General features: G+C 61.6%; 103 protein-coding genes, 3 tRNA genes and 3 pseudogenes. 69 read left to right on the forward strand and 40 right to left on the reverse strand.

Annotated features, from left to right (window positions below; all coding sequences use genetic code 11):
• Positions 1–237 precede the first annotated feature (237 nt).
• The 7 genes from NMG70_RS16005 (at position 238) to NMG70_RS16035 (ending at position 4,786) form a co-directional block, all read left to right on the forward strand.
• Positions 238–1,584 carry a site-specific integrase gene (locus NMG70_RS16005; RefSeq protein WP_254025445.1) on the forward strand — a complete coding sequence of 449 codons (1,347 nt, stop codon included), beginning with the start codon at positions 238–240 and terminating at the stop codon, positions 1,582–1,584.
• Between the two features lie 89 nt (positions 1,585–1,673).
• Complete coding sequence (locus NMG70_RS16010; RefSeq protein ID WP_254025446.1) at positions 1,674–2,150, forward strand: hypothetical protein; 477 nt, start codon at positions 1,674–1,676, stop codon at positions 2,148–2,150.
• Between the two features lie 67 nt (positions 2,151–2,217).
• Positions 2,218–2,412, forward strand: coding sequence for a helix-turn-helix transcriptional regulator (locus NMG70_RS16015; RefSeq protein WP_254025447.1), 195 nt, complete (start codon positions 2,218–2,220; stop codon positions 2,410–2,412).
• Positions 2,409–2,594, forward strand: coding sequence for a hypothetical protein (locus tag NMG70_RS16020; protein ID WP_254025448.1), 186 nt, complete (start codon positions 2,409–2,411; stop codon positions 2,592–2,594). Before NMG70_RS16015 ends, NMG70_RS16020 begins: the two co-directional genes overlap by 4 nt.
• Entirely contained in the window at positions 2,591–3,073 is a 483-nt protein-coding gene (locus NMG70_RS16025) for a RuvC family protein (RefSeq protein ID WP_254025449.1), read from the forward strand. The genes NMG70_RS16020 and NMG70_RS16025 overlap by 4 nt, the downstream gene beginning before the upstream one ends.
• 201 nt (positions 3,074–3,274) lie before the next feature.
• Positions 3,275–3,547, forward strand: coding sequence for a hypothetical protein (locus NMG70_RS16030; protein ID WP_254025450.1), 273 nt, complete (start codon positions 3,275–3,277; stop codon positions 3,545–3,547).
• A 3-nt stretch (positions 3,548–3,550) separates the two neighbouring features.
• On the forward strand, positions 3,551–4,786 hold the full coding sequence (locus NMG70_RS16035) for an AAA family ATPase (protein WP_254025451.1): 1,236 nt from the start codon (positions 3,551–3,553) through the stop codon (positions 4,784–4,786).
• A 3-nt stretch (positions 4,787–4,789) separates the two neighbouring features.
• Here the strand turns inward: NMG70_RS16035 and NMG70_RS16040 are convergent, their stop codons facing one another.
• Entirely contained in the window at positions 4,790–5,095 is a 306-nt protein-coding gene (locus tag NMG70_RS16040) for a hypothetical protein (protein WP_254025452.1), read from the reverse strand.
• Positions 5,096–5,188: 93 nt separating this feature from the next.
• On the opposite strand from NMG70_RS16040, the gene NMG70_RS16045 reads away from it, so the two are divergent.
• The 13 genes from NMG70_RS16045 (at position 5,189) to NMG70_RS16105 (ending at position 13,414) form a co-directional block, all read left to right on the forward strand.
• Positions 5,189–5,587 carry a hypothetical protein gene (locus NMG70_RS16045; RefSeq protein WP_254025453.1) on the forward strand — a complete coding sequence of 133 codons (399 nt, stop codon included), beginning with the start codon at positions 5,189–5,191 and terminating at the stop codon, positions 5,585–5,587.
• Positions 5,584–7,038, forward strand: a complete 1,455-nt coding sequence (locus NMG70_RS16050; RefSeq protein WP_254025454.1) for a terminase — start codon at positions 5,584–5,586, stop codon at positions 7,036–7,038. The genes NMG70_RS16045 and NMG70_RS16050 overlap by 4 nt, the downstream gene beginning before the upstream one ends.
• The gene (locus NMG70_RS16055; RefSeq protein ID WP_254025455.1) at positions 7,038–7,208 is read left to right on the forward strand and encodes a hypothetical protein; all 171 of its coding nucleotides are present in this window, start codon (positions 7,038–7,040) and stop codon (positions 7,206–7,208) included. Before NMG70_RS16050 ends, NMG70_RS16055 begins: the two co-directional genes overlap by 1 nt.
• Positions 7,209–7,330: 122 nt before the next feature.
• A complete protein-coding gene (locus tag NMG70_RS16060) occupies positions 7,331–8,011 on the forward strand; it encodes a hypothetical protein (RefSeq protein ID WP_254025456.1) in 681 nt (226 codons plus the stop codon).
• 116 nt (positions 8,012–8,127) lie between these two features.
• A complete protein-coding gene (locus NMG70_RS16065; RefSeq protein WP_436798399.1) occupies positions 8,128–8,511 on the forward strand; it encodes a hypothetical protein in 384 nt (127 codons plus the stop codon).
• Positions 8,504–8,836 carry a hypothetical protein gene (locus tag NMG70_RS16070; protein WP_254025458.1) on the forward strand — a complete coding sequence of 111 codons (333 nt, stop codon included), beginning with the start codon at positions 8,504–8,506 and terminating at the stop codon, positions 8,834–8,836. The genes NMG70_RS16065 and NMG70_RS16070 overlap by 8 nt, the downstream gene beginning before the upstream one ends.
• Before the next feature lie 207 nt (positions 8,837–9,043).
• On the forward strand, positions 9,044–10,102 hold the full coding sequence (locus tag NMG70_RS16075) for a hypothetical protein (protein ID WP_254025459.1): 1,059 nt from the start codon (positions 9,044–9,046) through the stop codon (positions 10,100–10,102).
• Positions 10,099–10,521: a hypothetical protein gene (locus NMG70_RS16080; protein ID WP_254025460.1), complete on the forward strand. Its 423-nt coding sequence runs from the start codon at positions 10,099–10,101 to the stop codon at positions 10,519–10,521. Before NMG70_RS16075 ends, NMG70_RS16080 begins: the two co-directional genes overlap by 4 nt.
• 200 nt (positions 10,522–10,721) lie before the next feature.
• Positions 10,722–11,021, forward strand: coding sequence for a DUF1236 domain-containing protein (locus NMG70_RS16085; RefSeq protein ID WP_077372666.1), 300 nt, complete (start codon positions 10,722–10,724; stop codon positions 11,019–11,021).
• A 510-nt stretch (positions 11,022–11,531) separates the two neighbouring features.
• A complete protein-coding gene (locus tag NMG70_RS16090) occupies positions 11,532–12,395 on the forward strand; it encodes an ATP-dependent DNA ligase (protein ID WP_254025530.1) in 864 nt (287 codons plus the stop codon).
• Between the two features lie 84 nt (positions 12,396–12,479).
• On the forward strand, positions 12,480–12,641 hold the full coding sequence (locus NMG70_RS16095) for a DUF768 domain-containing protein (RefSeq protein WP_367185539.1): 162 nt from the start codon (positions 12,480–12,482) through the stop codon (positions 12,639–12,641).
• Positions 12,642–12,660: 19 nt separating this feature from the next.
• Complete coding sequence (locus NMG70_RS16100; RefSeq protein WP_254025462.1) at positions 12,661–12,891, forward strand: hypothetical protein; 231 nt, start codon at positions 12,661–12,663, stop codon at positions 12,889–12,891.
• Between the two features lie 232 nt (positions 12,892–13,123).
• Complete coding sequence (locus NMG70_RS16105) at positions 13,124–13,414, forward strand: hypothetical protein (protein ID WP_254025463.1); 291 nt, start codon at positions 13,124–13,126, stop codon at positions 13,412–13,414.
• A gap of 34 nt (positions 13,415–13,448) precedes the next feature.
• Here NMG70_RS16105 and NMG70_RS16110 read toward each other — a convergent pair whose 3' ends face one another.
• Together NMG70_RS16110 and NMG70_RS16115 are read right to left on the reverse strand one after the other, a co-directional pair.
• Complete coding sequence (locus tag NMG70_RS16110) at positions 13,449–13,922, reverse strand: hypothetical protein (protein ID WP_254025464.1); 474 nt, start codon at positions 13,920–13,922, stop codon at positions 13,449–13,451.
• The gene (locus NMG70_RS16115; protein WP_254025465.1) at positions 13,919–14,146 is read right to left on the reverse strand and encodes a helix-turn-helix domain-containing protein; all 228 of its coding nucleotides are present in this window, start codon (positions 14,144–14,146) and stop codon (positions 13,919–13,921) included. The genes NMG70_RS16110 and NMG70_RS16115 overlap by 4 nt, the downstream gene beginning before the upstream one ends.
• A 97-nt stretch (positions 14,147–14,243) precedes the next feature.
• Between NMG70_RS16115 and NMG70_RS16120 the strand changes: the two genes are divergently transcribed.
• Positions 14,244–14,939, forward strand: a complete 696-nt coding sequence (locus NMG70_RS16120; protein ID WP_254025466.1) for a hypothetical protein — start codon at positions 14,244–14,246, stop codon at positions 14,937–14,939.
• Entirely contained in the window at positions 14,936–15,139 is a 204-nt protein-coding gene (locus NMG70_RS16125; protein ID WP_254025467.1) for a hypothetical protein, read from the forward strand. Before NMG70_RS16120 ends, NMG70_RS16125 begins: the two co-directional genes overlap by 4 nt.
• A gap of 75 nt (positions 15,140–15,214) precedes the next feature.
• On the opposite strand, the gene NMG70_RS16130 is transcribed toward NMG70_RS16125, so the two are convergent.
• The 3 genes from NMG70_RS16130 to NMG70_RS16140 all read right to left on the reverse strand — a co-directional run bounded on the left by NMG70_RS16130 (position 15,215) and on the right by NMG70_RS16140 (position 16,479).
• Positions 15,215–15,682, reverse strand: a complete 468-nt coding sequence (locus NMG70_RS16130; protein ID WP_254025468.1) for a DUF995 domain-containing protein — start codon at positions 15,680–15,682, stop codon at positions 15,215–15,217.
• Positions 15,683–15,786: 104 nt separating this feature from the next.
• Positions 15,787–16,293 (reverse strand): hypothetical protein, encoded by a 507-nt coding sequence (locus tag NMG70_RS16135; protein ID WP_254025469.1) that lies wholly within the window; start codon positions 16,291–16,293, stop codon positions 15,787–15,789.
• Positions 16,294–16,404: 111 nt separating this feature from the next.
• Positions 16,405–16,479: transfer RNA gene (locus NMG70_RS16140), tRNA-Asn, on the reverse strand.
• Between the two features lie 221 nt (positions 16,480–16,700).
• On the opposite strand from NMG70_RS16140, the gene NMG70_RS16145 reads away from it, so the two are divergent.
• From NMG70_RS16145 to NMG70_RS16185, 9 genes are all read left to right on the forward strand, one after another.
• Positions 16,701–16,961, forward strand: a complete 261-nt coding sequence (locus tag NMG70_RS16145; protein ID WP_254016826.1) for a hypothetical protein — start codon at positions 16,701–16,703, stop codon at positions 16,959–16,961.
• A gap of 330 nt (positions 16,962–17,291) precedes the next feature.
• Positions 17,292–17,365, forward strand: a tRNA-Cys gene (locus tag NMG70_RS16150).
• Positions 17,366–17,470: 105 nt separating this feature from the next.
• On the forward strand, positions 17,471–18,139 hold the full coding sequence (locus NMG70_RS16155; RefSeq protein ID WP_254025470.1) for a protein-L-isoaspartate O-methyltransferase family protein: 669 nt from the start codon (positions 17,471–17,473) through the stop codon (positions 18,137–18,139).
• Between the two features lie 186 nt (positions 18,140–18,325).
• Positions 18,326–19,726 carry a TolC family outer membrane protein gene (locus tag NMG70_RS16160; protein WP_254025471.1) on the forward strand — a complete coding sequence of 467 codons (1,401 nt, stop codon included), beginning with the start codon at positions 18,326–18,328 and terminating at the stop codon, positions 19,724–19,726.
• Positions 19,727–19,941: 215 nt separating this feature from the next.
• Positions 19,942–20,817, forward strand: a complete 876-nt coding sequence (locus NMG70_RS16165) for a PopZ family protein (RefSeq protein ID WP_254025472.1) — start codon at positions 19,942–19,944, stop codon at positions 20,815–20,817.
• Positions 20,818–21,198: 381 nt separating this feature from the next.
• The gene (locus tag NMG70_RS16170; RefSeq protein WP_254025473.1) at positions 21,199–23,982 is read left to right on the forward strand and encodes a valine--tRNA ligase; all 2,784 of its coding nucleotides are present in this window, start codon (positions 21,199–21,201) and stop codon (positions 23,980–23,982) included.
• Between the two features lie 435 nt (positions 23,983–24,417).
• Positions 24,418–25,665 carry an OmpP1/FadL family transporter gene (locus NMG70_RS16175; protein ID WP_254025474.1) on the forward strand — a complete coding sequence of 416 codons (1,248 nt, stop codon included), beginning with the start codon at positions 24,418–24,420 and terminating at the stop codon, positions 25,663–25,665.
• 275 nt (positions 25,666–25,940) lie between these two features.
• Positions 25,941–27,665, forward strand: coding sequence for a dihydroxy-acid dehydratase (gene ilvD / locus NMG70_RS16180; protein WP_254025475.1), 1,725 nt, complete (start codon positions 25,941–25,943; stop codon positions 27,663–27,665).
• Positions 27,652–28,488, forward strand: coding sequence for a tetratricopeptide repeat protein (locus NMG70_RS16185; RefSeq protein ID WP_254025476.1), 837 nt, complete (start codon positions 27,652–27,654; stop codon positions 28,486–28,488). The genes ilvD and NMG70_RS16185 overlap by 14 nt, the downstream gene beginning before the upstream one ends.
• Positions 28,489–28,569: 81 nt before the next feature.
• Here the strand turns inward: NMG70_RS16185 and NMG70_RS16190 are convergent, their stop codons facing one another.
• The 4 genes from NMG70_RS16190 to erpA all read right to left on the reverse strand — a co-directional run bounded on the left by NMG70_RS16190 (position 28,570) and on the right by erpA (position 30,504).
• Positions 28,570–28,860 (reverse strand): hypothetical protein, encoded by a 291-nt coding sequence (locus NMG70_RS16190; RefSeq protein WP_254025477.1) that lies wholly within the window; start codon positions 28,858–28,860, stop codon positions 28,570–28,572.
• Between the two features lie 98 nt (positions 28,861–28,958).
• The gene (gene xth / locus NMG70_RS16195; RefSeq protein WP_254025478.1) at positions 28,959–29,753 is read right to left on the reverse strand and encodes an exodeoxyribonuclease III; all 795 of its coding nucleotides are present in this window, start codon (positions 29,751–29,753) and stop codon (positions 28,959–28,961) included.
• 7 nt (positions 29,754–29,760) lie between these two features.
• Positions 29,761–30,153 carry a VOC family protein gene (locus NMG70_RS16200; protein WP_254025479.1) on the reverse strand — a complete coding sequence of 131 codons (393 nt, stop codon included), beginning with the start codon at positions 30,151–30,153 and terminating at the stop codon, positions 29,761–29,763.
• Positions 30,154–30,156: 3 nt separating this feature from the next.
• Positions 30,157–30,504: an iron-sulfur cluster insertion protein ErpA gene (erpA, locus tag NMG70_RS16205; protein ID WP_254025480.1), complete on the reverse strand. Its 348-nt coding sequence runs from the start codon at positions 30,502–30,504 to the stop codon at positions 30,157–30,159.
• Between the two features lie 93 nt (positions 30,505–30,597).
• Between erpA and NMG70_RS16210 the strand changes: the two genes are divergently transcribed.
• The 13 genes from NMG70_RS16210 (at position 30,598) to NMG70_RS16270 (ending at position 46,754) form a co-directional block, all read left to right on the forward strand.
• The gene (locus NMG70_RS16210) at positions 30,598–31,812 is read left to right on the forward strand and encodes a deoxyguanosinetriphosphate triphosphohydrolase (RefSeq protein WP_254025481.1); all 1,215 of its coding nucleotides are present in this window, start codon (positions 30,598–30,600) and stop codon (positions 31,810–31,812) included.
• Positions 31,813–31,878: 66 nt separating this feature from the next.
• Positions 31,879–33,636, forward strand: coding sequence for an arginine--tRNA ligase (gene argS / locus NMG70_RS16215; RefSeq protein ID WP_254025482.1), 1,758 nt, complete (start codon positions 31,879–31,881; stop codon positions 33,634–33,636).
• A gap of 103 nt (positions 33,637–33,739) precedes the next feature.
• Positions 33,740–37,336: an SPOR domain-containing protein gene (locus NMG70_RS16220; protein WP_254025483.1), complete on the forward strand. Its 3,597-nt coding sequence runs from the start codon at positions 33,740–33,742 to the stop codon at positions 37,334–37,336.
• Positions 37,337–37,497: 161 nt separating this feature from the next.
• On the forward strand, positions 37,498–38,517 hold the full coding sequence (nagZ, locus tag NMG70_RS16225; protein ID WP_254025484.1) for a beta-N-acetylhexosaminidase: 1,020 nt from the start codon (positions 37,498–37,500) through the stop codon (positions 38,515–38,517).
• Positions 38,518–38,643: 126 nt separating this feature from the next.
• Entirely contained in the window at positions 38,644–39,444 is an 801-nt protein-coding gene (locus NMG70_RS16230; protein WP_254025531.1) for a segregation and condensation protein A, read from the forward strand.
• Positions 39,441–40,220, forward strand: coding sequence for an SMC-Scp complex subunit ScpB (scpB, locus tag NMG70_RS16235; protein ID WP_254025485.1), 780 nt, complete (start codon positions 39,441–39,443; stop codon positions 40,218–40,220). The genes NMG70_RS16230 and scpB overlap by 4 nt, the downstream gene beginning before the upstream one ends.
• 179 nt (positions 40,221–40,399) lie before the next feature.
• A complete protein-coding gene (locus NMG70_RS16240) occupies positions 40,400–40,621 on the forward strand; it encodes a twin-arginine translocase TatA/TatE family subunit (protein ID WP_254025486.1) in 222 nt (73 codons plus the stop codon).
• Between the two features lie 29 nt (positions 40,622–40,650).
• Positions 40,651–41,340: a Sec-independent protein translocase protein TatB gene (gene tatB, locus NMG70_RS16245; protein WP_254025487.1), complete on the forward strand. Its 690-nt coding sequence runs from the start codon at positions 40,651–40,653 to the stop codon at positions 41,338–41,340.
• 44 nt (positions 41,341–41,384) lie between these two features.
• Complete coding sequence (tatC, locus tag NMG70_RS16250; protein ID WP_254016834.1) at positions 41,385–42,194, forward strand: twin-arginine translocase subunit TatC; 810 nt, start codon at positions 41,385–41,387, stop codon at positions 42,192–42,194.
• 130 nt (positions 42,195–42,324) lie between these two features.
• Positions 42,325–43,650, forward strand: coding sequence for a serine--tRNA ligase (gene serS, locus NMG70_RS16255; RefSeq protein ID WP_254025488.1), 1,326 nt, complete (start codon positions 42,325–42,327; stop codon positions 43,648–43,650).
• Complete coding sequence (surE, locus tag NMG70_RS16260) at positions 43,628–44,386, forward strand: 5'/3'-nucleotidase SurE (RefSeq protein ID WP_254025489.1); 759 nt, start codon at positions 43,628–43,630, stop codon at positions 44,384–44,386. Before serS ends, surE begins: the two co-directional genes overlap by 23 nt.
• The gene (locus NMG70_RS16265; protein ID WP_254025490.1) at positions 44,383–45,048 is read left to right on the forward strand and encodes a protein-L-isoaspartate(D-aspartate) O-methyltransferase; all 666 of its coding nucleotides are present in this window, start codon (positions 44,383–44,385) and stop codon (positions 45,046–45,048) included. Before surE ends, NMG70_RS16265 begins: the two co-directional genes overlap by 4 nt.
• Positions 45,049–45,248: 200 nt before the next feature.
• Positions 45,249–46,754 carry a peptidoglycan DD-metalloendopeptidase family protein gene (locus NMG70_RS16270; RefSeq protein ID WP_254025491.1) on the forward strand — a complete coding sequence of 502 codons (1,506 nt, stop codon included), beginning with the start codon at positions 45,249–45,251 and terminating at the stop codon, positions 46,752–46,754.
• Positions 46,755–46,928: 174 nt separating this feature from the next.
• Here the strand turns inward: NMG70_RS16270 and NMG70_RS16275 are convergent, their stop codons facing one another.
• Positions 46,929–47,804 carry an ATP-binding protein gene (locus tag NMG70_RS16275; RefSeq protein WP_254025492.1) on the reverse strand — a complete coding sequence of 292 codons (876 nt, stop codon included), beginning with the start codon at positions 47,802–47,804 and terminating at the stop codon, positions 46,929–46,931.
• A gap of 277 nt (positions 47,805–48,081) precedes the next feature.
• Between NMG70_RS16275 and yajC the strand changes: the two genes are divergently transcribed.
• The 4 genes from yajC (at position 48,082) to NMG70_RS16295 (ending at position 52,554) form a co-directional block, all read left to right on the forward strand.
• The gene (gene yajC / locus NMG70_RS16280; protein ID WP_065007771.1) at positions 48,082–48,420 is read left to right on the forward strand and encodes a preprotein translocase subunit YajC; all 339 of its coding nucleotides are present in this window, start codon (positions 48,082–48,084) and stop codon (positions 48,418–48,420) included.
• Between the two features lie 323 nt (positions 48,421–48,743).
• A complete protein-coding gene (gene secDF / locus NMG70_RS16285) occupies positions 48,744–51,296 on the forward strand; it encodes a protein translocase subunit SecDF (protein ID WP_254025493.1) in 2,553 nt (850 codons plus the stop codon).
• A gap of 15 nt (positions 51,297–51,311) precedes the next feature.
• The gene (locus NMG70_RS16290) at positions 51,312–51,701 is read left to right on the forward strand and encodes an Mth938-like domain-containing protein (protein ID WP_254025494.1); all 390 of its coding nucleotides are present in this window, start codon (positions 51,312–51,314) and stop codon (positions 51,699–51,701) included.
• Between the two features lies 1 nt (position 51,702).
• A complete protein-coding gene (locus NMG70_RS16295; protein ID WP_254025495.1) occupies positions 51,703–52,554 on the forward strand; it encodes a phytoene/squalene synthase family protein in 852 nt (283 codons plus the stop codon).
• A 125-nt stretch (positions 52,555–52,679) separates the two neighbouring features.
• On the opposite strand, the gene NMG70_RS16300 is transcribed toward NMG70_RS16295, so the two are convergent.
• The 3 genes from NMG70_RS16300 to trmFO all read right to left on the reverse strand — a co-directional run bounded on the left by NMG70_RS16300 (position 52,680) and on the right by trmFO (position 54,742).
• A complete protein-coding gene (locus NMG70_RS16300; protein WP_367185540.1) occupies positions 52,680–52,973 on the reverse strand; it encodes a type II toxin-antitoxin system RelE/ParE family toxin in 294 nt (97 codons plus the stop codon).
• Complete coding sequence (locus NMG70_RS16305) at positions 52,957–53,247, reverse strand: type II toxin-antitoxin system ParD family antitoxin (protein ID WP_254025496.1); 291 nt, start codon at positions 53,245–53,247, stop codon at positions 52,957–52,959. Before NMG70_RS16305 ends, NMG70_RS16300 begins: the two co-directional genes overlap by 17 nt.
• Before the next feature lie 76 nt (positions 53,248–53,323).
• A complete protein-coding gene (gene trmFO / locus NMG70_RS16310) occupies positions 53,324–54,742 on the reverse strand; it encodes a methylenetetrahydrofolate--tRNA-(uracil(54)-C(5))-methyltransferase (FADH(2)-oxidizing) TrmFO (protein WP_254025497.1) in 1,419 nt (472 codons plus the stop codon).
• 93 nt (positions 54,743–54,835) lie between these two features.
• On the opposite strand from trmFO, the gene NMG70_RS16315 reads away from it, so the two are divergent.
• The gene (locus tag NMG70_RS16315; protein WP_254025498.1) at positions 54,836–55,444 is read left to right on the forward strand and encodes a hypothetical protein; all 609 of its coding nucleotides are present in this window, start codon (positions 54,836–54,838) and stop codon (positions 55,442–55,444) included.
• A gap of 377 nt (positions 55,445–55,821) precedes the next feature.
• On the opposite strand, the gene NMG70_RS16320 is transcribed toward NMG70_RS16315, so the two are convergent.
• Both NMG70_RS16320 and NMG70_RS16325 read right to left on the reverse strand, forming a co-directional pair.
• Positions 55,822–55,962: a DUF1127 domain-containing protein gene (locus tag NMG70_RS16320; RefSeq protein WP_023802557.1), complete on the reverse strand. Its 141-nt coding sequence runs from the start codon at positions 55,960–55,962 to the stop codon at positions 55,822–55,824.
• A 54-nt stretch (positions 55,963–56,016) separates the two neighbouring features.
• Positions 56,017–56,157 carry a DUF1127 domain-containing protein gene (locus NMG70_RS16325; RefSeq protein ID WP_006335194.1) on the reverse strand — a complete coding sequence of 47 codons (141 nt, stop codon included), beginning with the start codon at positions 56,155–56,157 and terminating at the stop codon, positions 56,017–56,019.
• A gap of 234 nt (positions 56,158–56,391) precedes the next feature.
• Between NMG70_RS16325 and NMG70_RS16330 the strand changes: the two are divergent.
• The 3 genes and pseudogenes from NMG70_RS16330 (at position 56,392) to NMG70_RS16340 (ending at position 58,573) form a co-directional block, all read left to right on the forward strand.
• A pseudogene (locus NMG70_RS16330) lies at positions 56,392–57,501 on the forward strand (DUF2157 domain-containing protein).
• The gene (locus NMG70_RS16335) at positions 57,498–58,133 is read left to right on the forward strand and encodes a GDYXXLXY domain-containing protein (protein ID WP_254025499.1); all 636 of its coding nucleotides are present in this window, start codon (positions 57,498–57,500) and stop codon (positions 58,131–58,133) included. The pseudogene NMG70_RS16330 and the gene NMG70_RS16335 overlap by 4 nt, the downstream one beginning before the upstream one ends.
• A gap of 355 nt (positions 58,134–58,488) precedes the next feature.
• Positions 58,489–58,573: transfer RNA gene (locus NMG70_RS16340), tRNA-Leu, on the forward strand.
• A gap of 6 nt (positions 58,574–58,579) precedes the next feature.
• On the opposite strand, the gene NMG70_RS16345 is transcribed toward NMG70_RS16340, so the two are convergent.
• A complete protein-coding gene (locus tag NMG70_RS16345; protein WP_254025500.1) occupies positions 58,580–59,065 on the reverse strand; it encodes a TIGR02391 family protein in 486 nt (161 codons plus the stop codon).
• A gap of 334 nt (positions 59,066–59,399) precedes the next feature.
• Positions 59,400–59,648, reverse strand: coding sequence for a DUF5343 domain-containing protein (locus tag NMG70_RS32965; RefSeq protein ID WP_367185541.1), 249 nt, complete (start codon positions 59,646–59,648; stop codon positions 59,400–59,402).
• Between the two features lie 524 nt (positions 59,649–60,172).
• On the opposite strand from NMG70_RS32965, the gene NMG70_RS16350 reads away from it, so the two are divergent.
• A complete protein-coding gene (locus NMG70_RS16350) occupies positions 60,173–60,916 on the forward strand; it encodes a hypothetical protein (RefSeq protein WP_254025535.1) in 744 nt (247 codons plus the stop codon).
• A 663-nt stretch (positions 60,917–61,579) separates the two neighbouring features.
• Positions 61,580–63,052, forward strand: coding sequence for a trigger factor (tig, locus tag NMG70_RS16355; protein ID WP_254025532.1), 1,473 nt, complete (start codon positions 61,580–61,582; stop codon positions 63,050–63,052).
• 53 nt (positions 63,053–63,105) lie between these two features.
• On the opposite strand, the gene NMG70_RS16360 is transcribed toward tig, so the two are convergent.
• The 3 genes from NMG70_RS16360 to dgoD form a co-directional block, all read right to left on the reverse strand.
• A complete protein-coding gene (locus NMG70_RS16360; protein WP_254025501.1) occupies positions 63,106–63,849 on the reverse strand; it encodes a FadR/GntR family transcriptional regulator in 744 nt (247 codons plus the stop codon).
• A 66-nt stretch (positions 63,850–63,915) separates the two neighbouring features.
• Positions 63,916–64,692, reverse strand: a complete 777-nt coding sequence (locus NMG70_RS16365) for an SDR family oxidoreductase (RefSeq protein WP_254025502.1) — start codon at positions 64,690–64,692, stop codon at positions 63,916–63,918.
• Between the two features lie 24 nt (positions 64,693–64,716).
• Positions 64,717–65,889: a galactonate dehydratase gene (dgoD, locus tag NMG70_RS16370; protein ID WP_254025503.1), complete on the reverse strand. Its 1,173-nt coding sequence runs from the start codon at positions 65,887–65,889 to the stop codon at positions 64,717–64,719.
• A gap of 293 nt (positions 65,890–66,182) precedes the next feature.
• Here dgoD and NMG70_RS16375 point away from each other — a divergent pair, with 293 nt between their 5' ends.
• The 5 genes from NMG70_RS16375 (at position 66,183) to NMG70_RS16395 (ending at position 71,767) form a co-directional block, all read left to right on the forward strand.
• On the forward strand, positions 66,183–67,160 hold the full coding sequence (locus tag NMG70_RS16375; RefSeq protein WP_254025504.1) for a substrate-binding domain-containing protein: 978 nt from the start codon (positions 66,183–66,185) through the stop codon (positions 67,158–67,160).
• Between the two features lie 117 nt (positions 67,161–67,277).
• On the forward strand, positions 67,278–68,327 hold the full coding sequence (locus NMG70_RS16380) for a zinc-dependent alcohol dehydrogenase family protein (RefSeq protein WP_254025505.1): 1,050 nt from the start codon (positions 67,278–67,280) through the stop codon (positions 68,325–68,327).
• 3 nt (positions 68,328–68,330) lie between these two features.
• The gene (locus NMG70_RS16385) at positions 68,331–69,224 is read left to right on the forward strand and encodes an aldose 1-epimerase (RefSeq protein WP_254025506.1); all 894 of its coding nucleotides are present in this window, start codon (positions 68,331–68,333) and stop codon (positions 69,222–69,224) included.
• 14 nt (positions 69,225–69,238) lie between these two features.
• Entirely contained in the window at positions 69,239–70,237 is a 999-nt protein-coding gene (locus NMG70_RS16390; RefSeq protein WP_254025507.1) for an ABC transporter permease, read from the forward strand.
• 18 nt (positions 70,238–70,255) lie between these two features.
• Positions 70,256–71,767 (forward strand): sugar ABC transporter ATP-binding protein, encoded by a 1,512-nt coding sequence (locus tag NMG70_RS16395; RefSeq protein WP_254025508.1) that lies wholly within the window; start codon positions 70,256–70,258, stop codon positions 71,765–71,767.
• A gap of 43 nt (positions 71,768–71,810) precedes the next feature.
• Here NMG70_RS16395 and NMG70_RS16400 read toward each other — a convergent pair whose 3' ends face one another.
• Positions 71,811–72,137, reverse strand: a complete 327-nt coding sequence (locus NMG70_RS16400; protein WP_254025509.1) for an antibiotic biosynthesis monooxygenase family protein — start codon at positions 72,135–72,137, stop codon at positions 71,811–71,813.
• Positions 72,085–73,101, reverse strand: a complete 1,017-nt coding sequence (locus tag NMG70_RS16405) for an alpha/beta fold hydrolase (protein ID WP_254025510.1) — start codon at positions 73,099–73,101, stop codon at positions 72,085–72,087. The genes NMG70_RS16400 and NMG70_RS16405 overlap by 53 nt, the downstream gene beginning before the upstream one ends.
• A gap of 295 nt (positions 73,102–73,396) precedes the next feature.
• On the opposite strand from NMG70_RS16405, the gene NMG70_RS16410 reads away from it, so the two are divergent.
• Both NMG70_RS16410 and NMG70_RS16415 read left to right on the forward strand, forming a co-directional pair.
• A complete protein-coding gene (locus tag NMG70_RS16410) occupies positions 73,397–73,777 on the forward strand; it encodes a c-type cytochrome (protein ID WP_091596987.1) in 381 nt (126 codons plus the stop codon).
• 87 nt (positions 73,778–73,864) lie between these two features.
• On the forward strand, positions 73,865–74,812 hold the full coding sequence (locus NMG70_RS16415; RefSeq protein WP_254025511.1) for a heme o synthase: 948 nt from the start codon (positions 73,865–73,867) through the stop codon (positions 74,810–74,812).
• A gap of 34 nt (positions 74,813–74,846) precedes the next feature.
• Here the strand turns inward: NMG70_RS16415 and NMG70_RS16420 are convergent, their stop codons facing one another.
• Positions 74,847–75,101 carry a hypothetical protein gene (locus NMG70_RS16420; RefSeq protein ID WP_254025512.1) on the reverse strand — a complete coding sequence of 85 codons (255 nt, stop codon included), beginning with the start codon at positions 75,099–75,101 and terminating at the stop codon, positions 74,847–74,849.
• A gap of 90 nt (positions 75,102–75,191) precedes the next feature.
• Between NMG70_RS16420 and NMG70_RS16425 the strand changes: the two genes are divergently transcribed.
• On the forward strand, positions 75,192–76,010 hold the full coding sequence (locus tag NMG70_RS16425) for a DUF2189 domain-containing protein (RefSeq protein ID WP_254025513.1): 819 nt from the start codon (positions 75,192–75,194) through the stop codon (positions 76,008–76,010).
• A 58-nt stretch (positions 76,011–76,068) separates the two neighbouring features.
• Here NMG70_RS16425 and NMG70_RS16430 read toward each other — a convergent pair whose 3' ends face one another.
• The 8 genes and pseudogenes from NMG70_RS16430 to NMG70_RS16470 all read right to left on the reverse strand — a co-directional run bounded on the left by NMG70_RS16430 (position 76,069) and on the right by NMG70_RS16470 (position 83,566).
• Complete coding sequence (locus tag NMG70_RS16430) at positions 76,069–76,542, reverse strand: aminoacyl-tRNA deacylase (protein ID WP_023802548.1); 474 nt, start codon at positions 76,540–76,542, stop codon at positions 76,069–76,071.
• 181 nt (positions 76,543–76,723) lie between these two features.
• On the reverse strand, positions 76,724–77,128 hold the full coding sequence (locus tag NMG70_RS16435; RefSeq protein ID WP_254025514.1) for a cytochrome C oxidase subunit IV family protein: 405 nt from the start codon (positions 77,126–77,128) through the stop codon (positions 76,724–76,726).
• A gap of 31 nt (positions 77,129–77,159) precedes the next feature.
• Entirely contained in the window at positions 77,160–77,882 is a 723-nt protein-coding gene (locus tag NMG70_RS16440; RefSeq protein ID WP_254025515.1) for a heme-copper oxidase subunit III family protein, read from the reverse strand.
• Positions 77,883–77,895: 13 nt separating this feature from the next.
• A complete protein-coding gene (locus NMG70_RS16445) occupies positions 77,896–78,600 on the reverse strand; it encodes a cytochrome c oxidase subunit 3 (protein ID WP_254025516.1) in 705 nt (234 codons plus the stop codon).
• Complete coding sequence (gene ctaD / locus NMG70_RS16450) at positions 78,597–80,366, reverse strand: cytochrome c oxidase subunit I (protein WP_254025517.1); 1,770 nt, start codon at positions 80,364–80,366, stop codon at positions 78,597–78,599. Before ctaD ends, NMG70_RS16445 begins: the two co-directional genes overlap by 4 nt.
• An 89-nt stretch (positions 80,367–80,455) precedes the next feature.
• Positions 80,456–81,271, reverse strand: a complete 816-nt coding sequence (gene coxB / locus NMG70_RS16455) for a cytochrome c oxidase subunit II (RefSeq protein ID WP_254025518.1) — start codon at positions 81,269–81,271, stop codon at positions 80,456–80,458.
• Between the two features lie 447 nt (positions 81,272–81,718).
• A pseudogene (locus NMG70_RS16465) lies at positions 81,719–82,471 on the reverse strand (LysR substrate-binding domain-containing protein); the annotation flags it as partial.
• A gap of 204 nt (positions 82,472–82,675) precedes the next feature.
• Positions 82,676–83,566, reverse strand: a complete 891-nt coding sequence (locus tag NMG70_RS16470) for a LysR family transcriptional regulator (RefSeq protein WP_254025519.1) — start codon at positions 83,564–83,566, stop codon at positions 82,676–82,678.
• 159 nt (positions 83,567–83,725) lie between these two features.
• Here NMG70_RS16470 and NMG70_RS16475 point away from each other — a divergent pair, with 159 nt between their 5' ends.
• Together NMG70_RS16475 and NMG70_RS16480 are read left to right on the forward strand one after the other, a co-directional pair.
• Positions 83,726–84,496: an SDR family NAD(P)-dependent oxidoreductase gene (locus tag NMG70_RS16475; protein ID WP_254025520.1), complete on the forward strand. Its 771-nt coding sequence runs from the start codon at positions 83,726–83,728 to the stop codon at positions 84,494–84,496.
• 106 nt (positions 84,497–84,602) lie between these two features.
• Positions 84,603–84,935 (forward strand): putative quinol monooxygenase, encoded by a 333-nt coding sequence (locus NMG70_RS16480; protein ID WP_254025521.1) that lies wholly within the window; start codon positions 84,603–84,605, stop codon positions 84,933–84,935.
• Here the strand turns inward: NMG70_RS16480 and radC are convergent.
• The gene (radC, locus tag NMG70_RS16485; RefSeq protein ID WP_254025522.1) at positions 84,932–85,696 is read right to left on the reverse strand and encodes a RadC family protein; all 765 of its coding nucleotides are present in this window, start codon (positions 85,694–85,696) and stop codon (positions 84,932–84,934) included. The two genes, NMG70_RS16480 and radC, sit on opposite strands and share 4 nt — an antisense overlap.
• 75 nt (positions 85,697–85,771) lie before the next feature.
• A complete protein-coding gene (map, locus tag NMG70_RS16490) occupies positions 85,772–86,599 on the reverse strand; it encodes a type I methionyl aminopeptidase (RefSeq protein ID WP_023802538.1) in 828 nt (275 codons plus the stop codon).
• A gap of 290 nt (positions 86,600–86,889) precedes the next feature.
• Here map and NMG70_RS16495 point away from each other — a divergent pair, with 290 nt between their 5' ends.
• Positions 86,890–87,186: a DUF982 domain-containing protein gene (locus NMG70_RS16495; protein ID WP_254025523.1), complete on the forward strand. Its 297-nt coding sequence runs from the start codon at positions 86,890–86,892 to the stop codon at positions 87,184–87,186.
• Positions 87,187–87,320: 134 nt separating this feature from the next.
• Positions 87,321–87,980, forward strand: a complete 660-nt coding sequence (locus NMG70_RS16500) for a DUF2161 domain-containing phosphodiesterase (protein WP_254025524.1) — start codon at positions 87,321–87,323, stop codon at positions 87,978–87,980.
• A gap of 58 nt (positions 87,981–88,038) precedes the next feature.
• Here NMG70_RS16500 and NMG70_RS16505 read toward each other — a convergent pair whose 3' ends face one another.
• From NMG70_RS16505 to NMG70_RS16525, 5 genes are all read right to left on the reverse strand, one after another.
• Positions 88,039–89,727, reverse strand: a complete 1,689-nt coding sequence (locus tag NMG70_RS16505) for a GNAT family N-acetyltransferase (protein ID WP_254025525.1) — start codon at positions 89,725–89,727, stop codon at positions 88,039–88,041.
• A 21-nt stretch (positions 89,728–89,748) separates the two neighbouring features.
• Entirely contained in the window at positions 89,749–91,086 is a 1,338-nt protein-coding gene (locus NMG70_RS16510) for an HlyD family type I secretion periplasmic adaptor subunit (protein WP_254025526.1), read from the reverse strand.
• Between the two features lie 12 nt (positions 91,087–91,098).
• Complete coding sequence (locus tag NMG70_RS16515; RefSeq protein WP_254025533.1) at positions 91,099–93,315, reverse strand: type I secretion system permease/ATPase; 2,217 nt, start codon at positions 93,313–93,315, stop codon at positions 91,099–91,101.
• A gap of 826 nt (positions 93,316–94,141) precedes the next feature.
• Positions 94,142–96,145 carry a type I secretion protein gene (locus NMG70_RS16520; protein ID WP_436798400.1) on the reverse strand — a complete coding sequence of 668 codons (2,004 nt, stop codon included), beginning with the start codon at positions 96,143–96,145 and terminating at the stop codon, positions 94,142–94,144.
• Between the two features lie 148 nt (positions 96,146–96,293).
• Complete coding sequence (locus tag NMG70_RS16525) at positions 96,294–98,390, reverse strand: hypothetical protein (protein ID WP_254025536.1); 2,097 nt, start codon at positions 98,388–98,390, stop codon at positions 96,294–96,296.
• 650 nt (positions 98,391–99,040) lie between these two features.
• Here NMG70_RS16525 and NMG70_RS16530 point away from each other — a divergent pair.
• The gene (locus tag NMG70_RS16530) at positions 99,041–99,751 is read left to right on the forward strand and encodes a helix-turn-helix domain-containing protein (protein WP_254025528.1); all 711 of its coding nucleotides are present in this window, start codon (positions 99,041–99,043) and stop codon (positions 99,749–99,751) included.
• 8 nt (positions 99,752–99,759) lie between these two features.
• Positions 99,760–100,242 (forward strand): hypothetical protein, encoded by a 483-nt coding sequence (locus NMG70_RS16535; protein WP_254025529.1) that lies wholly within the window; start codon positions 99,760–99,762, stop codon positions 100,240–100,242.
• A 192-nt stretch (positions 100,243–100,434) separates the two neighbouring features.
• Here NMG70_RS16535 and NMG70_RS16540 read toward each other — a convergent pair whose 3' ends face one another.
• On the reverse strand, positions 100,435–100,914 hold the full coding sequence (locus tag NMG70_RS16540) for a transglutaminase-like cysteine peptidase (protein WP_436798401.1): 480 nt from the start codon (positions 100,912–100,914) through the stop codon (positions 100,435–100,437).
• A 289-nt stretch (positions 100,915–101,203) separates the two neighbouring features.
• On the opposite strand from NMG70_RS16540, the pseudogene NMG70_RS16545 reads away from it, so the two are divergent.
• Positions 101,204–101,547: pseudogene (locus tag NMG70_RS16545) on the forward strand (hypothetical protein); the annotation flags it as partial.

Here is a 101,547-nt window from a genome sequence, read left to right on the forward strand (position 1 = left end):
CCTATGTGTCCAGAATGGACCGAAAAGACGGTGGCTCCCCGGGCCGGATTCGAACCAGCGACCAACCGGTTAACAGCCGCTCTTTGCAGTGCCATCTAGCGCACACTACCGGTTGGTCTCCATCGATAAAGCTATTTATTTTCAATGGACATAGGTTCTCAGTTGCACTTTAGCGCACACTAGGGCAACGTAGGCAGTACAGCGAATCCGTTGCCCCAATGTTGCCCGGAGAGACAGATGCCCCGCGAGAACCTTACCGACATCCGCCTCAAGGCCTTGAGGCCGGCCGATGCTGGCAAACGCTATGTGATAATGGATGCGCAAGTGCCGAACATGGGCGTCCGCGTAACGGACAAGGCGCCTGCGAACGGTTCGAAGATGAAAGCGGGCCAGGTTAGTTTTATCTACATCGCCCGCTATGGTAAGGCGGCGCAGCCAGCGCGAAGGGCGCTTGGCGAGTACGACATCATGTCGCTGGACGGAGCGCGGACAAAAGCGCGGGAGTGGGCAGCACTCATTGCCAGGGGCATAGATCCCAAGGAACAGGAAGAGGAGGCCCGCCAGAAGGCGGAAGCCGAGAAACGCGAGAAGGACAAGGGAGCGGCCGGGCGGCGCGCCAGACAATTCGAGCGCGTCTTGGTGCGTTTCATCCGGGCTCGTAAGCGGGATGGCATTCGAAAGTGGAGGGAAGACCGCAACGACTTCAAGCGCGAATGCCTGCCGGTCTGGCGTGGGAAGGACGTCGGGGCGATCCGCAATCCCGACATCATGGCCGTGCTCGAAAAGATCAACGACCGCGGCGCCACCCGGCAGGCGCTGAATATGGCGCAAAAGATCGGCACAGTCTTCAACTGGTGCGTGGATGACGAGCTGATAGACGCCTCACCCTACCGCGCCAAAAAGGTCAGAACGGCGATCGGCGAGAAGTCGTCACGAAAACGCGTCCTGACCGACACCGAGATCCGAACGCTGTGGAAGGTGACCGACGGCACGGCCAAAGGCGTGGGCGCTGTTGAGGCGTCTGTCTATCGGCTGCTGCTTCTGACTGGGCAACGCCTCAATGACATCGCTCGGGCCTCATGGTCGGAAATCGATCTCGACAAGAAGGTTCTGACGATCCCAGCGGCGCGGTTTAAGTCAGACCGCGACCACGCTGTTCCTCTTACCGATGACGCGGTGGAAATCATCAAAGGTCTGCCGCGTTTTGGCAAAAAGAACGACAGTTGGCTTTGCTCGCTCGACGGCGCGAAGCCGGTGACCATCGGCCACAAGGTCAAGCTGCGGGTTATTGCCGCCATGCTCGCGGTGTTGCGGGAAGACGATCCCGAGGCGACCCTGCCGGCCTGGGTCAATCACGACATCCGCCGAACGGTTCGCACCCGGTTGTCCGAGCTCGACGTGATGGACGAGGTGGCCGAGGCAGTTATCGGGCATGTGCCTACGGCGCTTGTCAGGACGTACAACCAGTCCGAACGGCTGAAGGTCAAGCGGGACGCCCTGACGCGCTGGGAGGGTGCCCTTGCCGCCCTGACAGGCCGGGGAAAGGCCTCCAATGTTGTCGCGATCTCGGCGATGGCGTCATAAACCACAAGGAACCACTAAAGCCATGCCATACCCCTTGACATCGGCGAACGTGACAAGTACGTATTACGTACTTAATGGGTGGTTTTTCGATGACCGACTACAGCCTTGCCGACTTGACCAAGATCACCGACTCCAAGCGCCGGTCGGTGCAACTGTGGGCTGAGGCCGGCGTCATCCATGCCGATGTCGAGACAGAACGGGCGGGCACTGGAGTTCATCGACGTTTTTCTCGTAACGAAGCCATCATCGCGGTGCTGATCGCCAGACGGGCTGAGTTGCGGATCTCGATCGGCATGTTGAAGATGCTTGCAGACCACTACCGAACACTAATGCAGCGTTTCGACGTGATCTTCGAGGAATGCATCGCCGGCAGGATGACCGCCTACATGGCCAGCTACGCCGACGTCGGTTACAAAGCCTTCTCAACCACGTTTCATGCAGTTGACCCTTCCATCTCACCAGAAAAGCAGATGCAAGCCCTTGGCGCCTTTCTTCAAAAGGCGACCGATCAGGCTGGCGGCTGCCATGTAATGCGTCTCGATAGATACCTTGCCGTACTCCGGTGAGGTGTTTTTTTGTCTAAATAAGTACGTAGAACGTACTTGATCAGCAGCAGCCACAAGGAAGCACCCCATGCCCCTTATCCCTCTCAATGAATTACCCGCCAAAGGCATCACCTACAGCCGTAACTACATCGATCGGCTGATCAAGGAACATCGCTTTCCGCAGCCGGTGTACCTCTCGCCGCGCCGCCGCGCTTTCCTCGAATCTGAAATCGATGCGTGGATCAAGGCCCGCGTCGACCAGCGCGACCAGGTGGCGGCATGACTGGCATTGGTCATCACGACAATCCCACGATCGACGAGGCTGCCCGTTGGCTTGCGACCACGCCAGTTCGGCAGCGTGAAAGGCCGGCGGTGCCGCTCCTGCGCGAACGCTTCGGCTTGAGTGCGAAGGAATCCTGCATGGCGATCGCCGCCGCAAACCTCATCAAGGCGAGGTCGGCATGAGCGCGCCAGAGCTTTGCATCCTTGGCATTGATCCCGGAGCGTCCGGTGCGATTGCCTTCTATTTTCCGTCTCGACCGGACTTAATCGGCGCTGAAGACGTTCCGCTAGCCGGCGGCGAGATCGACGCGGTCACATTGGCGCACCGCATCGTGCAAATGGCTCCCACCGTCGCCATCATCGAGCAGGTCGGGCCTATGCCGAAACAGGGCGTCTCGTCGACTTTCAAGTTCGGCGTCGCCTACGGCGTCGTTCGCGGCGTGGTGCAGGCGCTCAACGTCCCAATGCACCTTGTCACCCCTGGTCGCTGGAAAAAGCATTTCCGTCTAGACAGTGACAAGGAGAAGGCCCGCGCGCTGGCGCTTCGCTACTGGCCGTCGAGCATCCATTTCAGCCGCAAGAAAGATCACGGTCGCGCCGAAGCGGCTTTGCTTGCCCGGTTCGCAGCAGAGACGATTGGAGGCGCAAATGGGGCCTCCTGAAAATGGGAACGCCGCCCCGATGGCAGTCGGGAACGGCGTTGATAGAACCGGTGCTTCCGAAGGCAACCTAGCAGCAATCTATCCGACCTTCAGCCGATCTGCAACGGAGTTCGCAATCGCAACAATCGCCCGCCGCTGGCGTCTGCCGGCGCCGACGGCGCGTGTCGTGGTCGAGCTTGCCCGACTTGGAGGGCAGGCAGCATGAGCGGCGGCGTCGACATCCCACACAATGAACCTGTTCCTGGCACCGTCGTCGCCGCCGTCCGCGTGGCTCGCAACTGCCTGATGGACGCGCAGTTTCGCCTCGACGATCACGGCTATCACTGCCGGCTGCTCGACGGTCTTCAGGACGGCGCCGCAACCTTGCTTGCCGAATGGGCGGGCAGGGATAGGCCGAGCTCGGCGCCGGCCGTGCCGGATTTCATCGCCGAGGCTGCGCGCGAATACCGCCGCCGGCAGAAACGGACTTATTGACCAATGAACTACAGCCACACAGACCCAATCGCGGCGCGCATGGACGATCCCTGGCGTGGTGTTGATTATGAAGGCAAGCCAAGCCCATCTCAATTGCGGATCACGGCAGCGCCGTTCGTCTGGCGCGAGCCGGCCGACATCCCGCCGCGTCGATGGCTGTTCGGCGGCCACTACATTCGCGGCTATGTCACCGGCACTGTTGCCCCTGGCGGCATGGGGAAAACGTCTGTGGTGCAGACCGAAGCGCTGTCCATGGTGACGGGGCGCGATCTCCTTGGAATCAAACCCGACCTTGCATCCCTCAAGGCATGGATCTGGAATCTTGAAGACCCGACCGAAGAGGTTGAACGCCGCTTCGCAGCATCCGTTGTGCATCACGGCATCAACCCGCATGACCTCGCCGGCAGGCTATTCGTCAATTCGGGGCGGGATACGCCGCTGGTGATCGCCCGCAAGGTCAAAGACGCCATCACTGTGGCCGAGCCGGTCATTGACGCCCTGGTTGCCGAGATCGACGCCAACGGCATCGACGTCCTGATTATCGATCCGTTCGTCAGCAGCCATGGCCTGCCCGAGAATGACAACGCTGCGATCGACGCCGCGGTCAAGGCGTGGGGACGTGTTGCCGGGAGGGGCAATTGTTCGGTCGAGCTGGTGCACCATTCCCGCAAGCTCAATGGCGACGCCATATCGGCTGACAGCGCCAGGGGCGGCAGCGCCTTTGTCGATGGTTGCCGGGCTGTCCGCGTCATCAACCGCATGTCCGAAGAGGAAGCAACGCGGCTTGGGGTCGACGAGGCGCGCCGATTCTTCTTCATGCTCGCCGACAAGCAGAACATGGCGCCGCCGGCAGATAAGCGAGACTGGTATCAGCTAGTTTCCGTGCCGCTGGCCAATGGCGACAATGTTGCTGCCGTCGACAAATGGACCCCGCCCAATCCGTTCGATGACGTGACGCCCGATCATCTTCGACGCGTCCAGGCCCTCTTCGCCAGCAGCGATTACAGGGAAAGCGAGCAATCGCCTGAATGGGGCGGCATTGCCGTGGCAACCGTCCTCGACCTCGATGTGGGCGCAGGCAGGAAGGCAAACGAGCGCACAGGGCAGCAGAAGGCCGCTAGAGCGAAGATCAAGGGCATTCTTCGGACGTGGCAGGATACCGGCGCCATCATCCTGGAAACCCGCGCTGACGCCAAGCGGATGAACAAGCTGTTCTATGCCTGTGGGGAGCCCGCATGAACGTCACGGGCAACTTGTCCACCATGTTTGCCTCACTGCCTCACCCACTAGTGCGGCAAGGTGCGGCAACTGCGGCAAATGCACTGCCTCACCACCACCCTTATAGGGGTGTGGGGTGGGGCGGGGCAGGCAAGTGTTGCAGATTTCAGGTGCGGCAAAAGCAATCTGGAAATGGGCGATCAAACCCTCGTGAGACACTCGTTCGGGAGACCGTTTTTTCTGCCGGGAGACCGTTTTTTCTGCCGGGCAGAGAATGGTGAAAATCACCCATTTTGAGCGAAAACCGGCTAGCAACCGGTTGATCAACATGCCTGCATCCCTTGCTTTTCAAGGCTTTTAGCTGCATGATCGCGCGACTGCTTCGTTTCGGGGCAACATTAGGGCAACATGGTGGGCGAAAAAGTGCAGGCTGATACCAGCGACATTGAAAGCGAATCCCCTCCGAAAGGTGGGCAGAAGGTGCGGCTTAAGACGCTGGCCGATCTGGACCGCCGCACGACTGCCGCCCGCGTGGTGTTCGAACTGCGTGACAGCCTGGCCTCCGATCTTGGCGGCAAGGCCAATCTCAGCGTCATGAAGCTGGAGCTAATCGACAACGTGGCCTGCCTCGGCGCCATGCTGAAGGATGCCGCTGCCAACTATCTCGAAGGCAAGCCTATCGACATCAACGAGTTCATGAGCTTGACCAATGCCCAGCGCCGGCTCCTGGCGGATCTAGGGCTTGAGCGCCGGGCACTGAAGGACATTACCCCAACGCTGCGTGACTACGCCGCCACCCAATATGCAGGCGCGGCATCATGAGCCTCGAAAACATCACCATCGATCGGGCCTTGCGTGATCCGAACCTGCTTGGCGCTGCACTCGGCACGTCGCCGACATGGGACACATGGATTGCGGTCCTTCGCGCCGCTTTCGCTCTGCCGATGACGGAAAGCGACCTTGCCACCTTCAAGCAGGTTGCCGGGGCCAGGGACGTGCCCGAGAAGCGCGTCCGCGAGCTTTGGGCGATCGTAGGCAGGCGAAGCGGCAAATCGCGCATGGCCGCCGCTACAGCCGCCTATATGGCAGCATTCGGCATTGACCATTCGAAGCTTAGCCCCGGCGAAGTGGGCACGGTCCTGGTGCTTGCCGCCAGCAAGGCGCAGGCGAACGCTGTCTTTCGCTACATTCTTGCCTTCTTCGAGAGCAGCCCGATCCTCTCCGGCCTGATCGAGACCACGACGAGCGACGAGATCCGGCTTGCCGGCAACATCGCCATCGCTGTGCATTCGAGTAGCTACCGGACAGTCAGGGGCCGGAGCCTGGTGGCGTGCATTTTTGACGAGGTGGCGTTTTGGCGCGATGAAAGCAGCAGCGCGCCCGACGTCGAAACCTTCAGAGCCGTCATCCCGGCGTTGTCCACGACGGGCGGCCTGTTGGTCGGCATTTCCTCCCCATATCGGCAAGCTGGCCTGCTCTACAGCAAGTTTCAGGACGGCTTTGGGCAGAACATCGCCAATGTCCTCGTCGTCAAGGCGCCAACAGCCACGTTCAATCCGACCATCGATCACACAATCATCGAGCAGGCACACCGCGAAGACCCCGAATCGGCGTCGGCTGAGTGGGATGCCGAGTTTCGAGGCGACTTGTCGAACTACATCGACCGTCGCGTTGTCGAGGCCTGCATCGAGCCCGGAGTGTACGAGCGCGGTTATGTTCGCGACTACCGCTACACCGCCTTTTGCGACCCGAGCTCAGGTGCCAGTGACAGCATGACGTTGGCGATTGGCCATCGTGAGGGTGCCAGGGCTGTTCTGGACTGCCTTCGCGAGGTCAAGGCGCCATTCTCGCCAACTGACGTTGTGAACGAGTTTGCCGCCGTCCTGAAGGCTTACCAATGCACGTCCGTGAAGGGCGATGCCTACGCTGTCGGATGGGTGAAGGAAGCCTTCGACAAGGTCGGTGTCAGGTATGTCCCGAGTGAGCGCAACCGCAGCGAACTCTACCTGGATGCGTTGCCTGCACTGATGGCGCGATCGGCTGTCCTGCTCGATAACCCTCGCCTTGTCGGACAGATTTCCCAGCTTGAGCGGCGCACGATGCGCTCCGGCCGCGATGCGGTCGATCACATGCGCGGGATGTCCGACGACCTCGCCAATGCCGCACTAGGCGCCATCGTCAATGCGCCGAACGCGGAAGCCGCCAAGCGGACCTACTACTACGGCCCGAAGCCGAAGCCCATCTTTACCGACCCACTTTCGGAGTACCGCTGATGAACACCCCCATCACCGACACCAATCCGTTCAAGCGCGACAAGGACGGCAAGATCCCGAACCTGACGGCAATTGCCAATCTGTGCCGTGCCGATCCGCGCAAGGCGATCCTGCTCTGCAAAGAGGCCGGCGAACAGCTGGATGCCTGGTTTCCGATGAACCCGAAATAGGAGGCAGAAATGTCTGCATCGACCAACTCAGCCCCCGCGAACGCGGCCAAGCTGCGAAAGGCCCAGAAACAAGCCGTTGCCAAGGCAAAGGCGCGCACCGCGAAAGGTTCGAAGAAATGACCATGCTGCTGTCAGCTCATTCCGTGGCGTTGCACGCTGCCCGTACCTCCGCCCAGTTCGCCGCGGTAATTTCCGCGCTGGATACCGACCTTAATTCGGCCATCGCACGCAAGGCCGAGCTCGAAAAAGCCGAGGACAAGGCGATCTTCGGCGATGGCGATCTGGCGGAAGTCCGTGCGGCGCTTGCCGAGTGCAATTCCGAAATTGGCCTTTACGAAAAGGCAATTGGGCTTGCTGACGAGCGACGCATTGAGGCGGCCAGGAATGAGGCAGCGGTTGATGTCGTGGCCCTTGGCAAGGATGCGAAGGCCAAGGCGAACGCTCTCGGCGGCCATCTGCACCGAGTCTACGAATTGATCGAGGAAATGCGCGGCGAGCTTTTCAAGGTGGATGCGCTTTCCATCTCGCTCGGGGCGGCGAACGGCAGCCTTGAAGCCGCCGGCCGGCGAGACCTAATGGTCAACGTCACATCGGTACGTAGGCAGGCAATGAGCGGCCCACGCGCCGCAGTGCCAAACCGGGCCAGCCGCAAGGCATTGCAGGCCGACAAGATGCTGCTGTCGTTCCTCACCCTTGGCGGCGTCCTGGATCGTCGCGCAGCGGTCGGCAACCCTGTGGGTGAGGCGGCCGAGATCAAAGGAATCGAGCATCACGCCGCATTCCACACCGGGCGCGGTGACTGACCATGACCTACTCGTTTCATACAGAGGGGCACTGCATGGGCGGCTTTGTCCCGACCGGCGCCGAACTGGAGGCAGACCCGACGCCGGAGATTCATCCGGGCCAATTGGTCGCTGTAGTGCTGAAAAAAACCGGTCCGATGCAGGGCCTGGCTCACTCTCTGCACGGCAACGGCTGGCTTGGCGTCGTCAAGATGTTTCTCGGCACGACCACAACCCGCGCCGGCCGGAAAGCCTACATGCTGGGCCAGCTTGAGCCGCCGATCGTGCTTGCGGTGGAGGAAGCCCACATGGAGGCGATGCACCTGATCGTCGGTGCCAAGGAAACCCCTTGGATGCTCGAAAACACCGAGGAACAGGACGCCAACCTCGAGGCCGCGATCGACCTGATGACGCCCTGGTTCTGCGGAGGCGCGACCAAGCCGATCGGCCCAAATTGGCGCCCTGTGGACATTGAAGCCATCGTGGAAGCGGCAAAGCTATTGGAGAAAATCGATGCATAAATTCCACTGCGGGCTTACCGAAACCGCCGCCGGCCCCACCATCGGGGCAATCGCTGACCTTGGCGACCTTTTCCTGAAGGCCCGCGATGCCGGATTGAGCCCGGACGAGGAAGTGAGATTCGCCGATTTGCTGAATTTTGCCACCCAGAACACGATTTTCGCGAACCTGTTCTATGTCCGGCCGACGCTGGATTACCTGTTCCTGAGTTCAATGCGGGAAGTGGCTTCGCCCGGCTACACGCGCCGCGTCGAACGCAACCGCAAGAAGCAATACGGCCAGCATAGCATCGCATCTAAGCCCCTCGACCCATTCGGGGCCTTCTGACAGCCATGCAGAAGCTTTCTACATACGCACGCTTCAGAAAACAGCCACAGGTGACGCCATGGGCGTGCCGGACGCCAAACAGGCCAAACCCAGATAGGAGCCTATTTCATGGCCAGACCTGCAACTGCTGCCGTTCGACTCCTGACGGGTGAGAGAGAGCCTGTCCGCCTTGCCACGACCGGCCCGATCGGGGTCGAAGCCGGCGGCTTGCTGACGATCGATGGCGTCGTGACTGAGGTTGGCGACCGCGTCCTCGTGAAGGATCAGACCGACGGCACGCAAAACGGGATTTACGCCGCGTCCGAAGGCACCTGGTATCGGGCCGCAGATGCGCGCACCGCACGCACGATGCAGAAGGGAACGACGGTTCGCACCCAGGTTGGGACGGTCAACGCCAGCCGGATGTTTATATTCACGACCGATGAGCCGGTGATCGGCACTGACGATATCGCTGTAACCTTCGATGCGACGGATCATTCTAGCTTCGTCACTCTGACCGACCCGCAGACGCTCATCAACAAGACGCTGACCAGCCCGACGGTTAATGGCGGTACGATCGCATCCGCAACGCTGACCTTGAAGCAGAGCGCGGCACCGGCACCGACTGCCGAAGGCGATATCCAGTGGGATACTGACGATAATCGAATAGTGGTTGGCGATGGCGCAGCCCAAGCTGTTTTTGCCAAGGGGCCGGCGACGACCGTTGACAACACTGTCCCGCGCTTTGACGGCACAAAGGGCGCAACACAGCCTTCGGGCGTCACGATCGATGACAGCGACAAGGCAACCGCTTCAGGCGGCTTTTATGTCGGCTCGGCTCGTGTCGGCGGCACTCCTGATGCAGTTATGGAGGATCAGAAGTCGTCCGGGACAGGAGGCGGAACGCCGGTCGCTACGACCTGGACAACGCACGCACTCAACACCGAAGTTCGCGACCCGTCAGGCCTTGTGTCGATCTCCTCAAACGAGTTCACCCCGACCGTCGATGGCTGGGTCGAATGGGAGATTACCTCGTATACCGTCCCCATTTTCGGCTCACGTCTGCAAAACATGACCGATGCCACAACCGCCGGAATGGGTGTTGTAGCCCATGGCAACGGCAGCCCGAACTCAGGCGGGATATCGACGGGCGGCGCTGCGGTCGTCGCCAGCAAGGCCTTTGCGATCCAGTATTACGCCAATGCCAACCCTGCGAATGGTCTTGGCCTGGCTCTTTCGCAGGGAACCGAAGTCTACGCCCGGGTGAAGTTCTGGAGGACGACATGAAATATGCTCGCATCATCGATGGCATGGTGGATTCGATTTCGTACGATCTGCCCTATTTCGAAGGCGGCCCGGAGCCGGGATGGACAAAGGTTCCCGACGACGTTTTCGCCGGCTTTTCATTCGATGGTGAGAAGTTCACCGGCCCAGAGCCAACGCCGCCGCCTCGTCAGACAGTTCTGAAATCGCTTGTGCAGGCGAGGATAATCGACGCTGGCAAGATGGCTTCCGCCTACGCCGCCTTGACACAAAACCCGGTCTATTTCGCCCGCTGGTTTGCTCCCGATCGACCCGAGGTCTACTGCGACGACCCGGACGCCGTTTCCCTGCTTCAAGCTCTCGGGCTTGATCCAGACGCCATCCTTGCCCCCGTGAACGACAATCAGAAGACCCCCATGATGGCGAGTAGCAGGCCCAGGTAGGCCAAGGCCAGGAGTCCACTGGAGCGCCTGACGGCCAATCGGCACGCATGGCGATGCCGCAATCGTTCTCAAGCATTAATCAAGTTCAGCGGATTCGCGCACTGCCAGTGGAACAAGAATTGCTCCGCACCCGTTCAAGCTAAGCAACCCGTCGCGGCAGCAATGAAGCGCCGCAGTGGAGTTTGCTTGGAGGAGGTAATATGAGAAATCACCTTTCCGCGGCCGCGGCAGGAATCCTTCTGCTCGTTGGTGTCAGCGCCGCCGCCGCGCAGGACGTTATCATCCAGCCCGAGCATGAAACTGTGATCCGGGAATACGTGAAAAAGAAACCGATGGCATCCATCAGCCTTCTCGGCGTGGAGCTCAACATCGGCACAGCTCTGCCCGAGACAGTTGAGCTTTACGAGGTGCCGGACGTTCAGTACCGCTACGTAATCGTCGATGGCCGAACCGTCTTGGTCGACCCATCTACCCGCAAGATTGTGAAGGTCTACGACTGACACGTTCTTCAGGCTGACGCCCGCCGTGCTGAAAGGTGCGGCGGGCTTCTTGCGTTCAATTCACAGGCCCCCCAACGGGCCATGCTCTTCATCGGCGGGCGAGGACACCCAGGGCAGCCATCGGCGGAACTTTAGCGAGTTCTGAAAATTGTCTGTGACCAGTGGGCATGCCCCTCTCACTGCCCGCTGTAGATCGGGTTTTCAACCCGACCGGGCCCGCGCTCTCCGGCGGCGAGGCGCGGGCTTTATTGCGCGATCCGCAGCCCGCCCCAGCAAAGCGAATGAAAAGCCCGCTGCGAGAGGGGACCGGCAGCGGGCTTTCACTTGGGGAGTGTCCCAGCGGCTGCATCCTGAGGAATCGACCGCTGCATCTGTAATGCGTTATTTCTGCAACGGTTCCAAAGTTTTTTGCGGAGTCGGTACGTTCCGGCCTACCGATCGGCCGCACCGTTTATTTACGGAACCTAATATAGCCAGGCGGATTGAATGGCGGTCTCGTGAGTGCCGTTCATGCGTTTAAAGTTTATCGCGCCGTTGATGCCGACGTTGGTGGACAAGCCATTGGAAGGAGGCGACTGGATCCACGAGGTCAAGTTCGACGGCTACCGCTCGCAAATCATCATCGACGAAGCGGGCACGCGCATCTTCACGCGCAACGGAATGGATTGGACGGCGAAGTATCCCGATTTGGTCGAGACGGCGAAAGGGCTTGTTGTCGAAAGCGCGATCGTCGACGGGGAGATTATCGTTCCGAATGAAACTGGTCTCGCCGATTTCGCTGCTTTGCGGAGGGCGATTACCCGTCGCCAGCATGACCTCTATTTCGTGGCCTTCGATCTCCTTCACTTCAATGGTAATGACCTGCGCGACATGCCCCTGGAACATCGGCGCGAGATGCTTGCCGGTTTGATCCCCTCGGGGACTCGCATCCAATTCAGTCAGTCTCTCCCCGGGGAAGCCAAAGCAATTTTTCATCTGCTTGATCGGGCCGGTCTGGAGGGGATGGTCTCGAAGCGCTGTGGCAGCAGGTATCGCAGCGGGCGGTCGATCAACTGGCTGAAGGTGAAGTGCTACATTGTCGACGAATATGAACTGCTCGGCGTCGAGCGCGAGGCCGGCAAGCCGGCATTCGCCCTGATGGGCGAGATCGGCACGCGAAAATATGTCGGGTCTGCCTTTATCAATTCAAGCCGCGAGATCCGCGAGCGGCTTTGGAAGTGGGTCCAGGAGCACGCCGGGCCGCCGCCGAAGGGCACGAAGCGGCCGGCAACGCAGTGGGTCAAGCCGGGGATCAAGGCCCGTGTGAAGCATCTCAGAGGCGAGGAAGACCTTCGGCACGCCTCGCTGCAGGATTTTTGGGACGAAGGAACTTAATGCGCTCCGCCAGCTTGTGACGGAATGAGCACCCGCGGTACGGACTTCTTGCACAAATGGCTGAGCAGCAACCTCGATGGCCTTATGAGCACGGACGTAATTTCAGTCAGGGAAGCGGTCCAGAAGTTGCTCGCGGATGCAAAAGCTCTAGGCATTGGCGAAGTCGAGATCGAGGAAGACATAGGGAGCGTCTACGAAGTGGTCCTAGATGCGATCGTCCACCATGACGAAGGCTTGGCGAGCTGACCGCCCCGATGGAGGCCCTATGAAACGCAAGCCCAGTAGATCCGGATTCAACAAACTTCTCGACGTCGACACCACACTTCTATCAGCCGAGCCCTTGATCGGACTCCTCGAACTGGAGACCGACACCGGCACGATCGAACTGGCGATGAACAGGACCTTGGCCGAACAACTTCTTTTTGCCGTCGTTGAATTTCTCCAGGCCGGCAAGGGAGATGACGCGGCAACCTTTGCGGTCGAGCGTTCGCAATAGGGGCTCGCAGCATCATCGCAGCGCTGGCACAAGCGCTCGCCAGGACGCGCTGAGCGCCAGACGGCGGCTAGCCGAAACGCGCGCTGGCGGGGCTTGCCGTGGCGCGACCGCGCTCATGGCCAGAGAGTCGCGGGCTGTTTCGTTCCGAGCTGCGACCAACCCGCTTGCCCTTGTCATCGAAATCAGGATTATATTCCTCCCGTTGCGGCGAGCCCCTTCAACGGAGATCGCCATGCCTCGAAAGACTCTCGCCGACACTCTGGCCGCCCGCGAATCCATCTATGTCAATTGCGGACACCCGATGTGCTGCAAATCAACGAAGCTCGACATCCAGGCGCTGATTGACAGGCTCGGCCGTGACCACGGCTCGATGCATGACGACCTGGTCGGGCTCTTTGTTTGCTCAAATTGCAAGGCTGCCGGTCGCGACCGCCGGCAGGTGTTCTTCACATGCATTCCTGACTACGAAGGCCAGCAGCGGGCGCGCAATCGCGACTGGAAACCGACTTTCGAGAAGCGCTAGATCACCTGCGATGAAGACAGCCGGCGCCGAGAGGCTATTGGAGTTCTTCGACGGTGCTGCAGTACCGCATCAGCTCTTCCGACACTCTTCCGGAAGCCTTTTCCGTGCGCCAGTTCGAAAGGGTTCGGAGTTCGTCACTCTCGAAATACTCGTAGCGGTAAAGGTAGGCGCCCCCGTCCTCGACAAAGCTCAGCGACTTCCTGTCGGCATTCAGACTCCACTGCGACTCTACGACAGGGAGAGTTTTCTTACTGGGATAGTGGCTATGGCGGATGGTCACAGACGATCTATCTGCTGAGAACACAAGCGCGATCAACCCATCTGACCACGGACAGACAATTGGTGACGACACGGCGGGCGTCGTCGCTGCAAGAGTCGAAGAGGCGCTAACGCGCTCGATCCATTCCTTGAAATCTCGGCTTCGTTGCTCGTCACTCTGGACATAAATCAAGAACAACAGCCCAGCCCCGCAAAGCAGTGCACCGACCAATTTCAGCGCGTCGATCATTTCCTCAGCCTCACACCAGCGCCGCCGCCATTCTCGGGGATGAACTCGACGCCGGCCGCATCGAGGGCGCGGCACAGGGCATCCTTAGTGACCTCACGAGGTTCGCGGGCATTGCGCTCGAAATCGACGATCGTCCTCACAGCGACCTTGGATGCGTCGGCGAGCTGGTCGCGAGACCATTCGATTAGAGCGCGCGCGGCCCGGCATTGCGCGGAAGTTAACATTCTCGTTCCCATGTTGCACTTTTTGTGTTGACTGCATTCGCGCAAACTTGCATGAAATGTGTGTACTTAGCATTAACGATTTCAGGGAGTAAAGCAAATGCCGAACAACCATGTTCGGGCTGCCGCCGAAGGCATGCCCGCAATCAACCGCCGCCGCCTGCTTAACCTGACAGGGGCAGGCCTCGCTCTCGCCGCCACATCCGCTACCCTTCGAAAAGCCGCGGCCGCGCCGATCGACGCCGCACCAGCCGAGCATCCAGACGCCGAGCTGTTCCGCCTCGACCAGGAAATGGAAGAAGTGCACGCCCGCATGGAAACGGCGTCGGAAGCTAACAGCACACTCAGCGACAAGATCGAGGCCCTGTTGCCGCCAAGGCCTCCGAAGTGGGAAGGGCCGGACATGACGGACCATCTTCATGAAATGAATCTCGACGGGAGACTTCGCGACATGGATGAAATCCCTGAGCCTATTCGCGCATGGTTCAAGGAGCGTGGTGAGCAGAGGGCCGCGAACAAGGCCTTGCAGGACGCGTATCATGCCAAATGTGAAGAGATAAACCGCGAAGGCGGGATGGACGCTGCCGAAGAGGCATTCAACGCGGTCTGCAGCGAGGAGTGGGAAATCGGCAGGCGCATTTTCGCGGTCCCTGCCCACACCTTAGAAGGCATGGTGGTGAAAATCCGCGCTGGCGAAAGATTAGGACTTGAGAACCTTGCCGATCCGAGCGAGGCCTACCTGTCGATCGCCGCCGATATCAGGCGCCTTGCGGGCGTGAAGGGCGAAGCGTCATGAAAGACAATGTTGCCCACTACCTGGAGAAAGCCGAGCGCCTGGAACTACTCATCCCGACGTTCGACCCGGCGAACGGGGATATGATCTTGGTGTATCGGATCGAGGACGGCAAAGGCGGGCGCTCATTCCGCGTCTCGCCCGAGTTGGCCGCAGAGTTCCGTTCCTTTATTTTCCAGGCGGTCCGCGAGAAGGCGAACTGACAAAATCGTTCCGACCCGAACGGCCCGCTGCCTCACGGTGGCGGGTTTTTTCATGTGCGCTCCAACACGCTCCAGTTATTCCCCGCCTGCAGCAGCGTATTTTTTCGACACTAAATCGCCCTTCTTAAGTCTCTTCAGCGTGTCGGTAGTATATCCGCCTTTCAGATCCGGTTTTGAACCATCATAGTGGACAGACCAAAGGTCATAAAGTTTTTTCCCGGAACGCCAAAATTTGTTGCAGTCAGTGTAGATTTTCGGATCACCCTTTGCCTTGTTCTTGGCGCACATCTCATTACCACTTACGCTCCAAGTGCCCTTAAAAGTTGCCGTTATCTTAGGTTTACCAAAGATTCCTTTGGTTGTTCCGTCAGGTGCATAGTATATGTTAGAGACCTCCCAAATCCCGGTCTTGCCTGAATATATCGCCTTGACTTCGTCTGCGGTTAATTTGACTGCATCCTTCGGCAGTTTGTCGGCCCATGCGGATCCACAAACAAAACTGGTTAGAACAGCCCCGAACAGACAAATAGGAAATGCACGCATAACGGACCTCCCTCCATCTTTTCTTCTGCGTTGCTAAATTAGCATCTTCTTTACGGCGAATCGAGAGGGGTTGCTCAACGCGCTGCCTCACGGTGCCGGGTTTTTCATGTGCTTGTCGGGATGGCCTGCAAAACAGCCTCGCGTTTTATGCCCGCGAAAAATTTTGCGACCTCTCTCATGAGACTGCGCGAATCGAACGTCTCGCCATCGATTTCGAAGATCAGAGATTTGTCTCGCACATCCGCAATGCTATCTTCGCCACGGATTGGGCGCTTGCCGAGTGTCGGATGCTTGACCAACTGCTGTTTGGCAAACGGCATTCTGATAACAGCCAATCGCAGTTTCAAGGCATTGGTGTCTGCCGCGAGCAGGGAGGAAAAGCAACTCCTGTTTTCGTCCATCGTTCGGACGATTTCATAGGCACCCAAAGTCCAAAACCAGAAAAAATCATATGCTTTCAGAAGATCCGGGCCTGGCTGTTGTCGGTCCAAAGCCGCCTCGATCTCCGATTGCATCCGCTGCAGCGACTGCAATTGAACAACGGTGGAGACTGAAAAGGCCAGGAGGGGGCTTTTCCGATAAATCTCCTCAATCTGTAATTCGTCGTCCAAGATTCTGAACTCGCCAGCAGGAATCACTCGAATGTTGCCCCAGATGTTGCCCAGGCGAGGGTTCGCCAAGTTGGCGAGGGCTTTGAATACCAGCTAAGTCTTTGAAAATGTTGGCTCCCCGGGCCGGATTCGAACCAGCGACCAACCGGTTAACAGCCGGTTGCTCTACCACTGAGCTACCGGGGAACAGAGGCTCTCATGTGAGTGGCGCAGCCTATAGCAAACCCGTTTCGGCTTTGCAAAGAAGCATTTCGTATTTTTCGGCGCTTTTTCGCGCCACGATTTCTGGCAATCATGTGCGCGCGTCCTCATATGAGCCGTCTGGCGGGGTGCGCGGAACCGAAAAGGCGGTTGCGGCTTTCGCCAGCTGATGCTTTTACTTTGCCCGAACGGACCACTAACCAGACATGAGCGCAGCAAGCCACAACCACCCTCCGGCACGGAAAATATCGGTTTTCGGCCGTCAGTTCACCATGCCGCGCTCGCGCGGCCTCAGGATTGCAATCGGCGTCGTGCTGATCTTCGGCGGCATTCTCGGCTTTTTGCCGATCCTGGGCTTCTGGATGATTCCGATCGGGCTGCTGGTGCTCTCCTACGAGTTTGCCGTGGTGCGCCGCCACCGGCGCCGGCTCGTCGTGTGGTGGGAACGGCGGCGGCGGCCGAACTGACGGGTTGCACCGCAGGGGCAAGCTTCCGTGAAGGGGCCTCTTTCCGGCTCGACTAAATCTGGCCAATGCCCGAAGCGCTTTTTCCGGCCCTTGCAGCCCTGCTTAAGAATGGCGGATCTTCTGCTTACCCTATGTAAGGTCCAGGTCCCGGGCCTCCCTTTGCCCTACTCCGTACTTAACAATTAACTAATATCTTAATTGCAGGATGCGTATCGATGATTCGATGCGTGGCATCATGGCCGAGGGGAAACCGTCCGGAATGCACCATGGCCGCTTGACGGCATTTTCGCCGCAACCTATTGGAACCGGGTGGAACGCCGGGAGCAATGAGGCCTCGTGGCGGAGTGGTTACGCAGAGGACTGCAAATCCTTGCACCCCGGTTCGATTCCGGGCGAGGCCTCCATTCTCAAGCGCTGCGCGTGCCAGCGCCAGGGGCGCTTGAGTTCCGGTCGAATGCGCCGCGGTGTTGGCGCGGCAAGCAGTTTGGTTTGGGCAGATTGGTTGGAACATGAGCGCTGATTTTGCCGAACGCCGGGTGAAGATGGTCGACGGCCAGATCCGCACCACCGACGTGACCAGCGCGCCGCTGCTCGAGGCGATGCTTGTCGTGCCGCGCGAAGCCTTTGTCGCGCCCGATCAGCGCGATCTGGCCTATATCGACGAGGACATCCGCATTGCCAATGGAGCGGACGGCCCGCGCTATCTCATGGAGCCTTCGCCGCTGGCCAAGCTGATGCAACTGGCTGAGATCGGCCCTGGTGATTCGGCGCTCGATGTCGGCTGCGGCACCGGCTATGCGGCGGCAATCCTGTCGCGGCTGGCAAAATCCGTCGTTGCGCTGGAAAGCGATCCGGCATTGGCCGAGACCGCGATGTCGACGCTTTCGGCGCTGGGCTGCGACAATGTCAGCGTGGTCACGGGATCGCTGCCGGAAGGCCATGCCGCGGGAGCACCCTACGACGTCATTTTCATCGGCGGCAGCGTGGAGAAAGTGCCGGAGGCGCTGCTCGACCAGCTTGCGGAAGGCGGTCGGCTTGTCGCCGTCGAGGGGCAGGGGAATTCGGGCGTGGCCCGATTGTTTCTGAAAACAGCGGGGGTTGTAACCGGACGAGCCGCCTTTAATGCGGCAATTAAGCCACTACCGGGATTCGAACGTATTCGTGCGTTCGAGTTCTGAGTGATTTTGGCTTGCAGCAAAGCCGTTGTCATGTTCGCTTGCGCTTGAACAATCGTTGCTGATCCGCACAATCGGGGTTTTCTTTTGGGGGCTGACAGCAGGGAACCTGAAACACACCGCGCCGGCTGCTCGAATGGGAGAAGCCGGCGCGGTGTGGTTCCCATGCAAAACGAATGAGGGAATAACGTGCCGTCTTTACGCAAGAACCTTTTTGCCGCTGTCCTTGTTTCCGCGACCGCGCTTTCTCCAGTGGCCGCCTCGGCGGAAACCATTCTTGGCGCACTTTCAAAAGCCTACCAGAACAATTCCCAGCTCAATTCAGCCCGCGCCGGCGTCCGCGTCACCGACGAGAGTGTCGCCATCGCCAAGTCCGGCTGGCGTCCGGTCATCACCGGTTCTGCGGACATCGACTTCTCCAGAAGCCATTTCGATCCCCGTAGCGGGTCGAGTCGAGACCTTTCGTTAACCACCGGCAACTTCGGCGTCCAGATTGACCAGACGCTGTTCGACGGCTTTCAGACCAGGAACAACGTCGCCGCCGCCGAATCGCAGGTCCGCGCCTCGGTCGAGAGCCTGCGCAACACCGAAGAGAACATTTTGTTCAACGCCGCAAGCGCCTACATGGACGTGATCCGCGATCGGCAAGTGGCGGTGCTGACGGAACAGAACCTGCAGTTCCTGACCGAGCAGGCACGCGCGGCGCGCTCGCGCTTTGAGGTCGGCGAAGGCACCCGCACCGACGTTGCGCAGGCCGATGCCGAGCGCTCCTCCGCAGTGGCGGAACTGGCCGCCGCCCGCGCGCAGGCGCTGGCGAGCGCTGCGACCTATCGCCAGATCGTTGGCGACGAGCCAGGCAGGCTCAGGGCCGCTTCGCCGCTGGCGAAGCTGTTGCCGTCGAACCTCGATGCGGCGATCGCGATTGCATCCAGCGAGCACCCGGCCATCCTCGCCACCCAGCACCTGGTCGACGCGGCGGCGTTTTCGGTGAAATCGGCTGAAGGCGCACTTCTGCCGCAGCTTTCGGCGTCCGCCGGCGTTTCCAGCGCCTTTCGCAGAACGGCTCCGGGCTCCGCCGATACGGGGAACGATGGCACAACCAATTCGGCCAATATCGGCGCCACCTTGACTATACCGATCTATTCGGGCGGGCGGACGTCGGCGATAGTGCGCCAGAATAAGGAATCGCTTAGCCAAGCCCGGATCGAGGTTGATGTCAGCCGCGACACCGTGCGGCAGGCCGTGACCTCGGCGTGGACGCAATATACCGCCGCTCAGCAAACCGTGGTGGCCAACAGGCAGGTGATCGCCGCCGCGCAGCTTGCCCTGAGCGGCGTCATCGAGGAGCGCAATGTCGGCCAGCGCACCACGCTCGACGTTCTCAACGCGCAGGCCACGCTCATCACCGCCAAGATCAACCAGGCCGCCGCCGAACGCGATTTGGTGGTGGCGAGCTATGCCATCCTGTCAGCTATTGGTCGTCTTTCGGTCGATCGTCTCGCCCTTCAGGTAGTGAAATACAGGCCCGAAGAACATTACAATGCGGTCAAGGACAAGTGGTTCGGCCTGCGCACGCCAGACGGCCGCTGATCACCTCACCAGTTTCAACTTCCGTCCAGTTTCAAGCTATTTAGAGCCCGCGCGTCCAAAAAGGACGCGCGGGCTCTAATCTGTTGAAATCCAACATGCCCTCAGATTGGGGATTCTCGTAAGTCGATCCGTGGGTTACGCTGTTGCCATGATTCGAATCCGGCTTTGGCCGGACAGGAAATCTGCAACGAGTCACAAGGGCGGCGGATGTGACGATGGCGACGGCAAGCAGCGTACAGCGCGAACCTTCCATGGAGGAGATACTGGCTTCCATCAGAAGGATCATCGAGGACAACGACACCGGCCGCAAGCAGCCGGACGAAACGGATGACCTGCTGCAGGATCTGACGTCGGTAGCTGTGCCGGCACCGGCGGCAGGTGGGACGCCGCCAGCGGGAGGCGGGGCGCCGCCGGAGGTAGGCGCGTTTCGCGCCGAGTTGCGTCCGGGATTCGACGCCAGGAGGCCGGCCACGCTGACCGAGGTGCAGCCGCAACCGTCGGCCGTCGAGCCCGTCAACGCGCCGGTGCGTTCCGATCCGGCGCCGGTCAAATCGCCCGTGCCGCTTGCTGGTGACAGGGTCGCGGCCGAAGCGGCCCCGGCCGCCAAGCCGGAGCCGGATGCGCCTGCGACGGCAAGGGTTGCGGAGACGACCGACAGCATCGTTGCCGGGTGGCGGCGTGATATCGCCGCAGTCGGCGAAGCGAAGACCGTGGCCAAGCCGGACAGGGCCCCAGACAGGGCTGAGCTGCGACAGACGCCGGACGCCGAACCGAAGGCCGAGGTTTTCGAGGATGCGGCCGAACCTGCTTTCGAGCCGGCCCCGCCGCGAAGCGGGTTGGCGCGCCCGGCGACGAGCGAGGCACCGTCCGCTCGTCCGGCGATACTTTCCGAACATACGGGCCGGCAAGTTGCCGCCGCCTTCGGCGAGCTTTCCGATGCGTTCGCCAGCCGCAGCAAGAAAACCTTCGACGAGATGGCCGAGGAGATGCTGAGGCCCATGCTGCAGGACTGGCTGGACAACAATCTGCCGATGCTGGTCGAGCGGCTGGTGCGCGAAGAAATCGAACGCGTAGCGCGCGGCGCGCAGTAACTGCTTCCAAGCGCTCGATCGGCCAATTGTCGAAGTCGGCGCCGCCCCTCATCTGCCTGCCGGCATCTTCTCCCCGTATAGGGACGGGGAGAAGGGGCTGTCGCAACCTGGGCACCCTCCTGCAACGCTTGAGATTGGCGAAATCCTTTGAGAAGGCGTCTTTCTCCCCGTCACTATACGGGGAGAAATGCCCGGCAGGGCAATGAGGGGCAGCGCAAACCTCTAAGCGATAGCCCTGCGACGCTCACTTCTGCAAGTTGCCCCGATCTGCCCAGGCGCTATTTGCTGGCATGGCCGTCTGCCGCTCGCTTGCGGTTGACTTGCCAACTGCCTTCCGATTTACACCAAACCCAACAATCCCGACAGCCCGGACGCCTTCCCATGCTCGAAAAAATCTACGACGCAAAAATCGTCGAGCCGAAGATCGCCAAGGTCTGGGAGGAGGCCGACGCGTTTCGTGCCGGCGCAGGCGCCGAGGAGGGCGCGGAAGCCTTCACGATCGTCATCCCGCCTCCGAACGTCACCGGCTCGCTGCATATGGGCCATGCGCTCAACAACACGCTGCAGGACATTCTGGTGCGCTTCGAGCGCATGCGCGGCAAGAACGTGCTGTGGCAGCCCGGCATGGACCACGCCGGCATCGCCACCCAGATGGTGGTCGAGCGCCAGCTTATGGAGAAGCAGATCCACCGCCGCGACCTGACGCGCGATGAGTTCATCGAAAAGGTCTGGGAGTGGAAGGCCGAATCCGGCGGCGCGATCTTCAACCAGCTGAAGCGGCTGGGGGCCTCGGCCGACTGGAGCCGAGAGCGTTTCACCATGGACGAGGGTCTGTCCAGGGCGGTGCTCGAAGTGTTTGTCACCCTCTACAAGGAAGGCCTGATCTACAAGGACAAGCGCCTTGTGAACTGGGACCCGAAGCTGTTGACTGCGATTTCCGACCTTGAGGTCGAACAGCAGGAGGTCAACGGCAATCTCTGGCATTTCCGCTACCCCGTCGAGGGCGAGGTTTTCGATCCGGAAAATCCAAAAACCTTCATCACCGTGGCGACGACGCGCCCCGAGACGATGCTGGGCGATACGGCGGTGGCGGTGCATCCCGACGACGAGCGTTTTCGGCATCTGGTCGGCAAGAACCTCGTCCTGCCGATCGTCGGCCGCAAGATCCCGGTGGTGGCGGACCAATATTCCGATCCGGAGAAAGGCAGCGGCGCGGTCAAGATCACGCCAGCGCACGACTTCAACGACTTCGAGGTCGGTAGGCGCCACAAGCTGCCGGCCATCAATATCCTCACCGTCGAGGCGGCGGTCGCCCTCACGGACAATGACGACTTTCTCGCCGGGCTGGAGGTAACGCCCGAGCGTCAGGCCGTCTGGGATGAACTCAACGGCCTCGATCGTTTCGTCGCGCGCAAGAAGATCGTCGAACTGATGGAGGAGGGCGGCTTCCTCGAAAAAGTCGAGCCGCATCGCCATGCGGTGCCGCATGGCGATCGCGGCGGCGTGCCGATCGAACCGTTCCTGACCGAACAATGGTATGCGAACGCGGCGGAGCTCGCCAAGCCGGCGATCGCCTCGGTGCGCGAGGGCCGCACCAAGTTCGTGCCGAAAAACTGGGAGAAGACTTATTTCGACTGGATGGAGAACATCCAGCCCTGGTGCATTTCGCGCCAACTCTGGTGGGGACACCAGATCCCGGCCTGGTACGGGCCGGACGGCCGCATCTTCGTCGAGAAGACCGAGGAGGAAGCGCTGGCCGCCGCAATCGAATATTATCTGGCGCTGGAAGGGCCGTGGAAGGCGTGGGTCGAAGACAAACTCGAAAATTTCAAGCCGGGCGAGATCCTGATCCGCGACGAAGATGTGCTCGACACATGGTTTTCCTCGGCGCTGTGGCCGTTCTCGACACTCGGCTGGCCGGACCAGACGCCGGAGCTGAAGACCTACTACCAGACCGACGTGCTGGTAACCGGCTTCGACATCATCTTCTTCTGGGTCGCTCGCATGATGATGATGGGCCTGCATTTCATGGGGGAGGAGCCATTCCACACCGTCTATGTCCATGCGCTGGTGCGCGACAAGAACGGGCAGAAGATGTCGAAGTCGAAAGGCAACGTCATCGATCCGCTCGATCTCATCGACGAATATGGCGCCGACGCACTGCGCTTCACGCTGACGGTGATGGCCGCGCAAGGGCGTGACGTGAAGCTCGATCCGGCTCGTATCGCCGGCTACCGCAACTTCGGCACCAAGCTGTGGAACGCGACGCGTTTTGCCGAGATGAACGACGTCGCGAGAAACGACGATTTCTGGCTGAACGACGCCAAGCTGGCGGTCAACCGCTGGATCCTGACCGAACTGACGCGCGCCGCGCGCGAAATCACCGACGGCATCACTTCATACCGGTTCAACGAGGCTGCGGGCGCGGCCTACCGCTTCGTCTGGAACCTGTTCTGCGACTGGTACCTGGAACTGTTGAAGCCGGTCTTCATGGGCGCGGACGAGGCTGCCAAGGCCGAGAGCCGGGCTTGCGTCGCCTTCGTGCTCGACGAGATCTACAAGCTGCTGCATCCGATGATGCCGTTCATGACCGAAGAGCTGTGGGCTGAGACATCGGGCGAGGGCAAGGAACGGCCGTCGCTGCTTTGCCATGCCGCGTGGCCGTCGCCCGACTTCGAGGACCAAGCAGCGGCCGCCGACATCAACTGGCTGATCGATCTGGTCTCAGGCATCCGCTCTGTGCGTTCGGAAATGAACGTGCCGCCGGCGGCGATCGCGCCGCTGATGGTGATCGGCGCCAATACCGCAACCCGCGAAAGGCTTGAGCGTCAGGCATCGGCCATCAAGCGACTGGCGCGGGTCGGCGACATCTCGCTTGTCGATACGGCGCCCAAGGGCTCCGCCCAGATCGTGCTCAACGAGGCCACCATCTGCCTGCCGCTCGGCAGCCTGATCGACCTTGCCGCAGAGGCGGCGCGGCTGCAGAAGGAATTGGTCAAGGTGACCGAAGAGATCGCCCGCCTGCACAAGAAGCTGTCCAACGACAAATTCGTCGCCAACGCGCCGGAAGATGTCGTCGAAGCCGAGCGCGAAAAACTCGCCGAGCATCGCGAGGCGCAAGAGAAGCTTTCGGTAGCGCTGACACGCGTGCGTGAAGCCGGTTGACCCATCTGTGGTATTTGAGAATCGAATGGGCTGAGGAGCGGATTGGCCAAACCGGCTTCCGCTTCTTGGGCGCCTGATGCTCAGGATTCGCGAGTCCTGCGAACTCGCTTTTCGGGCGGCTTCCTGCACTAAAAATAGGCATTCCGCAGCGTTAATCTTGACGTAAAAGGAATGTTTTAGCCCCATTGTTGCCATAATGTAACAATGGGGCCTCGTCTTCGCAAAACATCTCGTTTTGGCGTCGTTCCAGGCAAATTTTCTGAATTTTTTGTCGATTTGCAGCCAAACGAGCCGCTTTCCGGCTCTGCTGTGGAGCTGTCACTTTGTCTGAAATGCGGTCGGTGGAGGCGTACATGTACGCATCGAGAATTCGTTGTTGCGCCGTTAACCTGAATTGGGTCTAGCTTAGTCCATTCGTACTAGGGGAGGAGATTCATGAACAATTTGCGTCTAAAAGCGCTGCTGGGGGCGGGGTGCTTTTCGCTGTTGATGTCAGGCGTTGCCAACGCTGGCGGCTTCGACCGGGGCGGTGTCAACATCGACCAGTTGTTCGATGCCGCGCCATATTCGTTCGACGCCGGCGTCACCTATGTCTCGCCACAGCGCACACTGAAGAATGTGCAGCGCCTGGATTCCCCGCCAAACCCGGTTGCGTTGTCGTCTTCGTCAGTGGATGTCGGCGGCGACTATGCGGTGCCGCGCATCGGTATAAAGGCCAATATTTTCGAACCAGTGGATTGCCTCGCGACTTATACGGAACCGTATGGTGCGGAGGCAGACTTCGGAATGAACAACGCCTATTCGCCATCAGCGGTCGAATACTACGTCAGAACAAATGATTTCGGCCTAACCTGCTCCTACAAGGTAAATGTCGGCAAGGGCACCTTCCGGTTTATCGGCGGCGTTTCCTACCAGGAGGTCGATGCGTTTCTGTCGCGCCAGACACTGCTGGCCTTCGGCAATACCGGCCTCGGCAAGTTCCAGCTTTCGGATGAGGCATGGGGTTGGCGCGTGGGTGCCGCCTATGAAATTCCCGAAATCGCCTTGCGCGCAAGCCTGGTCTACTCTTCGAGCTACAAATATGACGAACTGTCGGGAACCGTCGACTCGACCGGTTTCAGGGGCGCCTTTCCGGCGGATCTGGTTCCAGGCTCTACCGGGGTGTTCCCTGTTTCCGCCTCGGCCGAAATACCCCAAGCTGTGGAACTCAAGCTGCAGAGCGGCATAGCGCCTGGCTGGCTGGCGTTTGGTTCTATCCGCTGGCAGGAATGGAGCAAGCTTGGCATCATTCCGATCCAAGGTGTCCGCAGCCCTGTAACCGGCGGCATACCTGGCTCCCCAGACTCGCCCGTTTCCTTCGACCTGCTTTATCGCGACGGCTGGACGGTTTCGGGCGGCATAGCGCACAAGTTCACCGACCAATTATCGGCCGCGGTTTCGCTGACCTGGGATCGTGGAACCTCGACGACCTCCGGCTATCAGTCGGACACCTGGTCCGTGGCCAGCGGCATTTCCTATTCGCCGAACGAAAAGATCGAGGTCAGACTTGGTGGCTCGATCGGTGTTCTGACCGGCGGATCGTCGACCTTCACCGGTGCTGGCGACACCGCAAATGCCATCACCTACACATATGACGATGATTTGCTCCTTGCCGGCTCAGCTTCGGTTAAGGTAAAGTTCTAAACTTCTGTTTTCAATAGCAAAAGGCCGGGCGATGCCCGGCCTTTTTGCTCGAGGGGCTTCCCGGCGACCAAGCGGCGTTGCAACGACGCCGCTTCCCTCTACCTCACGCGATCGTGATGTTTTGGCAACAGTTTCTGAACAACCCTCGCGCCACGACGGCGCCCGCCGACATTGCCTACTTCCCGCCATAAACCCGGCGCACCTCCAATTCGTCTCAGGGCACGCGCTAAGGCTCGGCATGGGGCAGGTCGCACCGCCCGCGGCAAGGGAAGAGTATGAACGCCAGAGTCATCTCCAAGGCCAAGCTGCCCAGCCGCTATGTGACCGTCGGTCCGGCGCGTGCGCCGCACCGCTCCTATCTCTATGCGATGGGCTTGTCGGCGGCCGAGATCGCGCAGCCACTGGTAGGTGTCGCGAGCTGCTGGAACGAGGCGGCACCCTGCAACATCTCGCTGATGCGCCAGGCGCAGGTGGTCAAGAAGGGCGTCGCCGCGGCTCACGGCACGCCGCGCGAATTCTGCACCATCACCGTCACGGACGGCATCGCCATGGGCCACCAGGGCATGAAATCGTCACTGGTGTCGCGCGAGGTCATCGCCGATTCGGTCGAACTCACCATGCGCGGCCATTGCTACGATGCGCTGGTCGGCCTTGCCGGTTGCGACAAGTCGCTGCCCGGCATGATGATGGCCATGGTACGGCTCAACGTGCCGTCGATCTTCATCTATGGCGGCTCGATCCTGCCTGGTTCCTACAAGGGCCGGCAGATCACCGTGCAGGATGTGTTCGAGGCCGTCGGCCAGCACTCGGTCGGCACGATCGGCGACGCCGAACTCCTCGAAATCGAACAAGCCGCCTGTCCGTCGGCCGGCTCCTGCGGCGCCCAGTTCACCGCCAACACCATGGCCACCGTCGCCGAGGCCATCGGGCTGGCGCTGCCCTATTCCTGCGGGGCGCCGGCGCCCTATGAGATGCGCGACCGCTTCAATTTCGCCTCCGGCGAAAAGATCATGGAGCTGATCGCAAGGAATATCCGCCCGCGCGACATCGTCACTCTGAAGGCGCTGGAGAATGCGGCGACCGTGGTCTCGGCCACCGGCGGCTCGACCAACGCAGCGCTGCATTTGCCGGCGATCGCGCATGAGGCGGGGATAAAGTTCGACCTGTTCGACGTCGCCAGTATCTTCGAGAAGACGCCTTATATCGCCGACCTGAAGCCGGGCGGCAAATATGTCGCCAAGGACATGTTCGAGGCCGGCGGCATTCCGCTCTTGATGAAGACGTTGCTCGACCACGGCTACCTGCATGGCGACTGCCTGACCGTGACCGGCCGCACTTTAGCCGAAAATATGGAGCACGTTGCCTGGAATGATAGCCAGGATGTGGTCCGTCCCGCCAACCGACCAATCACCCGAACGGGTGGCGTCGTGGGCTTGAAGGGAAACCTTGCCCCCGAAGGCGCGATCGTGAAGGTCGCGGGCATGTCGGAGCTTAAATTCTCTGGTCCGGCGCGCTGCTTCGATTCGGAAGAGGAATGTTTCCAGGCGGTTACGGATCGCAGCTACAGCGAAGGCGAGGTCCTCGTGATCCGCTACGAGGGACCGCGCGGCGGTCCGGGCATGCGCGAAATGCTATCGACGACGGCGGCTCTCTATGGCCAGGGCATGGGCGGCAAGGTGGCTCTCATCACCGACGGGCGTTTTTCGGGCGCGACACGCGGTTTCTGCATCGGCCATGTCGGGCCGGAAGCCGCCGTGGGTGGCCCGATCGGGCTGCTCAGGGATGGCGATTTGATCTCGATCGACGCGGTGAACGGCACCATCGAGGTGGCGCTGTCCGACACCGAACTGGCGACCAGGGCAAAGGCATGGAAGGCGCGCGCGACCGACTATCAGTCGGGCGCGATCTGGAAATATGCACAAACGGTAGGGCCTGCCCGCGATGGGGCGGTCACCCATCCCGGTGGTGCGAGAGAAACACATTGTTATGCGGATATCTGAGTTGCTGAGGTTGTCTGTCTTTTCGGCACTGGTCGCGATCGCCACTTTTGGCGCGACCTTGGGCGCCGCGGGCCAGGCCATGGCCTTCGACGACAAGGTGTTCGACGACAAGACCGGCGTGAAGCCGCAGTCCAGCCCGTGGGCGGTGTTCCAGTTCGGCTTCTCCGCCTATAAGAACGGCCGCAAGGAGCAGGCTGCTGAGGCTTATAAATACGCGGCCGAAAACGGCCAGATCGGCGCCACCTGGAAGCTGGCGCGCATGTATGCCGAGGGAGACGGCGTGGAGCGTGACGACTACGCGGCGTTCAAGTTCTTCAGCGAGATCGTCGATCAGGACGTCGAGCCCGGTTCGCCGGAAGAGAGCTATGTCTCGGATGCGCTCGTGGCGCTCGGCGACTATCTGAGGAAGGGCATCCCCGGCAGCCCGATCAAAGAGAACGAGGTGGCGGCCCAGGAGTACTACATGCGCGCCGCCGCCAACTACCGCAACCCGAATGCCCAGTTCGAGATGGGCCAGATCTTCCTGAATGGCAAGGGCGGCGTCAAGGCGAGCATCAAGCAGGCCGGACGCTGGTTCCAACTCGCTGCGGAAAAGGGCCATGCCGGCGCGCAGGCGACGCTCGGTCACCTGCTCTTCCAGAGTGGCAAGATCGTTCGGGGGCTGGCGATGATGACCGCGGCGCTTGAACGGGCCGCGCCTTCCGACCAGCCATGGATACGCGGCATGCAGGAAGAGGCGTTTGCCGCCGCGGGCGAGGCTGACCGCCGCACCGCGATTTCGCTGGCCGACGACATCCTCACCAAGGGTGGCGGCGACCAGTAGTCACGAAGCCAGCACGAAGCCAACAGCCAGGAAAGACTGGGTCAATTGTCAGCAAGGTTGGGGATCTCGAAAAAGTCGAGATCAATTCTCGGTCGGTTTCGTCGGAACCAGACCGGACTCCGGCGTTGAAATCGGCGTGGCCGGCGGCGCTAGCGTGGTTTTAGGACAATCGTCCCGGATTCTTGTCCACGACGTGTTGTTGAGCACCATGTCGCAGCGGGCGAGATGGCTCCGGCCGGAAAGCGTCAGGCAGGCGACCTGGCCGATCTGGAATGACGTTCCGTTGGCCAGGCATGCAGGATCGGCAAACGCCGACGTCGCCGCGAGGGCGAGCGCGGCGGCACATGAGCAAATCGCAAACCTGGTCGTCATCCTGAACCCCGGCCGAACCCGGATTGCAGCGGAAACCCCGATTGTGGCGATATGACGGTCTATCAGCCGGGAGTCCGGCGGTTCGGGCCCCAAAATGATCAGATTGGCGCAAAAGCCAGTTCGACGGCCACCGGCACGTGATCAGAGGGTTTTTCCCAGGCGCGCACGTGCTTTTCGATCGAGGCCGAGGAAAAGCGATTGGCGGCCTCGGGCGAGAGCAGCAAGTGATCGATGCGGATGCCATTGTTCTTCTGCCAGGCGCCGGCCTGATAATCCCAGAACGTAAAGATGTCCGGCGAGTCGGTGACCGCGCGCACGGCTTCGGTGAAGCCGAGGTTCTTCAGCCGGCGGAACGCTTGCCTGGTCTGCGGCTGGAACAGCGCATCGCTGAGCCAGTTCTCCGGAAATTTCGCATCGATCGGTTCGGGGATGACATTGTAGTCGCCGGCCAACACCAGCGCCTCTTCGAGCGCGAGCCTTTCCTCGGCCCAGCGCTCCAGCCGCGCCATCCAGGACAGCTTGTAGGAGAACTTCTTCTCGTCATCGATCGGGTTGCCGTTCGGCAAATAGAGCGAGGCAACGCGCAATGCGCCCTTATCGGTCGAGAACACGCCCTCGATGAAACGCGCCTGATCGTCGGCATCGTCGCCCGGCAGGCCCCTGATAACCTCGTCGAAACGCAGCTTCGACAGGATGGCGACGCCGTTAAAACCCTTCTGCCCATAGATTTCGACGTTGTAGCCAAGCGCCTCGATCTCGGCCCGCGGAAACTGCTCGTCGACCGTCTTGATCTCCTGCAGGCAGGCGATATCGGGCGCGCTTTCCGTCAGCCAGTGGGTCAAATTGCCGATACGCGCCCGAACGCCATTGATGTTCCAGGTGACGATTTTCATGGCGGCCTCAGGGCTGTTCCGGCGGATGACGTTCGACAAGGCCGATCGTATTCCCTGCCGGGTCCTTTAGAAAGGCCATCCATTCGCTTTCCCCCGCCGGCCCGAACAGGCCCTCGGTATCGCGATAGACGAGCATCGGCGGCGCAGTGAAGGGAACACCGGCGGCTTTTGCCGAGGCGTGGAAATCGTCAAGGCCCGAAATATCGAGATAGACGGTGCCGGCCGGCAGGCCATCGGTGAACAGCAGCCGCACATCGCCGGCCATGATGAAGGCGATGCCAGGCGGATCGAAGCGCACGTGCACGGTCATGCCAAGCACGTCGTGCCAGAACGCCAGCGTTGCATCGAGATCGCGCCCGGCTGAAAGCGCGACCTGACGGACCGCGCTAATGGTAGGCATTCTCTAAATACTGAAGCTGGTGCCGCAGCCGCACGAGGCGACCGCATTCGGGTTCCTGATCTGGAACGACTGGCCCATCAGATCGTCGACGAAATCGATCACCGAGCCACCCATATAGACCAGCGAGAGGTCGTCGATCAGCACGGTGGCGCCGTCCTTCTCAATGGCGACGTCGTCATCGTTGCGGGTGTCAACCAGGTCGAACTTGTAGGAAAAGCCGGAACAGCCGCCGCCCTCGACCGAAACGCGCAGCGCCGTCTTGCCGGCTTCGCCAGATATAATCTTGGCGATCCGACTGGCGGCGGCGTCGGTCATCTCGACTTTCATAGCGGTCTTGGCATCAGCGCCCATGGGCGTCACCTTGCTTTCGGTTTCACATGATAGGTATGAAGCACGAGGGGGCAAGTCAACTGCGGCATTGGCTATGGAAAATTGGTTGGGGCGATGACAAATGAGTTGGGCGACATCGGATTCGGCTATCGGCCGCGCGCCGCCTATGCCTGCGATCCGGCAAAGTCGCGCGGGCGGCTGTTCGACGAGGTGGAGAGCCCGACCCGAACGCCGTTCCAGCGCGACCGCGACCGCATCATTCATTCGACGGCGTTCCGCCGGCTGAAGCACAAGACGCAGGTGTTCGTCGCGCATGAGAGCGACCACTACCGTACCCGGCTGACGCATTCGATCGAGGTGGCGCAGATCGCGCGCGCCCTGGCGCGGGCGCTGTGCGGCGACGAGGACCTAGCCGAGGCGGTGGCTCTGGTGCACGATTTCGGTCACACGCCCTTCGGCCATACCGGCGAGGACGCGCTGAACGAGAAGATGGCGGCCTGGGGCGGCTTCGACCACAATGCACAGTCGCTGCGCGTGGTGACGCGGCTGGAGAGCCGCTATGCTGAATTCGACGGGCTGAACCTCACCTGGGAGACGCTGGAGGGGCTGGTCAAGCACAACGGGCCGCTGACCGACGCCAGCGGAAACGGGCTGAAGGGGCCGGTGCCGCAAGCGATCCGCGACTATTCGGAGCTGCACGATCTCGAACTCGACCGCTTCGCCGGCATCGAGGCGCAGTGCGCGGCGATCGCCGACGACATCGCTTACAACACCCATGATATCGACGACGGCCTGAGGTCGGGCCTTCTGAAGCTGGACATGCTGGAAAAGGTTTCTCTGCCCGGCTCGATCCTCGACGGCGTGCGTCAGCGCTATCCGGCGCTGGATGATGTGAGGACAGGGCACGAACTGATGCGCCGGCAGATCACGATGATGGTCGAGGACGTCATCGTTTCGACCAACGCGAACCTGGCCCGCATCAAGCCGGACAGCGCCGACGCGGTGAGGGCGGCAGGCGAGACGATGGTCACCTTTTCAGCCGAAATGGCTGCTTTCGAAAAGGAATTGAAGGCCTTTCTCTACAAGCATCTCTATCGGCACAGCGAAGTCATGCGCGTGCGCAACGAGGCCGAGCAGATCGTCAACGACCTGTTCGAGGCCTATCTCGCCGATCCACGCGCCATGCCCGACGGCTGGCGCGAAGGGCTCGACCGGGCTGACGATCGCATCAAGGCGCGCAGCGTCGCCGATTTCCTGGCGGGCATGACGGATACCTACGCTTTGAAGGAACACCGCCGTTTGTTTGACCATACGCCTGAATTAAGCTAGGCGGGGCTCGATTTTCCGGCCAATAAGCCGGATACCCGCAAAGCCGCCAGCGCCAGAGCCACGCCAATGAACATCTTCGCCGATTTCAACGCGCGAATTATAAAAGCCGTCGAAGCGCTTGAGTTGAAAGACAAGGACGGCGGTTTGCTGGACCTGTCGCGCATCGCCGTCGAGCCGCCGCGCGACGCCGGCCATGGCGACCTGGCGACCAATGCGGCAATGGTGCTGGCCAAGCCGACCGGCCAGTCCCCACGCGCACTGGCTGAAAGGCTGGCGCAAGCGATGCGCGCCGACACCGACATCGCCGCTGCAGACGTTGCCGGTCCGGGCTTCGTCAATCTCAGGCTCAAGGACGCGTTCTGGCAGGTGCACCTGACTGCGCTGCTCGGCGAAGGCCGCAATTACGGCCGCTCGACCGTAGGCGGCGGCAAGAAGGCCAATGTCGAATACGTCTCGGCCAACCCTACCGGACCGATGCATGTCGGCCATTGCCGCGGCGCCGTGGTGGGTGATGCGCTCGCCAATCTGATGGCTTTCGCCGGTTACGACGTGACCAAGGAATATGTCATCAACGACGCCGGTTCGCAAATCGACGTGCTCGGCCGCTCCGCCATACTGCGTTACCGCGAGGCGCTGGGCGACGATATCGGCGAGATTCCTGCCGGGCTCTATCCAGGCGACTATCTCGTACCGGTCGGTCAGGCTCTGGCCAGCGAATTTGGCCGTTCCTTGCTGCAGATGCCGGACGAAGAAGCGCTTGCCATTGCCAAGGACAGGACGATCGACGCGATGATGGCGATGATCCGTGAGGATCTGGCGCTGCTCAACGTGCATCACGACGTCTTTTTCTCGGAGCGCACCCTGCACGCCGACAACGCCCGGAAAATCCGCTCGGCGATCAACGACCTGACGCTCAAGGGCCATATTTACAAGGGCAAGCTGCCGCCGCCCAAGGGCGAGAAGCCGGCCGATTGGGAGGATCGCGAGCAGACGCTGTTCCGCTCGACAGCGGTCGGCGACGACATGGACCGGGCGCTGGTCAAGTCGGACGGCACCTTCACCTATTTCGCCGCGGACGTCGCCTATCTGAAGGACAAGGTCGATCGCGGTTTCGTCGAGCTGATCTATGTGCTTGGCGCCGATCATGGCGGTTATGTGAAGCGCCTGGAAGCGCTCGCCCGGGCGATTTCCGGCGACGAGGTCAAGCTTACCGTGCTGCTTTGCCAGTTGGTAAAACTTTTTCGCGAGGGCGAACCGGTGCGCATGTCGAAGCGGTCGGGCGATTTCGTAACGCTGCGCGAAGTGGTGGAGGAGGTCGGTCGCGACCCGATCCGCTTCATGATGCTCTACCGCAAGAACGATGCGCCGCTCGATTTCGACTTCGCCAAGGTGACCGAGCAGTCGAAGGACAATCCAGTGTTCTACGTGCAGTATGCTTCGGCGCGCTGCCATTCGGTGTTCCGGCAAGCGAGCGAACAGTTGGGCGAGGCCAATTTCGACCGCAATCGGCTGGCCGCCGCCACCGCTTCGCTGACCGACGAAGGCGAGATAGGCCTTATCAGGAAGCTTGCGGAATATCCGCGGCTGATCGAATCCGCGGCACTTGCGCTCGAGCCACACCGGCTGGCATTCTACCTCTACGATCTCGCCTCCAGCTTCCACGGACATTGGAACCGCGGCACCGAGAATCCCGACTTACGATTTGTTAAGGTTAACGACCGACAATTGACGCATGCCAGACTAGGGCTGGTGCAGGCTGTTTCGGACGTTTTGACGTCCGGCCTGACGCTGATCGGAGCCGATGCGCCCACCGAAATGCGTTAGGTTTGACTAAAAAACCTGTCACCTTTTGCCCACATTGCGCTGGTAAGGGCCAACCCTGCGCGACGTCCACGGCGTCCGAATGAGTGCGAGTTCGGGAACAATAATGGCAGACAGAACCCAGCTGAGAGCAGCCGCCCAAAACGATATCGCCAACGATGATCCGTTCGCGGAACTGACCAGGATCATGGGGTTCGACCCGCGCCAGCCGGTCAAGCCGCAGGCCCAGCCAAAGGCGGCTGCAGCAAGTCAGCCGGCGGACGAGGGCGACTTCGACATCGACCTCGAGAAGGAGTTGATGGGCGAATTCGGCGCCGACGACAATGGCGGCGCAACCGAGCTTCGCGAGCCGGCTTTCGACGCGCCTGCCACTGAGCCAATGGACAACGGGCTTGGGGACGACGAGCTTGTCGCGTCGCTCGAGCAGGATCTCCTGCTCGACGACGATGTGGCAGACGAAACCGCCGATGCCGTTGCTGCCGACGATGTGCGCCCTGGCGTTGCCGGAGCATCCACGCCGGCTGTTGAAGCTGCTTTCGACGACGATCTCGACGATGCGCTCGCCAGTTCGCTCGAAGACGTGTCGCCATTCGAAGACGATTTACCGGTGAGCGACGAGCTTGCCGCGTCGCTCGAACAGGATTTCCGGCTGGACGACGATACGGCGGACGAGGCCGAACAGACTTCCGCCGCGTCGGCCGCCGAACCCGCGTTCGACGATGAATTCGACAACGCCGTCGCAAGCTCGCTCGAAGACGAGCTGATGCTCGATGAGCCCGTGCCGGTGGAACAGTCTGCCGAAGCCGCCGACGTTCCCGCGGCCGCCGAACCCGCCTTCGACGATGAATTCGACAACGCCGTCGCAAGCTCGCTCGAAGACGATCTGATGCTCGACGAGCATGAGCCGGTGGAGACTGCTGTTGAAGCTCCTGCTGCGCCTATTCGGGCCGTTTCGTATGAGTCCGATGAGGACTTTGCCGACCACGACACGATGGCCGACGTCGCCATGGATGACGTCGACATGGATTTCGACATCCGCACGGCTGAACCGGTCGAAATCGACGAGCCAGAAATTGACGAACCGGAGGCTATCGCCGCCAAGGACCAGCCTTCCGCCGCGACCCCGGAAGATGCGTTCGACGACGATTTTGAATTGAGCTTCGACGACGCGCTTGCCGAGGAAGCCGAGGAGCCGGCTACGCAGCCTCCCGGCGTTGCAGCCCAACCGACGGCACCAGCTGCCGTGGCCCAGCCGGTAGCCCCCGTCGCTGAGGAGCGGAGCCTCGAAGACGAATTGAACGCGCTGTTGGGCACCATGAGGACACGGACTGCCCACGCGGCAGCGTCCGTGGCCAATGAACCCGCCATGGTTCAGCAACCTGTAGCCGTGGCTGGAAAAGCCGCCGACAAACCATTGGATCCCACCGACGAACTGGTCTGGAGCCTTGACGAGCAGGACCTATCGGAGCAGCCGAATGATGACGCGGTTCAGGCCGCCGACGCCGATCTCGACACCGTTCTCCTCGACGGGCTCGACGGCCAGGATTTCGGCGCTGAAGATGCTGCCGGACCGGCTGATATCGATTTCGACGACGATGCATTGCACGCCGCATTCGCCAAGGACATCGGTCTGGATCATGGCGATGACGTTGCGGCCGCCGCTCCACAGCAGGATCCGAATGATTCGCTCAGCTGGATGGCGGCACCCTCCGCCACGCCTGCGCCGGCCCGTTCGTGGAGCCGCGTAACGCCGGTCGCACAGGCGCAGCCTGCCTTTGCGGCCCAGCCGACGGCTTCGGCGACCACAGAAGCAACGACACCGCCAATGGCTGCGGCACCGTCCTATCAGGATGAACCGGCCGAAGGCGATGCCGCAAATGCGGCACCTGCGCCAGCGCAAAGCGAACAGCCTTCTGCATATGACGAGATGCCCGATGTCGAGACGGTCGATGTGCCCGAGCGCGTCGTAGCGCTGGCCGACGACCTCGATATTCCGGAACTCGACTTCAATGAAGACGAACCGCCGGCGCCTGCCTATGACGACCTCGATACCGAGTTCGCCAGCCTTCTCACGGAAATGAGTGCCGTGGACGTCGCTGCCGCCCCGGCGCGCAGCGCGGCGTATGACGACGAATCCTACAATGCCGGATTCAAGCCGGGGGCCGGATTCAAGCCGGGGGCCGGATTCGAGCCGAGGGCCGGACTCCAGCTGGGGGCCGGTTCCCAGTCAGGGGCCCGTTTCCAGTCAGCGGCCGGGTTCCAGTCAGGCTATGAGCCCGACCGCGTTGAAACGCGGACCTATGCGGCGAGACCCGCAGAAGCGCCCGTCAGTGCGTCTTATGCCGATGCCGCCAACGGCTTCGATCTGGGCGACTTGCCCAGCGGCCGGCCGGTTTCGCAAGCGCAAGCCAACGACTTTGGCCTGGACGAACTCGACTACGACCCCGAACTGGATGAGGCCATGTCGGTTCCAGGCCTGTCCGTGCAGGAGCCCGCGAGGCACCGGAGCCGCGGCCTGCTGGTCGCCGCAGTCGTCGGCGCCGTGGCGCTCGCCGGCGGTCTCGGCGCCTTCGCGCTGTCTTTCGGCGGCAACGGCGGCACCGATGCGCCGGTCATCGTCAAGGCGGACAACGCACCGATCAAGGTCAGGCCGGAAAACCCGGGTGGCAGCGTCGTGCCGAACCAGGACAACAAGGTTTACGACGCCGTGGCCAAGGGCGGCGCGAGGCCTGCCGAACCGGTCCAGGAAAAACTGGTCACCAACACCGAAGAGCCGGTGGACGTGGCGGCCAAAGAACCGCCGCAGAGCCGTGTGGTCGATCTTTCGCCCGACGACATCGACACGGCTGAAGCCGCCGATGCGGCCGGCGGCACGCAAGCGGCCGGCGGCAGGCAAGCGGCCGGGAATGCCGACGTCGCCGCCGCGCCGGCACCCAAGTCCGAGGATCGTATCGCCCAGGTTCTGCAAGAGGCCGAGCAGGGCATCGAGCCGGATGTCGTCGCCGTTGCGCCACGCAAGGTGAGAACCATGGTGGTCAAGCCGGATGGTTCACTGGTTGCGCGCGAGGATCCGGCGCCTGCGGCATCGCAGGTGGCTGCCGTCGAGCCTGTCGATCCGGCGCCGCAGCTTGTGGGCCCGGCGGGTCAGGCCGGCGACGCGGCGCAGACCGGTACCGTACCGTCTGTTGCCGACCAGGCAAGTGGCGACCTGTTGGGCGCCGACCCAGTGGCCGGCGACCGGCCCGAAACCGCCGCGCCGGAAGCCGCCAGGCCGGAAGCATTCAATCTGGCGGCCGCGCCCACGGCTGAGGCTGAAGCCCAAACCACCCAGCCTGCCAACACGCCGGCCACGGTTCCGGTGGCGCCGCAGCGTCCGTCCGACCAGCCGGTCGACGTCGTCGGTGAGGTCAAGCCCGACCAGGTTGCGTCGATCAGTCCGGCGGCGGCCTCGACCGGCGGTGGCTCGTGGTCGATGCAGATCGCCTCGCAGCCGACCGTCGAAAGCGCCCAGTCGACCTATCAGGATCTGCAGCGTCGCTATGGCAGCGTGCTCTCCGGCCACACGGCCAACATCGTCAAAGCCGAGATCGCCGGCAAGGGAACGTTCTATCGCGTCCGGGTCCCGGCGAAGTCGCGTAACGATGCGATCAACCTGTGCACCAACTACAAGGCGGCCGGCGGCAACTGTTTCGTGTCGCGGTAACCATTCTCAAATCTCCCGCCCTTGGGCCGAATGAACCGGCGCGGTCACAACCGCGCCGGTTTTCTATCTGGAAGGAGTTCTTTGTGTGGAAGGGATTCCGGCTCAAGCGATGTGGCTCGATGCGATTCCCTTTGTCTGCGTGAAGCTCTAAACTCCCGCCCATGACCGAATCAAAATCCATGATCCTTGGCTGCGCCGGGAAATCGCTCACACGCGACGAAATCAATTTCTATCGCAGCGAATGCCCGTGGGGATTCATCCTGTTTGCGCGCAACATCGGCGAGGCCGAGCAGATCCGCGATCTGGTTGCCGCGATGCGCGATTGTGTCGAGCGCCCGGACGCCCCGGTGTTCATCGACCAGGAAGGCGGCCGTGTGCAGCGCCTGCGGCCGCCGTTGGCACCGAATTATCCGGCCGGTGGCGCGCTCGGCGCCTTGTGGCGCAACGACCACGACGCCGGCAACCGCGCAGCATGGCTGATGGCGCGGCTGCATGCCTTCGACCTGCTGCGCTACGGCATCACGGCTGATTGCCTGCCAGTGCTCGACGTGCCAATCGAGGGCGCCAACGACGTCATCGGCGCGCGCGCCTATGGCAAGGAGCCTCGCGCTGTCATCGAACTGGGCCGCGCCGCGGCGGAGGGCCTGATGTCGGGAGGCGTGCTGCCGGTGATGAAGCATATTCCCGGACATGGACGGGCCTTTGCCGACACGCATTTCGAACTGCCGACCGTCGATGCCTCGATGAGCGACTTGCAGCGGCACGATTTCGCCCCGTTCAGGGAGCTCAATCATTTGCCGATGGCGATGACGGCGCATGTCGTCTACAGCGCGATCGACCCGAAGAACCCGGCCACGACCTCCGGCAAGGTCATCGACGAGATCATCCGCGGCGAAATCGGTTTCGACGGGCTGCTGATGAGCGACGACACCTCGATGAAGGCACTTTCTGGGGATTTCCCGACAAAGGCGGCGGCGATCCTTGCGGCGGGCTGCGATCTGGTCCTTCACTGCAACGGCGTTTTCGAGGAGATGGTCGGCATTGCGTCGCGCACAACCGGGCTTGAAGGCACGTCGCTGCAACGCGCGCAACGGGCACTGACCTATATAAAGAACCGCGATCGGGCTGATGAAGCCGAGATACGCGCCGAATTCGCCGCCTATTTCGATGCGGTGGCCTAGACCATGATCCCGAAAAGTGAGAGCCGGTTTTTCCGAACAGATCACGGTCAAACAAGAAGATAGAAGCAAAGGACGCGACAGCAAGTGGCGGAAACGTTGGAAAGTAAGGCCGGCAAGGCCGCACCGATGGACCGTCTTTGGGCCGAGAACGACGATTCGCGGCTGACCGGCGATCCCGCGCTGGTCGTCGATGTCGACGGTTTCGAGGGCCCGCTCGATCTTCTGCTGCATCTTGCCCGCAATCAGAAGGTCGATCTGTCGCGCATCTCGATCCTGGCGCTGGCCGAGCAATATCTGGCCTTTGTCGAGAAGGTGAGGGCGCTCAGGCTGGAGCTTGCCGCCGACTATCTGGTGATGGCGGCGTGGCTGGCGTTTCTCAAGTCGAAGCTTTTGATCCCCAAACAACCCGGCGACGACGGTGAAAGCGGCGAGGAACTGGCGGCGGTGCTGCAATTCCGGTTGAAGCGGCTAGAAGCGATGCGCGACGCTGCGGCACGCCTGGTCAACCGCAACCGGCTCGGACGCGACGTGTTCGCCCGCGGCATGCCGGAAATGGTCATCGTCGAGAAACGCAACGCTTATTCGGCCTCGCTCTACGATCTGCTGACCGCCTATGCGGCGCAACGCCAGAAGCAGGCGATCACCAATGTGACGATCGCCAGGCGCGGTGTGTGGTCGCTCAAGGATGCGCGCGACATCCTGAACAGGCTGATCGGCACGCTTGCCGACTGGACGGCGCTGGACAGTTTCCTGGTCGAATATCTGACCGACCCGGACGAGCGGCGTACCGCGATTGCCAGTTCGTTTGCGGCGACGCTGGAACTGGTGCGCGAAGGCAAAGTGGAAATGCGGCAGGACGAGGTGTTCGCGCCGCTCTATCTGCGCGGCCGTGCGCAAGGCATCAGGGCAGTTGAGGTGGCATCATGAGCGAGCGCGCCAACGCTTCGGTCATTCCTTTCAAGGTCGACGACGAGACCGAAGACGGCGTGCTCGCCGAGGTGCCGGCAGAAAGTCAGGCCCAGAACCTGTCCCAGAATCCTGGCGAGCGGCTGCATATGGCGGAAGCCGTGCGCATGGCCGAGGCGATCGTTTTCGCCAGCGCCGAGCCGGTCAGCGAAAAGCAGCTTGCCGCGCGCCTGCCCGACGGCATCAATATTGCCGCGGCGATGGCTGAACTGCAGCAGATTTATGCGCGGCGTGGCGTCAATCTGGTGCGCGTTGGCGATGCCTGGGCGTTCCGCACCGCCGGCGATCTCGCTTTCCTGATGAGCCGCGACACGGTGCAGCAGAAGAAGCTATCCCGTGCGGCGCTCGAGGTGCTGGCGATCATCGCCTACCACCAGCCCGTGACGCGCGCCGAGATCGAGGATATCAGAGGCGTCGAGACCTCGAAGGGCACGCTGGACACGTTGATGGAGACCGAATGGGTGAAGATGCGCGGCCGGCGCCGCACGCCCGGCCGTCCCGTCACCTACGGCACCACCGACATCTTCCTTGACCATTTTGCGTTGGAGGAGATCCGCGATCTCCCCGGCATAGAGGAATTGAAGGGTGCTGGGCTGCTTTCGGGCCGCATGCCGTCGAATTTTTCCATTCCGCTGCCGCCGGCCGACCCGGATGCGCTGACCGACGACGAGGATCCGCTGACCGACATCGACCTTGAGGAACTCGGCCTGTTGACGCCGCGCGTCGAGGAAGATTGACCGCGAACGACGTGCCGAAAGCGATTGGTATTCAGCGGCTGCGCCGATTGGTAGCGGGCCGGGGCGCCGAAAGTGCGTGACTTCGGCCACTCATTTATAAACTCTGTTGCGGTTGTGTTTGAATCCCGGCGCGAAAGCGCATAGATCATCGTCAGAGAAAACTTTCGAGAGAGATTGTGATGGGTTCATTTTCGATTTGGCATTGGCTGATCGTGCTGGTGATCGTGCTGCTGGTGTTCGGTCGCGGCAAAATTCCCGAGCTGATGGGTGACATGGCCAAGGGTATCAAGAGCTTCAAGAAGGGCATAGCCGACGACGAGGTTGCCGAGGAAAAGCGCACCGTCGAGCACCGTGCCGACGAAACCGTTTCGGCAGCGAAGGAAAAGGCCAGCAAGAGCTGAGCCCAAAACTTTAGTCGGAACGTATCGCCATGTTCGACATCGGCTGGACCGAAATGCTGGTGATCGCGATCGTCATGATCGTGGTCGTCGGGCCCAAGGATTTGCCCAAGATGCTGCGCACTTTCGGCCGCACGACGGCGAAGATGCGCGGCATGGCAGCCGACTTCCAGAAACAGTTCAACGATGCGCTGAAGGAGGCCGAGCTTGACGACGTCAAGAAGTCGGTCGATTCACTCAGAAGCCTCAACCCGGCCGCCGAGATCAGGAAACAGCTCAACCCGTTCGAGCAGGCGGCGGCCGACGTCCGTTCAGGCGTCGACGCGGTGATGAAGCCGAAGCCGGCCGCAGACCCGGTCGCGCCGGCTGCTTCGAGCCCGCAGGATACCGAGCCGAAGAATGGCGCGACGGTGCTGCCGGGCGTCGATGCCCCGGAAGCGGCGCCGGCAGCGCCGACCTTTCCGGCGATGACCGATGGTTCGGTGACACCGCCTGTCGCGACGGCGACGCCGGCTGCATCGCAAAAGGCCTCGGCGGCGAAGACGAAGGGTGCGCCAGCGAAAACGATGCCGGCCTCCAAGGCCGCAGCGAAACCAGCGGCAGCGGCGGCAAAACCTGCTGTGACAAAGACCGCCGCTAAAAAAGCCGAGCCGAAGCCTGCACCGGCAGCGGTGAAGAAGCCGGCTGCAGCCGCCAAAAAGACGGCGGGAGCCGCCAAGTGAGCATTTCGGAAAAGGACGAGATCGATAAATCGGCGGCTCCGCTGATGGAGCATCTGATCGAGTTGCGCCGGCGGCTGATGTGGTCGATCGGCGGGTTCTTCATCGCCTTCCTGTTCTGCTTCTTCTTCGCCAAGCAACTGTTCAACCTGCTGGTCATCCCGTTCAAATGGGCGACCCAATGGGCAGGGCTCGACCCGCACAAGGTCGAGCTGATTTACACGGCGCCGCAGGAATTCTTCTTCACCCAGGTCAAGCTGGCGATGTTCGGCGGCATGGTGATCGCCTTTCCGCTGATCGCCACCCAGATCTACAAATTCATCGCGCCCGGCCTCTACAAGAATGAACGCAACGCTTTCCTGCCGTTCCTGATCGCTTCGCCGATCCTGTTCCTGATGGGCGCGTCGCTGGTCTATTTCTTCTTCACGCCGATGGTGATGTGGTTCTTCCTCGCCATGCAGCAGGCCGGCACCGACGACCAGGTGCAGATTTCCCTGCTGCCGAAAGTGTCGGAATATCTCAGCCTGATCATGACGCTGATCTTCTCCTTCGGGCTGGTGTTCCAGTTGCCGGTGGTGACGAGCCTGATGACGCGGGTGGGCATGCTGTCGTCCGAGGCGCTGGTCGAAAAACGCAAATGGGCAATCGTTATCGCCTTCGTCGTCGCGGCTATTCTGACACCGCCCGACCCGATAAGCCAGATCGGCCTGGCCGTTCCCACCATCCTTCTCTACGAGGTCTCGATCTGGTCGGCCCGGCTGATCGAGCGCAGCAAGGAACGGGAACGTCTGGCGCGCGAGAAGCGGGAGGCTGCGGAAGCGGCGGCCGAAAAGGCCGCGGACGCGTCCTCGACGTAGGCTGCCTGAGACCTTTATCTTCAGGTTTGCGGGACAGAGGGGGGCGCGAAGGAACTCGACCTTCACATCTTGCATCGGTCAAGGATGCGGTTTACGCCCCCCCTCTATCCTACTTGAGGACGAACCGACCATGCTTGACATCAAATGGATTCGCGACAATCCGAAGGCCCTTGTCGAGGCGCTCCAGAAGCGCTCGTGGCCGGCTGCGGAGGCGCAGTCCGCGGTCGATGATCTGATCGCCAGGGACGAGGCGCGGCGCGAACATCTGACCGAGCTGCAGACCAGGCAGGAGCGCCGCAACGCCGCCTCGAGAGAAATCGGCAACGCCATGCGCTCGGGCGACGCCGCCCTTGCCGAAAAACTGAAAGCCGAGGTCGGCGAGATCAAGGCCTTCATCCAGAATGGCGAGGCGCGCGAACGCGAGCTCGACAAGGCGCTGAACGACGCATTGGCGGTGCTGCCCAACGTGCCGCTCGACGACGTCCCGGTCGGCAAGGACGAGCACGACAACGTCGTCAAGCGCACCGTCGGCGAGGTGCCGGCCCGCCCGAACTGGGTGATGGAGCATTTCGAGATCGGCGAAGCGCTCGGCATGATGGATTTTGAGCGGGCGGCGAAACTGTCCGGTTCGCGGTTCACGGTGCTGAAGAGCGGACTGGCACGGATGGAGCGCGCGCTCGGCCAGTTCATGCTGGATCTGCATACGACCGAGCATGGCTACGAGGAGATCCAGCCACCGCTGATGGTGCGCGACGAAGTTCTTTTCGGCACCGGGCAACTGCCGAAGTTCGAGGAGGATCTCTTCTTCGCTCCGCATGGAGACGGCAGGCTCGGCCTCATTCCCACCGCCGAAGTGCCGCTGACCAATCTCGTGCGCGAAGACATCACGCCGCATGAAAAACTGCCGCTGCGCTATACCGCGCTGACGCCGTGCTTCCGTTCGGAAGCAGGCTCGGCCGGGCGCGACACGCGCGGCATGCTGCGTCAGCACCAGTTCTACAAGGTCGAGCTGGTGTCGATCACCGACCAGGACTCCTCGCTTGCCGAGCACGAGCGGATGACCGAATGCGCCGAGGAGGTGCTGAAGCGTCTCGGCCTGCCGTTCCGCACCATGACGCTGTGCACCGGCGACATGGGCTTTGGCGCGCGCAAGACCTATGACATCGAGGTCTGGCTGCCGGGCCAGAACGCCTATCGCGAGATTTCGTCCTGCTCGGTCTGTGGCGATTTCCAGGCGCGGCGCATGGATGCCCGCTACAAGGACAAGGACGGCAAGGGCAACCGCTTCGTCCACACGCTGAACGGTTCCGGCACCGCCGTCGGCCGCGCCCTTATTGCTGTCATCGAAAACTACCAGAATGAGGATGGCAGCGTAACCATTCCTGAAGCGCTTCGGCCTTACATGGGCGGTCTAGAAAAGATCGAATCGAAATATGCGCATCCTCCTGACCAATGATGACGGCATCCATGCCGAGGGTCTTGCATCGCTCGAACGCATCGCCCGCACGCTGTCGGACGATGTCTGGGTGGTGGCGCCGGAGCAGGATCAGTCCGGCTATGCGCATTCGCTGTCTATCTCGGAGCCGCTGCGCCTGAGAAAAATCGGCGAAAAGCACTTTGCCGTGCGCGGCACGCCGACCGACTGCGTCATCATGGGCGTGAAAAAAATCCTGCCCGCAGCACCAGACCTGATCCTGTCCGGGGTCAATTCCGGCGCCAACATCGCCGACGACGTTACCTATTCGGGCACCGTTGCCGGCGCCATGGAAGGCGCGCTGCTCGGCGTGCGCTCGATCGCGCTCAGCCAGGCTTATTCCTATCTCGGCGAGGATCGCGTCGTTCCTTACGAGACCACCGAGGCGCTGGCGCCGGCGCTGCTCAAAAAGCTGGTGGCCATGCTGCTGCCGGATGGCGTGCTGCTCAACGTCAATTTTCCCAATTGCCTTCCCGAAGAGATCGCCGGCACGGTCGTCACCTCGCAAGGCAAGCTCGTCCATAGCCTGTGGGTCGACGAGCGCCGCGACGGCCGCGGGCTTCCCTACTATTGGCTGCGCTTCGGCCGAGAGCCGGTCGAGGGCAAGCAAGGCACTGATCTCTATGCCATGCGCAATCGGCTGGTGTCGGTGACGCCGCTGCAGCTCGATCTCACAGCGCATGAAATTCGCGATCAACTGACCAAGGCGCTTGCATGAACCTGAACCATGGTCCGACGGTCGATGACCGCGAAGGCTTCGCCGCTTTTCTGCTCCGCCTGCGTGGCAAGGGCGTGGTGCCGAAGGCGCTGATCGCCGCCTTCGAGGCGACGCCGCGGCGCGGCTTGCTTTCCGCACAGTTCCATCCGATCGCCTGGTCGGATCGCATGCTGCCGATCGAATGCGGCGAGGCGATCGAGGGCGCCGATCTGCAAGCCGCGGTGATCGCAGCACTTGCCATCGAGCCGGGCAACCGGGTGCTCGAGATCGGCACCGGGTCGGGCTACACGGCGGCGGTGATGTCGCGGCTCGCAGCGCGGGTCGTCACAATCGACCGCTACAAAACGCTGGTCGAGCAGGCCAAACAGCGCTTCGAGGCGCTCGGCATCGGCAATGTCATCGTGCGCCAGGCGGACGGCTCCAACGGACTGGCCAGTGAAGCGCCGTTCGACCGTATCGTCGCGTGGGCGGCCTTCGACAGCCTGCCGCGCTTCCTGCTCGATCAATTGTCGAGCGGCGGCATCGTTATCGCCCCGATCGGACCCGAGGAGGGCGAGCAGGTACTGGCCAAATTGACCAAGGTCGGCAGCCGCTTCGAACGCGAGGACATCGGTCTCGTACGCCTGCAGCCGATCCTGCGCAGCGTAGCCGCCGTCATCTAGGATCTGTCGATATTCAGGTGATGCCCGCAACTCACCTGTCTGGTCCGTCTCCGGCTTACCCGAGCTGAATCACTCCCGTCCGATGCAACTTTAAATATTTTAAGAAAATTTGCATCTGATTCTAGAGGTTTAACCGACCAGTAACATTAACGCGCTTTAATCACGGTCAGTCTGTACCGGGTATCTGCGGGTAAAATGCGATGCAATTCAGTATTTTGAAGGCAAACGGACGCAACCTGGCGCGGGGTATCGCCGTCCTGATCGTTGCGGGCACCGCGGCGGGATGCAGTTCCCAAGTCTCGCGGTTCAACAGCGTCGATGACGTCTTCACGTCGTCGACCAACAATCAGCGCGCCATCATCGACAAGCAGGACGCCGCCCAGCCCTATCCCGGCGATGCCGCGGTTTCGGCCGCGCCGCTCGACGGCAGCCACACCCAGTCGGTAAGCCGTTCGAGCCTCGAACCGGTCACGACCCAGCAATTGCCGCCGGTCGACCAGTCGCAGCCGGCCACCGCGTCGGCGCCCGCCGCCAGTCCGGCCCGCACCGCTTCGGCGCCAGCCGCTCCCCGGGTCGACCGGACTGCGACCGGAACCGTGGCAAAGCCGTTCAAAGAGTCACAGCCCGATGCTCCGCGCATGGCGACGGCGGGCGGCGAACCACGTGCAACCGAGATCATCGTCAAGGACGGCGAGACCATTTCCGGCCTGTCGCGGCGCTACGGCGTGCCCGCCGACGCGCTTATGAAGGTCAATGGGCTAAGCGCGACCAACGGTCTGAAGGCCGGCCAGAAGCTTGTCATCCCGGCCTATGCCTATTCGGGCAAGAAACCGGCGCCGAAGCTTGCCGACGCCCGGCCCGCGAACGACACCAAGCACGATTTGCCGGGCAAGACGCCGGAGATGGTGGCCGTGCTGCCGCAGCAGCCCAAGCTCAAGGAGGGCAAGTCCGCCGTGCAGGTGGATGGATCGGCCGCCGCAAGCCAGCCGAAGGACGCCGCACCGAAGGCGGCCGGTGCCGGTGGCCCCTACATCGTCCAGCAGGGTGATACGCTGTCGGCCATCGCCAGGAAGACCGGTGTCGGCGTGGTTGCGTTGAAGCAGGCGAACGGCATGCAGGACGGTCTGCTCAAGATCGGCCAGACTTTGAGGGTGCCGGCCGGCGGAACCGCGACGGTGGCAAATGCTAAGCCGGCAAAGGTCGATCCGGTAACGACTGCCACTACCCCGCCTGCGGCAAAGACCACGCCGTCGGATACGCTCGCCGCCTACACGCCGCCGAAGAAGGATGCGAAGGTCATCCAGCAGGCCGAGGACGACGACGCGGTCGCGCCGAACGCCACCGGTATCGGCAAGATGCGCTGGCCGGTGCGCGGCCGCGTGATCTCAAGCTTTGGCGGCGGCAAGGACGGTGTCGACATCGCCGTGCCGGAAGGAACGCCAGTCAAGGCGGCCGAGAACGGCGTCGTCATCTATGCCGGCGATGGCCTCAAGGAATTCGGCAATACGGTGCTGGTGCGCCACGAGAACGGGTTGGTCACAGTCTATGGCCATGCCCGTTCGATCGAGGTCCAGCGCGGCCAGAAGGTCAAGCGCGGCCAGCAAATCGCGCAGTCCGGCATGAGCGGCACCACCGACTCGCCGAAACTGCATTTCGAAGTGCGCAAGAATTCGGCGCCGGTCGATCCTTCGACCTATCTTGAGTAAAAGAAGTCGATCCTTCGACCTATCTTGAATAGAACAAGAAAAGCGATTGCGCGCCGCCTGACCTCCAGTCCGGCCCGCCGACTCAGCCCGCTCCGCAAGGGGCGGGCTTTTTCAGTGGCTTTTCCGGACCATGATCTTGTCCGAAAACCGGGGTCCACTTTTCGGGATCATGGTCTAATCTTGGAGCGACTTGCCGAGCCGGCCCGCCAGATCCTGGGTGTACTGCCAGGCGACGCGGCCCGATCGGCTGCCGCGCGTCGTCGCCCATTCCAGCGCCTCGGCGCGCAGCGTCTCGGGATCGATGGCAAGACCGTGATAGCGGACATATCCGTCGATCATATCGAGATACTCGTCCTGCGAGCATTTGTGGAAGCCGAGCCAGAGGCCGAAACGGTCGGAGAGCGAGACTTTTTCCTCGACCGCTTCCGACGGGTTGATGGCGGTCGAGCGCTCGTTGTCGATCATGTCGCGCGGCAGAAGGTGCCGCCGGTTCGACGTGGCGTAGAAGATCACATTGGCCGGGCGGCCCTCGACTCCGCCTTCGAGCGCCGCTTTCAGCGACTTGTAGGACGTGTCGTCGTGGTCGAAGGAGAGGTCGTCGCAAAACAGGATGAAACGGTAAGGCGCCGCCTTCAGCAGCGCCATCAGCTTCGGCAGCGTATCGATGTCCTCGCGGTGGATCTCGATGAGCTTGAGCGGCAGGTCCAGCTTTGCCGATGCGTTGACCGCCGCATGCACGGCCTTGACCAGCGAGGATTTTCCCATGCCGCGTGCGCCCCACAACAGCACGTTGTTGGCTGCGTAACCGGAGGCGAAACGCTCGGTGTTGTCGACCAGTATGTCGCGGACGCGGTCGACCCCGCGGATCAGACCGATGTCGACGCGGTTGACCTTGCGCACCGGCTCCAGATAGCCGGGAACAGCCTGCCAGACGAAGCAGTCGGCCCCGCCGAGATCGGTTTCCGGCACCAGGGGAGGGGCGAGGCGGGCGACCGCCTCGATCAGGCGGTCGAGCTTCTTGTTCAGGGCTTCGATGGTGCTGTCGGTCATTCTTGTCTTTTGTTTTTGCATTCAGGAAGGCACGGAACCTATTGATTCCGGCGGTTTCGGAACCGGCTCCAACCTTTTGTTAGGGCACGGTCTTTTCCGAGAACCGCGCTCCATCTTTCGGGACCATGCTCTAACACGGCTCAACCAGCCGGAAAAGCAGCTGAAATGCTCGGCCGCAGTTGCATTGGCAACTTTACCGACTATATTCCGGCCAAATTTCACGGGGCCGCCAAATTACCCGTTTGGCGGCTGTTTTTCAAAATTCAGGAGTACTTCGATGTTCGTGACACCGGCATATGCCCAAGGCGTCGGCACCTCCCCGGATATGTTCATCAGCATTTTGCCGTTTGTCCTGATTTTCGTGATCATGTATTTTCTGATCATCCGGCCGCAGCGCACGCAGTTGAAGAAGCGCGGCGAGATGCTGGCGGCGGTTCGCCGCGGCGACACGGTCATCACTGGCGGCGGTTTCGTCGGTAAGGTGACCAAGGTGATCGACGACAACGAGCTCGAGATTGATCTCGGCGGTGGCACCAAGGTTACGGCGCTGCGCTCGACGATCGCCGATGTGCGCGTCAAGGGCGAGCCGGTGGCGAACCAGAACGCCAAGAAATAACCGGATTGTCGGCGGAACGATTGGCCAGGACGCCCTGACCGACAACGTCATTTGTTGTTTTTTCGCGCTAAGGACCACTCTGATCTGGTTGGCCGCCCGTCACAGGGCGCCAACGAACTCGTGATGCCGTTGCGCGCTGGTCCCATGCCGACATGATTGACAATAGTTGAAGAAAGCCCGATGGCAGCACCAAAGTGACTGACCCGTGCTCGACAATCGCCGATGTCCAGTCCAAAGGCGAGCCGGTGGCGAAGCAGAACGCCAAGAAATAACCGAATTCCAGGCGGAACGATCCGCCAGAACGCCGTGACGGACGACGCCATATGCTTTATTTCTCGCGCTTCAAGATGATCCTGATCTGGCTGGCCGTGGCCGCCACAGTGATCTTCGCTGCGCCCAATCTTTTCTCTGCCAGCACGTTGGCCAAGCTTCCCGACTGGGTGCCGAAGCGCCAGATGACGCTCGGCCTCGATCTGCAGGGCGGCTCGCACATCCTGCTCAGGATGGACCCGAACGATCTGACCAAGGATCGGCTGGAGACGACGCGCGACCAAATCAGGACACTGCTTCGCGATGCCAAGATCGGTTACACCGGCCTTGCCGGATCAGGCCGGACCGTGCAGGTCCGTATCACTGATCCCGGCCAGGTCGATGCCGCCAAGACCGCGCTGAAGACACTGACCGACCCGGTGGCCGCCGGCCTGTTCAGCGGCGGCTCCGTCCAGGAGATGTCGCTGGATGATTCCGAGCCCGGCCTGCTCAAATTCACCGTCACCGATGCCGGCATCAAATACCGCACGTCGACGGCGCTGGCGCAGTCGCTCGAGGTCGTCGAGCGCCGCGTCAACGAACTCGGCACCACCGAGCCGATCGTGCAACGCCAAGGCGACGACCGCATTCTGGTCCAGGTGCCGGGCCTGCAGGATCCGCAACGGCTGAAGGACATTCTTGGCCAGACCGCCAAGCTGACCTTCCAGATGGTCGACCAGTCCATGCCGGTGCAGGACGCGCTCAACGGTCGCCCGCCGGCGGGATCCTCGGTGTTGTATTCGCAGGATGATCCGCCGGTTCCGTATCTGATCGAGAACCGCGTCATCGTTTCGGGCGAAAATCTCGTCGATGCGCAGGCGACGTACAATTCCCAGACCAATGAGCCGGTGGTTTCGTTCACCTTTGATTCCAAGGGAGCGGCGCGTTTCGGTCAAGCCACCTCGCAGAATGTCGGCAAGCTGTTTGCCATTATCCTCGACAATCAGGTGATTTCGGCGCCGCAGATCCGCGAGCCAATCCTTGGCGGCAGCGGCCAGATCTCGGGCAATTTCACCGCCGAGAGCGCCAACGACCTCGCCGTGCTGTTGCGTGCCGGCGCGCTGCCGGCGACGCTGACGGTGATCGAAGAGCGCACGGTAGGCCCCGGGCTCGGCGAGGATTCCATTCACGCCGGCAAGGTCGCCGGCGTGATCGGCTCCATACTCGTCGTCGTGTTCATGTTCGTTGCCTATGGCTTTCTCGGTTTCATTGCCAACATCGCGCTGGCGGTGCATGTGGCGATGATCATCGCGTTGTTGTCGTTGCTTGGCGCGACACTGACATTGCCCGGCATCGCCGGCATCGTCCTGACCATCGGCATGGCGGTCGATTCAAACGTTCTGATCTACGAGCGCATCCGCGAGGAGCGGCGAAACGGTCGCTCGGTGATCCAGGCGATCGACACGGGTTTTTCCAAAGCGCTGGCGACCATCGTCGATTCGAACGTCACCTCGCTGATCGCGACCGTGGTGCTGTTCTGGCTCGGGACCGGGCCGGTGAAGGGCTTTGCCGTAACCTTCGCCATCGGCATTCTCACAACGGTGTTCACCGCCTTCACCTTCACCCGCCTGCTGGTGTCGATCTGGCTTCGCCGCACCCGCCCGAAGGAGTTGCCGCGCGCGCCGGTGACCTTCGTCCCGCCGGGCACGCGAATTCCGTTCATGGGCATCCGCCGCTGGACATTCGCGCTGTCCAGCGTGCTGTCGATCCTGGCGGTCGTGTTGTTCATGACCGTCGACATCAACTACGGCATCGACTTCAAGGGCGGTTCGCTGATCGAGGTCCAGGCCAAGGATGGCACCGCCGATATTGCCGACATCCGCGGCAGGCTTTCGGAACTCAACATCGGTGAAGTGCAGGTGCAGCAGTTCGGTGACCCGAACGACGTCTTGATTCGCGTCGGCACGCAGGAGGGCGGCGAGAACGCCGAACAGACCGTGATCGACAAGGTGCGCGGCGAGTTGCAGGACCATTACGATTTCCGCCGCGTCGAGGTGGTGGGACCGACGGTTTCCGGCGAGCTCGCCAAGCAAGGCACCATCGCCATGCTGATCGCGCTGCTCGGAATCCTGGTCTATGTCTGGTTCCGCTTCGAATGGCAGTTCGCGGTCGGCGCCATTATCGCCACGGTCCACGATGTGGTCATGACGATCGGCTTCTTCGTTATCACCGGTCTCGAATTCAACCAATCCTCGCTTGCGGCGATACTCACGATCATCGGCTATTCGCTCAATGATACGATCGTCGTCTATGACCGTGTTCGCGAAGACTTGCGAAAATACAAGCGGATGCCGCTGCCGCAATTGTTGAACAACGCCATCAACGAGACGCTGTCGCGAACGACGCTGACCTCGGTGACGACGATGCTGGCGCTGCTGGCGCTGGTGCTGTTCGGCGGCGAGGTGATCCGCTCGTTCACGCTGGCGATGCTATTCGGCGTCGTCTTCGGAACCTATTCGTCAATCTTTATCGCCGCGCCACTGCTCATCCTGTTCAAGCTTCGGCCGGGGACCGCGACGGCCGATGAGGCGAAGCCGGTGAGCGGCGGCAAAGCCATAGCAACCTGACGGGCGGCCAACGGGATGACCAAAGGCATCGTCATCCGTGAAGCGCATTTCCCCGGCCGCGCGCCGATTGAGGCCTATGGCAACGGCGGATTTCGTTTCGCCGACATGTCGCATCGCGGCTCGCTCCTGTGCCTGCCGTCGGGCATCTATGGCTGGGAGCCGGCTGATCCCCTGGCACTGACGGCGGCGGATTTCGCCAAGCTGCTCAACGAGGCTGACCAGGTCGAGATCCTGCTGGTCGGCGCCGGCAAGGATCTCAGGCCGTTGCCGGCGGCGCTGCGTGCTGCGCTGAAGGCGGCGGGCATTGCGGCCGATCCGATGTCGACTGGTGCTGCCGTGCGGACCTACAATATTCTCCTGGCGGAAAACCGTGCGGTGGCCGCCGCGCTGATTGCCGTCGAGTGACGTGAGCGAAAACGCCAAAATCGTCATGGAAACGGTGCGCGCCGCCGACCACGACCGTTATCTCGCGGCGCTCTACGCGCCCGAGGACAAGCGCGATGCGCTGTTTTCGCTCTATGCCTTCAATGCCGAGATATCAGGCATCCGCGACCGTATCCGGGAGGCACTGCCGGGCGAGGTGCGGCTGCAATGGTGGCGCGATGTCATAGCAGCGGAGGACGCCGGGGTAGGCACCGGCCATCCCATCGCCGACGCGTTGGCGGCGACGATTTCCGCCCACGGCCTGCCGAAATCTGCCTTCGACAACATGCTCGAAGCCCGTATTTTCGATCTCTATGACGACCCTATACCGTCGCGCACCGATCTGGAAGGCTATTGCGGCGAGACCGCGGCGGCGCTCATCCAGCTTGCGGCGATGGTGCTTGATCCCGTGGCAGCGCCGCGTTTTGCCGAACTTGCGGGCAGGGCAGGTTGTGCACAGGCGATGACCGGCCTTTTGCTGCTACTGCCATTGCACCGCAAGCGCGGGCAGTGCTTTGTCCCGGCCGATATTCTGGCTGCGGCAGGGTCGTCGCCGGAGGAGTTCGTTGCGGGCGATGGCGGGCCGGGCGCAGAACGCGCTGTCGCCGCGATGATCGCGCTGGCGCAGGAACATCTTGCCGCTTTCGAAAGCGGTGCATCGGCTTTGCCGGTTTCGTTGCGACCGGCATTTCTGCCGCTGGCCTTGTCGCGCGCCTATCTCGGCAAGATGGAGAGCGTCCGTCGCTCGCCTCTCAAGGGCGTGGCACGGCTCTCAGCGTTGCGCCGGCATTGGCTGCTGTTGCGTCGTGCAACGCGAGGCTGGCCGGACGCCTGAATGCTGACAGGGATGAAGGAAACCGTGGAGGAACGGAAAGCCGGAACTGCCACCGCGATCATTGAGGTGAATGAGTAATTGTCCATCACGATGGATCGGTCGATCCGCCATCGCGCATAAGCGTTTCATAGTCGCGGCCGCCGTAGAAGATGTTCACAATACGGACGAGATCGGCTTCGACAAGGTAAGCGATGATGGCGGAATGCTCGAACGGAACTGTTCGCAATCCTGGCACGATGTCGTCGCGCCGGGCGGCCACCGCGAGGGGCATTGCCGATGTTTTGGCAGCGGTCTTCGAGACGCAGAACGAATTTCAGTGCGATGTCAGCGCTTCCGCTAGCCTCGGCGATGTGTCTGAATATTGCTGCCAGATCAAAGCTGGCGCTTTCGCGATACTCGACCTCAAGCCGCCGAATCATCGGCGCGGCTCGAATACTGCGCGAAAAATCCCTTAAGACGGTCGCGAACCTCCTCGCCAGAAAGGTTCGGTCTCATATCTTCAATCGATGCCTTCACGCGCGCCCTGATCGACGCCATGCGCTCGGCATGCTCTTCCTCCTCGCGCTGGAAGGCGCGAAGTGCTGCGCGGATGACTTCGCTCGCCGAGCCGAAGGAGCCGTCCTCGACCTTTTCGCGGATCATGCGCGCCATGGCTGGCGTGACGGTGACGAACAGTTTCTCGGCGGGCTCCATGAAATTGCTCCTAGATGGAGAGTAGGATATTATCCTACTCTCCATCTCGCCCGCTCGACAAGAACAGACAGGCGGACTATTCCGCCGCTTCCGCTTCCGCCGCCGCCGATGCCAGCCCCAGCCATTCGCGGCAGTCGACCAGCGCGCGTGACGTCACCGCACGCCGCTTGGCGACGGTCTTGTCCTTGCCGCGCAGGCGTTTTCCCTCGGCTTTCGGCGCTTCCACCGGAGGGAACAAGCCGAAATTGATGTTCATCGGCTGGAACGAGCGCTTTCCCGGCTCGTCGTCCGAAACGATGTGGCCGCCGGTGATGTGGTTGAGCAGCGCGCCAAAAGCCGTGGTCAACGGCGGCAGCGCCGGCGCATGGCCCAAGCGCTCGGCGGCGGCAAAGCGCCCGGCAAGCAGGCCGATGGCGGCACTTTCGACATAGCCCTCGCAGCCGGTGATCTGGCCGGCGAAGCGCAGGCCGGGCCGCGATTTCAACTGCAGCGAATGGTCCAGCAGCGTCGGCGAATTGATATAGGTGTTGCGGTGCAGGCCGCCGAGGCGGGCAAACTCGGCGTTTTCGAGGCCAGGGATGGTGCGGAACACGCGCACCTGCTCGGCGTGCTTCAACTTGGTCTGGAAGCCGACCATGTTGTAGAGCGTGCCCAGCGCATTGTCCTGGCGAAGTTGCACGACGGCATAGGCCTTTACCGACGGATTGTGCGCATTGGTCAGCCCCATCGGCTTCATTGGCCCATGGCGCAGCGTTTCGACGCCGCGCTCGGCCATGATCTCGATCGGCAGGCAGCCGTCGAAATAGGGCGTGCCTTCCCATTGCTTGAATTCGGTCTTTTGGCCCTCGAGAAGCGCCCCTACGAAGGCGAGATATTGCTCCTTGTCCATCGGACAGTTGATGTAATCCTTGCCAGTACCGCCAGGTCCGACCTTGTCGTAGCGCGACTGGAACCAGCAGATATCCATGTCGATCGTCTCGAAATGGACGATCGGCGCTATGGCATCGAAGAAGGCGAGCGCATCGGCGCCGGTCATTTCGGCGATCGATTGGGCGAGCCCAGGTGCGGTCAGCGGTCCGGTGGCGATGATCGCCTGCTCCCAATCCGCCGGCGGCAGGCCGGGCACTTCCTCGCGCTGGATGGTGATGAGCGGATGCGCTTCGAGCTTTTTTGTCACCGCTCCGGAAAACCCGTCGCGGTCGACAGCCAGCGCACCGCCGGCCGGCACCTGGTGCGCGTCGCCGGCGCTCATGATCAGCGAACCGGCGAGCCGCATTTCGGCGTGCAGCAGCCCGACGGCGTTGGTCTGCGCATCGTCGGAGCGGAAGGAATTGGAACAGACGAGCTCGGCCAATCCATCCGTCTTGTGCGCATCGGTGCCGCGGATGGGACGCATTTCATGCAGCACGACGGGAACGCCGGCCTCGGCCGCCTGCCAGGCGGCTTCAGAACCGGCCAGGCCACCGCCGATGACGTGAATGGGATTCTTGTTCATGAGCGCCGAAATAATCCTTTGTAGCTGCGATTGCAATTACACGAGCTGGCCGCGTTGTTGCCGCCAAGTGCTGCAATCGTCTACTGTCGGAGAATGGACGGGGTGCTCGGGATCTTTGCCAGAGCGACATTTCTGACAGTCGTGATCGCCGTGGGCGGATCAGCGGCCGCCGGCGAACTGGCCGCGACGGCTTCCAACCGGATCCCCATCTGCCACGGCTACAGTTGCAACTATCGCACGATGCTGGCGCTTGGCCCCGGTGACGGCGCGCGTTTCCGCTCTATCCTGCGTGCCGGCGCCGGTTCGCCCCAAGCCGAACGTGCCGCCATTTCGAAGGCTGTTCGCTATTTCGAGCAGCGCATTTTCCGGGCCACCGGCATTCGCGATCTGCCGCAATCGGAATTTGGTGCATCGCGAATCAGGGGCCAGATGGATTGTGTCGATGAATCGACCAATACCCATGCGCTGCTGGTCTATCTTGCCGAGCGAAAATTGTTCAGGTTCCACAAGGTCGAGGACAAGGCCTCGCGAGGCTTGTTTGTCGACGGGCGCTATCCCCATTGGACGGCAGTGATCAGCGACCGCAGGGGCACCGAGTGGGTGGTGGATTCCTGGTATGCGCCGATGGGCGGCGCACCGGACATTTTTCCGCTCAGCCAGTGGAAGAAGCGGGGCGTGCTGGAAAGTGGTGCGCTCGACTGACGACAGGGACTTCCCCGCCAGAACGTTCTCAGAGTGTCCCTCGACCCTGAAAAACAACAACACCCGCCGGGGGAGGAGGTCCGGCGGGTGTCGTTTTGCTGGTCGATCCTCGGGAGGAGGTGAAGATCGACCGTATTCGTCATCGCCGGGGAGGAGGTCGGCTTTGACGAAATTCCTTTCGCCTGATGAAAGGGGGCGAAACCCTATTGGACGAAATCATTTCGCCCCGGGGACGAAATTTTTTCGCGCTGGGAAACAGCGCCCGCCGCGGGAGGAGGTGCGGCGGGCGCCATTTTTGTGGTCAACCCTCGGGAGGAGGTGAAGGCTGACCGTATCCGTCAGGGTCGGGGAGGAGGTCGACCCTGGCGAAATTCTGACTAGATCGCCTTGCGGGCGATGCTCTTGATCTCTTCGCGGACGATGCCGAGATCATGCAGCTGGCGGTTCGAAAGGCGACCCAGCTCAGTAACCGTCGAGCGATAAACGCGCCAGTTACGATAGTTGCGGATCAGGTTCATTGTCGTTCTCTTTTCAAGTCAAACTGGTTCGGACCATTTGCGGTCCGAAGAGGATTAGACCGCCTTGCGGGCGACGTAGTGGATGTCGCTGCGGCTGATGCCGAGGTCGGTCAGTTCACGGTTGCTCAGGCGGCTCAGCTCGGAAACGGTGTCCCGGTAGCGGCGCCAGTTGCGGTAGTTGCGGATCAGGTTCATGGTATTCTCGTTTCGTCTTTCTTCCGGATCATTCCGTCTTTGTGTACGCCCAGAAAATAGGTCGGGTCATATCGATTTAAAAGCGCTATTGGTGCATGGCAGCAATGCAAATTGTGCAATGCACAATCACCTGCAATTCTCATCTTCGACGTAGATAGAACCGAATCGGAAAATGCCGTTGCGTCAACGGTTTGTCCGGGTCGGCTGAAGAAACGACTAAGCTGGGAGAAAGGCATGGCGAGCTATTCGTCGCGGGTCAGGGCCGATATCACACGATGGCTGCAGGCTGGCCTGATCGACGCCTCGACGGCCGACGCGCTGAAGCGCGACGTCGAGGCCAATGAGCGCAAATCACTGAGCTTCGGCTCCATCCTGGCGGTGATGGCGGCGTTGCTTTTTGGTGCGGCCGTCCTGATCTTCGTCGCCGCCAACTGGGAAGCCATCCCGCGGCTGGCGCGGGTGGCAGCGCTCTTCGCTATCCGGCTATGTCGGCGGCGCCGTGCTGAAGACACGCGACCATGCTGCAATCGGCGAGGCATTCTGGATCGTCGCCGCAGCGGCATTCGGCGGATCGATCGCGCTGATCGGCCAGATGTACCATTTGTCCGGCGATGAAGCGTCGGCCTTGATCACCTGGGGCGCGGGCACCGCCTTGGCGGCAGTTGCGCTGCGCTCGAACCCGCTGACCGTCACTTCTGTCGGCATTGCCGACGCGTGGCTGTTCCTGAAAGGGTTCGACTATTTCAGGCGCACGGAATTTCCGCACCTCTTCGTCGTCATGGCGATCGTGTTGTTCGCCATTTCGTTCTGGACCCGCAGCCAGGCGGCGCGGCATCTGATCATCCTGTCGGTCAACTTCTATCTCGTGCTGTTGTTTACGGAATATGAAACGCTGCAGGTCGCCGTCCCGCTCATTATCGTGTCGGCGCTGCTTTTCGCGGCTGCGATCTTCGCTGCCGGGCCCGTTGACCGGATATTGCAGATTGGCGGCCGGCTGCCCTTGCACGCGCTGATCGGATTTTTCACCGCCCTGGCGATGATCCAGTTCGAACTGGCCGATTCAAGCAGCAGCAACAGCGGCTTTGGCATTGCCTCGGCCGTTGCGCTTGCCGGCATTGTCGCCGCAATCGTGCTGGGCGGCCGCGAGAGCAGGGCTTGCGCTGGGTTGCCTATGCCGGCTTCGCCTTCGAACTCGCCATCATCTATGTGGTGATGTTGCAGTCGATGCTCGACACGGCAGGCTTCTTCCTTGCAGCCGCTGTGTTTGTTGGCCTGCTGGCCCTTGTCATCCTCCGCGTGGAAAAGCGCATGAGTGCCTCGAGCGTGGAAGGAGCGGCGGCATGATGACCGGTAAAAGACTAATCATTTCAGCGCTGGTGCTGGCGCTCGTCCAGATCGGCTTCCTGAGCTGGATCATCGCCGGCCGGGCGGCGATCCTGCGCGACGGCAAGCAAGTGCTGCTGAGGGTCGAACCGATCGATCCGCGCGATCTCCTTCGCGGCGACTACATTGTGCTCAGCTACGACATTTCGCGCCTGCCGGTGAAGCTGATCGCCAACATTCCGGCCGGCAAGCTGGCGAGCGACGATACGCCGATCGTGGTCAGGCTGAAGCGGGACGCCGACGGCAATTGGGGCGCAACCACGGCCTGGTTCGGGCAAGCGCCGGCGCCGGCAGCGTCCGACGAAGTCGATATCGTCGGGCATGTGTCAGAAGGGTGGGATCTCAGCGCAGCCACGACGATCGCGCCGGATTACGGCATCGAGCGCTTCTATCTGCCGGAAGGCGAGGGGATGGCGATCCAGAACGACATGCGGGTGCGGCCGTTCGGCGTCCGCGTCGCAATCGCAGCCGATGGCGCCGCGCAGATCAAGGCGCTGATGGACGGCTACAAGACGCTGTTCGAGGAACCGCTTTTTAGAATTGGCCCGGATGAATTGGGAAACCGTGGCCGGCTCGGACAGCACCAAACATGACCATTAACCTGACGACACGAGAAGATATATGGACGAAGGAAGCACGCGCCGGCCGCTGCCTCGATGGCGATGCTGGCGGTGATGGCCTCGCAGGTGGACTCGACCCCCCAAACGCCTTCCGGTACAGGAACCTTAGTCCACTGTTCGAGGGGAGCAGTCGTGCGGGTAGAGGGACTCGAACCCCCCACGTTCTCACGCCAGAACCTAAATCCCATGACGGTGTCAGTGCTGCGTTGATTTCATTGCGTAATTTGGCAATACGCTGAACGTGCCGGGGCACAGTACGGGCACACCGGGCACACTTTCGGGCACAGTCTTGCGCCAAGTGTCCGGTGCCTGTAGAGGAAGCGCCGGAGCGCGTGTGGCGGAATTGGTAGACGCAGCAGGTTTAGGTCCTGCCGCCGCAAGGTGTGGGGGTTCGAGTCCCTTCACGCGCACCATAGCGGTCATGCCGGCGGTGACTTTCGGGCCTCCAGCGTACGAAGCAACACCGATGCCACAGAGAGGTGGTCCAAACAGAGATCAATTGGATCTACTCGTATGTCGTGGCTGCGTGGATTTCGAATGCCGGCCAGAGCGCCAGCGAAGATATGCCTGGATCCCTTTTGCTCATCCTTATCGCTGATCGTTATCAGGTCGGTCAGAGCGATCTTCGGGCCACCTTCATTGAAGGCATTCATCATAAGGCTAAAGCCTGTCTCCTCTAAGCCAGATAGCATCCGCACGCGATGTTCGAGCAATTTGAACGCCTCGAACGTGGCTTGAGAAAAATGGCCATTGTCAAAGAGTTTGACGGATACCGACGATATGTCCGTGTGAATGTTGCGCTCATCGAACGGATGCGCGGTGCGTCGATCAGCCTTGTCGAGTGTCACGCCGACATTCTTCGCCACCCTGACAACCCGTTCAAATTGGGTCAGCCGGTCGATCATGGAAACAGGTTGGCTTTAATGCTTTTGAAGATGGCGTCATACGTTTCCTGAGTGCCTTCGGCAGGCAAATTAATCTCAATCCTAACAGTGAGGGCCATGTCGACCTTCGCTTTCGCGGTAGGGGGCGGAGTGGACGCTGCTGGGGGCGGCCCTGAAGCATACGCCTGCGCGGGCTTAGGTCTGACTGAAGTGGCAGGCTTTGCCCTTGGACCAGAAGGTTTGGCCCTGAGGTTGCCACCGGGTTCCGAACGCTTGATGACCCGCCAATTCACGCAGCGCTATGAAAACTCCTGCCTGACGAGACCCAATAGTGTCGCTCGTTTTGTCCACTGATCTAGACTAAGTAATTCGTCAACTGATTTCGAGTAAAATTCCAAGCGTCATCACCTCTGAGTTCAAAAAGGTCGGCGTATGCTGTCCGGACCAGATCGCTGAAGGCTTCGTGGAAGGAAGGATCGTCATGGATCGTCATGACCTCATGCCCCTTATCCGTACGCTTGCCCTGCTCGTCAACGAGCTTGAGAAACTGGAGTACGTTGATTGCGTAGCTCTCGTTGTTTGAGGCGAGGCCAAGTCTTTTCACCGTGTCTGAATTAACAGTTGCCCGGGAGGTTCTTTCGCAGAAACTGGATCATCTGCGTGACGTTGCCTGGGCCTGAAATATACGGGTGCGTCGCCATTTTTCCGCCTAGTAGTTGAGGGGGTAAGTTCTACCGAGTCTAGAAGCCGGTCAACTGAGGGTCAGAGTAATTAGTAGCCTATCCCCGCGACATCGGCGCTGCATGGGGCTTCTCGTAGCCCGCCGGCCTATCGTTCAATAGGTTGAGCCCTTCTTAGGTTCCTGCGCAGCTGGTCAATTGCATCGTAATGCGCTCGAAACGGCTTGAGTGACAGTTTTGCGGCGCGAACGAACCCGTCGGCGGCCGGGTCTTCCTGCCCAAGGATGTATTCAAATTCTTTCAAATTGATTCGAAATATTTTTCTATCCGTAAGTCACGACCGCAAACATTGTTTCGTGTTAGCGATTCAAACACTCTCTGGGTTCGTTATTTCTAAAGTAGCAGCTTTGAAACTGCTGCTGTGGGGTAATTACCTAAGGAGAGTGTCATGGCAAACGTCGTTAACAGCTTCGCCGCAGCTTTGGCCTGTGGTGCACTTGTTTTATCTCTTTCTCTTCCCTCCAGCGCAGGCGGCATTAGCGTCGGCGCCGGCGCATCGGTTGGCGGACGAGGCGGCGTAAACGCCGGTCTCGGCGCCTCGATCGGCGGCGGTGGCGGCGTCAATGCGGGAGTCGGCGCCTCGATCGGCGGTAGCAGCGGGGTAAATACGAGAGCCGGCAAATCGATCGGCGGCAAGAAACGCATTATCGCGGGTGTCGGCGCTTCCATCGGCGGCCGAAGCGGGGTGAATGCCGGCGCCGGCGCCTCGATCGGCGGCAGCAGGGGCGTTAGCGCTGGTGCCGGCACCAATGTGGGCGGCACTCGTGGCGTCACGGCCGGCCTGGGTGCCAATCTCGGCGGCACCCGTGGCGTCACGGCCGGCCTGGGCGCCAATGCCGGCGGCACCGGTGGTATCACTGCTGGCGCAGGCGCAAATGTAGGCGGCACCGGCCTCGCTGCAGCGGGTGCGGGTGCCAATGTTGGTGGGACGAGCGGTGTCGGCGTGGGCGTCGGCGGCGGGACCCTTGCTGGCACACCCGGGACTCCTGGAACACCTGGCGTGAGCGTCGTCGCGCAGATGTCCAGCAGCCAGTTGACACGGATGAAGAAGCGCTGCGTCGACGTGCTCGGGAGCAGCGGCACATACGATCGCGACCTACGTGAGCTTTGCTTGCTGATTGCACGCCGCTGAGAAGACTGTTGCGCAAAACGGGAGTGTCGCATCGGCCGTGCAGGCTTTGACAACACTCTCCTGGCCTCGCGGCCGGCCCGTCACTCGTACGGTGGCGGGCTTCTCTGCATCAGGACCGCTGCGCTGAGCGGCTGACTACTTCGGGGTAGCTACACCAGCGGGAGCCATGACGCAGTGGAACCTAAATCCAGCGCGTCCAAAAATTCCGCCACATCCGCGTTGCCCGGCAATCCCGGGCAGCCATCATTCTGTCAATGTCGCGGTCAAAATAGCGGCCGTTCGCCGGCGCATGATCCCGAAGAACGAAGAATCGTATTTCGGGATCATGCGCCAAAATCAAGGTGCTACAGCATCCTTTGCGCGTCCAAGAGGACGCGCGGCGCTGTAGACGCGAAGGTGGTTGAAAATCGGCCGCGCCTGTGACAAAAGGCGTGTCGAATGTGACGGGATGCGACGATCCACTTCTGCAGAATGTGATAAGAAGTCGGAAAAACAAAGACTTATTCACATTTTGGAGCGTGTTTTTGGACGATTTGAACCGCGTTGAGTGGACAGATCGCCAAGTCCCGCACCAAAAAGCCATTCCCGGCAAGATCATACCGGCAGGCTGTAAACGGCAAGAGCCCGTTTGGCTGCCTCATTGGTGGAAACGAAGGTTTTATGATGCAGGTCACCGAAACGCTCAACTCCGGTCTCAAGCGCGAGATCAAGATCACCGTGCCGGCCGGTGACATGGAAGCCAAGCTGATGGCGCGGCTTTCCGATGCCAGGAGCAAGGTCCGCATCAACGGCTTTCGCCCCGGCAAGGTGCCGGTGCAGCACCTGCGCAAGGTCTATGGCAAGTCGTTCATGGCCGAAGTGGTCAACGAGATCCTCAACGATTCGACTCGTTCGATCATTACCGGCCGCGGCGAAAAGGCTGCCATGCAGCCCGAAGTGATCATGACCGAGGACGAGAAGGAGGCCGAGAAGATCCTGGCCGGCGGCGCCGACTTCGAGTTCCGCCTGAACTACGAGATCATTCCGCCGATCGAGATCAAGGATTTCTCCGACATCAAGGTGACGCGTCAGGTGTTCGACGTGCCGGATTCGGAAATCGACGAGCAGGTCAAGCGTGTCGCCGAATCGGCTCGCACCTACGAACCGAAGACCGGCAGGGCCGCCGAGGGCGACCGCGTGACGATCGACTATGTCGGCAAGATCGACGGTGAAGCCTTCAGCGGCGGCGCCGGCACGGACCAGCCGCTGGTGCTCGGCTCCAAGGAATTCATTCCCGGCTTCGAGGATCAGCTCATCGGCAGCAAGGCCGGCGACGAGAGGCAGGTCACGGTCACGTTCCCGGAAAACTACCAGGCGGCGCATCTTGCCGGGAAGGAAGCCACTTTCGACGTCACCGTCAAGGAAGTGTCCAAGCCCGGTGCGTTGGAGATCAACGACGAAATGGCCAAGAATCTCGGCCTGGAGTCGCTGGAGCGTTTGCGTGAAGTGGTGCGAGGTCAGATCGAGAACCAGTTCGGCTCGATGACGCGCCAGAAGATCAAGCGCCAGCTGCTCGACCAGCTCGATGCCGCCTACGCGTTCGAGGCGCCGTCGAAGCTTGTCGAGGCCGAGTTCAACAACATCTGGAACCAGGTCAACCGCGATCTGGAAGCCGCCGGCCGCAGCTTCGCCGACGAGGAGACGACGGAAGAAGAGGCGCGCGCCGAATATATGCGGCTTGCCGAGCGCCGTGTGCGTCTCGGCCTGGTTCTCGCCGAAATCGGCGAGAAGGCCGGCGTCACCGTGTCGGACGAGGAACTGCAGCGTGGCTTGCTCGAGCAGGTGCGCCGCTACCCGGCCAACCAGCAGCAGGAAGCCTTCGAATTCTACCGCAGCAATCCCGAAGCGCTGAACACGTTGCGCGCGCCGCTGTTCGAGGAGAAGGTGGTCGACCATCTGCTCAGCCAGATTTCGGTCACCGATGTCAAGGTCAGCAAGGAAGAACTGATGGCCGACGACGAGGACACCGAGACGGCCAAGTCAAAGCCGGCGAAGAAAGCCGCAGCGAAGAAGGCCGACGCCAACAAGGCCGACGATACGGAAGAGCCCAAGAAGAAGGCCGCGCCGAAGAAGAAAGCTGTTAAGGACGCCGAGTAACACGACATTCTGCTGGATGTGAAAGGCCGCCCTTGAGGCGGCCTTTGCATTTTCTAGGCGACCTGCAGATCGTCGGCAGCGATATCGAGCAGCCGGTTCATTGCGGCCCTGGCTCCGGCCGTATCCCGCATACGGATCGCCTCGAGCACGGTTTGATGCGCCGCCAGCGCCCGCGACTGCGCTTCCATCAGCCTGTTGGTGACGAGGAAGGACGCGCTCAGCGCCGCCTCCAGCATCCCGATCAATCCTTTCAGAACGACGTTATGGCTTGCCGCGATCACGCTGCGGTGGAAAGCCAGGTCCGCTCGGCAGACCCGGTCGAGGTCGTGCGGGATCGAATCGCGCATTGCGTTGAAGGCAGCCTCGATCGCTGCGAGATCGGAGCCGGTGGCGCGCCTGGCGGCAAGTTCGGCCGCAGCCGGTTCAAAGATGCGGCGTGCCTCGATCAAACCGGAAATCAGTTCGCTGTCATTCTTGATATCCGGGTGCCAGCTCAGCACCACGGGATCGAGCAGCCGCCAGTCATCGCGCGACAGCACGCGCACGCCGACCCGGCGGCGCGCCTCGACCAGCCCCTTTGCCGACAGCACCTTGATCGCTTCGCGTATCGAGGTGCGGCTGACACCCAACATCGCGCAGAGCTCTTCCTCGCGCGGCAGCATTTCGCCTTGCCGATAGACACCGCCAAGGATGCGACTGCCGAGCACGTTGACCACGGAATCGTGGATGCGGCTGCCGCCGGCGCCTTCGGCCAGGCGCCACGAACCGTCTTCGGCGACCGCGAGGTCAGATGCCATGGTTTCCCGGCCCTTCTTCAGCTTGGCACCTCATAGGCGCGACTGGCGCGCCACGCAACGACGCTGTCAGTCATGGTAGAGCATCGACCGGCCGCCATCGACGACGATGCAGGCGGCGTTGACGAAGGGTGCCTCGTCAGAGGCGAGGAACAGCGCCGTCATCGCCACCTCCTCGGGCTTGCCAATGCGTTTTTGCGGATGCAGATCGTAGGTACGCTGCCGTTCGGCCTTGGGGTCCGGAAAAGTGCTCCAGTAGTCGACGGCGATCTGCGTCTCGATGTAGCCGGGCGCAATGGCGTTTACTCGAATACCCTTTGCTGCGTAGTCAATGCCGAGCGCCCGGGTGAGGCCCAAAACCCCGTGCTTGGCGACGGGGTAGGGGAAGCAACCGGGGATGATCGAAAAACTGTGCGTGGATGCAATGTTGACGATCGAGCCGGCGCCCTGGTCGAGCATAGCCGGCAGCACCGCTTTGCTCATGCGCCAGACGCCGTCGAGATCGATGTCGAAGCAGCGCCGCCATTCGGCTTCGCTTGTCCCCAGCGGGTCGTGAAAGACGTTGATGCCGGCATTGTTGACGAGGATGTCGATACGGCCAAAGCTCTCCTTGGCCAGCGCGGCGACGGCTTCGACGGAAGCGGTCTGGCAGACGTCACATGGCACGAACAGGGCGCGTGCCCTGTTTGGCGAAAGATCCGTTGCGACCGTTTCGCCGGTCGTGTGATCGATCTCGGCGATGACGACTTTGGCGCCTTCGCGGTGGAAGGCCCGGGCGATTGCCTCGCCTATGCCGCGCCCGGCGCCGGTTATGATCGCGACCTTGTCCTGCAGGCGTCCGGTCATTCCAACCTCAAAAGTCGGCCGTCCTCACCAGTCGACGATGGTACCGTCCGGCATCACGGCGTTCTGCGTGTGCAGCACCTCGGGCGCGAAGGGATAGCGCGCGCAGACCGCCTCGTCGACCTCGATGCCGAGACCCGGTGCTTCGGGAATCTGCCAGAAGCCATCAATCATGCCGATCGGGCCTTCGACCACGTCGAAATACCACGGTACCGCGCCGACCATTTCCTCCTGGATGATATGGTTTGGCGTCGAGACGGCGAAGTGCAGCGCGGCGGCGCCGGCGATCGGCCCGAGCGGGTTATGGGGAGCGACGCCGACGCCGACGGCCTCGGCATGGGCCGCGATCTTCTTGGCCTCGGAGAGGCCGCCGCAATGGCAGATGTCAGGCTGGATGATGCTGACTGCGCCTGCCGAAAGCAGTTCGACAAATTCGGCGCGCTCGACAAGTCGCTCTCCGGTCGCCAGCGGCACCGACGTGTGAGCGGCGAGGGCTTTCAGACCGGCCATGTCGCCGGGCGGCAATGGCTCTTCGATGAACATCGGCCGGCCGGGAGCGAGGGCTTCGACATAGGAAAGTGCGGCGGAAACCGAGGCCGGGCGGCCATGGAAATCCACCATGATCTCGATCCCCGGTCCGACTGCCTTGCGCAGAGCGTCCATCAGCCGCGCTACCTTGTCCACATCGGGCAACGGCGCGTGAAAGTGGGTATAAGGAATGAACACCGCCTTGAAGGCGCGGTAGCCCTTTTCGACCACGGCATGCGCGCGCTCGACCAGCGGATCAGCCTCCATCGTCTCATAGACCGCGCGCATGTCGCCAAGACCGAGATGGGTGTAGACGCCGACCTTGTCGCGCACCTTGCCGCCAAGCAGGCGCCACACCGGCACGCCGAAATGCTTGCCCATAATATCCCACAATGCCATCTCGATGCCCGAGATCGCACTCATGCCGATCGCCCCGAGCCGCCAGAACGACTGCTTGCGCATGATCCGGACGGCCTGCTCTATGTCGCGAGGATCGCGTCCGATGATCAGCGGCGCCAGATCCTCCACCGCGCCGACCACCGCGTGCGTCTTCCATTCCAGTGTCGCTTCGCCCCAGCCATGGAGCCCCGCCTCGTCGGCCAGCACCTTCACGAATACCCAGTTTCGCATTTCCGCGTTGACCACGCGGGTTTCAATGCCTGTGATCCTCACTCGGAGAACTCCCGCGCAATCCAATAATAGATCATATCTATCTGGCACGTTAGTCGACTTTGACATCGTGTTCAATGGTGATTGTGACAGCACCTCGACGGAAAACTGACCAATGCGGCATCCGAATATGCGTTGACAGCCGTTTTAAACATAGTATCTATAATCCAGTTTGATCCGATCTAGTTGCCTGAACGTTGATCTCGGATTAGGCAACCGTAGGGAGAGGTTGCCTGCAGTCCGACTTGGCTGCGGCGCCGCGACGGGCGCAATTCATCATCCGTTGGGAGGACGACATGAAATCCATAAAGCAGTTTGCAATCGCAGCGCTTGTTGCGCTCACGGTCGGGTCGGCGGCAGCGCCGGCGCTGGCCGATTCGACCGGCATCGGTGCCATCTATCTGGACGACGTCGGTTTCTATGCCGCCGTGCGCAAGGGCATCCAGGACAGCGCCAAATCGATGGGCAAGGAGATCGACCTGCTCGAGACGAATGCTCGCGCCGATCCGGGCGCCGAAGCCTCTTTCATCGACCGCCTGATCTCGGCAAACGTCAAGGCGATCATCCTGTCCGCCGTCTCCGCCGACGGTTCGGTGCGCGCCATCAAGCGGGCGCATGAGGCCGGCATTCCGGTCGTGTGCTACAACACCTGCACCAACGACGCCGACATGAAGAAATATGTCTATGCCTATGCGGTCGCCGATCCGACGGAGTTCGGCCGCCAGCTCGGCGACGTCGCGGCCGATTATTTCATCGCTCAGGGGATCAAGGAACCGAAGATCGGCGTGCTCAACTGCGAGTTCGTCGAAGTCTGCGTCAAGCGCCGCGAGGGCTTCGAAGCGGCGCTCAAAGCCAAGGTTCCGGGCTACGTCATCGCTGCGAACCAGCGCGGCACGGTGCTCGATGATGCTGTGTCGGTCAGCGATCAGATGCTGTCGGCCAATCCGGATATCGACGCTTTCTTCGGCGAGGGTGGCGATGCCGGCACCGGTGCGGTGCGCACCATCAAGCAACGCGGCCTGGTCGGAAAAGTCGTCGTCTTCGCCGCCGATATGACGTCTTCAGCCGCTACCGAACTCGCCGACTTCTCTGTGATGAAGGCAGTCGCCGACGTGTCCGGCCAGGGCATCGGCAAGCTGGCGCTCGAACAGGCCCTGAATGGCGCCGAAGGCAAGAAAGCCGCCGACATCATCGTGCCGATGGGCATATCGATCTTCAAATCGGCAGACGAGGCCAAGAAGTGGCTCGAAACCCACAAGGACGGCCTCTCCTGATCGCATCCTCCCGAACATGCGATACTGGCCGCCGCATTCCGGCGGCCAGACCTTTCGGGAAACCGACAATCTCGGATACTGCCCGCGGTTGAATGGACCGGGGTCCGGAGCTTGACGATGCCAAAAATGCTTGCCGCCTACCTTCCAGGCAATTCCACTGTCGACCTGCGCGAAATCGACCGTCCGAAGCCGGGCATCGGCCAGGTGCTTCTAAAGATGAAGGCGTCCGGCATCTGCGGCAGCGACATCCATTATATCTATCACAAGCATCTCGGCGACGATCCGCGCACGTCCTATCAGGGCGTAGTGGCCGGGCACGAGCCGGCCGGGCAGGTGGTCGATCTTGGCGCCGGCTGCCGGCATTTCAAGCCGGGCAACCGTGTCGCCGTCTATCACATTTCCGGCTGCGGCTTCTGCCGCAACTGCCGCAAGGGGTTCCAGATCTCCTGTACCGACCCGCAGCGTGCCGCCTATGGCTGGCAGCGCGACGGCGGCCACGCCGAATATCTCGTCGCCGACGAGCGCGATCTCGTTCACCTGCCTGACACCCTGTCCTATCGCGACGGCTGCTTCATCTCGTGTGGCGTCGGCACCGCTTATGAGGCTGTGCTGCGCGGCAATGTTTCGGGTAGCGATGCAGTGCTCGTCGTCGGCCTCGGGCCGGTCGGCATGGCGGCGCTGATGCTGGCCAAGGGCCGTGGCGCGCGCCTGGCGATCGGTGTCGACACTCAGCCCAACCGGGTTGAGACAGCGAAAAAACTCGGCCTGCTCGATTACGGCTTCGTCGCCGGGCCGGACGCGCTCGGCGCCATCAACGAGTTGACCAAGGGCGGTGCGGCGGTCGCCATCGACTGCTCCGGCAACCCGCGCGGCCGGGTGCTGGCGCTGCAGGCGACGCGGACATGGGGGCGCTGCGTCTATATCGGGGAAACCGGCAAGGTCGAGTTCGACGTCAGCGACGACCTCCTGCACCGCCAGCGGACCATCTACGGCTCATGGGTGACCAGCGTCCACAATATGGACCAGTGCTGCGAGGACCTCGACGCCTGGGGCCTGCACCCGCACGATATCATCACTGATGCCTTCCCGCTGGAAAAAGCGCCCGAGGCCTATGCACTGATGGCAGGCGGGCGCTCCGGAAAAGTCATCGTCGAATTTCCGGAGTGAGCGATGGCCGATATCGAAATCGGCAACGAAGCACTAGGCCTCATCGTTACCACGACCGGCGGATCGATCTGGCGGTTCCTTTCGCGTTCGGGCGGTGTCGAGATGCCGCTGTTTCGCGAGCCGCAGCAAGGGCCGGAACGCGCGGCGTTGAAATCGGGCTGTTTTCCGCTGGTGCCTTTCGGCAACCGGGTGCGCGACAGCCGCTTTTCCTTCGAAGGCCGCGAGCATTCGCTAGAACCCAACATGGATTGGGACAAGCACTATCTGCATGGCGATGGCTGGACCGGCGAATGGCGTCTTGCCAGCCATGCGAAAGGCGAGATCGTGCTTTCCCTTGGCCATCGCGGCACTGGGACCCCCTATGCCTACGATGCCCAGCAGCGCTTCACGCTCGCCGGTCCCACGCTGACGACGACACTGTCCGTGACCAATCGTGGCGAGTTCGCGCTCCCATTTGGTCTGGGCTGGCATCCGTATTTTCCGTTAACAAAAGAGACCACGCTCAAGGCGGCCGCTCGCTCCTATTGGGAAGAGGATTCCTCCTGGCTGCCGACCGTCGAGCATCCGGTCGCTGGCGATATCGACTTCTCCCAGCCGCGCGGCCTGCCGCGCCGCTGGGTCAACACGGTTTTCGAGGACTGGAACGGCGGGGCGAAGATCGACTGGCCGGAGAACGGGATTTCGCTGGCGATCGATGCCGATTCCCTCTTTTCCCGTTATCTGGTTTTCGTCTCCGATCCGGCCTTCGATGCCGGCTACGACTATGATTTCTTCTGTTTCGAACCGATGAGCCACAGCGCCGATGGACATAACATGCCCTCACGCGGCGGGCTGGTGAGGCTGGCGCCCGGTGAAAGCCTCGCAGGCTCCGTTCGCTACACATGCCACCGGCCTTGACGAGGAAGATTGCGATGAGCGTCACCACAACCACCCCCGACCGTCGGCGCGGCTTTCGCCTGCTTGCGCTCGACATGAACGAGATCGGCCTGATCGTCATTTTGCTTCTGCTTTATTTCGGCTTCGGCGCGACCACCAACGGCTTTCTGTCGGCCAACAACCATCTCTCATTGCTGCGCGACGCGGCCTCCATCGCCATTGCCGCCTGGGCGGTGACGTTGATCATCATCGCCGGCGAGATCGACGTCAGTGTCGGGCCGATGGTCGCCTTCACCTCCGTCTGCCTCGCCTTCATGCTGAAAGCCGACGTCAACGTCGCGCTCGCCATCCTGGCCGCACTTGCCATCGGCGGTGCGCTCGGCACTTTCGCCGGATCGCTGCGCGCCTATTTCGGGGTGCCGTCCTTCGTTGCCACGCTCGGCCTGTGGAGCGCGCTGCGCGGCATGTCATTCTTCACCACCAACGCGCTGCCAGTCACCTTTCCCGACAACGCTTTCCTCGACATCCTTGCCGACAACATGTTCGGCATTCCCACCTCAGCCATTGTCATGCTGGTGCTGTTCGCCATCTTCTCCTTCGTCAGCCAGAAGACCGCCTACGGTCGGTCGATCTTTGCCGTGGGCGGCAACGCCAACGCCGCCGAACTATGTGGAATCAACGTCGCGCGCATTCGCGTGCTGATCTTCACCACGTCGGGCGTAATGGCAGCACTTGCCGGCGTGCTGCTGACCGCACGCCTAGGCTCCGGCAATGCTGGTACCGCCTCCGGCCTCGAATTCGACGTGATCGCCGCCGTCGTCATCGGCGGCACGGCGCTGTCGGGCGGACGCGGCTCGATGCTCGGCACACTGCTCGGGGTCTTCGTCATCACTCTGATCGGCAACGGGCTGGTGCTGCGCGGCATCAATCCGTTCTTCCAGGAAGTGGTGCGCGGCGTCATCATCGTCGCCGCCGTGCTCGCCAACATCCTGGTCACGCGCTATCGCGAACGCCGCATTTTCGGCGCGTGTTAGAAATTGGGAGGATCAGCCATGCAGACCGCCCGCAAGCAGGATCCGCAGACTTTAGTCGCCGCGGTGCATGGTGCGACGAAGCAGTATCCCGGCGTGCTTGCGCTGGACGATGTCGATTTCGGGATCCGCCGGGGCGAAGTCCGTGCTCTGCTCGGCAAGAACGGGGCGGGGAAATCGACACTGATCCGGCTGCTGACCGGGGCCACGGTGCCTGACAGCGGCGACGTCACGATCGATGGCGCGTCGCTGACCGGTTCCGGCACCCAACGCACGGTCGAAGCTGCCCGGCTCGGTGTGCGCGCCGTCTATCAGGAACTCAGCCTGGTTGTCGGCATGAGCATCGCCGAGAACCTGTTCCTCGGCCGCTGGCCGTCCAGCATGGGGGTGCTTTCCCATGGCGAAATGGAAGATCAGGCGCGCGAGACGCTGGCCCGGCTCGGGCTGAAGCTCGATCCACGCCGGCGCGTCGCGACGCTGAGCCCAGCTGAACGACAGCTCGTCGAGATCGCCCGCGTCATGATCGGCGAACCGAAGCTCGTCATCCTCGACGAGCCGACCAGCTCGCTTGCGGCAGCCGAAGTCGAGCTCCTGTTCAAGGCCGTGCGCAGCCTGGCCGCCGCCGGCATTGCGGTGATCTATGTCAGCCATCGCATGAGCGAGATCCGGCAGATCGCCGAGGCCGCCACGGTGATGCGCGACGGCAAGGTTGCGGGGACCGTCGAGCTTGCTGGCGCCGACACCGCGGAGATCATCCGGCTGATGCTCGGCCGCAGCGGCCAGGAGGATTGGCTCGTCGGCGAGGCGAGGGGAGGCGCTACCGTGCTGTCGGTGCGGGGTCTTGCCGTGCCGCCGAAGCTTGCCGGCGTCAGTTTCGATCTCAGATGCGGTGAGGTGCTGGGTTTTGCCGGACTGCTCGGCTCGGGCCGTACCGAACTGCTTAGGGCGATCGGCGGGCTTGATGCCGTACGCGTCGGCACGGTCCTGCTCGATGAAAAGGACATCACCCGCGGCTCCTATGGCGAGCGGGTCAAGAGCGGGATCGGCATGACGCCGGAAAGCCGCAAGGAGGACGGCATCATGCCGCTGCTCGGCGTGGACGAAAACACCGTCGCCACAGACTTTTCGAAGGTGGCGGTGAGCGGCGTCATCTCGACATCGAGGATGGCAGAAGCGGCAGGCGACATCATCCGTCGTATCGGCATAAAGACGGCGCGTATCGACACGCCGGTCGGCACGCTTTCTGGCGGCAACCAGCAGAAAGTGGTGATAGGCCGCTGGGTCTATGCTGGCAGCCGTATCCTGCTGCTCGACGAACCGACCCGTGGTGTCGATGTCGAAGCGAAGTCGCAGATCTACGCAATCATTCGCCAGCTTGCCGAGCAAGGCAAAAGCATCATTTTCGTGTCCAGCGAGATCGAGGAGCTGCCGAAGGTCTGCGACCGGGTCCTGGTGTTGAAGGACGGGTGCTTCGTACAGGAATTCGTCGCGCCCGGCATCGAGACCGACGCGCTGATGGCCGCCTGCCTTTAGGACTCCGCTGACGAAATCGCGAGAATCAGCCGTCGCCGCCGCCCTAATCGCGAGGCAAATGATTGACGAGGATCCGCATCACCGTGACCTGTTCGGGCAGCTCGACGAGGAACTCTTCGTCGCGCGGCAGGTGATGGATCTTGTGCGGGTCGCCGCCGGTGAAGCTCGCCATGGCTTCGACGTCAGGCCAGTACGAGATCGTCACGAACTCTGTTTCTTCTTCACGATCTTCGCGAAACAACTGCACGCCAAGTGCCTTCTCCTGAAGCGGCGGAATGCCTTCGCGTCGGAGATAGGGCTCGTAGACGTCTGCCAGATCACGGCGTGTCCTTCCCCGCCAGATCCGGGCGATTGTGGCGTTGTCGATCATGGAGTGCGCTCCTCTCGATGGGTCGTGATGAGGATGGGGCAGCGATGGCGGAATCCGCTGCGGTGTTGTGCGGGCGATTAATGCAGGACCCGCCCAGAAACCGTCGCACCAGTGGCAGGGCGACCTCGAAATGGGTCTCCAGCAGCCAGTGCCCTGCGTCGTTCAGCAAATGCAGCTCGGCCTCGGGGAGATCGCGCAGATAGGCGCGCGCTGCCGGCTCGGGCATGTATTCGTCCTTCGGTCCCCAAAGGATCATTGCCGGTGGCCGCTGCTCGCGCAGGTATGCTTGGTAACGAGGGAACCAGTCGAGATTAGCCTTGAGCTTCTCCATCAGTCCGACTGAAAGCGCACGGCGCACAGGCGTATCCATCAGCGGCCAATGCAACTTCCACAGATCGGGCGGGACACGTCGAGCGACGTCGTCATCGACTTCGCCTACGAATTCGGCGCGAAAGCCGTCTTCGCTCACCGCCTGTTCGAGCGGTGCACGGTTCGCTGGTGAAGGATCGCGCCAGAAGCGCCGGATAGTTCCGTATTTCGGGCCAAGAGCATCGGCGTAGATGTCGCCATTCTGGATGATTAGGGCCCTGATCCGCGATGGGTGCGCTATGGCGTGGCGCAGGCCGATCTGCGAGCCATAGTCGTGCAGCCACAGCGCGTAGCTGCTGAGTTCGAGCGCGTCGGTGAACCGCTCCAGGAAAATTGCGTAGGCATCAAAATCATAACCGAACCGTGCCGGATCGGGGGTTCCACTGTAGCCAAAGCCGGGGAAATCCGGCGCGACCGTTCGCCAGCGATCGGCGAGCGCCGGCATCAGCCGGCGATATTGGAAGGATGAGCAGGGATAGCCATGCGGAAGCAGCAATACCGGCGCGGCTTCAGGACCTGCTTGTCTGTAAAAGATCGTCTCGCCGTCGATCGTGAGGGTGCCGTGGCGTACCTCCAGGACGCTCCTGTCGTTCATGGACGCTTCTCTGATCTTTGATCTTGCAGACGTTGAACCGTAGCTGGTCTAACGCCGTTAGCCGGTATGCGTTCCGACTGCGCTCGACGCCGATCGAGCGGCCTCATCGTTTCGCCGGCAATCCTGCTGGTCGACTTGTTCTATCTGCCGGCCAGATTCTGTGGTATGTGGATGCCGCAATTCCATACGGGAGACGCGGATATTCCGCTCTGTCGTGCAAGGGGCGCATGCCGGCGAAGGTGTCGGCAGGCGCAGATCGTCCAAGGCAGATTTGGCGATCGGGGAGGGAAATGCCATGCGTGCAATCGCGTTTTTCGCAGTCGTGTCCGTTGCGACCTTTGTCACGAGCCAATCCCAGGCACAGGATGCCGCCGCGGGTGAGAAGGTCTTCGCCAAATGCAAGGTTTGTCACGTCGTTGACAAGGACCAGAACAAGGTCGGGCCGTCGCTGAGCGGCGTCATCGGCCGGACGGCCGGCACGCATCCGGGGTTCAAATATTCTAAAGCCATGACCGAGGCGGGGGCATCCGGCGTCAAATGGGACGACGCTACGCTGACGAATTATCTTCGCGATCCCAAGGCCATGATCAAAGGTGGGAAGATGGCGTTTCCCGGTCTCAAGAAGGACGAGGATCTCGCCAACGTGATCGCCTATCTGAAGCAATTCTCCAAATGACCCGGTTCTTCCGCCAGGAAGTAACCCGGTTCTTCCGTCGGCCGAGGGGCCGGCCAGATTGCGCGTGCCAATCGGTAGTCGCTTGAAATGTCGGCTCGGGAAAGCGGCCTCAAGGATAACGGTATCCCAATTTCGGAAGCGACGGTCAGTGATTTCTTCGCGCTTCTGAAACCACGCGTCATGGCGCTTGCAGTTTTTACCGCTTTCGTCGGCCTGATGGTTGCGCCCGGGGCGATGAATCCGGTCATCGCCGTGATTGCAATTGGTGCAATTGCGGTCGGAGCGGGAGCGGCCGGGGCACTCAACATGTGGTACGATGCCGATATTGACGCGTTGATGTCGCGCACGTCAAAGCGGCCGGTCCCGTCAGGCCGGGTCATGCCAGGCGAAGCTCTCGGCTTCGGCCTGGTGCTTTCCGTACTTTCGGTCATGACGCTCGGCGTGCTGGTCGGGTGGCTTGCCGCATCTCTGCTGGCTTTCACCATCTTCTTCTACGTCGTCATCTACACGATGTGGCTGAAACGCTCGACGCCGCAGAATATCGTCATAGGCGGCGCCGCGGGTGCCCTTCCTCCTGTCATCGGGTGGGCGGCCGCCACCGGCGCCGTCGGGGTTGAAAGCCTCGTCCTGTTTATGATCATTTTCCTCTGGACGCCGCCGCATTTCTGGGCGCTCGCGCTGTTCAAGATCGGCGACTATGCCGCGGCCGGCATTCCCATGATGCCGAACGTGGCCGGCCAGGTTTCGACCAGAAAACAAATCTTCGTCTATTCGCTGATCGTGGCACCAACCGGCATGCTCCCTTGGGCTTTCGGATTCGCGAGCGGATTGTACGGGGTTGTTTCGGCCGCATTGGGCGCGGGTTTCATCTGGCATGCCTGGAAGCTTCTGGTCGACAAAAGGTTGGTCGAAGGGTGGGAGATGAAACGCGCAAAGGCGCTGTTTGCCTATTCGATTCTCTATCTTTTCGCGATCTTTGCCGTGCTGCTTGCCGATACCGTTGCAATGCGAGCCGTCATGTCAGCCGGAAATTGACGGCCGGAAATTGACGAAATGACCTGCTCAAACCTCACGTCGGCAGTGCACAAAATCCCAAAAACAGCAGAATAACCACGCCAAGGCCGAGTATGAGAACGGTCTTTCCATCCATGACCTTCACCCCCTTCCCCAGTTTTGAGAATATCGAAGAAAGGCCGTTAGAGCTAGCCTGATCACCGGGGCCGTCCTCCCAGAGACTGTTTGGAAACTCGCCAGAGCGGATTTCGAAACAGTCCCTTAGATAAAGGGCCGCGACAAATCCCATGCAAGAGCGTATGTTGATCATGGTGCAGGTCGCGATTTTGCGTGGCCAGTCACGCTGAACGGCAGCACCGTGAAATCGCGACCTTACCGGACCTGGTCTGGAGGAATGGTCATGGCAAGTTTTCACGTGATTGCAGGCGCCAGCGAGACGCTGGAGCACACCAGAATTCGAAAGATCGGCGTTTCCGACCTTTTCGACGCGCTCAAGCGTGGCGTCGACGATTTCATGGTCAAACCGTCGCACATCGTTTTCCTCTGCCTGATCTATCCGCTTGTCGGCGTCGTGCTCGCTGTCTGGACGTCGGGCAACAACGCGTTGCCGCTGTTGTTTCCGCTGGTGTCTGGTTTTGCGCTGATCGGTCCATTCGCGGCGCTCGGCCTTTATGAGATCAGCCGGCGGAGAGAGGCCGGGCTCGACACCTCATGGAGCCACGCTTTCGAGGTCAGGAATTCTCCAGCGCTGCCGGCCATCGCGGCGGTCGGGATCATGCTGCTTGCGATCTTCATCGCCTGGCTGTTGACCGCGCAGATATTTTATCAGCAGGTGTTCGGTCCGGCCCCGCCGGAATCGCTGTCCAGCTTCATCAGTGAAATATTCGCCACCGGACGCGGCTGGACACTGATTATCGTTGGCCACGCGATCGGCTTCGTCTTCGCCGCGGTCGTGTTGTGCACCACGGTCGTCGCGTTCCCGTTGTTGCTCGACCGCGACGTCGGCGCCTATGAGGCCATCCACACCTCGGTGCGCGTGGTGCTGGCGAACCCGATCGTCATGGCTGTCTGGGGCCTGATTGTCGCCGTCGCGCTGATCATAGGCTCGCTGCCGGTGTTCGCCGGCCTGGCGGTGGTGCTGCCGATCCTCGGTCACGCCACCTGGCACGTCTATCGGAAAGTCGTGGAATCGCCGGTCTCCACCAGACCGGCGGACTGAAAAAAATTCTGCCCTGCCGCACCGGCGAGACTCCGCTGCGGCAGGTTGGCAAGAGCGTTTAGTAAGCCGGGTAGCTAAAGCGGGCTTGTTGTGCGTCGCTGGTCAGGTTGCGGAAATCCTTGCCGCTGACATGCACGAGCGTCCTGTGGTCGCCACCCTCGAAATAGATATCGCCGGCATTGCCGAGGCTTTCATCGACAATCACCGGCACATCGTAGGCCGCGCCGATCGGCGGGATGGCGCCCGTGTCGCAATCCTCGAAGAGCGAAACCACCTCGTCCTCGGAGGCGAGCCCGATACGCTGGTGCATCACGTCCTGCAAAGTGCCGAGCTCGATCCTGTGCGTACTGGGGACCACGGCCAGCGCATAGCCACCGTCGTGGTGAACCACCACCGATTTGGCCATTATGCTGCCGGGCACATGCGCCGCTAAGGCGGACTGCCTGCTTGTCGACGTGCGGTGGTGCTCGACGGTATCGTAGGAAATTCCTTTCTCGTCGATAAAGTCCTTCAATCTGTTTGCGATCGTCATCTTGAGCCTCTCCCTTCCTGGAGTTCGCGACGGAGAAACGACGAAAATCGTTCTCCTTCTGTCGTTTCCCGGTGGTGACAAAAATGGGCCAGCTGTCGACCGTTTCAAGGCAAGGCAGAGCGGGCCGTGAACAGCCCCTACGGCCCTCGACGGGAAATGCTGCCCGAACCCGGATTGCGCGTCAGGGCTCGGCCCCAAAAAACAGCGTCCGGGTGAGAAGCGTGTAATCCGATTCAAAGACCATCATTGCCACGAACACCAGCACCAGTATCGGCGGCAATATGATCGCATAGGTCAGCGCCAGCCGCTCCCAGGCCATGTGCATGAAGACCGCGACGATCAGCCCGGCCTTGAGCATCATGAAGATCAGGATCAGCGACCATCTGAGATAGCCTTGGAGGCCGACATAATCGATCAGATAGGAGCAGGCGCTGAGGATGAACAGCCATAGCCAGACCACCAGATAGAGCTTGATCGGGTGCTCCTGATGAACCTCCGCGGGAGCGATGCCGGTTGCTGCCGCATCATGCGCTTGAGTTCCGTGCAGCGTGTGTTGCCCCAGGCCGTTTGCGGTTGCTTCAGCCATATCTGCCTCTCCCCAAAGCCATGTCTGCCTCTCACCAAAGATAGAAGAATGCGAATATGAACACCCAGACCAGGTCGACGAAGTGCCAGTAGAGCCCCATGATCTCGACGTGCTCGTAATTGCCCCTGCGGCTGGTGAAGAAACCAGGCCGTCCCGTGTCGTAATCTCCGCGCCAGACCTTTCGCGCCACGATGATCAGGAAGATCACCCCAAACGTTACGTGGGTGCCGTGAAAGCCGGTGATCATGAAGAAGGATGACCCGAACTGCGCCGCTCCCCACGGATTGCCCCAGGGCCGCACCCCTTCGGTGATCAGCTTGGTCCATTCGAAAGCCTGCATGCCGACGAAGGTCGCGCCGAGCGCTGCAGTCAGAAGCATCAGGATCGCCGTCTTGCGGCGGTCGCGGCGGTAGCCGAAATTCACCGCCATGGCCATCGTTCCGCTGCTCGAGATCAGCACGAAGGTCATGATCGCGATAAGGATCAGGGGAATATCCGAGCCGCCGATATGAAGCGAAAAGACCTCGCTCGGATTGGGCCACGGCACCCGGGTGGACATGCGGGCGGTCATGTAGGAGAGCAGGAAGCAGCCGAAGACGAAGGTGTCGCTGAGCAGGAATATCCACATCATGGCCTTGCCCCAGGACACGTTCTTGAACGCGCGCTGATCCGATGACCAGTCGGCGGCGACGCCTTGCAAACCAGCCGGCCGCGCCTGTGCTTGGCCGGTATGCGTCAGTGTCGTGTCTGCCATCCGTCCGGCCCTCCTAGGTCAGCAGCTGTCGGCAAATCTCGATAAAAGTCGCGGCCCAGCCGGCCAGAAGTGCAAAAATGGCGAGCCAGACGAAAAGCAGGAAATGCCAGTACATGGCGCACAGTTCGACACTGAGGCAAAGCCGCTCCGGCCGCGTTCCGTTCCAGGCGCCGACAGTTGTTCGGCTCAAGCCCGCCAGCCCGCCCAGTATGTGCAGGCCATGCATCCCGGTTATCAGGTAGAAAAAACTGTTGGCTGGATTGGCGGTCAGCAAGTAGCCGTCGGCGGTCAGTTCCCGCCATGCCACAAGCTGTCCAACCAGGAAGGCAAGCGCGGTGAGCCCAGCCGTGACGAGGCCGAGCCTCACCGTGTCGATCTGGCCCCGGCGCGCGGCGACCGAGGCGCATTGCAGCGCGATGCTGCTCAGCACCAGCACGCCGGTGTTGAACCAGAGCACGCGCGGCAGCGGCAGCGCCTGCCAGTCCGACAGCGCCATGCGCATGAAATAGGCGCTGGTGAAGAGTGCAAACAGGCAGCCGACGACGGCGAGGAAGACGCCGAGGCCGATCTTGGCGGTCGGCAGCGGCGATCCTTCCAGGCCGACAACATCCCCGATCACTCCTTGCTCGAGCCATGGCTTGGCCATCAGCCGCTGGTGGGAAAGCCACCATCCGGCAAAGCCGGCGATGACGAGGAGGAACACCAGAATGACGCTCATGCCGGCTCCCTGGAGGATCCGAAGGAGCCCGGCACGTTTTGCGGGATAAAATCCTCCTTGGCGCCCGGCACGCTGTAGTCATAGGCCCAGCGATAGACGATCGGCAGTTCCTTGCCGAAATTGCCATGGGCGGGCGGTGTTTCCGGCGTCTGCCATTCGAGCGTCGTGGCCCGCCACGGATTGCCGCCGGCCTCGCGGCCGTGGCGGATGCTCCAGATCAGATTGAACAGGAACACGACCTGGGCGAAGCCGACGAGGAACGCCATGATGCTGATGAACGCGTTCAGATCGTGGGCCGACTCGGTCATCACCGTCGTGTTGGTCAGTTCGTGGTAGCGGCGCGGCACGCCCATCAGGCCGATGTAGTGCATGGGAAAGAAAATCAGATAGGCACCGAGGAAGGTGACCCAGAAATGGAACTGGCCCATCGCCTCGTTCAGCATCCGGCCGGTGACCTTCGGGTACCAGTGATAGATCGCCCCGAAGATCACCAGAATCGGTGCGACGCCCATGACCATGTGGAAATGGGCAACGACGAACATCGTGTCCGACAGCGGAACGTCGACGACGACGTTGCCGAGAAACAGTCCGGTCAGCCCGCCATTGACGAAGGTGACGATGAAGGCCAGGGCAAACAGCATCGGCACGGTGAGGTGGATGTCGCCGCGCCACAGCGTCAGCACCCAATTGTAAACCTTGATCGCGGTCGGGACGGCAATGATCAAAGTCGTGGTGGCGAAGAAGAAGCCGAAATAGGGATGCATGCCGCTGACATACATGTGGTGCGCCCAGACCACGAAGCTCAGCGCACCGATGCCGACGATGGCCCAGACCATCATCCGGTAGCCGAAGATGTTTTTGCGCGCATGCGTGCTGATCAGATCGGACACGATGCCGAAGGCCGGCAGGGCCACGATGTAGACCTCGGGGTGGCCGAAGAACCAGAACAGATGCTGGAACAGGATCGGGCTGCCGCCGCCGTGCTGCAGTTGTTCGCCCATCTCGACGATGGCAGGCATGAAGAAGCTGGTGCCGAGCGAACGGTCGAACAGCATCATCACGCAGGCGACAAACAGCGCCGGGAAGGCGAGCAGCGCCATGACTGTCGCGGTAAAGATACCCCAGACAGTTAGCGGCAGGCGCATCAGCGTCATGCCGCGTGTGCGGGCCTGCAACACCGTCACGACGTAGTTCAAGCCGCCCATGGTGAAGCCGATGATGAACAGGATCAGCGAGACTAGCATCAGGATGATGCCCCAGTCCTGGCCGCCTGGTGTGCCGGTCATGATCGCCTGCGGCGGGTAGAGCGTCCAGCCGGCGCCGGTCGGTCCGCCGGGCGCAAAGAAGCTCGATGCCAAAACCAGCACGGCGAGCAGGTAGATCCAGTAGCTCAGCATGTTGACATAGGGAAAGACCATGTCGCGCGCGCCGACCATCAGCGGGATCAGGTAGTTGCCGAAGCCGCCCAGGAACAGTGCCGTGAGCAGGTAGATCACCATGATCATGCCGTGCATGGTGATGAATTGGTAGTAGGCTTCAGGGCTGATGAAGTCGAACGTGCCGGGGAAGCCGAGTTGCAGCCGCATCAACCAGGACAGCACCAGCGCCACCAGGCCGATTGCCGTCGCCGTCGCCGAATACTGGATGGCGATGACCTTGGCGTCCTGCGAAAAGACGTATTTCGTCCACCAGCTGTGCGGATGATAGAGTTCCATCTCCGCGACTTCGGCCGGCGGTACCGCATCTGCAGGTGTGACATCGACCATATAGGAACACCTCCGTGCCCTTTTCGGCCAGACTCGACAGTTTCGAGCCCTGCCGCAATTTCAACCCAAATCGCCGTCTTTGCCGGCGTCTACTCTGCCGAGCCCACCTGCTGGGAGGCCGACAATTGCGCAAAAGTCTGCTGTTCGCCGAGCCACGCCAGATAATTCTCCTGCGTGTCGACCATGACCACGCCATTCATCAACGGGTGCCCCTGGCCACAAAGTTCGGCGCACAGGACCTGGAAGGTTCCGGTCTTGGTCGGGGTGAACCAGAAATAGGTGACGGAGCCCGGGATCATGTCCATCTTGGCGCGGAATTCCGGCACGTAGAAATCGTGCAGCACGTCGATCGAGCGGAGCAGCATCTTGACCGGCTTGCCGACCGGCAGATGCAGATCGGCGGCTTCGACGACGACATCGTCCTGGCCGTTGGCGTCACTGGCGTTCACGCCGAGGGGATTTTCAGGGCTGACGTTGCGGGTGTCGGAGGTGCCGAGCTTGCCGTCCTTGCCGGGCAAGCGGAAACTCCACTGCCATTGCTGGCCGACGACTTCGACCACTGTTGCGTCGCTTGGGACGCTGACGAACTGGTTCCAGACGAACAGGCCGGGAACCAGCATGGCGGTGACGCCGATTGCGGTGACGATCGTCAGCCACCATTCGAGCCGCTTGTTCTCGGGTTCGTATGCCGCCTGGTTCCCTTCCCGATGACGGAAGCGGAAGACGCAATAAGCCATGAATAGGACGACGGCGGCGAAGACGACGCCGGTGATCCAGAAGGTGATGATGATGGTGTTGTCGATATAGTCCCAGTTAGAGGCAATCGGCGTCCACCACCATGGGCTCAGGAAGTGGAACAACACCGAGCCCACAACTACCAAAACGAGTACAAGCGCTATGGCCACATCCCGTTCCTCCCGGCATTCCAAGGGCGCGAAGCCGTCCCAGGAAATGCCAAATGCATCATAGCTCGATTTCCGGTCGAAATTCTAGTGCGGTCTTCCCGTCAGCCGAAAGCGCAAGGGCGATGATGTGGAAGAACCCAAGAAGAAGAAGAAGGCTGCAGCGAAGAAAAACCTGCTGGGGCGCCGAACAACACGGCTTTCTGCCGATTCGTGAAAGGCCGCCGCCTCGCGGGGGAGGAGGCTGGTTCGGGATGGTGCCGACGGGATCAGGCGATTGGTTTCTGCAGACCGGCTCCTGCTGTCATGCCGGTTCGGGCTGCTGTCGGGGCGAGGCGAGGCCGATTTCGACCTAACCGGGTTCAGCGAGGGCGGTCGGCCGGATCGCCGGCAGCTGCAACACCGAGTTGCCGTGATCGGATCAGCAACGCTCGCCTTGACCGCTGCGCTTTAACAGATCCAGTGAGTTGTTCCGGCGCAAATGTCTCGAACGCAGCCGCGCAGCCAGCGGTGCGCCGGATCGGCATCCAGCCGCGGGTGCCATAAAAGTGAGACCGTGAATTCCGGCAGGGGAACCGGCAGAGGGAACCAGAACGTTCCATCGCGCAGGTTTCCCGTATAGCGTTCGGGAACGCTGGCGATCAGGTCCGAGGCACGCGCCAGAGCCAGAGCTTCCGAAAAGCCGCCGACGACCGTCACGATCTCCCGTTTCAACCCTAACGGCTCAAGGGCATCGTCGATCGGCCCCCTGTCGAGCCCGCGACGGGAGACGAGGATGTGCCGGCCGGCTGCGTAGCGGGCAGGGGTGATCGTGACCTCGCACAATGGATGCCCCATCCGCACGACGCCGACGAAACGATCCCGGAACAGCGCTTGCGCGCGCACCTCCGGTCCCGTGGCCTTTCCGACAACGCCGGTTTCCAGGTCTACGCTGCCGTTGCGCAGGGGCGTGCTGTCCTTGTCCGGCTTCAACACAAAACGCAGCCGCACGCCCGGTGTCTGTTCGCCGACGCGCGCAATGAGATCCGGTCCGAAATTCTCGACAAAGCCATCCCTGTTTCTAAGCGTGAAGGTCCGCACAAGCCGTTTCAGGTCGAGCATCTCAACAGGACGCAAAACGGCTTCGGCGTTCTGCACAAGCTGACCGACGCGCTCGCGGAGCTCGATGGCCCTAGGTGTCGGAACGAGGCCGCGTCCAGCTTGACAGGCGTCGTCGGTCGGAAGTCCGGGACCGTCGAGCTTGCACGCAACTCGCGCGCCCTCACGGGCGCAGGTATCACATGGGACAGTGCGAGCTTGGACCGGTTCCTGGGGTCATCAGCCAAGAGAAGCCGACAGCACAGCGCGTCCTCCTGGCTGAGACGAAGGACATGCTTCGCCGCCGATTCCGACGCAAAATAGTATCGTCTAGAAACCAGCTTTGAGCATGTCGATCACAGCACGCAGACCGGCGGAGAGATATCGCCGGCTCGGATAGTAGAGAAACAGGCCGTCGTCAGGGGCGCACCAATCATCCAGGCAGCGGATCAACGCTCCACTCGCCAGATGGTGCATCACGCGGTTGTCCCATACATATGCAAGGCCACAGCCTTGGAGCGCAGCCTCGACCATCAGTTCCTGATTGTCGAGCGTAATGGGACCGTTGACTTCGACATCAACAGCCTCCCCATCCTTCTCGAATTGCCAATTGTAGATCGCACCGCTTGGATAGCGGTAACGAATGCAGGAGTGCTCCCGCAGGTCCCCCGGCATCAGTGGAATATTGCGCCCCTTGAGATAGTCGGGGGAGCCGACGACCGAGAAGCGCAGCGTCGGCTTTATGTGAACGGCGATCATGTCCTGCATCAGCCGCTCGCCGAAGCGGATACCAGCGTCGAAGCCTTCCTCGACGATATCGACCAGCCTGTCCGTCGCCACGATGTCGAGGTGCAGGCCGGGATTCTGTTTCAGCAACGGCCCCATGACGTCGTGCAGCACGAAGGGCGCGATGGAGTTGGGGATGTTGATCCGAACCGTGCCGAACGGCGTGCCGCGGAAGGAATTGAGGCTGTCCAGCGCTTTCTCGATCTGACCGAACGCAGGATGCAGCTCGGACAGGAACCGCTCGCCGGCCTCCGTCAGCGACACGCTGCGGGTCGTGCGGTGGAACAGGCGCACGCCCACACGCTCTTCCAGACTGCGGATCGTATGGCTGATCGCCGAAGCCGCCACGCTCCGCTCGACGGCGGCCTGCTTGAAGCTCCTGTAACGCGCGACCGCGAGGAAGGCGGACAACTCGGCAAGTTCGGTTCCGTGCATGGTGTGATGCGGCCCAATTGATATTTGTCATTCACTACTACAATCAAAATTCGTCGTATAATCCTAACTGTCTCGACGCTGTAGATAAAAGGGCACCGGCAAGTCGGCCCCATCAGTTGGCGCCCCGCTGGGCGAAGATTTCAACAGATGGAGACCATCATGACCAAGACACCCTTGAAGAGTCTCGAAGGTAAGGTGGCGCTCGTTACTGGGGCCAGCTCCGGTATCGGCCGCGCCACGGCCTTCGAACTGGCCCGTCGCGGCGCCAAGGTCATCGCCAGCGCCCGCGGCCAGTCGGAGATCGACGCGCTCGTCGCGGAGATCAAGAAGGAAGGCTTCGAAGCAACCGCCATCGTCGCCGACGTCAATGTCGAGCAGAGCGTGATCGACCTCGTGGCGAAGACGATCTCGACCTATGGCCGTATCGACGTCGCCTTCAACAATGCCGGCACCGAGGGCGAGTTCACGCCGTTCGTGGACCAGTCGAACGAAGTCTACGACGCGATCTTCAATGCCAACGTCCGTGGCGTCTTCTGGTCGATGAAGCACGAAGCCAAGGCGATGCTCGCCCAGGGCGGCGGCACGATCATCAACAACGCCTCGATGGGCGGCGTGATCGGCTTCGGCAACGCCGGGCTCTACATCGCCAGCAAGCACGCGGTGCTCGGCCTCACCAAGTCCGCGTCGATCGAGCTGTTCAAGCAGGGCGTGCGCGTCAACTCGATCTGCCCCGGCATCATCGACACCCCGTTCCAAGACCGCATCTGGCCGAGCACGGAAGCCAAGGACGCTTTCGCGGCATCGACCGTTCCCGGCCGAGCCGGCTCGTCCGAAGAGATGGCGGCGGTGGTGGCCTTCCTCGCCTCCGATGATGCCTCGTTCGTCTCCGGCCACGGCCTGCTGGCCGACGGCGGCTATTCGATCGCCTGACCCCTCCGTCACGTCGAAGCATCCGAAACGCCGTCGCAGCGGGCGTCTGTCCGCCGCGATGGACCGACCAACGCATGCCCATTCAACCCCTTTTTGGAGAAACCCCATGAATAGCCTCAAGAAATACGCGCTCGGTGCGCTGGTTGCGGCGACCGCTTTCATCTCGTCGCAGCTGGCGATGGCGCAGATCGTGCTTCAGCCAAGCCCGAACAGTGAAGTCGCGCTTGTCGTCAATTTCGAGGTCAAGCCCGGCGCCGAAGCCGAGTTCGAGCAGGTCTTCCACCGCTCGGTGACCTGCTCGCGCCTGGAGCCCGGCAACATCACCTTCAACGTCCCCAGATCTTCGGCAGTGAGCGCAGCTACGTCCTCTACGACGCGGCGATGTCGTCATGATCCGGTGCGCGCCCACGATCGCTCCCGATCTAGCGGCTCATCCTAGATCAGCAGCAGGCCCTTCATGCTGGCATGACCTTTCTTGCCGATGATGATGTGATCATGGACGGCAATTCCGAGCGGTTTGGCTGTCTCGATGACCAGCTTGGTCATCTCGATGTCGGCGCGCGACGGCGTCGGGTCGCCTGAAGGATGATTGTGCGCCAGAATGATCGCCGTGGCGGAGAGTTCGAGCGCGCGCTTGACTACTTCGCGCGGATAGACCGGCGTGTGGTCGACGGTGCCGACCTGCTGCACCTCGTCGGCGATCAGCGCGTTCTTCTTGTCGAGAAACAGGATACGGAACTGTTCGCGCTCCTCGAAGGCCATGACCGACCGGCAGTATCCGAGAACCTGAGTCCACGACGACAAGACCTCGCGGCCTTTGATCTCGCTACGTGCCGCGCGTTGGGCGGCCGCGGCAACGATCTTCAGATCGAGCGCCACCGACGGACCGATACCCCTGACCTCCTCAAGCCGCGCGACCGGCGCGCCAAGCACCTCGGCGAGTGTGCCGAAGCGTGCCAGCAATGCCTTGGCGACGGGCTTGGTGTCGGCGCGGGGGATCAGGCGAAAGAGCAAGAGCTCCAGCAATTCGTAATCGGGGAGGGCGTCGGAACCGGCCGCAAACCGTTGGCGCAAGCGGTCGCGATGACCGAGATAATGCGGCTTTTCGACCGACTTTTCGACCGACTTGGCTTTCGCGAGCGATTTTATCGATCTCTCGGGAAAGAAGATCCGTTCGTCTTCGTCGCTGGTTTTCCCCATGGGCCGCCCGCATCCAGCATTCTGTCGGGCAAGGTGCCCGCCCGATCTGTCAAAAAACCCTATGCCGGCAGGACACTAAGCCGGCAGGCCGGGGCGGTCGAGGTTTTTTGGCGACAGCGTGAAAATCTCGCATCCCGTCTCGGTGACGCCGATCGTGTGCTCGTACTGCGCCGACAGCGAGCGGTCGCGTGTCACCGCCGTCCAGCCATCCGACAGCACTTTTACGTGCGGCCGGCCGAGATTGATCATCGGTTCGACGGTGAAGATCATGCCCGGCCGCATCTCGACGCCCTCGCTGGCGCTGCCATAGTGCAGGATGTTCGGCGCGTCGTGAAAGAGCTGGCCGACGCCGTGGCCGCAGAAATCGCGCACCACCGAGCAGCGCTCGGCTTCGGCATAGGTCTGGATGGCGGCGCCGATGGCGCCGGTGCGGGCGCCGGGCCTGATCGCGGCGATGCCGCGCATCAGGCATTCATGCGTGACCTCGAGCAGGCGCTCGGCGGCGCGCTTGATCGTGCCCACCGGATACATGCGCGAGGAATCGCCATGCCAGCCATCGAGGATGTAAGTGACATCGATGTTGACGATGTCGCCGTCCTTCAACGGCTTGCTATCGGGGATGCCATGGCAGACGACGTGGTTGATCGAGGTGCAGGACGATTTCGTGTAGCCGCGATAGTTGAGCGTCGCCGGCAATGCGCCGTGATCCATGCCGAACTCGAAGACGAAGCGGTCGATGGTTTCGGTGGTAACGCCCGGCGCGACAATAGACACCAGTTCGTCGAGGCAGCGCGCGGTGAGATCGCAGGCCTTGCGCATGCCGGCAAAGCCTTCTTCGCCATAGAGGCGGATCTGGCCGGTGTTTCTGAGCGGTGCCGTGGCGGCGTCGAGATAGGTGACCATTGTGTCCGTCTTGCCGGATGAAAGGGCTTCTGATGAGCCCGCGAGAAAAGTCTCCCAGATTTGGCACCGGACGGCGCCAGGTTCAAGGAAGAACTGCTGGCGGTTGGGCTCAAGCCGGCGATATTCACGCTTTGCGGCTTCCATCTTGTGCGTGTCCGGCCCATGCTGGGGTGTTCGTCCGCACTGACGACATATTTCTGAGCAAGAAGTGGGCCTGAGCGAAAAGCCGGTCAAAGCAGCTTTTTGCGACGAGCGGCGTTGCTGCGGGAACGCGTTCTGGAGAGACAGGAATGGACAGATTGCAATTCGAGGTGCCGGTGCGCATCACGACCGCGCCTGGCCTGCCGGTCGAGGAAATCTACAGCGTCGAACAGGCGCTGGATCTCCTGCAAGGCTGGCCGGTTCGCCGCCAGGGCGCAGTCTATCAGGCCGCATTCAATGCTTGCTTCGGCGCAACGGTCGACCTGGTCGAGACCGAGGAGGCTTGCCGGGCGTTCATGGCGTTCTGCCGGGTAAGCCGCCTGCTCGCCAGGGATATGATGGTCCCGAGCAAGCGGTCTGGCGAGGCGAGGGGGCTTAGGGCTTAACGGCCGAGCGGGCAAGTCCCAGCAAATTGCTTGATGCATAGCTCCATGTGTTCACGAGTGACAAACTGCCCCTCGGCGGCAAAGCCTGTCGGTGAGGCTGTGCCCCCCAGCCACGAATCGGCTATGCGTCGCGCATGCAGGAGACGTATCTTTACATCCCGGTGAAGCGGTTTCTTGAGAGTCTGGACTTCACTGTCAAAGGCGAAGTTGGCGGCTGCGATGTCGTGGGACTGCGTGACGGCGAGCCGCCCGTGCTCGTCATTTGCGAATTGAAGCTGCAGTTCAACCTCGAGCTCATTCTTCAAGGTGTTGACCGTGCTGCGTCATGCGATGAGGTCTGGCTCGCGGCGAGGATGTCAAGTCGAGGCAAAGGCCGCGAGCACGATCGCCGGTTCCGTGCGCTCTGCCGGCGGCTCGGCTTCGGCCTTCTCGGGGTTGGCTCCGCCGGCAACGTCGAATTGCTGCTCAGTCCGGCCGCCTTGCCGCCCCGGCGAGACCCCAGGCGAAGATCGCGCCTGGTGGACGAGCATCGGCGCCGGCGCGGCGATCCTGTAGTCGGCGGCGGCTCGCGTACGCCGATCATGACCGCTTACCGGCAGGACGCGCTGGCCTGCGCCGCTGCCATGGTCGACGGCCCGAAACGCCCGCGCGATCTGAAAACCATTTCGCCTCGCGCCGCCAATATCCTGCTTCACAATGTCTATGGCTGGTTCGCCAGGGCCGAGCGCGGCGTCTATGCGCTTACCGACCTTGGCCGGGCCGCGTTACAGCGCTGGCCTCAATCGGCTCCATGACGAGGCGGCACAAGCCATTTGAGCGACTTGCAGCGGCAGGGAGACAGCGAAGCCCTCGTCAAGCGACAGAAGAGGGGGAGCGGCTTACGGTCGCCGGCCGCGCAACCTTGAGCAGAGTCGTCAGCCCCAGCGGCACCGACGGCTCGATGACGGGCTTCTCGCGCTCAGGTTTCTTTAGAATGTAGAGCGGCTTGGCTGTCCTCAACTGCTGCAATTGTCGCCGGGCTTTGGCGCGCAGGGCGGTTTGCGCCGGCGCGGGTGATCCATTCTCGAGGACCAGGGTGAAAGCCTGGGCCGCCTCATCCGTCCGCTGAAGGGCGAGAAGGCTGCGGCCCCGGGCATAACGCGCCAGGGTGAGGCCCGGGTCGAGGTCCGTGGCTCGCCCAAACGACTCGATGGCTGCGGAGTGGTCGTTTAGCGACTGCTGCGCAATGCCCAGGCAAAGCCAGGCGTTTACCGATTGCGGCGACATCGCTGCAAGCGTGCCGAAGCATTCCGCTGCCTGACGGTGATCGCCCTTCGTACCCAAGACGTGACCGAGTCCGTACAGAGCCTGATCATGCGTCGGCTCGGTGTTCAGGATCTGGCGATAGACGTTTTCAGCCTGGATGACCCAACCCTTCTTGTGGAGGCCGGCCGCCTCCTGCAACGCGCCGACGAAGGATCGCCTGTCCAGCCGGTCGCCAAGGTTCCGACCGGTTTTGGTTCGCACCAGCGTGCAGTTGAGGAGGGTGTCGTGGGTACCGAAGGAATATTTGTAAGGTTCGTTGCCGCGCAGGAAATCGTATGTCCGGAAACCGTTCTCGATCGCGCGGCGGATGCAATAACCGTGCAGGACCAGTCCCGACGGCAGCATGTCGGCCGTCTCGTCGCGCCCGACCATGTGGAACAGCATGCTCTTCTTGACCGGATCGAGGAAGATCGCGAGAGCGCTCAAGGGCCGGTCGCCGTGCCAAAGCACAGGCAGAAACAGCGTGCCGCTTTCGAAAGCTTGCCTGAACAGCAGTCGGTTGCTCTTGACCAGGCCGGGAACGAGATTCCCCTTCCGCGGCGTCCACTTGATGCGCCAGAACTCGAGCAAGATTTCGATATCGCGCTCGATGGTAGAGGCGTCGGCATGCGTTATGCGAAACTCGTCAGAGTTCTCCAGCTTCCGGAGAAATCTCCGCATCTTCTGGCGGGTGTTGCTGCTGAGATTGTGCTGAAGATAATCTTCCCATGAGGACGGGAGGTCGATCGCCGGGCATATGCAGTTGTCAACATTGTCAACCTGGTTGACGCGCTTCATCCGACGCATCGTCAGCCGATTGTCGGAAAGCTGCTCCATCAGCCAGCCTATCCTGCGTTCCGACATCCGCAGGTTTTCCAAATGCAGGCTGGCCCAATGCATCGTCTTCAGATGCTTCGCGAAAACCGCGATTGCCCGAAACGCGTATTCCGGCGCGCAGAGGATGCCGGTATAATCGGCTGCATGGTTTCCCCCCATATACACTTCATGGTAGAGTTCGCCGGTCTTTTTCCTCATACTGGTGCGCAGCCGGAGCGGCAGAAGCGCGACATAGGGAGAGCCCGGCGGCCCCTTGCGCGCCGCCAAAATGAACCATTCACCGTCGAAGCGTCGAAGATAGTGGGAAAGAAAGTCCCACGACACGAAGAAATGCGCGTCGGGATCCCTGGCGTAGAGGTAGTCCCAGTTGTCACGAAGCCCCTTCAGTTCTTCCGGGCGTGTCAAGACGTCGATCTGCATATTTACCCCCCGCCTCTAAGGTCAGCGCTCATTAAATGCCCTGGCCATGCTGTCCTTGATCGGCTTGGACAGGTAGTTGAAAAATGTCCGCTCCGCCGTCTGGATGAGAATTTCGGCGGGCATGCCTGGCGTCGGAGCAAATCCAGGCACGCGAGCCAGTTCGCTGACTGGCAGGTTGACGCGCGCCAGATAGACCTCCTTTGCGGTCGGGCCGGAGGCGTCGGGGAGCGAGTCGGCCGAGACGTAGTAGACTTCGCCGTTCAGAACCGGCGTCGTGCGCGCGTTGAGTGCGACCAGCCGTATCGTCGCCTTTTGTCCCACCTTGACATTGTCGATCTCGGTGCGAGGCACCTGCGCTTCTATGATCAGCGGCACATTCGCCGGCAAGATCTCCATGATGCTCTTGCCGCTCTCGATCACGCCGCCGGACGTGTGGTAGAATACCCGCACGACAGTGCCCGAAACCGGCGCATGGATCGTGGCTCGGCGCAGCACGTTTTGCGCCTCGCGCGACTGTTCACGAATGCTGTCCAGTTCGGTTTCAACGCCCTCGAGCTCGTCGAGCGCCGCCTGGCGGTAGGCGTTTTCTGTCTGCCGCATCTCCTGTTCGTGCTTGACGACCTGGGCGCCGGTCTCGGATATCTCGGCTGAGAGCCGCCCCATCTGCCCTTCGGCATCTGCCATCGCGCGCTGAATCGCCTTGATCTCGGTCGCGCGGATCAATCCTTGGTCGAGCAGGATCTTCTTGCCGTTGTATTCCTCCCGTAGAAGACCGAGCTGTATCGTGACCGCTTTCAGCAACTGCTCATAACCGCCCGCCCGGAACTTCAGAGCTCCGATGTTCTGGTCGAGCAATCGGATCTCGCTGCTCATTTTGGTGCGCGAGCCCTCGAAGTTGAGACGCTGGCTATGCACGATCGAAGCAATTTCCGGGTCGTCGCGATTTTCGGTTATTATGGCCGGGAACTGTATAGTCTCCGCCCCATGCACCTCGGCGGTCAAGCGCGCCACGATCGCTTCAAGGCGCGCCTGGCGGAAGAACAACTGCCGTTCCTTTGCCCGCGCGGCCGTTTCGTCGAGCAGCACCAAAGGCTGATCGGTTACGACATGGTCGCCTTCGCTAACCAGAAGCTGCTTGATGATACCCCCTTCCAGGTGCTGGATGATCTTGTTCTGCCCAGTGGCCACGAAGCTTCCTTGCGCGATAATCGCCGCTGCGAGGGGTGCTGTGAATGCCCAGGTGCCAAATCCGCCGAAGGTGACGGCCATCAGCAGCAATCCGGCGGTCGTCTGCTTCCAAATGGAACGCGGAACGGCGCCATACCATTGAGCGTCTTCGATCTTGGCTATTTCCTTCACGGCCGATCTCTCTCATTTGACCTGAATATTGGCAAAATGGCCGCCATCGAGGCTCATGCCGCGCGCCGCCAAAGCCTGAAGCACTTCCTGACGCATCCCGAAAAGAGCCACGGTGCCGTTGACGAGCACCAGGATCTTATCCACGGTCTGCAGCAAAGCAGGCCGCTGTGTGATGGTGACCATCGTGATCTTTTGCTCTTTGGCTTGCTGTAGAGCGCGCGACAAAGCCAACTCGCCAGCGGTGTCGAGGTTCGAATTCGGCTCATCGAGAACCACCAACTTCGGGCTGCCGAAAAAGGCGCGCGCCAAAGCGATCCGCTGCTTCTGCCCGCCAGAAAGCGGCGCGCCATCGGCGGCGACGAAGGTCTCGTAGCCATGCGGAAGCGAGGCGATCAGTTCGTGAACGTCGGCCAGCTTGGCGGCTTCGTAAATTGCGCCATCATCGACGTCTTCGCGCATTCTGGCGATGTTCGCCTTGATCGACCCCGGGAAAAGCTGCACGTCCTGAGGAAGGTAGCCGATGCTTTCACCAAATTGCCGCTGATCCCAGTTCCGCAGGTCCATCAGATCGAGCCGCACGCTTCCCGAAGTTGGAAGGATCGAGCCGACGAGCATTTTGCCCAGGGTCGTTTTACCGGCGCCCGAATTGCCGATGATCGCAAGCGAGTCTCCGGCCTCCAGGCCAAAGCCGATGCCATTGAGCACGACACGTTTGGTTCCTTGCGGCACGAACAGCAGCCGCTCGACATCGAGACGCCCTTCCGGACGCGGCAGCTTCAGGCGTTCGAAGTTCAGCGGGGATTCCTTCAGCAGCGCACTGATGCGGCCAAAGGCGGCGCGTGACTGCACAACCTGGTTCCACCCTTCAATCGCACCCTCGATCGGGCCAAGCGCGCGGCCGGCAATGATTGACGCGGCGATGACCATGCCGCCCGTGACCGAGCCTTCGATGGCCAGATAGGCGCCCCAGCCGAGCATCATGACCTGGGTCAGCAGCCGGACGCCCTTGGAAAGGGAAGCAAAGGCTATGTTTCGGTCCTGAGCTATGACCTGCCATCTGAGCGAGTTGCCGGTATCCTTGCCCCAGATCCACACGGCTTCCGGGATCATCGCCAGCGCGTTGATGATCTGCGAGTTGCGCGACATCGAATCGACGTGGAGGTTGGCTTTGGTTTGGCTTGTGTTGGCCTCGCCGAACGGCTTGGCAGTTGCGCGCTGGTTGGCGAGCGTGATGGCCAGCAGCAGCAGCGCCGTCGCCACGACGATAAAGCCGAGGTCGGGGTGGATCAGGAATATCGCCAGCATGAACAACGGGGCCATCGGCGCATCGAGAAGCGACAGCAACGTGCCGGACACCAGAAACGTACGCAGCTGCTGAAGATCCCCCAGCGTCTGATATTCGCGCCCGTTGCTGTGCAGTGAAGCCCTGGCGGCTGCGCTGAGGATTGGTCCACCCAATTGGGCGGCGACCTCGACCGCTGTGCGCATGAGGATGAAGCGCCGGATGGCGTCAAATATCGACTGCAGGATGACCGCGCCGACAATTACGACCGTCAGCATCACCAGCGTGTCGACCGAGCGGCTCGTCAGGACGCGATCCGAAATCTGGAAGAGGTAGACAGGTATCGCAAGCACCAGCACGTTGGTAGCGATCGTGAAGATCATCACCGCGATGAGGTTCTTCTTGACCGCGCGAAGTCCGGCTGTGAGGCTTGCCGAGAGATCGACTGGGCCGAGACGCTTGTGGAATGCGCCGCCGCCGCCATTGCCGCCGCCACCGCCGCCCCCCTTACCGGTTCCGGTCGGACCGCCGCCGCCAGGCACTTCCCGGGCAAGCAAGGGACCGCGGTCGCCCTCGATTGTCACGCCGGGCAGAACCGGCTTGTTCTTCATCTCCTGCGTGGGCGGCTCTACTCGCGCGCTCGGCTGTTCCTGTTTCCCGCGCGCGTCCTTCGGCGCGTTCGGCGTCTTCCGTTCCAATATTTCCGCCTCCGGCTTGCGCGCCGGTTCTTCCTTTGGTGGTACGGCGCGCTGGGTCGGCTCGGAGATCCGAGGGCTTGGTGGCCGGTCTACTCGCGCGCTCGGCTGGTCCTGCTTCGCGGGCGCGTCCTGCAGTGCGCTCGGCGGCTTCCGTTCCAATATTTCCGGCTCGGGCTTGCGCGCGGGTTCTTCCTTTGGTGAAACAGCGCGCTGGGCCGGCTCGGAAATCCGAGTGCTCGGTGGCCGGATCTCCTGCGTAGGCGGCTCGCCTACTCGCGCGCTCGGCTGGTCCTGCTTGGCGGGCGCGTCCTGCAGCGCGCTCGGCGGCTTCCGTTCCAATATTTCCGGCTCGGGCTTGCGCGCGGGTTCTTCCTTTGGTGAAACAGCGCGCTGGGCCGGCTCGGAAATCCGAGGGCTCGGTAGCCGGATCTCCTGCGTGGGCGGCTCGCCTGCTCGCGCGCTCGGCTGGTCCTGCTTCGCGGGCGCGTCCTGCAGCGCGCTCGGCGTCTTCCGTTCCGATATTTCCGGCTCGGGCTTGCGCGCGGGCTCTTCGTTTGGTGATAGGGCACGCTGGGCCGGCTCGGAGATCCGAGGGCTCAGTAGCCGGATGGGGTCGGGCCTTCTGATGATGTCTGCCGCTGGAGCAGTGGGCGTGCCCGGCGGCGGAGCCGAAGGCGCCTTTGCTTGCGGAGAGGGTGGTTGCACCTCGCGTTGCTGAGCGCGGCTATCACCAGGTAAAGGCGCGGTGGAAGGGCGCGCTTCTTCGGTGACCCTGGCTTGTTCGGTGACCTTGGCTGGCGTCGCGTCGCGAAGCGATGGTGGCGTTTCGGCTGGCGGGGCGTCCACTAGGCGCCGCAATTCGGCAACGACATCGTCCAGTTCTTCCACCGAACGATCGACCGCCTTGCTCTGACGAAACAAAGACTGTGAGATCGGCTCGGCGGCCCCGATAGACGCCTCGCTTCGCGCGACTGCTTCGCCGCCGTCATCCGGCCGATCCCATTCTGGTTCCTGGGCGAAAGCGCGCCCGGTTTGATCGTGATCTTCGGTCATTGCTGCCACCCCGGTTCGAAAATCACGCGAGAACGCTTTGCATCGGATCGGAATAGGTCTGCTCAGGCACGAGTGAGGGATACGCCACGTTTTGAGAGGCTTCCGGCGCCAGCATATCGTCATCGAGGAAAGCGACCGCTTCATTCACCAGCACGTCGGGATTCTGGCCGCCAAGATCGGGGCCGGTGGAAATCAGCTCCGCCTGGATGAGGATCTCGTCCGAATAGATGCCGCCGCCTACATAGGTCTTGCCGGTGGAATCCACGTCGGCAATGTAGGCATAATTGACCAGCGAGTTGGTTCCCGTCGAAATTGTCCAGTCCGCCTCCGGATGCGCCAGCGCATTCATGGCCAGGGCCACCTGATCGCTGTCACCAAGAATGGTGGTCTGTTTGATGTATTGCAGATTGAGGATGTCGCCGGAAATGTAGAGCACCCGAATCGCCCCGATGCCCGCGAATGGGCCGTCGCCAAGTATGTCGGAAAGGTCACCCTTGCCGTTCTGCAGGCTTTCACACGCCTTGCGATAAGCTTCAGACATCGCCTCGAAGCGATCGCCGGCGCCGTAATTGACGATGTTGGCCTGGTTCCAAAGCAGATTGTCACTGGTGGAGGCCGCGCCTTCGCCGGTTGTCTGGAAACCATCGACCGCGCCGATCAGGTCGTTGTCCAGGAGCACGTTCAACTGATGGATGATGTTGGCGTCATAAATGTTTCCGCCGACGACGATCAGGTCGTAATTGAAGCCCAGTTCGTCCAGCGAAATCTCGTTAGCCGCCGTGTTGGCGCCGGCTGTCACCAGCGTCTTGACTCCCGATGACGACAGGACGGAAACGTCATTGTCGGTCATGAAGGTGTATTGCTGGATCCAGTTCATGATGAGCAGGTCGCCTTCGACCTCGGTGACAACCCAGTGCTTGGGAAAGTCACCCTGCTTTGCCTGCGACGCCGCAGCTTCCGCCGACGGATCGATGCGCTTGAACATCGCGATATTGAAGCCTTGGGTCGGATCGGTGGCATTCAGGCCCCAACCGTTGATGGAGGCACTGACGAGGTCGCTGTCGCACGAGACATTGATCTGAATTATCGCGTTGAGCTCGACATGGTCGCCCATCACCGCGCAAACCGGCGACTGCAGCCAATTGTTGGCCATCGACACGCTGTTGACGAGGAGATTGCCGCCGGCTTCCAGCTCGACCGAAACATCGATGTCGATGCTTCCGGACCCAGGCGTGTAGGAGGGTTGCTCGGGCTCTTCTTCGTCGTCCTCTTCCTCATTGGCTCGTCGGTGCTTCTCCGGAAGGTGATCGTCGAGCTTGGGCGCTTCGTCCACGGACTGCCCATTGACGTAAGTGCCTTCGATGACGTCAGCCTTGACGACGAAAACATCGGCTTCGCCATCCGTTTCCTCCGGATAGCCGTTGAGCCGTTCGCCGGCTGTCTTGATGACAGCCACTATCTCCTCGGACGAACCCGGCATTTCCAGATCGTCGATCGGCGACAGATCCACCGCCGCGCCCAGCAAGGCCGTCATTTCGGCAGCATGGTCCGCTGCTGCGGGAGAGAATTTCAGGCCATGTCCGCCAGCGCCTACATAGTCGTTATCGGAGAGCCGAAGCTCCTGATTGATAAGGACCGCCACCGAGCCAGGGGGCTCGATATGGGGCAGGATCAGGCGTGAAGGCGCACTCCCCATCGGCGGCGCGTCCGGGTGGAACAGAGAACCTGGATAGGCGACGTCCGGCTGCGGGATCGCAGGGATGTCTGGAGGGACGAATTGGAAATCCGACCAGGGTGTCGTCAGGACAAGTTTGGGTGCAACTGGCGAATACTCGATGGAGGGAACAAAATCCTCCAGATCGTATCCTGCGTCGACGTTGACTGTCTGACTGGCAAGCTCGGGCGTTTCTTCCTCGACCGCCTGGGCCGCCTTGAATTCCTCATAGGCCTTCCTGAGACGGGCTTGCTCCAGCGTGATTTCAAAGAGTCCCACAAAGTGGCTGATCGCCTCGGTGATCTTGTCCATATACACGGAAGTTTCCTCCGGTTTTCGAGATCATCCGCGCCCTTGCCGGGTCGCGCTTCTCTTCTCTGATTGGGAAGACTGCGCGGGGTTTTCCCCCCGCGCAGTCCCTTTTTTGCAGGTCTCGCCGCGGCGAAACCGGCCATGCCAGTTATGTCGCGTCGTCTTCGCCAACCAGCGAGCTGGTGAGGTTGCCGCCCACTACAGTCATGTCGACCGAGTGGCCTTGCAGGTTGGCGCCCATGACGATCTGCTGGTTGAAGCCGTTCATGTCGATTGTGCCATTGGCGTTGGCCTGGCTTATGGCTTCAATGTGCTGGTCGTGGCCGATATTCGACCCCCAGCTGCCGCCGCCGCCGCCAGCGCCAGCCGCGCCGCCGGTCGCAGTCGCTGCGCCGCCGTTGCCGCCAGCACCGCCCGTGGCGTCGCCGCTCCAGGCATAGCCACCGTCCGCTCCGTCAGCCCAAGCGCCGCTGAGAGCAACCGCGCCCGTTCCACCGGTCGCCGTCGAAGCGCCGCCAGTCGCATCGCCGCCAGTCGCGGCGCCGGCCGTAGCCGCACCGCTGGTGGCTGCGCCACCGGTGTCGACGTTGCTCGCAAAGCCGCTGCCGGCTCCGCCGCTGCCGGCACCGCCGGTTGCGTCGCCGCTCGTGCCAGCCCCACCCGCGCCGCTGTTAGCGCCGCCGCCGGCGCCGCCGACGCCAGAGCCAGTGCCAGCGCCAGTGCCAGTGCCAGAGCCAGCGCCGCCGGTCGAACCTGCGCCGCCGCCAGTCGAGCTTGCAGCGCCGCCCTCGACATCGGCGAAGTTGCCGGCATTCGCGCCGCCGCCACCGCCACCGCCGCCACCGCCGCCGCCACCACCGGTGTTACCGGCATCGGTGTCGCCATTCGCGGCGATCGGGATAGCTACGGCGACGTTGTCACTGCTCTTGTTCCCACCCCAAGAGGGGTCGTTGTCGCTGCCAGCTTCGGCATCGTCCATCAGCGCCAGGGCGACAGGTACCGCGGTCGAGTCGCCGCCGCGTCCGCCATTGCCGCCGTTGCCGCCGTCGCCGCCCTTGGCGTCGGCAAAGCCAAGCGCGCCAGCGTCGCCGCCCTTGGCGTCGGAATCGCCGCCGTCGGCCTTGGAGTCGCCGCCGACGCCGACGCCCAGGCCGAAGCCCAGGCCGAGCCCGACGCCGTCGCCGCCTTCGCCGCCCTTGGCGTCGCCGCTGTTGCCGCCATTGGCTTCGCCGCTGTCGCCGTAGCCGCCCTTGCCGTCACCGCCGAGGCCTGCGCCGACAGCCACGCCGGACGCGTCGCCGCCCTTGGCATCGCCGCTAACCGCGATCGGCACGGCGTCGCCGCCATAAGCGTTGCCGCCGTCGGACTTGGCGTCAGCGGAGCCGACGACAATCGGCACGCTCACGGCCACGCCGCCGCCCTTGGCGTCGCCAGCCTTGGCGTCGCCGCTATCGGCATCGCCGCCCTTGGCGCCAAAGCCACCCAAAGCCACCGAATCGCCAGCATGGCCGCCGTCGCCGCCGGCATCGATGCCTTCGTCGGACTTGGCGTAACCACCCTTGGCGTCGCCCTTGTTGCCGAAGTAGCCGTTATTCTGGACCGTCGCGCTGCCGAGATAGTCGTTGTCCTTCATGTCCCCGGTCTGGTTGATGATGGTGGCGCTGTGGCCATTGCCAGCCCCGGCAAACGCGCCGTTCAGGACGTCCGAGAAGCTGACGTCATCGCCCGGATCGAAGCTGATGTCGCCGTCGCGGCTGAACATCATGACGCCGCCGAGGCCGACATTCACGTCGTCGAGGTCAATGAAATCGTCGTCCTGCTTTCCGTCGGACGACGCGGTGGCGCTAACATTGGCGTTAACATTGGTGTTAACGTTGTTGGTGTTGGTATTGGTGTTGCTGTTGTTGCTGCTGTTGCTATTGCTGTTGCTGCTCGAATTGCTGTTGTTATTGCCGTTATTGTTGGTGTTGTTGCTGGTCGAATTGGCCGTGGCGTCGCCAATGCCGATGCCAGCTCCGACACCCACACCTACGCCGACGCCGGTGGCGTCGGCGTCGCTCTTGGAGTCTGCGTCGGATTTTGCATCGGCATCGGATTTGGCGTCGGCGCTGGCGTCGCTCTTGGCGTCGGCGCTGGCGTCGCTCTTGGCGTCGCCATCTCCGATATCGATTGTGGTGTCGTCATCGGAGACATCGCCGATGAACTGCCAACCGGTGTTGGAGTTATTGCTGTTGCGAGTAGTCATTGTCGTTCCCTCGGTTAGGGGCCGCGACAACCGAACCACATTCAATCTGACGTGGTCTTGGGCTGCTCGCGGCCGTTAAGTTTTCATGTGGTTGGTTTTGGATCGCCTGCGCCTAGGGGACTAAGGCCGGAGATCCGGTCATCGTCTGTTTGTACGGCGTCACCTCCCTTTGACGGGGGAGCGAGGCAGCCAGATTGCGCACGAGTTTCCGCCTGCGCCGCCCAACGGTGCGGTCGCTCGCTGCTCTCGTGAATCTCTGGATGTTCCCCAAACTCCCAATACGGAACATTGGAAGTCTGTGACCGTCAGCCGTAAATTGTAAGCTGATAGTTGGAGCTAGCCCGTTTGGGACGATCTGCTCGCCATGAAGGCTTAAATCCTGGAGGGAAAACCAGGTCGGTAGCAATCGTGAATGGCGGACATTGCGCGCCGCGCCGCGGTCTCCCAGCAATTGCCTAGCTCGTCAGGACTATATTTTTTCGCCTATTTTTGAGTTAGGAAGTCGTTAACGTGTGTCGTCCGGGTTAGGGGTTCCCGGCCTTTAGCGAGTGTTAGTAGACAGGTGGGCCATGAATGGGGTGGATGGGGTGGAGGCGAGCGGACGAGGTCGAGCTGATACAGCCGATAGAGAATCCTGGGCACGACGAACCTTGCTGTTCATCGCCCCTGACGACACGATCTCCGAGAGCCTGGTGCATGCCGTCGAAAGAGAATTCCCGTGGATCGCGGCTGAGCGCGTTCGCGACCTGTCCGCCACCTGGACTGCGTTCAATCCTTCGGTTTCCCTCATTCTGATCGATGCGGTGTTTCTAAGCGAGATCGACTCCTGTTCCGCCCAGCTGGCCCGCTTCCACCCGGGGGCCATGACCGCTGTGATGCAGGACGATGGCAGGAGGCGGCTTTTCCCCGATGAGGTCTTTGCGTCGCGAGTGGTGCGCGGCGTGCTTCCCATGAACCTGAAGCTGGATGTGTGGCTTTCCGTGATCAGGCTCATGCTGCGCGGAGGCGAATATTTCCCCTTAGCCATGTTTCAGTCGTACCTGAACAACGGCATGCCCCATAGCGAGGCGAAGGAGTCGAAGCCCGCCATCAAACGGCAAGCCGCACTCGAGGAGCCTGGCCAACTGACATGTCGGGAGAGTCAGATCCTGGAAATGGCGTCGCAGGGACTGCAGAATAAAACCATAGCCGCCGCACTTCGCCTTTCCGAACACACCGTCAAAATTCACATGCACAACATCATCAACAAGCTGGGCGCCCACAACAGGACTGAAGCCGCAGCCCTTTTTCATGCCCGACGGGTTGCGGCCGCTGGAATGGTTCCCAGTGCGGATCGCCCGGTGATCTCAACTCTCACGTGAGCAGGTCGATGCCACGCTTCCAGGAGGTTCTACTGCTTGTTGGTCAATTGAACTACACATGGACCAACACAGAAAGCTTGCTGATTTACCTGATTGCCGGTCTGGCGAAAGTAGACAAGGAGACTGCGATCGTCATTTTCCTGACGCTGAACACCACGCGTGCACGGATCGAGTTGGTCGAGCGGTTGGCGAAGATGGCGGGAACACCGGTTGAATGCCGACGCCAGGTCCTGGAGATTGCCAGTCAACTCACCCGGCAGGGAAAGCTGCGCAACAAATACAGCCACTGCATCTATTCGTTCGACGAAACGGGAACGCACGCGAGCACGCAACTCATGCGCATCTTCGACAGCAAGGATGCCATCAAATATGGGAAGATTGAGGAGCTCGACGATTCCGAGATGAAGAGGATCAGCGCCTCCATCCAGGCGATCCACGCAATCAACAAGGATATTTGGCGGGTCGTCGAAAGCAATTCCTTTCCGCATTGAATTGCTTGTCCTGTGATGCCGCGCATCGAGGTTGACGTGGCGGCGAGTCGGGTCCGGGGCGCCGTTGCCTGGACGCATTATCGCGCAGAGCAGGTGAGGTCGCGGCCAACCGTCGGACTGAGGACGCCAGATCGAAGATAGATCCGGTTTGCGCCGCGGCGAAATCGATGCGGGGCGATCAAGGCACGGGTGTCAGGTTCTTATCCGCGTCCACTTGCCGTTTTCAGACTGGGACTGCCGAGCAAAATAACGGTACGAGGTCCGTGACCAATTCCTGATTGCGCCCGTTCTGTTATCCAGCACCAGATCGCCCTTGCTGGTCCGCACCGTCAGGACCGTATGACCAGCGCCGCCAAGCGTCGCAACGGTCAGCAACAGGGCGGATGCGGGCCACCCGCGTTTCAACAACTCGGCTTTCTTGAGGATGGCGAAATCCTCGCAATCGCCTTCGGCGGTCGGCAAGCCCCAGACGTCGGCTCGGCCTGCGGAGTCTCTGTCGCCTCTCTCCCGGATGCGGCCATTGACCGACCTGTTCACACTCGCAAGTTCCGCTTCCAGCCTCGGCGTGAGTTCGACCGCTTTGACCTTGCCGCGGGTGCTGCAGAGCGCCGGATCGCTGGCGCAGAATTTGTAGAAGGCGGCCGGTGCAAAGGCGTAGCCTTGCGTGGCCATCATCGTCGCTGTTCCGGTGGTTTGGTTGCTGCAGCCAGCCAGCAAAATTGCCGCCGCGAGAAGCGCCGCTGAACGAGTCACTTAGTGTCCCCTTTTGGTGTAGTGTCCCCTTTTGGTGGGCCGCCATAATGTTGAAGGGGTTTGGTAAATCAACCCTGACAATCGCAATTGCGCAGGAACAAATTGTTTGCCATACTTAATAAAGTGTTACCGATGGTCGGTAACATTGACCCTTTCGCGCAACCAAAGGGGACGGGAGCGCCTTTTTTCCCTCAAAAGGAGGAAGAAAATGCACCTGTACCCTGACGTCTCGAGCACGATTCTAAGAATACTGCTCCTTTCATCCGCTGCCTTCACGGTGGCAATGATCACACCGGCAACCGCGCAGCAGAGTCCACGTCCGCGGCTTGCGGCCGCACAGTGCCAACCTCTCACTGAAGCCAATTTCGCGCTTTGCTGTATTGCAGCCAACCGCACCAGCATTCTTTCCGCCGAACAGATCGACATGTGCCCGCCGATTACCACGGCCCTTGTCGCCGCGGCCTTGAACGATGGCGGTGACGGTGATGGTGACGGCGATGGTGACGGCGACGGCGACGGCGACGGTGATGGCGACGGCGACGGCGATGGTGA

Source organism: Mesorhizobium ventifaucium (assembly GCF_935822925.1).
GTDB lineage: Bacteria > Pseudomonadota > Alphaproteobacteria > Rhizobiales > Rhizobiaceae > Mesorhizobium > Mesorhizobium ventifaucium.

Bases quoted from the DNA above. Each gene is read 5' to 3' on its own strand.
- NMG70_RS16005 (WP_254025445.1), top strand. From the start codon at position 238: ATGCCCCGCGAGAACCTTACCGACATCCGCCTCAAGGCCTTGAGGCCG.
- NMG70_RS16010 (WP_254025446.1), top strand. From the start codon at position 1,674: ATGACCGACTACAGCCTTGCCGACTTGACCAAGATCACCGACTCCAAG.
- NMG70_RS16015 (WP_254025447.1), top strand. From the start codon at position 2,218: ATGCCCCTTATCCCTCTCAATGAATTACCCGCCAAAGGCATCACCTAC.
- NMG70_RS16020 (WP_254025448.1), top strand. From the start codon at position 2,409: ATGACTGGCATTGGTCATCACGACAATCCCACGATCGACGAGGCTGCC.
- NMG70_RS16025 (WP_254025449.1), top strand. From the start codon at position 2,591: ATGAGCGCGCCAGAGCTTTGCATCCTTGGCATTGATCCCGGAGCGTCC.
- NMG70_RS16030 (WP_254025450.1), top strand. From the start codon at position 3,275: ATGAGCGGCGGCGTCGACATCCCACACAATGAACCTGTTCCTGGCACC.
- NMG70_RS16035 (WP_254025451.1), top strand. From the start codon at position 3,551: ATGAACTACAGCCACACAGACCCAATCGCGGCGCGCATGGACGATCCC.
- NMG70_RS16040 (WP_254025452.1), bottom strand. From the start codon at position 5,095: ATGTTGATCAACCGGTTGCTAGCCGGTTTTCGCTCAAAATGGGTGATT.
- NMG70_RS16050 (WP_254025454.1), top strand. From the start codon at position 5,584: ATGAGCCTCGAAAACATCACCATCGATCGGGCCTTGCGTGATCCGAAC.
- NMG70_RS16055 (WP_254025455.1), top strand. From the start codon at position 7,038: ATGAACACCCCCATCACCGACACCAATCCGTTCAAGCGCGACAAGGAC.
- NMG70_RS16060 (WP_254025456.1), top strand. From the start codon at position 7,331: ATGCTGCTGTCAGCTCATTCCGTGGCGTTGCACGCTGCCCGTACCTCC.
- NMG70_RS16070 (WP_254025458.1), top strand. From the start codon at position 8,504: ATGCATAAATTCCACTGCGGGCTTACCGAAACCGCCGCCGGCCCCACC.
- NMG70_RS16080 (WP_254025460.1), top strand. From the start codon at position 10,099: ATGAAATATGCTCGCATCATCGATGGCATGGTGGATTCGATTTCGTAC.
- NMG70_RS16085 (WP_077372666.1), top strand. From the start codon at position 10,722: ATGAGAAATCACCTTTCCGCGGCCGCGGCAGGAATCCTTCTGCTCGTT.
- NMG70_RS16090 (WP_254025530.1), top strand. From the start codon at position 11,532: ATGCGTTTAAAGTTTATCGCGCCGTTGATGCCGACGTTGGTGGACAAG.
- NMG70_RS16095 (WP_367185539.1), top strand. From the start codon at position 12,480: ATGAGCACGGACGTAATTTCAGTCAGGGAAGCGGTCCAGAAGTTGCTC.
- NMG70_RS16100 (WP_254025462.1), top strand. From the start codon at position 12,661: ATGAAACGCAAGCCCAGTAGATCCGGATTCAACAAACTTCTCGACGTC.
- NMG70_RS16105 (WP_254025463.1), top strand. From the start codon at position 13,124: ATGCCTCGAAAGACTCTCGCCGACACTCTGGCCGCCCGCGAATCCATC.
- NMG70_RS16110 (WP_254025464.1), bottom strand. From the start codon at position 13,922: ATGATCGACGCGCTGAAATTGGTCGGTGCACTGCTTTGCGGGGCTGGG.
- NMG70_RS16115 (WP_254025465.1), bottom strand. From the start codon at position 14,146: ATGTTAACTTCCGCGCAATGCCGGGCCGCGCGCGCTCTAATCGAATGG.
- NMG70_RS16120 (WP_254025466.1), top strand. From the start codon at position 14,244: ATGCCGAACAACCATGTTCGGGCTGCCGCCGAAGGCATGCCCGCAATC.
- NMG70_RS16125 (WP_254025467.1), top strand. From the start codon at position 14,936: ATGAAAGACAATGTTGCCCACTACCTGGAGAAAGCCGAGCGCCTGGAA.
- NMG70_RS16130 (WP_254025468.1), bottom strand. From the start codon at position 15,682: ATGCGTGCATTTCCTATTTGTCTGTTCGGGGCTGTTCTAACCAGTTTT.
- NMG70_RS16145 (WP_254016826.1), top strand. From the start codon at position 16,701: ATGAGCGCAGCAAGCCACAACCACCCTCCGGCACGGAAAATATCGGTT.
- NMG70_RS16155 (WP_254025470.1), top strand. From the start codon at position 17,471: ATGAGCGCTGATTTTGCCGAACGCCGGGTGAAGATGGTCGACGGCCAG.
- NMG70_RS16165 (WP_254025472.1), top strand. From the start codon at position 19,942: ATGGCGACGGCAAGCAGCGTACAGCGCGAACCTTCCATGGAGGAGATA.
- NMG70_RS16170 (WP_254025473.1), top strand. From the start codon at position 21,199: ATGCTCGAAAAAATCTACGACGCAAAAATCGTCGAGCCGAAGATCGCC.
- NMG70_RS16175 (WP_254025474.1), top strand. From the start codon at position 24,418: ATGAACAATTTGCGTCTAAAAGCGCTGCTGGGGGCGGGGTGCTTTTCG.
- ilvD (WP_254025475.1), top strand. From the start codon at position 25,941: ATGAACGCCAGAGTCATCTCCAAGGCCAAGCTGCCCAGCCGCTATGTG.
- NMG70_RS16185 (WP_254025476.1), top strand. From the start codon at position 27,652: ATGCGGATATCTGAGTTGCTGAGGTTGTCTGTCTTTTCGGCACTGGTC.
- NMG70_RS16190 (WP_254025477.1), bottom strand. From the start codon at position 28,860: ATGACGACCAGGTTTGCGATTTGCTCATGTGCCGCCGCGCTCGCCCTC.
- xth (WP_254025478.1), bottom strand. From the start codon at position 29,753: ATGAAAATCGTCACCTGGAACATCAATGGCGTTCGGGCGCGTATCGGC.
- NMG70_RS16200 (WP_254025479.1), bottom strand. From the start codon at position 30,153: ATGCCTACCATTAGCGCGGTCCGTCAGGTCGCGCTTTCAGCCGGGCGC.
- erpA (WP_254025480.1), bottom strand. From the start codon at position 30,504: ATGGGCGCTGATGCCAAGACCGCTATGAAAGTCGAGATGACCGACGCC.
- NMG70_RS16210 (WP_254025481.1), top strand. From the start codon at position 30,598: ATGACAAATGAGTTGGGCGACATCGGATTCGGCTATCGGCCGCGCGCC.
- argS (WP_254025482.1), top strand. From the start codon at position 31,879: ATGAACATCTTCGCCGATTTCAACGCGCGAATTATAAAAGCCGTCGAA.
- NMG70_RS16220 (WP_254025483.1), top strand. From the start codon at position 33,740: ATGGCAGACAGAACCCAGCTGAGAGCAGCCGCCCAAAACGATATCGCC.
- nagZ (WP_254025484.1), top strand. From the start codon at position 37,498: ATGACCGAATCAAAATCCATGATCCTTGGCTGCGCCGGGAAATCGCTC.
- NMG70_RS16230 (WP_254025531.1), top strand. From the start codon at position 38,644: ATGGACCGTCTTTGGGCCGAGAACGACGATTCGCGGCTGACCGGCGAT.
- scpB (WP_254025485.1), top strand. From the start codon at position 39,441: ATGAGCGAGCGCGCCAACGCTTCGGTCATTCCTTTCAAGGTCGACGAC.
- NMG70_RS16240 (WP_254025486.1), top strand. From the start codon at position 40,400: ATGGGTTCATTTTCGATTTGGCATTGGCTGATCGTGCTGGTGATCGTG.
- tatB (WP_254025487.1), top strand. From the start codon at position 40,651: ATGTTCGACATCGGCTGGACCGAAATGCTGGTGATCGCGATCGTCATG.
- tatC (WP_254016834.1), top strand. From the start codon at position 41,385: ATGGAGCATCTGATCGAGTTGCGCCGGCGGCTGATGTGGTCGATCGGC.
- serS (WP_254025488.1), top strand. From the start codon at position 42,325: ATGCTTGACATCAAATGGATTCGCGACAATCCGAAGGCCCTTGTCGAG.
- surE (WP_254025489.1), top strand. From the start codon at position 43,628: ATGCGCATCCTCCTGACCAATGATGACGGCATCCATGCCGAGGGTCTT.
- NMG70_RS16265 (WP_254025490.1), top strand. From the start codon at position 44,383: ATGAACCTGAACCATGGTCCGACGGTCGATGACCGCGAAGGCTTCGCC.
- NMG70_RS16270 (WP_254025491.1), top strand. From the start codon at position 45,249: ATGCAATTCAGTATTTTGAAGGCAAACGGACGCAACCTGGCGCGGGGT.
- NMG70_RS16275 (WP_254025492.1), bottom strand. From the start codon at position 47,804: ATGACCGACAGCACCATCGAAGCCCTGAACAAGAAGCTCGACCGCCTG.
- yajC (WP_065007771.1), top strand. From the start codon at position 48,082: ATGTTCGTGACACCGGCATATGCCCAAGGCGTCGGCACCTCCCCGGAT.
- secDF (WP_254025493.1), top strand. From the start codon at position 48,744: ATGCTTTATTTCTCGCGCTTCAAGATGATCCTGATCTGGCTGGCCGTG.
- NMG70_RS16290 (WP_254025494.1), top strand. From the start codon at position 51,312: ATGACCAAAGGCATCGTCATCCGTGAAGCGCATTTCCCCGGCCGCGCG.
- NMG70_RS16300 (WP_367185540.1), bottom strand. From the start codon at position 52,973: ATGATTCGGCGGCTTGAGGTCGAGTATCGCGAAAGCGCCAGCTTTGAT.
- NMG70_RS16305 (WP_254025496.1), bottom strand. From the start codon at position 53,247: ATGGAGCCCGCCGAGAAACTGTTCGTCACCGTCACGCCAGCCATGGCG.
- trmFO (WP_254025497.1), bottom strand. From the start codon at position 54,742: ATGAACAAGAATCCCATTCACGTCATCGGCGGTGGCCTGGCCGGTTCT.
- NMG70_RS16315 (WP_254025498.1), top strand. From the start codon at position 54,836: ATGGACGGGGTGCTCGGGATCTTTGCCAGAGCGACATTTCTGACAGTC.
- NMG70_RS16320 (WP_023802557.1), bottom strand. From the start codon at position 55,962: ATGAACCTGATCCGCAACTATCGTAACTGGCGCGTTTATCGCTCGACG.
- NMG70_RS16325 (WP_006335194.1), bottom strand. From the start codon at position 56,157: ATGAACCTGATCCGCAACTACCGCAACTGGCGCCGCTACCGGGACACC.
- NMG70_RS16335 (WP_254025499.1), top strand. From the start codon at position 57,498: ATGATGACCGGTAAAAGACTAATCATTTCAGCGCTGGTGCTGGCGCTC.
- NMG70_RS16345 (WP_254025500.1), bottom strand. From the start codon at position 59,065: ATGATCGACCGGCTGACCCAATTTGAACGGGTTGTCAGGGTGGCGAAG.
- NMG70_RS16350 (WP_254025535.1), top strand. From the start codon at position 60,173: ATGGCAAACGTCGTTAACAGCTTCGCCGCAGCTTTGGCCTGTGGTGCA.
- tig (WP_254025532.1), top strand. From the start codon at position 61,580: ATGCAGGTCACCGAAACGCTCAACTCCGGTCTCAAGCGCGAGATCAAG.
- NMG70_RS16360 (WP_254025501.1), bottom strand. From the start codon at position 63,849: ATGGCATCTGACCTCGCGGTCGCCGAAGACGGTTCGTGGCGCCTGGCC.
- NMG70_RS16365 (WP_254025502.1), bottom strand. From the start codon at position 64,692: ATGACCGGACGCCTGCAGGACAAGGTCGCGATCATAACCGGCGCCGGG.
- NMG70_RS16375 (WP_254025504.1), top strand. From the start codon at position 66,183: ATGAAATCCATAAAGCAGTTTGCAATCGCAGCGCTTGTTGCGCTCACG.
- NMG70_RS16380 (WP_254025505.1), top strand. From the start codon at position 67,278: ATGCCAAAAATGCTTGCCGCCTACCTTCCAGGCAATTCCACTGTCGAC.
- NMG70_RS16385 (WP_254025506.1), top strand. From the start codon at position 68,331: ATGGCCGATATCGAAATCGGCAACGAAGCACTAGGCCTCATCGTTACC.
- NMG70_RS16390 (WP_254025507.1), top strand. From the start codon at position 69,239: ATGAGCGTCACCACAACCACCCCCGACCGTCGGCGCGGCTTTCGCCTG.
- NMG70_RS16395 (WP_254025508.1), top strand. From the start codon at position 70,256: ATGCAGACCGCCCGCAAGCAGGATCCGCAGACTTTAGTCGCCGCGGTG.
- NMG70_RS16400 (WP_254025509.1), bottom strand. From the start codon at position 72,137: ATGATCGACAACGCCACAATCGCCCGGATCTGGCGGGGAAGGACACGC.
- NMG70_RS16405 (WP_254025510.1), bottom strand. From the start codon at position 73,101: ATGAACGACAGGAGCGTCCTGGAGGTACGCCACGGCACCCTCACGATC.
- NMG70_RS16410 (WP_091596987.1), top strand. From the start codon at position 73,397: ATGCGTGCAATCGCGTTTTTCGCAGTCGTGTCCGTTGCGACCTTTGTC.
- NMG70_RS16415 (WP_254025511.1), top strand. From the start codon at position 73,865: ATGTCGGCTCGGGAAAGCGGCCTCAAGGATAACGGTATCCCAATTTCG.
- NMG70_RS16420 (WP_254025512.1), bottom strand. From the start codon at position 75,101: ATGATCAACATACGCTCTTGCATGGGATTTGTCGCGGCCCTTTATCTA.
- NMG70_RS16425 (WP_254025513.1), top strand. From the start codon at position 75,192: ATGGCAAGTTTTCACGTGATTGCAGGCGCCAGCGAGACGCTGGAGCAC.
- NMG70_RS16430 (WP_023802548.1), bottom strand. From the start codon at position 76,542: ATGACGATCGCAAACAGATTGAAGGACTTTATCGACGAGAAAGGAATT.
- NMG70_RS16435 (WP_254025514.1), bottom strand. From the start codon at position 77,128: ATGGCTGAAGCAACCGCAAACGGCCTGGGGCAACACACGCTGCACGGA.
- NMG70_RS16440 (WP_254025515.1), bottom strand. From the start codon at position 77,882: ATGGCAGACACGACACTGACGCATACCGGCCAAGCACAGGCGCGGCCG.
- NMG70_RS16445 (WP_254025516.1), bottom strand. From the start codon at position 78,600: ATGAGCGTCATTCTGGTGTTCCTCCTCGTCATCGCCGGCTTTGCCGGA.
- ctaD (WP_254025517.1), bottom strand. From the start codon at position 80,366: ATGGTCGATGTCACACCTGCAGATGCGGTACCGCCGGCCGAAGTCGCG.
- NMG70_RS16470 (WP_254025519.1), bottom strand. From the start codon at position 83,566: ATGCACGGAACCGAACTTGCCGAGTTGTCCGCCTTCCTCGCGGTCGCG.
- NMG70_RS16475 (WP_254025520.1), top strand. From the start codon at position 83,726: ATGACCAAGACACCCTTGAAGAGTCTCGAAGGTAAGGTGGCGCTCGTT.
- NMG70_RS16480 (WP_254025521.1), top strand. From the start codon at position 84,603: ATGAATAGCCTCAAGAAATACGCGCTCGGTGCGCTGGTTGCGGCGACC.
- radC (WP_254025522.1), bottom strand. From the start codon at position 85,696: ATGGGGAAAACCAGCGACGAAGACGAACGGATCTTCTTTCCCGAGAGA.
- map (WP_023802538.1), bottom strand. From the start codon at position 86,599: ATGGTCACCTATCTCGACGCCGCCACGGCACCGCTCAGAAACACCGGC.
- NMG70_RS16495 (WP_254025523.1), top strand. From the start codon at position 86,890: ATGGACAGATTGCAATTCGAGGTGCCGGTGCGCATCACGACCGCGCCT.
- NMG70_RS16500 (WP_254025524.1), top strand. From the start codon at position 87,321: ATGCAGGAGACGTATCTTTACATCCCGGTGAAGCGGTTTCTTGAGAGT.
- NMG70_RS16505 (WP_254025525.1), bottom strand. From the start codon at position 89,727: ATGCAGATCGACGTCTTGACACGCCCGGAAGAACTGAAGGGGCTTCGT.
- NMG70_RS16520 (WP_436798400.1), bottom strand. From the start codon at position 96,145: ATGGACAAGATCACCGAGGCGATCAGCCACTTTGTGGGACTCTTTGAA.
- NMG70_RS16525 (WP_254025536.1), bottom strand. From the start codon at position 98,390: ATGACTACTCGCAACAGCAATAACTCCAACACCGGTTGGCAGTTCATC.
- NMG70_RS16535 (WP_254025529.1), top strand. From the start codon at position 99,760: ATGCCACGCTTCCAGGAGGTTCTACTGCTTGTTGGTCAATTGAACTAC.
- NMG70_RS16540 (WP_436798401.1), bottom strand. From the start codon at position 100,914: ATGGCCACGCAAGGCTACGCCTTTGCACCGGCCGCCTTCTACAAATTC.